Annotated in this window: 91 protein-coding genes (1 of these 91 running past the window's edge); 43 read left to right on the top strand and 48 right to left on the bottom strand. The window is 35.8% G+C overall.

Annotation, left to right across the window (positions count from 1 at the left end; translation table 11 throughout):
• The 3 genes from J2Y60_RS16940 to J2Y60_RS16930 all read left to right on the top strand — a co-directional run.
• On the top strand, positions 1 to 716 hold the 3' portion of the coding sequence (locus J2Y60_RS16940; RefSeq protein WP_309920851.1) for a glycerophosphodiester phosphodiesterase family protein. It extends 130 nt beyond the left edge of the window; the window shows 716 of its 846 coding nt (coding positions 131-846); the start codon falls outside the window, past its left edge; the stop codon is at positions 714 to 716.
• A 49-nt stretch (positions 717 to 765) separates the two neighbouring features.
• Positions 766 to 1,572 carry a 4-(cytidine 5'-diphospho)-2-C-methyl-D-erythritol kinase gene (ispE, locus tag J2Y60_RS16935; RefSeq protein WP_309920854.1) on the top strand — a complete coding sequence of 269 codons (807 nt, stop codon included), beginning with the start codon at positions 766 to 768 and terminating at the stop codon, positions 1,570 to 1,572.
• 82 nt (positions 1,573 to 1,654) lie between these two features.
• Positions 1,655 to 2,227, top strand: a complete 573-nt coding sequence (locus J2Y60_RS16930; RefSeq protein ID WP_309920857.1) for a cytochrome c oxidase subunit 3 — start codon at positions 1,655 to 1,657, stop codon at positions 2,225 to 2,227.
• 54 nt (positions 2,228 to 2,281) lie between these two features.
• Here J2Y60_RS16930 and J2Y60_RS16925 read toward each other — a convergent pair whose 3' ends face one another.
• The 5 genes from J2Y60_RS16925 to J2Y60_RS16905 all read right to left on the bottom strand — a co-directional run bounded on the left by J2Y60_RS16925 (position 2,282) and on the right by J2Y60_RS16905 (position 9,859).
• On the bottom strand, positions 2,282 to 4,900 hold the full coding sequence (locus J2Y60_RS16925) for a TonB-dependent receptor domain-containing protein (RefSeq protein WP_309920860.1): 2,619 nt from the start codon (positions 4,898 to 4,900) through the stop codon (positions 2,282 to 2,284).
• A gap of 67 nt (positions 4,901 to 4,967) precedes the next feature.
• Entirely contained in the window at positions 4,968 to 5,705 is a 738-nt protein-coding gene (locus J2Y60_RS16920; RefSeq protein ID WP_309920863.1) for a sulfite exporter TauE/SafE family protein, read from the bottom strand.
• Positions 5,706 to 5,776: 71 nt separating this feature from the next.
• On the bottom strand, positions 5,777 to 6,133 hold the full coding sequence (locus tag J2Y60_RS16915; RefSeq protein ID WP_309920866.1) for a winged helix-turn-helix domain-containing protein: 357 nt from the start codon (positions 6,131 to 6,133) through the stop codon (positions 5,777 to 5,779).
• Between the two features lie 225 nt (positions 6,134 to 6,358).
• Positions 6,359 to 7,888, bottom strand: a complete 1,530-nt coding sequence (locus J2Y60_RS16910; RefSeq protein ID WP_309920869.1) for a GH3 auxin-responsive promoter family protein — start codon at positions 7,886 to 7,888, stop codon at positions 6,359 to 6,361.
• A gap of 147 nt (positions 7,889 to 8,035) precedes the next feature.
• Positions 8,036 to 9,859 carry a glycosyltransferase gene (locus tag J2Y60_RS16905; RefSeq protein WP_309920871.1) on the bottom strand — a complete coding sequence of 608 codons (1,824 nt, stop codon included), beginning with the start codon at positions 9,857 to 9,859 and terminating at the stop codon, positions 8,036 to 8,038.
• Between the two features lie 615 nt (positions 9,860 to 10,474).
• Here J2Y60_RS16905 and hemB point away from each other — a divergent pair.
• A complete protein-coding gene (gene hemB / locus J2Y60_RS16900) occupies positions 10,475 to 11,446 on the top strand; it encodes a porphobilinogen synthase (RefSeq protein WP_309920876.1) in 972 nt (323 codons plus the stop codon).
• A 63-nt stretch (positions 11,447 to 11,509) separates the two neighbouring features.
• Here hemB and J2Y60_RS16895 read toward each other — a convergent pair whose 3' ends face one another.
• Positions 11,510 to 12,616: a DUF2911 domain-containing protein gene (locus J2Y60_RS16895; protein ID WP_309920879.1), complete on the bottom strand. Its 1,107-nt coding sequence runs from the start codon at positions 12,614 to 12,616 to the stop codon at positions 11,510 to 11,512.
• Positions 12,617 to 12,827: 211 nt separating this feature from the next.
• Here J2Y60_RS16895 and J2Y60_RS16890 point away from each other — a divergent pair, with 211 nt between their 5' ends.
• From J2Y60_RS16890 to J2Y60_RS16880, 3 genes are all read left to right on the top strand, one after another.
• Complete coding sequence (locus tag J2Y60_RS16890) at positions 12,828 to 13,385, top strand: hypothetical protein (RefSeq protein ID WP_309920884.1); 558 nt, start codon at positions 12,828 to 12,830, stop codon at positions 13,383 to 13,385.
• A gap of 161 nt (positions 13,386 to 13,546) precedes the next feature.
• On the top strand, positions 13,547 to 14,056 hold the full coding sequence (locus J2Y60_RS16885; protein ID WP_309920887.1) for a gamma carbonic anhydrase family protein: 510 nt from the start codon (positions 13,547 to 13,549) through the stop codon (positions 14,054 to 14,056).
• Between the two features lie 129 nt (positions 14,057 to 14,185).
• Positions 14,186 to 14,578, top strand: coding sequence for an HIT family protein (locus J2Y60_RS16880; RefSeq protein ID WP_309920890.1), 393 nt, complete (start codon positions 14,186 to 14,188; stop codon positions 14,576 to 14,578).
• A 108-nt stretch (positions 14,579 to 14,686) separates the two neighbouring features.
• Here the strand turns inward: J2Y60_RS16880 and J2Y60_RS16875 are convergent, their stop codons facing one another.
• The 3 genes from J2Y60_RS16875 to J2Y60_RS16865 all read right to left on the bottom strand — a co-directional run bounded on the left by J2Y60_RS16875 (position 14,687) and on the right by J2Y60_RS16865 (position 18,195).
• Positions 14,687 to 15,712: an NAD(P)H-dependent glycerol-3-phosphate dehydrogenase gene (locus J2Y60_RS16875; protein WP_309920893.1), complete on the bottom strand. Its 1,026-nt coding sequence runs from the start codon at positions 15,710 to 15,712 to the stop codon at positions 14,687 to 14,689.
• Between the two features lie 405 nt (positions 15,713 to 16,117).
• A complete protein-coding gene (locus tag J2Y60_RS16870; RefSeq protein ID WP_309920896.1) occupies positions 16,118 to 16,495 on the bottom strand; it encodes a DUF779 domain-containing protein in 378 nt (125 codons plus the stop codon).
• A 149-nt stretch (positions 16,496 to 16,644) separates the two neighbouring features.
• Positions 16,645 to 18,195: an aldehyde dehydrogenase family protein gene (locus J2Y60_RS16865; protein ID WP_309920900.1), complete on the bottom strand. Its 1,551-nt coding sequence runs from the start codon at positions 18,193 to 18,195 to the stop codon at positions 16,645 to 16,647.
• Between the two features lie 283 nt (positions 18,196 to 18,478).
• On the opposite strand from J2Y60_RS16865, the gene J2Y60_RS16860 reads away from it, so the two are divergent.
• Positions 18,479 to 19,459, top strand: coding sequence for an AraC family transcriptional regulator (locus J2Y60_RS16860; RefSeq protein WP_309920904.1), 981 nt, complete (start codon positions 18,479 to 18,481; stop codon positions 19,457 to 19,459).
• Positions 19,460 to 19,541: 82 nt separating this feature from the next.
• Here the strand turns inward: J2Y60_RS16860 and fusA are convergent, their stop codons facing one another.
• The 5 genes from fusA to J2Y60_RS16835 form a co-directional block, all read right to left on the bottom strand.
• The gene (fusA, locus tag J2Y60_RS16855; RefSeq protein ID WP_309920907.1) at positions 19,542 to 21,635 is read right to left on the bottom strand and encodes an elongation factor G; all 2,094 of its coding nucleotides are present in this window, start codon (positions 21,633 to 21,635) and stop codon (positions 19,542 to 19,544) included.
• A gap of 305 nt (positions 21,636 to 21,940) precedes the next feature.
• Complete coding sequence (locus J2Y60_RS16850) at positions 21,941 to 22,987, bottom strand: serine hydrolase (protein ID WP_309920909.1); 1,047 nt, start codon at positions 22,985 to 22,987, stop codon at positions 21,941 to 21,943.
• 57 nt (positions 22,988 to 23,044) lie between these two features.
• Entirely contained in the window at positions 23,045 to 24,187 is a 1,143-nt protein-coding gene (locus J2Y60_RS16845) for a helix-turn-helix transcriptional regulator (RefSeq protein WP_309920912.1), read from the bottom strand.
• Positions 24,188 to 24,347: 160 nt separating this feature from the next.
• Positions 24,348 to 24,893, bottom strand: coding sequence for a hypothetical protein (locus tag J2Y60_RS16840; RefSeq protein ID WP_309920915.1), 546 nt, complete (start codon positions 24,891 to 24,893; stop codon positions 24,348 to 24,350).
• A gap of 295 nt (positions 24,894 to 25,188) precedes the next feature.
• Entirely contained in the window at positions 25,189 to 26,142 is a 954-nt protein-coding gene (locus J2Y60_RS16835; protein ID WP_309920918.1) for a N(4)-(beta-N-acetylglucosaminyl)-L-asparaginase, read from the bottom strand.
• Positions 26,143 to 26,496: 354 nt separating this feature from the next.
• Here J2Y60_RS16835 and J2Y60_RS16830 point away from each other — a divergent pair, with 354 nt between their 5' ends.
• Positions 26,497 to 27,753, top strand: coding sequence for a T9SS type A sorting domain-containing protein (locus J2Y60_RS16830; RefSeq protein WP_309920921.1), 1,257 nt, complete (start codon positions 26,497 to 26,499; stop codon positions 27,751 to 27,753).
• A gap of 197 nt (positions 27,754 to 27,950) precedes the next feature.
• Positions 27,951 to 28,187, top strand: a complete 237-nt coding sequence (locus tag J2Y60_RS16825) for a hypothetical protein (RefSeq protein ID WP_309920924.1) — start codon at positions 27,951 to 27,953, stop codon at positions 28,185 to 28,187.
• A 60-nt stretch (positions 28,188 to 28,247) separates the two neighbouring features.
• Here J2Y60_RS16825 and J2Y60_RS16820 read toward each other — a convergent pair whose 3' ends face one another.
• The 5 genes from J2Y60_RS16820 to J2Y60_RS16800 form a co-directional block, all read right to left on the bottom strand.
• The gene (locus J2Y60_RS16820) at positions 28,248 to 31,601 is read right to left on the bottom strand and encodes an efflux RND transporter permease subunit (RefSeq protein ID WP_309921120.1); all 3,354 of its coding nucleotides are present in this window, start codon (positions 31,599 to 31,601) and stop codon (positions 28,248 to 28,250) included.
• A gap of 115 nt (positions 31,602 to 31,716) precedes the next feature.
• Complete coding sequence (locus J2Y60_RS16815) at positions 31,717 to 32,877, bottom strand: efflux RND transporter periplasmic adaptor subunit (RefSeq protein WP_309920927.1); 1,161 nt, start codon at positions 32,875 to 32,877, stop codon at positions 31,717 to 31,719.
• 59 nt (positions 32,878 to 32,936) lie between these two features.
• Complete coding sequence (locus tag J2Y60_RS16810; protein ID WP_309920930.1) at positions 32,937 to 34,286, bottom strand: TolC family protein; 1,350 nt, start codon at positions 34,284 to 34,286, stop codon at positions 32,937 to 32,939.
• A gap of 7 nt (positions 34,287 to 34,293) precedes the next feature.
• Positions 34,294 to 34,896, bottom strand: a complete 603-nt coding sequence (locus J2Y60_RS16805) for a TetR/AcrR family transcriptional regulator (protein ID WP_309920934.1) — start codon at positions 34,894 to 34,896, stop codon at positions 34,294 to 34,296.
• Between the two features lie 444 nt (positions 34,897 to 35,340).
• Positions 35,341 to 35,862, bottom strand: a complete 522-nt coding sequence (locus J2Y60_RS16800) for a phosphoheptose isomerase (protein ID WP_309920937.1) — start codon at positions 35,860 to 35,862, stop codon at positions 35,341 to 35,343.
• 146 nt (positions 35,863 to 36,008) lie between these two features.
• Here J2Y60_RS16800 and J2Y60_RS16795 point away from each other — a divergent pair, with 146 nt between their 5' ends.
• A complete protein-coding gene (locus J2Y60_RS16795; protein ID WP_309920939.1) occupies positions 36,009 to 36,494 on the top strand; it encodes an ElyC/SanA/YdcF family protein in 486 nt (161 codons plus the stop codon).
• A gap of 217 nt (positions 36,495 to 36,711) precedes the next feature.
• On the opposite strand, the gene J2Y60_RS16790 is transcribed toward J2Y60_RS16795, so the two are convergent.
• Together J2Y60_RS16790 and msrA are read right to left on the bottom strand one after the other, a co-directional pair.
• Positions 36,712 to 38,787, bottom strand: a complete 2,076-nt coding sequence (locus J2Y60_RS16790; protein WP_309920942.1) for a cytochrome c biogenesis protein CcdA — start codon at positions 38,785 to 38,787, stop codon at positions 36,712 to 36,714.
• A 234-nt stretch (positions 38,788 to 39,021) separates the two neighbouring features.
• Positions 39,022 to 39,687 (bottom strand): peptide-methionine (S)-S-oxide reductase MsrA, encoded by a 666-nt coding sequence (msrA, locus tag J2Y60_RS16785; RefSeq protein ID WP_309920945.1) that lies wholly within the window; start codon positions 39,685 to 39,687, stop codon positions 39,022 to 39,024.
• Positions 39,688 to 39,823: 136 nt separating this feature from the next.
• Here msrA and J2Y60_RS16780 point away from each other — a divergent pair, with 136 nt between their 5' ends.
• Both J2Y60_RS16780 and J2Y60_RS16775 read left to right on the top strand, forming a co-directional pair.
• Entirely contained in the window at positions 39,824 to 40,582 is a 759-nt protein-coding gene (locus J2Y60_RS16780) for a phosphatase PAP2-related protein (protein ID WP_309920948.1), read from the top strand.
• A 419-nt stretch (positions 40,583 to 41,001) separates the two neighbouring features.
• Positions 41,002 to 41,817, top strand: coding sequence for a phytanoyl-CoA dioxygenase family protein (locus tag J2Y60_RS16775; RefSeq protein ID WP_309920951.1), 816 nt, complete (start codon positions 41,002 to 41,004; stop codon positions 41,815 to 41,817).
• A gap of 73 nt (positions 41,818 to 41,890) precedes the next feature.
• Here J2Y60_RS16775 and J2Y60_RS16770 read toward each other — a convergent pair whose 3' ends face one another.
• Together J2Y60_RS16770 and J2Y60_RS16765 are read right to left on the bottom strand one after the other, a co-directional pair.
• On the bottom strand, positions 41,891 to 42,532 hold the full coding sequence (locus J2Y60_RS16770) for a VTT domain-containing protein (RefSeq protein ID WP_309920954.1): 642 nt from the start codon (positions 42,530 to 42,532) through the stop codon (positions 41,891 to 41,893).
• Positions 42,533 to 42,649: 117 nt separating this feature from the next.
• Positions 42,650 to 43,411: a phosphosulfolactate synthase gene (locus J2Y60_RS16765; RefSeq protein ID WP_309920956.1), complete on the bottom strand. Its 762-nt coding sequence runs from the start codon at positions 43,409 to 43,411 to the stop codon at positions 42,650 to 42,652.
• A 320-nt stretch (positions 43,412 to 43,731) separates the two neighbouring features.
• Between J2Y60_RS16765 and J2Y60_RS16760 the strand changes: the two genes are divergently transcribed.
• The 8 genes from J2Y60_RS16760 (at position 43,732) to J2Y60_RS16725 (ending at position 51,857) form a co-directional block, all read left to right on the top strand.
• Positions 43,732 to 44,154, top strand: coding sequence for a DUF2147 domain-containing protein (locus tag J2Y60_RS16760; protein WP_309920959.1), 423 nt, complete (start codon positions 43,732 to 43,734; stop codon positions 44,152 to 44,154).
• 46 nt (positions 44,155 to 44,200) lie between these two features.
• Positions 44,201 to 44,815 (top strand): TetR/AcrR family transcriptional regulator, encoded by a 615-nt coding sequence (locus J2Y60_RS16755; protein WP_309920960.1) that lies wholly within the window; start codon positions 44,201 to 44,203, stop codon positions 44,813 to 44,815.
• Positions 44,808 to 45,254 carry a PaaI family thioesterase gene (locus J2Y60_RS16750; RefSeq protein ID WP_309920962.1) on the top strand — a complete coding sequence of 149 codons (447 nt, stop codon included), beginning with the start codon at positions 44,808 to 44,810 and terminating at the stop codon, positions 45,252 to 45,254. The genes J2Y60_RS16755 and J2Y60_RS16750 overlap by 8 nt, the downstream gene beginning before the upstream one ends.
• A gap of 95 nt (positions 45,255 to 45,349) precedes the next feature.
• On the top strand, positions 45,350 to 46,759 hold the full coding sequence (locus J2Y60_RS16745; protein ID WP_309920965.1) for a TolC family protein: 1,410 nt from the start codon (positions 45,350 to 45,352) through the stop codon (positions 46,757 to 46,759).
• Positions 46,760 to 46,774: 15 nt separating this feature from the next.
• Positions 46,775 to 47,338, top strand: coding sequence for a glutathione peroxidase (locus tag J2Y60_RS16740; RefSeq protein ID WP_309920968.1), 564 nt, complete (start codon positions 46,775 to 46,777; stop codon positions 47,336 to 47,338).
• A 31-nt stretch (positions 47,339 to 47,369) separates the two neighbouring features.
• On the top strand, positions 47,370 to 48,419 hold the full coding sequence (locus J2Y60_RS16735; protein ID WP_309920970.1) for an efflux RND transporter periplasmic adaptor subunit: 1,050 nt from the start codon (positions 47,370 to 47,372) through the stop codon (positions 48,417 to 48,419).
• A 31-nt stretch (positions 48,420 to 48,450) separates the two neighbouring features.
• The gene (locus J2Y60_RS16730) at positions 48,451 to 51,513 is read left to right on the top strand and encodes an efflux RND transporter permease subunit (protein WP_309920971.1); all 3,063 of its coding nucleotides are present in this window, start codon (positions 48,451 to 48,453) and stop codon (positions 51,511 to 51,513) included.
• Between the two features lie 95 nt (positions 51,514 to 51,608).
• Positions 51,609 to 51,857 (top strand): acyl carrier protein, encoded by a 249-nt coding sequence (locus J2Y60_RS16725; protein WP_309920974.1) that lies wholly within the window; start codon positions 51,609 to 51,611, stop codon positions 51,855 to 51,857.
• A 133-nt stretch (positions 51,858 to 51,990) separates the two neighbouring features.
• Here the strand turns inward: J2Y60_RS16725 and J2Y60_RS16720 are convergent, their stop codons facing one another.
• The gene (locus J2Y60_RS16720; RefSeq protein WP_309920977.1) at positions 51,991 to 53,256 is read right to left on the bottom strand and encodes an aminotransferase class V-fold PLP-dependent enzyme; all 1,266 of its coding nucleotides are present in this window, start codon (positions 53,254 to 53,256) and stop codon (positions 51,991 to 51,993) included.
• Positions 53,257 to 53,397: 141 nt separating this feature from the next.
• Here J2Y60_RS16720 and J2Y60_RS16715 point away from each other — a divergent pair, with 141 nt between their 5' ends.
• Positions 53,398 to 54,108: a pseudouridine synthase gene (locus J2Y60_RS16715; RefSeq protein WP_309920979.1), complete on the top strand. Its 711-nt coding sequence runs from the start codon at positions 53,398 to 53,400 to the stop codon at positions 54,106 to 54,108.
• 29 nt (positions 54,109 to 54,137) lie between these two features.
• Here J2Y60_RS16715 and J2Y60_RS16710 read toward each other — a convergent pair whose 3' ends face one another.
• A complete protein-coding gene (locus J2Y60_RS16710; protein WP_309920982.1) occupies positions 54,138 to 54,845 on the bottom strand; it encodes a hypothetical protein in 708 nt (235 codons plus the stop codon).
• Positions 54,846 to 55,073: 228 nt separating this feature from the next.
• Between J2Y60_RS16710 and J2Y60_RS16705 the strand changes: the two genes are divergently transcribed.
• The 3 genes from J2Y60_RS16705 to rpsJ all read left to right on the top strand — a co-directional run bounded on the left by J2Y60_RS16705 (position 55,074) and on the right by rpsJ (position 56,925).
• Positions 55,074 to 55,907, top strand: a complete 834-nt coding sequence (locus J2Y60_RS16705; protein ID WP_309920985.1) for a helix-turn-helix domain-containing protein — start codon at positions 55,074 to 55,076, stop codon at positions 55,905 to 55,907.
• Positions 55,908 to 55,994: 87 nt separating this feature from the next.
• On the top strand, positions 55,995 to 56,498 hold the full coding sequence (locus J2Y60_RS16700) for an SgcJ/EcaC family oxidoreductase (protein WP_309920987.1): 504 nt from the start codon (positions 55,995 to 55,997) through the stop codon (positions 56,496 to 56,498).
• A 121-nt stretch (positions 56,499 to 56,619) separates the two neighbouring features.
• The gene (gene rpsJ / locus J2Y60_RS16695; protein ID WP_184135098.1) at positions 56,620 to 56,925 is read left to right on the top strand and encodes a 30S ribosomal protein S10; all 306 of its coding nucleotides are present in this window, start codon (positions 56,620 to 56,622) and stop codon (positions 56,923 to 56,925) included.
• A 74-nt stretch (positions 56,926 to 56,999) separates the two neighbouring features.
• Here rpsJ and J2Y60_RS16690 read toward each other — a convergent pair whose 3' ends face one another.
• Positions 57,000 to 58,724, bottom strand: a complete 1,725-nt coding sequence (locus J2Y60_RS16690) for a M3 family oligoendopeptidase (RefSeq protein WP_309920990.1) — start codon at positions 58,722 to 58,724, stop codon at positions 57,000 to 57,002.
• Between the two features lie 182 nt (positions 58,725 to 58,906).
• On the opposite strand from J2Y60_RS16690, the gene recQ reads away from it, so the two are divergent.
• Both recQ and J2Y60_RS16680 read left to right on the top strand, forming a co-directional pair.
• The gene (recQ, locus tag J2Y60_RS16685) at positions 58,907 to 61,051 is read left to right on the top strand and encodes a DNA helicase RecQ (protein WP_309920992.1); all 2,145 of its coding nucleotides are present in this window, start codon (positions 58,907 to 58,909) and stop codon (positions 61,049 to 61,051) included.
• A gap of 492 nt (positions 61,052 to 61,543) precedes the next feature.
• Complete coding sequence (locus tag J2Y60_RS16680; RefSeq protein ID WP_309920995.1) at positions 61,544 to 64,432, top strand: PAS domain S-box protein; 2,889 nt, start codon at positions 61,544 to 61,546, stop codon at positions 64,430 to 64,432.
• A 71-nt stretch (positions 64,433 to 64,503) separates the two neighbouring features.
• Here the strand turns inward: J2Y60_RS16680 and J2Y60_RS16675 are convergent, their stop codons facing one another.
• The 3 genes from J2Y60_RS16675 to rhaT all read right to left on the bottom strand — a co-directional run bounded on the left by J2Y60_RS16675 (position 64,504) and on the right by rhaT (position 68,699).
• Positions 64,504 to 66,030, bottom strand: coding sequence for a response regulator (locus J2Y60_RS16675; protein WP_309920999.1), 1,527 nt, complete (start codon positions 66,028 to 66,030; stop codon positions 64,504 to 64,506).
• Positions 66,031 to 66,035: 5 nt separating this feature from the next.
• The gene (locus J2Y60_RS16670) at positions 66,036 to 67,175 is read right to left on the bottom strand and encodes an FIST C-terminal domain-containing protein (RefSeq protein WP_309921001.1); all 1,140 of its coding nucleotides are present in this window, start codon (positions 67,173 to 67,175) and stop codon (positions 66,036 to 66,038) included.
• 447 nt (positions 67,176 to 67,622) lie between these two features.
• Positions 67,623 to 68,699 (bottom strand): L-rhamnose/proton symporter RhaT, encoded by a 1,077-nt coding sequence (rhaT, locus tag J2Y60_RS16665; RefSeq protein ID WP_309921006.1) that lies wholly within the window; start codon positions 68,697 to 68,699, stop codon positions 67,623 to 67,625.
• Positions 68,700 to 69,087: 388 nt separating this feature from the next.
• Here rhaT and J2Y60_RS16660 point away from each other — a divergent pair, with 388 nt between their 5' ends.
• Both J2Y60_RS16660 and J2Y60_RS16655 read left to right on the top strand, forming a co-directional pair.
• Entirely contained in the window at positions 69,088 to 70,098 is a 1,011-nt protein-coding gene (locus tag J2Y60_RS16660; RefSeq protein WP_309921010.1) for a GntR family transcriptional regulator, read from the top strand.
• Positions 70,099 to 70,282: 184 nt separating this feature from the next.
• Positions 70,283 to 70,726 carry a transcription elongation factor gene (locus J2Y60_RS16655; protein WP_309921014.1) on the top strand — a complete coding sequence of 148 codons (444 nt, stop codon included), beginning with the start codon at positions 70,283 to 70,285 and terminating at the stop codon, positions 70,724 to 70,726.
• Here the strand turns inward: J2Y60_RS16655 and J2Y60_RS16650 are convergent.
• Positions 70,704 to 71,597 carry an AraC family transcriptional regulator gene (locus tag J2Y60_RS16650; protein ID WP_309921017.1) on the bottom strand — a complete coding sequence of 298 codons (894 nt, stop codon included), beginning with the start codon at positions 71,595 to 71,597 and terminating at the stop codon, positions 70,704 to 70,706. The two genes, J2Y60_RS16655 and J2Y60_RS16650, sit on opposite strands and share 23 nt — an antisense overlap.
• Before the next feature lie 255 nt (positions 71,598 to 71,852).
• On the opposite strand from J2Y60_RS16650, the gene J2Y60_RS16645 reads away from it, so the two are divergent.
• Positions 71,853 to 72,680 carry a sugar phosphate isomerase/epimerase family protein gene (locus J2Y60_RS16645; protein WP_309921020.1) on the top strand — a complete coding sequence of 276 codons (828 nt, stop codon included), beginning with the start codon at positions 71,853 to 71,855 and terminating at the stop codon, positions 72,678 to 72,680.
• Between the two features lie 127 nt (positions 72,681 to 72,807).
• Positions 72,808 to 73,917, top strand: a complete 1,110-nt coding sequence (locus J2Y60_RS16640; RefSeq protein WP_309921023.1) for a Gfo/Idh/MocA family oxidoreductase — start codon at positions 72,808 to 72,810, stop codon at positions 73,915 to 73,917.
• On the opposite strand, the gene J2Y60_RS16635 is transcribed toward J2Y60_RS16640, so the two are convergent.
• On the bottom strand, positions 73,899 to 74,282 hold the full coding sequence (locus J2Y60_RS16635; protein ID WP_309921026.1) for a type II toxin-antitoxin system VapC family toxin: 384 nt from the start codon (positions 74,280 to 74,282) through the stop codon (positions 73,899 to 73,901). The two genes, J2Y60_RS16640 and J2Y60_RS16635, sit on opposite strands and share 19 nt — an antisense overlap.
• 8 nt (positions 74,283 to 74,290) lie before the next feature.
• On the bottom strand, positions 74,291 to 74,539 hold the full coding sequence (locus tag J2Y60_RS16630; protein WP_309921028.1) for a hypothetical protein: 249 nt from the start codon (positions 74,537 to 74,539) through the stop codon (positions 74,291 to 74,293).
• Positions 74,540 to 74,725: 186 nt separating this feature from the next.
• On the opposite strand from J2Y60_RS16630, the gene J2Y60_RS16625 reads away from it, so the two are divergent.
• On the top strand, positions 74,726 to 78,445 hold the full coding sequence (locus J2Y60_RS16625) for a PVC-type heme-binding CxxCH protein (RefSeq protein ID WP_309921031.1): 3,720 nt from the start codon (positions 74,726 to 74,728) through the stop codon (positions 78,443 to 78,445).
• Positions 78,446 to 78,598: 153 nt separating this feature from the next.
• Here the strand turns inward: J2Y60_RS16625 and J2Y60_RS16620 are convergent, their stop codons facing one another.
• A complete protein-coding gene (locus J2Y60_RS16620) occupies positions 78,599 to 81,088 on the bottom strand; it encodes a glycoside hydrolase family 9 protein (protein ID WP_309921035.1) in 2,490 nt (829 codons plus the stop codon).
• Positions 81,089 to 81,507: 419 nt separating this feature from the next.
• The gene (locus J2Y60_RS16615; protein ID WP_309921039.1) at positions 81,508 to 84,762 is read right to left on the bottom strand and encodes a T9SS type A sorting domain-containing protein; all 3,255 of its coding nucleotides are present in this window, start codon (positions 84,760 to 84,762) and stop codon (positions 81,508 to 81,510) included.
• Positions 84,763 to 85,180: 418 nt separating this feature from the next.
• On the opposite strand from J2Y60_RS16615, the gene J2Y60_RS16610 reads away from it, so the two are divergent.
• Entirely contained in the window at positions 85,181 to 86,158 is a 978-nt protein-coding gene (locus tag J2Y60_RS16610; protein ID WP_309921042.1) for an HNH endonuclease, read from the top strand.
• Between the two features lie 285 nt (positions 86,159 to 86,443).
• On the opposite strand, the gene J2Y60_RS16605 is transcribed toward J2Y60_RS16610, so the two are convergent.
• A complete protein-coding gene (locus J2Y60_RS16605) occupies positions 86,444 to 87,412 on the bottom strand; it encodes a KpsF/GutQ family sugar-phosphate isomerase (RefSeq protein WP_309921044.1) in 969 nt (322 codons plus the stop codon).
• Positions 87,413 to 87,519: 107 nt separating this feature from the next.
• On the opposite strand from J2Y60_RS16605, the gene J2Y60_RS16600 reads away from it, so the two are divergent.
• The 6 genes from J2Y60_RS16600 to J2Y60_RS16575 all read left to right on the top strand — a co-directional run bounded on the left by J2Y60_RS16600 (position 87,520) and on the right by J2Y60_RS16575 (position 95,493).
• Complete coding sequence (locus J2Y60_RS16600) at positions 87,520 to 89,874, top strand: ATP-dependent DNA helicase RecQ (RefSeq protein ID WP_309921047.1); 2,355 nt, start codon at positions 87,520 to 87,522, stop codon at positions 89,872 to 89,874.
• 204 nt (positions 89,875 to 90,078) lie between these two features.
• Positions 90,079 to 91,359: a phosphoribosylamine--glycine ligase gene (gene purD / locus J2Y60_RS16595; protein WP_309921051.1), complete on the top strand. Its 1,281-nt coding sequence runs from the start codon at positions 90,079 to 90,081 to the stop codon at positions 91,357 to 91,359.
• 57 nt (positions 91,360 to 91,416) lie between these two features.
• Positions 91,417 to 92,991 carry a regulatory iron-sulfur-containing complex subunit RicT gene (gene ricT / locus J2Y60_RS16590; protein ID WP_309921059.1) on the top strand — a complete coding sequence of 525 codons (1,575 nt, stop codon included), beginning with the start codon at positions 91,417 to 91,419 and terminating at the stop codon, positions 92,989 to 92,991.
• Entirely contained in the window at positions 92,969 to 93,541 is a 573-nt protein-coding gene (locus tag J2Y60_RS16585) for a gliding motility lipoprotein GldH (RefSeq protein ID WP_309921062.1), read from the top strand. The genes ricT and J2Y60_RS16585 overlap by 23 nt, the downstream gene beginning before the upstream one ends.
• Before the next feature lie 40 nt (positions 93,542 to 93,581).
• The gene (locus tag J2Y60_RS16580) at positions 93,582 to 94,214 is read left to right on the top strand and encodes an LON peptidase substrate-binding domain-containing protein (protein ID WP_309921065.1); all 633 of its coding nucleotides are present in this window, start codon (positions 93,582 to 93,584) and stop codon (positions 94,212 to 94,214) included.
• Positions 94,215 to 94,263: 49 nt separating this feature from the next.
• Positions 94,264 to 95,493, top strand: coding sequence for a glycosyltransferase family 4 protein (locus J2Y60_RS16575; RefSeq protein ID WP_309921067.1), 1,230 nt, complete (start codon positions 94,264 to 94,266; stop codon positions 95,491 to 95,493).
• Position 95,494: 1 nt separating this feature from the next.
• On the opposite strand, the gene J2Y60_RS16570 is transcribed toward J2Y60_RS16575, so the two are convergent.
• Positions 95,495 to 96,583, bottom strand: a complete 1,089-nt coding sequence (locus J2Y60_RS16570) for a hypothetical protein (RefSeq protein WP_309921069.1) — start codon at positions 96,581 to 96,583, stop codon at positions 95,495 to 95,497.
• 153 nt (positions 96,584 to 96,736) lie between these two features.
• Between J2Y60_RS16570 and J2Y60_RS16565 the strand changes: the two genes are divergently transcribed.
• Positions 96,737 to 97,138 carry a DUF983 domain-containing protein gene (locus J2Y60_RS16565; protein ID WP_309921072.1) on the top strand — a complete coding sequence of 134 codons (402 nt, stop codon included), beginning with the start codon at positions 96,737 to 96,739 and terminating at the stop codon, positions 97,136 to 97,138.
• Positions 97,139 to 97,150: 12 nt separating this feature from the next.
• Positions 97,151 to 97,639, top strand: a complete 489-nt coding sequence (locus J2Y60_RS16560; RefSeq protein WP_309921075.1) for a GNAT family N-acetyltransferase — start codon at positions 97,151 to 97,153, stop codon at positions 97,637 to 97,639.
• Between the two features lie 72 nt (positions 97,640 to 97,711).
• On the opposite strand, the gene J2Y60_RS16555 is transcribed toward J2Y60_RS16560, so the two are convergent.
• The 8 genes from J2Y60_RS16555 to J2Y60_RS16520 all read right to left on the bottom strand — a co-directional run bounded on the left by J2Y60_RS16555 (position 97,712) and on the right by J2Y60_RS16520 (position 107,328).
• The gene (locus J2Y60_RS16555; protein WP_309921078.1) at positions 97,712 to 99,604 is read right to left on the bottom strand and encodes an auracyanin family protein; all 1,893 of its coding nucleotides are present in this window, start codon (positions 99,602 to 99,604) and stop codon (positions 97,712 to 97,714) included.
• A 42-nt stretch (positions 99,605 to 99,646) separates the two neighbouring features.
• A complete protein-coding gene (locus tag J2Y60_RS16550; protein WP_309921081.1) occupies positions 99,647 to 100,126 on the bottom strand; it encodes a hypothetical protein in 480 nt (159 codons plus the stop codon).
• Positions 100,127 to 100,138: 12 nt separating this feature from the next.
• Positions 100,139 to 100,594: a hypothetical protein gene (locus J2Y60_RS16545; RefSeq protein ID WP_309921084.1), complete on the bottom strand. Its 456-nt coding sequence runs from the start codon at positions 100,592 to 100,594 to the stop codon at positions 100,139 to 100,141.
• A gap of 64 nt (positions 100,595 to 100,658) precedes the next feature.
• Positions 100,659 to 102,494 (bottom strand): DUF1080 domain-containing protein, encoded by a 1,836-nt coding sequence (locus tag J2Y60_RS16540; RefSeq protein WP_309921087.1) that lies wholly within the window; start codon positions 102,492 to 102,494, stop codon positions 100,659 to 100,661.
• 107 nt (positions 102,495 to 102,601) lie between these two features.
• Entirely contained in the window at positions 102,602 to 103,717 is a 1,116-nt protein-coding gene (locus tag J2Y60_RS16535; protein WP_309994696.1) for a hypothetical protein, read from the bottom strand.
• A 60-nt stretch (positions 103,718 to 103,777) separates the two neighbouring features.
• Positions 103,778 to 105,544 (bottom strand): STN and carboxypeptidase regulatory-like domain-containing protein, encoded by a 1,767-nt coding sequence (locus J2Y60_RS16530; RefSeq protein ID WP_309921091.1) that lies wholly within the window; start codon positions 105,542 to 105,544, stop codon positions 103,778 to 103,780.
• A 35-nt stretch (positions 105,545 to 105,579) separates the two neighbouring features.
• Positions 105,580 to 106,638 carry a FecR domain-containing protein gene (locus J2Y60_RS16525; protein ID WP_309921094.1) on the bottom strand — a complete coding sequence of 353 codons (1,059 nt, stop codon included), beginning with the start codon at positions 106,636 to 106,638 and terminating at the stop codon, positions 105,580 to 105,582.
• Between the two features lie 117 nt (positions 106,639 to 106,755).
• Positions 106,756 to 107,328: an RNA polymerase sigma-70 factor gene (locus tag J2Y60_RS16520; RefSeq protein ID WP_309921097.1), complete on the bottom strand. Its 573-nt coding sequence runs from the start codon at positions 107,326 to 107,328 to the stop codon at positions 106,756 to 106,758.
• 220 nt (positions 107,329 to 107,548) lie between these two features.
• On the opposite strand from J2Y60_RS16520, the gene J2Y60_RS16515 reads away from it, so the two are divergent.
• A complete protein-coding gene (locus tag J2Y60_RS16515) occupies positions 107,549 to 107,923 on the top strand; it encodes a DUF423 domain-containing protein (RefSeq protein WP_309921100.1) in 375 nt (124 codons plus the stop codon).
• A 58-nt stretch (positions 107,924 to 107,981) separates the two neighbouring features.
• Here the strand turns inward: J2Y60_RS16515 and J2Y60_RS16510 are convergent, their stop codons facing one another.
• The 4 genes from J2Y60_RS16510 to J2Y60_RS16495 form a co-directional block, all read right to left on the bottom strand.
• Positions 107,982 to 109,004, bottom strand: a complete 1,023-nt coding sequence (locus J2Y60_RS16510) for a hypothetical protein (RefSeq protein ID WP_309921103.1) — start codon at positions 109,002 to 109,004, stop codon at positions 107,982 to 107,984.
• A 42-nt stretch (positions 109,005 to 109,046) separates the two neighbouring features.
• Positions 109,047 to 110,336: a rod shape-determining protein RodA gene (gene rodA / locus J2Y60_RS16505; protein WP_309921105.1), complete on the bottom strand. Its 1,290-nt coding sequence runs from the start codon at positions 110,334 to 110,336 to the stop codon at positions 109,047 to 109,049.
• Positions 110,337 to 110,421: 85 nt separating this feature from the next.
• The gene (locus J2Y60_RS16500) at positions 110,422 to 112,458 is read right to left on the bottom strand and encodes a penicillin-binding transpeptidase domain-containing protein (RefSeq protein WP_309921108.1); all 2,037 of its coding nucleotides are present in this window, start codon (positions 112,456 to 112,458) and stop codon (positions 110,422 to 110,424) included.
• 207 nt (positions 112,459 to 112,665) lie between these two features.
• Positions 112,666 to 112,878, bottom strand: a complete 213-nt coding sequence (locus tag J2Y60_RS16495) for an AtpZ/AtpI family protein (protein ID WP_309921110.1) — start codon at positions 112,876 to 112,878, stop codon at positions 112,666 to 112,668.
• A gap of 176 nt (positions 112,879 to 113,054) precedes the next feature.
• On the opposite strand from J2Y60_RS16495, the gene J2Y60_RS16490 reads away from it, so the two are divergent.
• Positions 113,055 to 115,214, top strand: a complete 2,160-nt coding sequence (locus tag J2Y60_RS16490) for a tetratricopeptide repeat protein (RefSeq protein WP_309921113.1) — start codon at positions 113,055 to 113,057, stop codon at positions 115,212 to 115,214.
• Positions 115,215 to 115,343: the final 129 nt, after the last annotated feature.

Below are 115,343 nucleotides of genomic sequence, written 5' to 3'. Positions count from 1 at the left end.
CGAAAGATCATCAGGTAGTGGTTTCGCATGAACCATATATCAATGCGCTTTTTTCTACCCATCCAAATGGTTTAGCTGTTACTAAAAAGGAAGAAAAATCGCTGAATTTGTATCAGATGACTTATGAAGAAATCAGTCGATATGATACTGGTTTGCGTGGCAATAGGCTTTTTCCTGAACAACAAAAACTGGCTACTAACAAACCTTTATTAAATGAAATGTTGGCTTTTTGTGAAGGTTACATCCAACAAAAAGGACTCAACCTTGTTCATTATAATATTGAAATCAAGTCGGAAGAAAAAGAGTATGGCATTTCTCAGCCTGAAAACATTGAAGAATTTGCTCATTTAGTTTATCAAACGGTCATCCAATATGTTCCTTTTGAAAGAGTAATTATCCAGAGTTTTGATTTTAATGTCCTTCGTTTTTGGCATCAGCAAATCCAAATAAAGCAGTATGATAAATGTACTTTATCGGCTTTGGTAGAGCGTGAAGGTGTTGAGCCTTCTTTGCAAAAACTGGGTTTTATCCCCGATGTTTTCAGTCCTTATTTCAAACAATTGACAAGAGGGAAAGTAGCGATGTGTCATCAAAAAGGAATAAAAGTGATTCCTTGGACGGTAAATGAAACGTCGGATATGTTAGCCATGAAAAATATTGGCACAGATGGGCTCATTACTGATTATCCAGACAGAGCATTAAAATTATGGAAATAGGCGTTTTGTGCAGTATTTTTGTTTTTACATTTTCAATTATTAAAGTCTAATGGTTACTTTCCCAAACGCAAAAATCAATATTGGTTTATACATCACTGAAAAACGTGCTGACGGTTTTCATAACCTCGAATCTTGTTTTTATCCTGTTGGTTGGTGCGATATTTTAGAGATTTTACCTGCCGATGAATTATCTTTTAAAAGCACAGGCTTGCCTATTCCGGGAAGTCCAGATAGTAATCTTTGCCTAAAAGCCTATCATTTATTAAAACAAGATTTTGATATTCCACCCGTCACTATCCATCTCCATAAAGTTGTACCCATTGGAGCAGGTATGGGAGGAGGTTCGGCAGATTGTGCCTTTACCATCAAAACTTTGAACGAGCTTTTTGTGTTACATTTATCAATAGAGCAAATGGAAAACTACGCTCGTCGTTTGGGGAGCGATTGTGCCTTTTTTATTCAAAATCAGCCCCAATATTGTTTCGGGAAAGGAGATGAATTTGCTGATATTACTATTGATTTAACAGGAAAGTTTATCGTATTGGTAAATCCTAACATTCATATTTCTACTGCCGAGGCTTATTCAGGAGTAAAGCCACAAAAGAATGAGATTGACTTAAGAGAAGTTTTGAAAGAACCTGTTCAAACATGGAAAAATGTGGTGAAAAATGATTTTGAAACGCATCTCTTACCCAAATATCCACGTATCGAAAACATCAAGAATAAATTATACGAACTTGGAGCTTCGTATGCAAGCATGACTGGCTCAGGCTCAACGGTATTTGGAATTTTTGAAGAAGCAATAGCAACAAAAAAACACTTTGAAGAATACGCCGTTTGGGAAGGGAAACTATAAATAGATTTGAAGATACGCTAATTTGAAAACTAATTACTGAATTTTCCTCTGTAGTAGTCTAAACTTAAGATTAAACACAAATATGCAACGCAGAGAACCTTTTAAATTTATGCTTCAGATGGCAATCTTCGGAAGTGGATTGATATTTCTAGGCTTATTATTAACCTATTTGGGTATTGAAAGACCCAATGCAGGTTTTGGTAAGCTAATATTACCTCCTATTTTTTGGGTAAGCACTTTGTTAATGTTAATCAGTAGCCTGACAATTCATTTAGCAAATTTGAATTTTAAAGAAGATAATTTTTTCAATTATCGTATCTATACTGGTATTACGCTTGTACTGGGCTTACTCTTTGTTGTCATGCAATTAGTAGGTTGGCAACAACTATTATCGCTCAATGTGAATAATCACTTCCGTACTGCCCGTGGGTTTGTCTATATACTTTCAGGATTACACATCTTACATCTTCTGGTAGGACTATTTTTTCTAATCAAAATATTCTTGGAAGCTATCAAAAGGATTCCGTATATCGATTCTTTTGTGTATTCAGTTAATCCTCCGAATCAATTAAAAATCAACCTGATTGTATTCTATTGGCACTTTGTAGATTTGCTATGGATATTACTTTTCTTGTTTTTACTTTGGCAAAACTAAAAGGTGGATTTGAGATTTTATAGTAAAACGTTAAATCACAAATCCACAACTATGCTAAAGATTAAAAGTTGCACTTAGATAATAAAAGCCCCCTACACTTGGCCCAGCCAAAAAGTTATAATAATACTTATTTAAAAGGTTTGTTCCTCCCAATTTCAGTGTCAAGCTTTGTGCTGGTAAAGCATACGTCAATTGCCCGTCTAGTGTTGAATAGGCTAGTACAGTGCCCGTCGCTAGAGACGATTGCCATAAAAACTGTTCTTGCCATTTCAAGTTGACATTGAATCCTAACCGTTCTGTTATTTTTCGATTACTGATTGATACATTCATAATCCATCTTGGCGTATTAAAGGCTTCTTCTAATCCATCGTTGGTAGTCTTATGGTCTAACTGAGCATACGATGCATTTCCCGAGAGCATAAAAGTTTTATAAACCCTATAACTCAACCCTATGCTTCCACCATAATTGAAAACCGTGGTTTTAGAGTTTGTCCATACACGATAGCGTTGATTTTTAGTACGGTCGTTCAAGGCAAATGCGATTGAATCTGGATTTGCACTAGCAGTGAGCGGTAGATTTGTTTCTACCTGAGCCATAAAGTTCTGGTATTGATTATAATAAAAATCAATGTCAACGTATAGTCGTTTATCAAACCATTGTCCTTTATAGCCAATCTCAAAACTATTCACTGATTCAGGCTGAATATAACCATAATCATTCTTTTTCAAGAGTCCTTTGTTTTTAACCACTGCCTGTGCCGTTGTTAATCCATTTTTATTAACATCATTAGTAATAGCCGTTTGAAAAGCATCGATAGAGGTTTTGAAATAAGAGTTCTCAAAAATCCCCTGTGACATTATTGGTAACCCTCCTACTCTTTTTACCCCTCCGCTATTAACATTCGAGAAAGCCTCAAAAAGACTTGGGAAACGATAAGCATTTTGATAAGAAATCCTAATATTCTGGTCGCCAGTTGGCGAGTAAACAAGGGCTACTCTCGGATTCCATCGCAAATCAAAATATTGATTTTTATCGGCTCTCAACGCTCCATTAAATTTGATTTTATCATTCAAAAACAATTTTGTTACCTGCACAAAACCTCCTACTTTATCATAAGTCAGGTTTTGATCAGGCTTTGTAGGATTAATAAAATAGTTTCCATCGGGTACTACTTCAAATGTTCTATAATCAACACCTGTCAGGATATTTAGTCCCCATTTTTCTCGTAAGCTACTCAATAACTGTTGGGTTAAATCTGCTTGTGCCTCTGCATGATATAACCAAGATTGTACTCGCAAAGCCGCACCAATGTCCCAGTTATTAATATCCCCCAATTTCTTGATTAAAGCATCAAATTCGGCTGTATGAGGTTGAGGTCTTCCTTTATCAGCTTGGCTACGGGCTAATTGCAATGCTTCGGTAACACTTTTACCTGTATTCGTACTAGCATTGAATTGATTGGTGAAATCTGTAAACCAAGCATCATCCCCTTTAAAACTACGGTCGATATTCTCTGCCATTGAACGAATGTTATATGACTGCCCAGTATTTTCGTGAGTCATGTATAGTTTTGCTTGAATAGAGGGCGTCTTTAAGCTAATACTATGCTGGTCGATACGGTAATCATTCAATCGAAAGCGGTTGGTACGCTGGTAAAGATTATCTAATACGCCGAAACGATAAGTATAAGCTATCTCCCAGTTTTTAATAGGACGAACGAACAAGCTAATGTCTCCTTTGATATTTCTGAGAGAAAAATCAGCAATTTCTTTTTCCATATATCCTGTTCGGGCTACTGAATAACGTTTGCCCCCTAAAGTCAAATTTCTTCTATTCGACGATTCATTTCCATATCCATTGATACCGTCATAAGCGGGATTATCGTTTCCAAAAAGGTTTAAGCTAGCATTCCCATTCGGGTTTAAATCGCTGTTATTATCCGAAATCCAATCATAGCCCGTCAGGTATTCAACATTGATTTTTGTCGCAAACATATTATTAAATGCCTTTGCCCAGCGAATAGAGCTTTCACTAAAAATATGCACAGAAGCATTGTTATCATTAAAATGATTGACACCTGTTTTCTGCTGAAAACTAAGCCCTTGATATTCGAATGGATTTTTAGAGAAAATATTCACCAAACCATTGAGGGCATTCATTCCGTATAAGGCGGAAGCTGCACCATGCAGCATTTCAACATGGTCAACATCCAAATCGGTAGGTGCTAAAGCACTAGCAATGGGCGAGCCTATATGAGGTGCTTGGTTATCGACACCATCTACTAATTGTACAAATCGTACATTGGTAGGGTTTGCAAAACCACGGGTATTGTATACCTTAAAACCCAAACTTGACGTCAGTAACTGAACTCCTTTGATGTTTTCGATAGCATCATAAAAGGAAGGTGCGGCTGAATTTTGAATCGTTTTATTATCCAATAAAGCAATGCTAATCGGCGATTTCAACACACTTTCGGGCATTCTTGATGCCGTTACAACTACTTCCGATAACTGTCGAATGGTATCTTTATAAACTATCTGTTGAATTTTTTTCTGAGATTGGGCTGTAAAACTTACTGTAGCCAAAATACTCAGTAAAAGGAAATGCTTTGTTTTAAAAGCATTATATTTTGAAAAATATAACGATAGACATCTGAGTAGCGTTGTTATCATAGAGGTAACGTTGATGTTAAAATAGTAGATAAAGTTTAAATGAGTAGCTGTTTTACGATTATAACTATTAGGTAAATATCAATTTGGCAGAGGCAATTATTAGCCCCAAGGCCAACAAGTAACGAAGTGTAGGTAGGTTAAACTTTTGGCTCCCAAAATACGAGCCAAACAAGCCCCCTAAAATAGTAGCACAGATAGCCCATTGTAGGTTTTCTGGAATGTGCATATTTCCTTTTGTAATTTGTCCGTATAACCCAGAAAGAGAATTAACAAAAATAAAAAGTGCAGAAACTGCGGCAGTTTCTTTGAGTTTTGCCCATTTCATCAACAGCATTAGCGGACTCAAAACGATGCCTCCGCCTATGCCAATCATTCCCGACAGCAAACCTATTATTCCGCCAGAGGTCAAGCCAGCCCAAAGTGGTACTTCTTTATTTTCGGTTTCTTCTTGTTTGAACTGATACAATAAACGAGCAATGGAAATAAGAATACAAACGGCTAGAATTTTCTTATAGATGGCATCTGAAAGGGTCATAGTTCCTCCTAAATAGGCAAAGGGAATACTGGCTATAGCAAAGGGCCAGAATAGTTTAAACTTAAAATGACCTGCCCGATAAAATCCCAAAAATGAAAAGAGGGAAACTGCAAGGTTCATAATCAAGGCCGAAGATTTCATTAAAGACGGAGCTACTCCTACAATCGCCATGACTGCCAAATAGCCACTCGCCCCGCCATGCCCTACAGAAGAATATAAAAATGCTACGATGCTTAAAAGCAACAGCATTAACAAGAAAGTTGCATCCATACCAAACGTTATATTTTAACAAATATAGCGTTTTTCAATAAATACATTACATAGAAAAAATTGACTTTAGACTATTTTTGATTTTCTTGGGCGAGAAATGCCTGAAAACGAGCTTGAAGAGACTTGTAGGCTTCAATGGCTTGGAGCCCTTCTGGCGTAACGATGGTGCCTCCTCCGCTTTTCCCTCCTACTTGTGTGATTACAAAAGGTTTGGTTGACTGAGTATTCATGGAGGTAATCAAATCCCAAGCTCTTTTATAAGACATTTCCATTGCCTTGGCGGCTTTGGAGATTGAACCGTGTTCAATAATCAGTTCTAGTAATTGAATACGTCCTTTGCCCAGAAAACGCTCTGAACCATCATGGTTTTCTATCCAAATTGTTCCTTTTACACATATATCATTATTTGTTGGAAGAAGGGATTTCATTTTTTTTGACTCTTTCTGGACTTTGGGGATTAGGACTTTAGGTATTAAGACTTTAGGATTTTGGACTTTAAGATTTTTAGACAAAAGATACTAGACGTTAGACTAAAGACTTTTTTGATTTTAGGATTAGCTCAAAACTGAAAAGCTCAAAGTCGACACCTAAAAGCTCATTACTCGTTGCTCATTGCTCAAGGCTGACAGCTCATCGCTCACGGCTAAAAGCTCTTAAACACAAACCTCTTTAGCCAATACTAAAATCTGTTCTAAAAATTCTCGTGAGTTACTCAATCTTGGTACTTTATGTTGTCCCCCTAATTTTCCACGATTACGCATCCAAGCATAAAAAGTCTCCTTCGGTACTACATTCACCTTTGGGGGACTCAATACCATATCTTTATATCTTTTGGCATCGTAATCAGAATTAATTTCTCTGAGCGTTTCATCCAGCACCGTATTGAATACCTGCTGGTCGTTTGGTGCTTGCGAAAACTCAATAATCCATTCATGACAGCCCTGTTGCTTATTATCCATATATACTGGGCCGGCAGTATAATCACTCAAAATAGCGCCAGTTGCTTCGCAGGCACGTGTAATGGCTATTTCAGCATTTTCAATAATCAGTTCTTCACCAAATGCATTGATAAAATGCTTGGTTCTACCTGATATTTTAATCCTGAAAGGATAACGAGAAGTAAACCTTACCGTATCACCAATTTTATAACGCCATAAACCCGAATTAGTCGAAATAAGGATAGCATAGTTTTTATTGAGTTCTACCTCCTCTATTGTCAACGCTTTTGGATGAGCTAACTCAATGTCTTCCATCGGAATAAACTCATAGAAAATGCCATAGTCAAGCATCAAAAGCATTTCATCTTTTCGGTTGAAATCGTCTTGAATCCCGAAAAATCCTTCGGAAGCATTATAGATTTCAAGATAATTTACAGAAGAAGACGGAAAAACTTGATGACTGAACATTTCTCGATAAGGCTGAAAAGCCACCGCCCCGTGAATGAAAAACTCAAAATTTGGCCATACTTCCAAGATATTATCTTTGCCCGTAATTTCTAATATTTTGTCAATCAATACTAAAGTCCAAGTAGGTACGCCTAAGATACTCGTAACATTTTCCTGAGAAGTTACCTCCGCCATTTTTTGAATCTTCTCTTCCCAAACATCCATCAAGGCTACTTCCAAAGAGGGCGTACGAATGAGTTGAGCCCAAATCGGAAGGTTTTTCATGACCACAGCCGAAACATCACCCAGATAAGTGCGAGCATTTAACTGATTAGACTGCAAACTACCACCAATAGAAAGACCTTTGCCAGAAAAAACGGCTGTATCAGGTTTGTTTTCTACCAAAAGTGTCATCATGTCTTTTCCTCCCATGAAATGACAATCGTCCAGAGATTCTTTAGAAACAGGAATGTATTTACTACGGGCGTTGGTTGTGCCAGAAGATTTTGAAAAATATTGAATGTCAGAATGCCATAGGATATTTTGTTCTCCGTGCATCATCCTTTCAATATAAGGATAAAGGCTTTCGTAATTTGAAATGGGTACTCTTTCTTGAAAGTGCTTGATAGAAGAAATTGACTGGTAATCGTATTTTTTTCCCCACTCTGTATGCCTTGCCGACTGAATAAGACTCCAAAACATATCTTCCTGCGTTTCCATAGGTCGTTCCATAAAAGACTGGATACGGGGCAAACGTCTCTTCATCAACCAAGCGATTGTTTCATTAAGAATATCCATAAGTTAAGAATGTCGGCTTTAAAATTAGAGATTGTCTATTTACAAACTTAATAGAATTTATTGAATGTATCAAGTAAGCAAATAATAGGGTGACGCTATACTAAAAATACAGAAGTCAGCTTTCAAGGGCCGACTTCCTGCAAATGCTTATTTTCTTCTTTTCAATGCTAAGTCCTGAGCAGTATCATAATATGCTCGTAAGTTACTCCAATCGAACGTATCAGAAATACTTTCTACACGGTTTCGCTGGGTAATTCTTTCACGAAGCGACTGCTTTACAAATTTCAAAAGCATTTCCGAAAGTTGTTCTGCTGCTTTATGGAAATCTTGTGTTTTACGGTTTACTACCATTACGCCCCATTGTTCATAGTCACGCATGATTTGCATCATATAATCACCAAAGCCCGAAAGGTCTGAAGTAATAGTAGGAACACCTCTGGCAATACATTCTAGTGGTGTATATCCCCAAGGCTCGTAATAACTTGGGAAAACCCCAAGATTACACCCTCTTACAAATTGTCCATAATCAAGCCCGAAAAGAGGGTTTGTCGACACAATAAAGTCTGGGTGATAAACAATCTTTACTTTGTCGTCAGGATTGTTCATCAAATTTGCTTTTTTGGTATAATCCGTAATCCCATCTTCATTTTTCAACAAGTGTGTTACCACTTTCGGACGCTTATTAGTCTTCCAAGTCTGAATAGTTCTACGCAAGCGCAAACGCCAGTACTCATCAATGAATCCGTTCAAATCTGGCATCTGTAAATCTGTTGCCGAAGCCGAAGCATTGAAAAGCTTCTCGCCAATTTGTTTTTCAATAGCATTACAAGTTTCATGGATTTCGTCCATTACCGCTCTTGACTGTAGTACCTCTGGGTCAATAGAATGATAAGGCTGTTTGGTAATAAAAAACATCACAACCGTTTTATCTATTTTGGCTTGTTTCATTTTCCAGTTCAAACGTGCCAAGGCTTCTAAAGTAATATCATAGCCTTTGTTTGAAAACTCATATCTACCCGATGTAAAGAAATAAAGCGTTTTACTTAAATCAAAAGGCTGGCTCTGGAAAAAATGCCCCATCACAAATTCATTGATACGGTCTTTGAAAAGCGTATGTAAATTTTGATGTTCGTGCATAGCCGAGAATCGAGTAATATTTAATCCATTCGGTAAAATCAAGTCTGGTACTTTACCCAACAAGAACTCGCATTCTCTGGCAGTTACATCACTTACCGTTGTCATTACATGACACATATTCGCAGCCAAGCGTTCGATGGTAGCTTGGGCTTCGATACCGTAATGACGAGCTTCGTCTAGCCAATTGAATGTATGTAATTTATCATAAAAATCAGGCACATTTCCTGCTAAATAACGCCCCAGCATCGTAGCATGGGTAGTAAAAACAGTAGCGATTTTAACGTTATCTTTTCTCAAATCAGGAATACAAGTAGCCGACATCCATTCGTGGATATGGGCAACTATTTCCGTCTTACTTCCTTGGTCATTCGCCAATTCTGTTAAAAAAATACGAATCATTTCACCAAACAATATTGTTTGGTTTACGATGTCTTCAACATGTAATGTTGATACTTGATGCTTATCCCAAAGACTTGCTTTTATCTGATTAAGTCTGTCAGCAACGGTTGCTAAATCAAACAATACAATTCTGGGTTTTCCTGTAACTAACCAATATCCATAATGTACCCCTAAACCCATCGAACGCATTTTCTGAATGGTTTTACCCAAAATCGAATCATCTAAATCGTGAATAGGTTCAAATTCAGCAGAAGCTGTTTGTGGAAAATATGGCCCTAACAAAAAATAATTATTACCCCACTTTTCAACCATTGATGGCACTTTGGTACGAATTACGGTGTAGATTCCACCAACTTGGTTACAGGTTTCCCAAGCAATTTCAATTAAAACTTTTTGCTTATTAGCGGATGATGTGAGAGGGTTTTGAATTTCCATTCGTCGGTATTAAGTTTTAGAATATTTTCTGTTTACAAATATGAACGTAAATAATATTCATATTTTAAGAAAAATTAAAATAAAATCAATTTTACTTTTGCGTGAATTTTATTACTCTTTCAAGCCAAAGGAATATTTTGTAATCTATATTTATTTATAAAAAATGCTAATAATGAAATGCAAGGCTGTCTTTAAATGTTGTTACTATTATATATACTTATCCTAAAAGTAATACACATTGCTGATAAATCGAATACAAATCTAAAAGAATGAGGACAAATTTGTGCTTAATTCTAATTAATATTTAACGCTTTTGATATTATGGAGTAATTAACATCATATTTACTCTTTTTAAACATAAATGTTATCTTTTTTTTAGCTTTTTTGGCAAATAACTGAACAAAATAATACTTTATCGTGGTTGTAAAAGAGATGAAGAAATATCAACGAGACTATATTGAAAACGTAAAAATCTAGGTTTATAATCAACAAACACCCAAATACTTCTATCATCAGGTAAATATTAAAGTTAAAATATTCCAAAATTTGTTCGAAGGTTTTACGAACTTTGTGGCTGAAAAAAATCAGCAAAACCAGAGAACAACAATTATAATTATGCTAAGAAGACCCAGAAGAAATCGCCAGTCAGCAGCTATTCGTGCAATGGTAGAAGAAACAACTTTATCAGTTAATGATTTTATCTACCCGATGTTTGTGATGGAAGGCAACAACCTCACTAGCGAAGTAAAATCAATGCCTGGTGTTTACAGGTATTCTATTGATAAGATATTAGAAGAAATGTCTGTTGTACAGGACTTAGGGATTCGTTCTATTGCACTTTTTCCACTATTGCCTGAAGACAAAAAAGATAAGGTTGCCTCTGAAAGCTATCGCCAAGGAAATGTTTATTTAGAAGCCATTCATCAAATTAAAAGTAAGTTTCCATCTATTGCCATCATGTCGGATGTAGCCATGGATCCTTATTCTTCTGATGGACACGATGGATATGTAGATGAAAAAGGGAATATTCTGAATGATGAAAGCTTAGAGATTTTAGCAAAAATGACTGTCGCTCAAGCAGAAGCTGGTGCTGATATTGTTGGTCCTTCAGACATGATGGATGGACGTGTCAGAGTACTCCGTGAAGCTCTGGATAGCAAAGGTTTTATCAATGTTTCTATCATGGCATATTCTGCCAAGTATGCTTCCGCATTTTATGGTCCCTTTCGTGATGCTTTAGATTCAGCGCCTAAATTTGGAGACAAAAAAACGTATCAGATGAACCCTGCCAATGTACGTGAAGCATTAATTGAAGCAGAACTTGATTATAGTGAAGGAGCAGACTTTTTAATGGTAAAACCCGCTTTGGCTTATTTGGATGTTATCAAATCGTTGAATGATAATTTTGATATTCCAATTGCTGCCTATAACGTCTCTGGCGAATATGCTATGGTTAAGGCCGCTGCTCAAAACGGTTGGTTAGATGGCACCAAGACAATGGTTGAATGTTTGACATCAATCAAAAGAGCGGGGGCTAAAGTAATATTAACTTACTTTGCTAAGGAATATGCTAGTCTTAGCAAATAGTGTAGTAGTATTTAAAAGAGAAAGGCTTAGCGTCAAATTGACGCTAAGCCTTTCTCTTTTAAATTAATTCACATCCTTCCCTTCACTCAAGGTTTTAATCATTTTAGCTACATTGTCTTTTTCTAAATCGTTCGGTGCAAGTGTTAAAGCCAATTTCGCATATTTTAACGCATTTTTAAAATCTCCTATACCCGAATAGCCTCTTGCTAAACCAACCAACGGAGTATATTCATTTGGGTTCTTTGTAGCATTTAATTTAAAGGCTTCAAAAGCTTCTTGAGGCTTCTTCTCTTTCAACAAACCTCTAGCATATTGGTGTATTTCTGTCACATTACCTTTGGGTAAAGCTAGTTTCATGGTAGCATCGGCTTCGCTATCTTTCCCTAATTTTCTTAATATGGCAGCTTTGGTACTGAGCGTTGTAAAATTTGCTTCGCCTACATAGCGTTCGGTAATAGAGCGTTCTGCCCACGCCAAACCCTCTTCTAAGTTTACATTGTTTTTTAAACAATAGCTAGCGGCTTCATTTAAAGTTTGCCAAGTTCCCCCTTTTTCGCCTCTCAGTTCATCACGCATAGAAGCTAAAACAAGAGGATGTACATCTACTTCTACCTTAAAAGGAATTTTCCATTTTTCCCATAATAAAGCTACCGTAGCCGATTTTTCAGTCTGGTCAACAAACTCGTACTTTAGCCATTCAACTAAAGGCTGTTCTTTCAATTGTTTTACGTTTACGCGTAAAGCGTCTTCTTTTTCGTCATAATAATAGCTTCCCCACGACGTAGCATTTTTTGAAAAAATAATTGTTACCTCATTTTCTTGTACTGCCATAAACAGTCCATATTTACCAGCTGGCAGTGTTTGTCCTTCTATTTTCACTGGTGTTGAAAAACTAATCGTCGTATTCATATTAGCTCCTGCTCGCCAAGGTGCCGATACAGATGTGCCAAAACCCAAATCTGCAAAGCCGTAATGCACTAATTGCCCCCAAATTTTACCTTCACGTCCTTTTACTCCAGGACGGTGATAATTAATTGTCACATCCGTTAATCCTATCCTTTCGCTAACAGAAGCTAGTTTATTTCCACCGTTGGGTGGAACAGTTAATTGAGCCAATACATCCAACATTAGGAATATTGACAGAAACGATGCTAAAATAATTTTTTTCATGGTCTTTAGATTTATTTTTTGACAAAGGAGGAAAATGATTCATGTAAAAATAATTATTTATAATGAATAGTATCCAACAGGATATTTTTTAAGTATATTTTTAACGTAAAGTATATTCTTAAAATAATTTAAAATAAATTTCTTAGATTAGTACACTTTAATTAAAGATTATTTATAAATTCGCAAAACTGGATTTCTTAGGGTAGTTTATATGAGAAAAAATCGGTACTTAATCATCTTTATGCTGTCTTTTTCACTCCTTAGCTGTGAGGTGAACGACTATGTACATCCAGATGCATTGCCCGAAATTACTCAGATTGGGAAGCAAACTTTTGGTGCAAAAATTAATGGAGCTATCTGGACGCCCTTTCAGCGATACCAAGCCAACCCTAATTTTAAGCCTGCACCAGTAGTTTGGGGTAAATATCAAAATTCAACCCTCAGATTAACCGTAACTAATCAAAACACTTTAGAGTCGATTAGCTTTATGATTAATAATGTTCAAGATACTGGTAAATATCAGTTCATGAAATATTTTCCTAAAAATGCTGTTGAGTTTACACCTTTTGCCAGTGTTTATCAAAAGTGTAGCGACGGTAATTGTTCTCAATACGCTATTTGTCAAAACTGTGAAAACGAAGTGAATATTATCCGATTTGACCCTGTTTCAAAAATCTATTCGGGTACTTTTAACGTAACTTTTCAAAACAAAGACAAGCCTTCTGACATAATTGCCTTGAAGGATGGTAGGTTTGACATCAAAGAGTAATTTTAAAATGTATTATTTTCAATCAAAAACAATTATATTTTACATTAATTCGGGGTTGTTTGGTATTTCACTGAACAACCTTTTTTTATTGCCTAAGCTCAGTTAGTTTGTATATTTGTTGCCAAGAACAAGGTTTTTGTCTTTAACTTAATCCTAAAAGAATGCCTTTAATAAAACCTGTAAAAGGAGTATCGCCTACTATGGGCGAAAATTGCTGGCTGGCCGAAAACGCTACCGTTGTTGGTGATGTAACACTTGGGGAAAATTGTACCGTTTGGTTCAATGCTGTTATCAGAGGAGACGTTAATAGCATTTCAATTGGAGATAATTCTAATATACAAGACGGTGCTATTATCCATTGTACTTATCAGAAAACCAAAACGACTATTGGCAATTATGTTTCTATTGCCCATAATGCTATTGTTCATGGCTGTACGATTGAAGACAAGGTATTGATTGGTATGGGTGCTATCGTGATGGATGGGGCTGTGATAGAAACAGGATCAATCATTGCAGCAGGTGCTATCGTCACACAAAATACACGTGTTCCTGCAGGAACTATTTATGCAGGTAATCCCGCTAAATTCTTAAAAAATATCTCTCCAGAAGCTGCGGAGGTATTTATGAGAACCGCCAATAATTATATCATGTATGCTGAATGGTTTAAATAGCTTTTTAGCTAGTAGCTTTGAGCCGTGAGCTTTGAGCTTTCTATTAAATCATCCATTTCACAAGGAAATTATTAATTTTAAAATCTCAAAGCTCGATGCTCATAGCTGGTAGCTTAAACAAATTTTTCCATGCCAACAATATTCACTAAAATTATCAATGGCGAGATTCCTTGCCATAAAATTGCAGAGGACGAAAACTTCATTGCATTCTTGGATGTTATGCCACTTGCCGAAGGACATACTTTGGTGGTTCCGAAAAAAGAGATAGACTATATCTTTGATTTAGACGATGATTTATTGGCAGGTCTAATGATTTTTGCTAAAAAGATTGCTCCAGCACTACAACAGGCTATTCCATGCCGAAGAATTGGGGTATCTGTCATTGGCTTAGAAGTACCGCATACTCACGTTCATTTAATTCCTTTGAATACGATGAATGATATTAATTTTACAAGAGAGAAATTAAAACCATCGCAAGAAGAATTAAAAGCAACGGCTGATAAAATCAGAGGACTTTTATAATTCCAATTTGAAAATTTGATGATTTGAAGATTTGAAAATGAATGTAAGCCATTAGGCATTTAATCATTTTCAAATCTTCAAATCACCACATCTTCAAATCATCAAATCCTACTTCAAATGTGTTTTCAAAATATTGATTTCAGCTACTGGCGCAGCTCTTTCATATAAAATTTTATAGACTGCATCAATGATGGGCATATCTACACCATATTTCTCGTTTATTTGGTGAATACTCTTTACGGCATAATATCCCTCCGCTACCATATTCATTTCTATCTGTGCCGATTTAACCGAATACCCACGCCCAATCATATTTCCAAAAGTACGGTTTCTTGAAAACTGCGAATAAGCCGTTACCAGTAAATCGCCTAAATAACCCGAATTGTTCAAATCCCGTGAAGCTTGTGGATAAGCATAATCTAAAAAGCGTTTGATTTCCTGCATAGCATTAGAAACCATTACCGCCTGAAAGTTATCTCCAAAACCTAAGCCGTGGGTGATACCACAAGCCATTGCTACAATATTTTTGATTACTGCACAGTATTCAACACCGTATAAATCTGCAATAGGGTTTGCTTGAATATATCTGCAACTCAACAAGTTAGAAAACTCTTGGGCTAAATTGATATTAGGCGAACCAATGGTTAGATACGACTGCTTTTCTAACGCTACTTCTTCAGCATGGCATGGACCAGCAATTACACACATCTGTGTAAGCGGCACACCAAATACTTTTTCCATCCAGTCGGTTACCAACATATTTTCATCTGGAATCATCCCCTTAATCGCTGATACAACTTTCTTTCCTGCAAAATGATTACGCGTAAGGTTTTTCAAAGCGTCAGGTACAAAAGCTGCAGGTACGGCCAAAATTACATAATCTACCCCATACAAGGCATCGTACATTTTGTAATATGCCTTTACTTTTCTTGGGTTAAGCAATGCATCTGTTAAATAGCTTGGGTTGTGATTATACTTTTTAATAAAATCAACATCCGATTTACGGCGAAGCCACCATTTTACTTTGACATTGTTTTCAGTTAAAATTTTGATGATAGCCGTTGCCCAACTACCACCGCCCAATACAGCAATTTGTGTGGGTAAACCTTTTTTGAAAGCAGGTATTTCTGTCATGTTAAATATTAAGGGAAGAAATACTTTTACTAAGACAATTAGTTCAAGTATCTATTATTAGCCCTGACTATCCCTTGATGATTAAAAGCATCTGTGCGGATTGCCACAAAGGTTGATTTGCAAAGCTAACAAGGCTCTGAGCAAAAAGAAAACAAAACAAAACAATATTTTGAAGAGATTAGTGTTCGTGGGCGATTAATCCCAGAAAACGATAAAATAAAGGAGTCTCAAACAATGAATAAATCTTCATTATTTGAGACTCCTTTACTAAAATGGTTTGTTGATACCAGTGTAAATAAAATTGCCAATTCCTTTCTCTTAGGATGTGACTAAAGTCACACCCTAAAAGGAAAGACATTATTGATTAATTAACTGTTTTGTTACGTTTAAGAGAGAACAAACAGATTATTCCCCTTTTGAAACAGCACTTAGATTTTGAAGTTCAGCTTCAGTATACACTTGTGAACGAATAATAAACCGCAGACCCAAGGGTATTTCTAAAGAAAAGCTAGCTCCTCTCCCTTCAACAACATCTAATGTTAACTGGGTATATTGCCAATATTCAAACTGAAAGGCACTCATAAAAAATTCGCAACCATGAATTTCGCCCAATAAAACATCGTTAGCACCTGTTTTAAATTCACCAACAGGAAAACACATGGGAGCAGAACCATCACAACACCCTCCGCTTTGATGAAACATAATGGGGCCATGTTCCTTACGCAGGCGGTCGATTAACTCCTCTGCCTTGGCAGTAACCAATACTCTCGGGGTTTTGTCCATGAATTTTATGATTAAATGGCTATCGGTCGTCGGATTTCAGCTTTCAGTCATCGGAAGTTAACTTTCAGCTATCGGTCATCGGATGTCGGCTTTTTACTTACTACAAGCAAACATATTACTGAAAGCCGATGACCGAAAGCCGATAGCCCCTAAAAGAATCCTAATGCCTTTTTATCATAAGAAATCAACATATTTTTGCAAGAACGATAATGGTCGAGCATCATTTTATGATTTTCGCGACCAAATCCAGATTTTTTGTATCCACCAAACGGAGCGTGAGCAGGATATGCATGATAGCAGTTTACCCAAACACGACCAGCCTGAATAGCTCTTGGTACTTGATACAACTCGTGAGCATCACGCGTCCAAACACCAGCACCTAAACCATACAGCGTATCATTAGCAATTTCAATTGCTTCCTCCACAGTTTTAAAAGTCGTTAAGGCAGCTACAGGGCCAAAGATTTCTTCTTGGAAAACACGCATTTTGTTATGTCCTTTCAAAATCGTCGGTTGAATATAATAGCCATTAACAGCGTCGCCCTCTTGTAAATGCGCAGCTCCTCCACAAAGTGTTTCCGCCCCTTCGTCTGCTCCAATTTTCAAGTATGATAATATTTTCTCGTATTGGTCGTTCGAAGCCTGTGCACCAATCATCGTAGTCATATCTAATGGGTGTCCTTTTTTGATAGCATTTACCCTATCAATTAATCTAGCAATAAAGGCATCAGCGATAGACTCGTGTACAAGGATTCTTGAAGGACAAGTACATATTTCACCTTGATTCAAAGCAAACATCGCTGCACCTTCCAAACACTTATCAAAGAAATCATCATCTGCCTCCATGATACTTGGGAAGAAAATATTTGGTGATTTCCCACCCAATTCCATCGTTACTGGAATAATGTTTTCTGAAGCATACTGCATGATTAAACGTCCAGTAGTGGTTTCGCCTGTAAATGAAACCTTCGACACTCTAGTAGAACTTGCCAAAGGCTTACCAGCTTCCAAACCAAACCCATTCACAATGTTCAATACTCCTGCTGGTAAAACATCTTGAATCAATTCTAATAAACACAAAATACTTACAGGCGTTTGTTCTGCTGGCTTCATCACAATCGTACAACCGGCCGCTAAAGCAGGAGCCATTTTCCAAGTAGCCATCAAAAGAGGGAAATTCCACGGAATAATTTGAGCAACCACGCCAATAGGCTCATGGATAATCAAAGAAAGTGTGTTGGGGTCATGTTCGGCAGCAGAACCTTCATCTGTTCTGATACAAGCTGCAAAATAACGGAAGTGGTCAATTACTAAAGGTAAGTCAGCATTGATGGTTTCTCTGATAGGCTTACCGTTATCAATTGTTTCAACAGTAGCTAAATACATCAGGTTTTGCTCAATAATATCTGCAATTTTGAGTAGGATATTACTTCGTGTTGTTGCCGAAGTCTTTGACCACGTAGCAAAAGCCTCATGAGCTGCATCTAATGCTAATTCAACATCTTCTTTTGTTGAGCGAGGTACTTTAGAAATAACCTTGGCATCAATAGGTGATGTATTTTCAAAATATTGCCCTTTTACAGGTGCCACCCATTTTCCGCCGATAAAGTTTTCGTATTGATTTCTAAAAATTGGTCTTGCTATAAGATTGTCGGTATTTGAGCTCGCAGTTACAGGAGCTTCTGCTTCAAGATTTTCCATAATAAAAATTAAATGCGTTTCGTGATTTATTTTTTACAAATTTATCTTGAATTATTACTATTACTATTTACTTTTATATCACAAAACTTGATGATAGTATCATAGTATTTTTTTGTCATAATATTGAATTATTGTCATAAACATGATAATCGTATCATTAAAATTGACTATTGTATCATTTAATATTTAGCAAATTGCATCAATAAGCTCATCTTAGTATTATTGTAAATAAAGTTTTACAGCACTTGTGCTACCATTAACCATTGGGTTCAATCAAATTAAAATGAAACAGATTCATAAGCCCCAGTCGCCAGCACTCAAGCCGGTAAAGGATTTAATTACGCTCGTTGAGAACCGTACTGTATATTCATTGGATAATTTTGAATTGAATATATTCGAGACTCATCAGCAAAGCGAAGACGTCCGTTTGAAATTCAATAGCTTTGTGCTTACTACGATGTTTCGTGGTAAAAAAGTAATGCATTTGTTTGATAAGCAAGGTTTTGAATACCTCCCTGGCGAGTCAGTAATTGTACCAGCCAATGAGGAAATGAAGATAGATTTCCCAGAAGCGGATTTCTCGAACCCTACGCAATGCATGGCTCTTGCGATTAAAAGTGAGCAAATTAAAGAAACAGTCAATCTTTTAAATGAAAAATATGCTAAAGTAGAAGAACATGAGTCGTGGCAGATAGATTTAGATACCTTCCATTTAAAAAACTCGTTGGAAGTCAGCAATACGATTGACCGCCTTGTAAAAGTTTCTACAGAAACCAATTCAGCGAAAGACTTATTTGCTAATTTTATGGTTAATGAATTGTTAATCAGACTCATGCAGACACAAGCAAGGGTATTGATTGTAGATAATTATAAAAAATATGCTAATACCAATCGCTTTGCCTTCGTGATTCAATATATCAAAGAACACATCACTGAGAAACTGAATATAGAAAAGCTTTGTGATTTAGCTTGTATGAGCAAGCCTAACTTCTTTCGTCAATTCAAAAGAGAATTAGGCATTACACCTGTTGATTTTATCAATCAAGAGAGAATCAAGATTGCTAAAGAGTTATTGGCTGAAACCAGAAATGATATTAGCGATGCTTGTTTCAAGGCAGGTTTTGGCAGTACCAATTACTTCTTTATTATCTTCAAAAAGCATGTAGGCATTACCCCCGGAAAGTTTAAGGAATTATGTTTGTTGTCGGGAGGAAGAGGAGGAGCTAATCTTAGTTTGCATCTTTCACAAAAAATGATTGGCTAAAAATATTCTTTATAAACAAAAAGCCTTCACAGAGTTAACTCCGTGAAGGCTTTTATATTTTTTACTAGTACGCTGGGATGAATTACAATCCTTTCGCTTTTTTCACGATTTCTTCTGCCAAGTTTTGTGGCACGAATTCATAGTGAGAGAACGTTAAGTTTGCAGTAGCACGTCCAGAAGACATAGTACGTAAATCAGTTACATAACCGAACAATTCAGATAAAGGAATATCAGCTTTCAAGATTACAGCACCTTGTTTAGAATCCATACCTTTCATCATACCACGACGACGGTTCATGTCACCAGTGATAGGACCTGTGTATTCGTCAGGAGTAACAACTTCTACAGCCATGATTGGTTCCATGATTTTAGCACCAGCTTGTTTAGCTGCTTCTTTGTAACCCAAACGAGCTGCCATTTCGAATGACAATGCATCTGAATCGACATCGTGGAAAGAACCGTGGTATAAACGAACTTTCATTGAATCCATTGGATATCCAGCTAAAGCACCGTTTTTCATTGCTGCTTCAAATCCTTTTTGGATTGAAGGAATAAATTCTCTTGGAATTACCCCACCAACGATAGCATTAACGAATTCCAATCCTTCTTTACCATCTTCTCTTGGTCCGATTTCAAATGCGATATCGGCAAATTTACCTTTACCACCTGATTGTTTTTTGTAAACTTCACGGTGTTCAGTAGATTTCGTCAATGATTCTTTGTAAGCTACTTGCGGAGCACCTTGGTTTACTTCAACTTTGAATTCACGACGCATACGGTCGATGATGATTTCAAGGTGAAGCTCACCCATACCTTTAATGATAGTCTGTCCTGTTTCTTCGTTAGATTCAACTTGTAACGTTGGATCTTCTTCGATTAACTTACCAATAGCTTTCGAGAAGTTATCTTGGTCAGCTGATTTCTTAGGCTCGATAGCATACCCGATAACTGGCTCAGGGAATACCATTGATTCAAGAACGATTGGGTTTTTCTCATCAGATAAAGTATCACCAGTTTTGATGTCTTTAAATCCAACAACCGCAGCGATATCACCAGCTTCTAATCTTTCGATAGAATTTTGCTTGTTAGCGTGCATTTGGAAGATACGAGAGATACGCTCTTTGTTTCCAGAACGGTTGTTCAAGATATAAGAACCAGCCTCTAACACACCTGAATAAGCACGAACAAAACATAAACGACCTACGTAAGGGTCAGTTGCAATTTTAAATGCTAAAGCTGCAAATGGATCTTGAGTAGACGGTTTACGAATGATTTCAGCATCAGTACGTGGGTCAGTACCTACGATATTATCTTTATCTAAAGGTGAAGGTAATAATGCCATCACATAGTCAAGCATTGTTTGAACACCTTTGTTTTTGAATGATGAACCACAAAGCATCGGAACGATTTTCATTGCGATAGTAGCAGCACGAAGTGCAGCTAAGATTTCATCTTCAGAAATTGATTCTGGATCTTCGAAGTATTTCTCCATCAAAGTATCATCAAATTCTGCTACTGCTTCCAATAATTTCTCACGGTATTCAGTTGCTTCGTCGATCATATCTTCAGGAATAGGCACAACTTCAAAAGTCATTCCTTTATCGTGCTCGTTCCATTTGATACCACGGAAGTTAACTAAGTCAACAACGCCTTCAAACTTATCTTCAGCACCGATTGGCAATTGTAAAGGCACAGCATAAGAACCTAACATTTCTTTTACTTGTCTACAAACATTCAAGAAGTCTGCACCCGAACGGTCCATTTTATTAACGAAACCTAAACGAGCTACGTTATAGTTGTTTGCTAAACGCCAGTTAGTTTCAGATTGAGGCTCAACACCATCAACGGCACTAAATAAAAATACAAGACCATCTAATACACGTAACGAACGGTTTACCTCAACGGTAAAATCCACGTGACCTGGAGTATCGATAATGTTAATGTGGTAATCTTGTTCTCTGTATTTCCAGCCTACAGTAGTTGCAGCTGAAGTAATGGTAATACCTCTTTCTTGCTCTTGCTCCATCCAGTCCATTGTTGCTGCACCATCGTGTACCTCACCAATTTTGTGGCTTACACCAGCATAGTAAAGAATACGCTCAGTGGTTGTTGTTTTACCCGCATCAATGTGGGCAGCAATACCAATGTTTCTTGTGTACTTTAAATCACGTGCCATTGTTAATATGTTGATTATTTGTTTTTTATCGTTTTTCTTAGGTTAATTTTCACATACAAAACAGAATAACTAATATAGGTTCTCACGTATGTACTCCTTTATCCTAATAAATTAGGGTGCAAAATTACTGATTCTTAGTTAAATACAAAAGCGAAGTGCAATATCTTTTTATTAACTTGGGTAAATACAAAATATCCGAACAAAATAAAACACTGAATTGTAGTAAGGAATTGATTCCCTTGTTTCGCTATTTCTACAGAATGTTGACAAACGTTTGAATAGATTTACAAGGTACTTCTCCAACGTTACTGAACATCTATCATCAAATGGTAAAGTAATTGATGATGCTTCCTAAGCCCTTGTTTACCTTTCCACATAAATAGGCCTTGTTGTAGTAAAGAACGACCCGTATCATTTCTGGAAACGACTACTAAATGATTTCTGGAGTCAATAATCATAAATTGTCCTCCCCAACCCGATGCCCAAATGGTTTTATCATCTTGGTCAATCAGCCATAAATAACCATAATGATCCATTGGCTCATTATCTTTCACTGCTGAATAAGCTGTGGTACTTTCTTTAATCCATTCCGACGAAACTATTTGTTTGCCTCGCCATTTTCCCTCGTGTAATATCAAAAGTCCTATTCGGGCTAAGTCGGAGGCCGTCAGATAAATGATATATTGTCGATGTTCAGAAAACGAAGGCTGTTTATAAGTAACATGATTTGCCTTGAATTTTTCCATGCCTATTGGCTTTGCAAGCCATTCTTCCATCATTTGACCGATACTCATCTTAGCTTGCTTTTCTAAAATAGTTCCTAATACATTAAACCCCCAATTGTTATAATAATAAAACTCACCAGGCTTGTGTATCCCTCTTTGCGGACGCGATGCCTTCATCTCTTTGGTCTCACCAGAGGCTTCAATATAAATACCCGACCTTGACATCAGCAAATCTCTAATCGTACAGGTTTTTTCGAGGGCAGTCAAAGGAGCCTTGCTATCATCAATTCCTAGCTCGTCAAGTGTTTGGTTTAGCCGAACGATACCTTTGTCTATGGCTATTCCATACAAAACGCTGATAATACTTTTTCGGGCAGAGTGAGTCATAATGGGTAAATCTACTTCGCCCCATTGTGCCAGTATGCTGTCGTCTTTAATGGCAACGAAAGCATCATATTCAGTTTTATTTTTCAGGAAATCGTAAGCCTCTTCGATTTTCTCAGGTTTCCGAATTTGTTTCGTAAAAGGGAGCGGTTGGAAGGTTTTATTTTTACCATTCAAAAACCGTAAAGAGCAAGAACAAAAAAGTAGCGATGCTAAAATACCTAGATAAATAATTTTTCTCATGAGCGAAAGATGTTGATTTGTCCTGCAAACCAAGGCTTTCTACATCAGAAAAAACTCTCAAAACATTTTTTGAGAGTCATTATTTTTATGTTTCTCTAGAAATTCTTTAGGAGATACCCCTTCAATTGCTTTGAAGACACGATAAAAACTAGCTTCTGAATTAAAGCCACATTCATAAGCCAAGCCCGCAATTGATAATTTTTCAACTTCGTCCGTTAAAAGTCTTTGCTTTATTTCATCAATGCGATAGCGGTTGATAAGGCTTCGGAAATTGGTATTCAATTCATTATTAATCACTGAAGAAATCAGACTGGGTGACAGATTTATACTTTTTGCCAGTGAATCAATGGTTAATTCAACGGTTAGGTAAATTTTATCTTGCTCTAAAGCCTGTAAAATTGCAATTTGAGCTAGTTGTCGTTCAGGGTTTAGTAGGGATACATTAGTCTCTTGTTGTTTGTCTGATACTAACTTGACTTCTTTAGGAATGTTGAGAGGATTAATGTTATAGCCTCTAAAGCCCATATAATAAATTAACCCTGCCAGAAAAACATGAAAAAATTTCCATGATACCAGTTGATTTTGCCAAAGACTAAAACCTAATAAAACTATCAAAATACCCGAAAGCGCCATGATATTCCTGAGCCATTGCAACGTTGAGATATCAGAATTTGCGGTTTGCAGATATGTGTTTTTATCATAATGAACAATTTGACGGTAACTTAACAACCAATAAACAATTGCTGAAATGACAGATAAGATATCTTCTAAAGTCTTTATTTCATTGAAATATAATGCCTCCGCCAATTTATCTTTTTCTCCGATTGTGTTTATTGGCAATACTGTTAGATATACTATTATTGAATACATGGCAAAAATAGCATAAGGTAAAAAATGCCAAAGGTGTTTTTTACTAATTTTAAAAGACGAATTGGTTAATGAAATGGCATAAAAATAGATAATAGGAGCAATCAATAATTCTAATGAAATGGGCAAATAGCGTATAGAAGGGTTATCCCAAAGATGGGTAGTATGAAGAAGGATTTTGATGCATAAAATATTAAAAACAACAAGAATATAAGCCAATAGTCTTTTGTTGAGGTATAATGGCTTCTGCAAAAACAGTAAAATAAATATTACAAAGCCTTGTATTATTCCAACAAATAGAATTACCTCAAATACAGAAAATTGTTGGTTCATAATATTTAATTTTTAGTAAAGTTAAATATAGCAAACCATAAATACTTTTCTTTGATTGGTAACAAAACAAAAAACGTCTGTTGCAATTGCACAGACGTTTTAGTATCACCTAACCACTAAATATAATTTCTTTGATAAGTACCTTAATACTTATTTTGTATTAAATTTTTGCTTTAAATCTTGCTGATTCTAGCTGAGCTTGTTTTCCTTCAGAATTATTTCCGATGATAATCAATTCTCCTTCTATTTCAGTATCAGTCAATTTTGTAATATTTACTCTTCCCACTCCGTTCTTCAATCCTTCTTCGTTCACTAAGGTAGTTTGGTAAAAGTTGTTTAATTCTCTAAAATGGTTTACGTTTTTTATCAAATTTCCTATGTTTTGTACTTTACCTTCGCCAGGGATAAAAAATGTTCCTTTTTCTTGAACATCGTATAACTTTACAAATACTGATTCAGATGTTTTTTCGTCTATTATTGCAATTGCTAAAGTTTTGAGACCTCTTTCAATACCTTTTTTTACTTCTACCTTATCTGAATAAATTGTATGTTTATAACTTTCTTCGAAAGTGATTCTACCTGAGAAAAACCCTTTATTTGAGTTACTAATGACTTCTATATTTCTACTATAAGTAATTAATGTTGCTATGGAAAGCAATAGAATTGCTACTACTACTATTGGATTATTTTTTAAAATTCGTTTCATAGGTTTGTTGAAATCAATTATTTTCACTTAGCTATTAATTTCTTGAGATTACTTAAAGTTTTTGTACTTTTCTTATATTTGCCCGACAAAATTACAAATAATTTTCCGAAAATTACAAAAGACTTCTCATTAAGTCATTTTTAATTTATTAAACGGTAAATATTTTGTTTAATGACGTATTGAGTACTTAATTGCTTATAAACTATTGAACTTAAGGCTTTATTAGGTACTATTTATAAGGACTGAAAAAACCCAAAAAAGGTTGGTTCATATAAATTATTTTTTTGTTAATTTCTCATTTCATATAAGACCCAGCATCATACACTTTGGTCACACCTTCTATCGTAACTGTATAATTAAAGCCTGGTTGGATAGCATAAGCACCATATTCTCCTTTCTTATTTACTGCTAAATATCCAATCTGAAATTCTTTATAATTGTATCTTTTTACAATTCTCATGATGGCTTCTTCACATGCTTGCTGAGGTGTTCTTCCGTTTCTCATCAATTCTACAATCAAAAATGAACCTAACGTTTTTAAAACAAATTCACCTAGTCCTGTAGCACATGCTCCACCTACTTCATCATCACAGAAAACAGCCGCACCAATGATGGGCGAATCTCCTACTCTACCATGCATTTTAAAAGCTAAACCACTCGTCGTACAAGCACCAGAAATTTCACCTTTGTTTCCTAAAGCCAACAATCCGATTGTATCATGACGCTCGATATTAATTTTAGGCTCATATTTTGAAGTTTTCTTCCACTCTATCCAAGCTTTTTTAGCATTTTCGGTCAAGAGGTTTTCTTTTTTAAATCCTTGAGAAAGTGCAAATTGTAAAGCACCTTCACCCGACAGCATTACGTGTGGCGTTTTTTCCATCACGGCTCTTGCTACAGAAATAGGATGCATGATATTTTGCAAAAAATTTACAGAGCCAGCATTTCCTTTTTCATCCATAATACAGGCATCTAAGGTAACGAAACCATCTCTGTCGGGGAATCCCCCATAACCTACAGATGTATCGTTAGGGTCCGCTTCAGGTACCCTTGCTCCTGCCTCAACGGCATCCAAGGCTTTGCCTGTTTTTTGTAGCGACTCCCAAGCGGCATAATTAGCCTTTTCATTTTTCCAAGTTGATATTACCAACGGAAACGTAGCAAGGTTTGAATTATCAGACGCTTTCGCACTTACAGAAGCAAGTGCCGTTAATGCTGTTGTTTGTTTAATAAAGGTTCTGCGTTGCATGAAGAATTAAATTGTTGATTAATAGCAATTTCACAATTGCTTAGATTTTAAAATAAAAAGGATAAGTAAGGTTGCTGTTGATAGCTACTCAATTTATTAAAAAATCTAAACATATAAAAACTATCACATTAATCTGTAATAAATCTTATGCTCATAGGGTTTTATCAAAAAAGTGTGCAGGCATTGCTAAAATTGCTGCTAAATCGCTCAATTCTTTGATTTATTGTACATTCAATCAAAAAAATATCATAAATAGCTTGTTATAAGATTTAAAATCTATGAAATATTTTGTACGGAAAAATATTTATTTATTTTCGTATAATAAATTCTACAATATCAACCCGCACTCGCCTAATGAAATTAACGCTTATTGTACTTTTTTGGGGATTTTTCTTCACAGTGGCTCAAACCCAAGTTATTTACTTTAATCAGAACTTCGAAACCGCTACTACAAGCTCGCAGACACCTTTTGAAAGTGAAAATAGCCCGACAGTGGGTCAATTTAATTACCTTACTAATGTATTAATTAATGCTAGCGGAGAGAAGTATTTAAAATTTATAGGGAATAATTCTATTTGTAGGGCAACCAGAAGCACTGCTTTTTCACCTACCCCTTCTACTTTATATGTTCAGTTTTCGGTTAGGGCTAGCAGTATTGGGGCAGAAAACCTCAATGCGGTGGAATTTTATTTTGGCGACGGAGCCAATTTTGATAATAGTACAGCTTCTCCAACCTCGCCAGTAATGAGCATTAAATTTGGTGTAAATACTCCTTCAAATCTTATTATTCAAGGAGTGCCCCAATTAGCTAATTCATTTATCCCTGTCACGCTTTTTATCAACAATAGCAATGGCACGATGAGCTACAATGATGGTGTAAGAAGTGGTATCGTTAATGCCAAAAAGTATGATTTGTATGCTGGTGCTATACTAATCAGCAACGACCAGCCCCTAGATAACCTCGATGGAAATTTGACAAAATTCAAAATTCTGACAAAAAGCATTACGGGTTCTCCGACATTCGACTTTGATAATTTTATCATTAAAAATGACTTCATAAAATTATCCACTGCCCTTACCTCTTTTAAAGCACAGTCGGTAGAGACCCATAAAGTAGCATTGAGTTGGGAAACTGCTACAGAAATCAATAGTGATTATTTTGTATTGGAAAGAAGTAGAGATAGTATTAACTATATTCAAATCAGTAAAATAAAAGCTGCGGGAGAATCTTCAAATAAAACAACGTATCAATTTGTTGATGAAACGCCATCATTCGGAACAAATTATTATCGTTTAAAACTAATCGAGACAGATAAAAAAGAACAGGTTTTCATTCCTCAATCGGTAGTTATTTCTGATGCCAATGTCCCGTTTGGTGTATTTCCTAATCCAATCATTACTCCTGAATTCTATGTTAAAGTAGAAAATACAGAGGAATCTGAACTGAGTCTTTTTGATATTAACGGCAGAAATATTGCCTTTGAAAAGAATACTATCACAGATACTATCTTGAAAGTTATTCCTTCTGAAGGATTGAACTTGGGTATGTATGTACTAAAAGTGAAAAATGCTGGTAGTGTGAAAGAACATAAAGTTATTGTTTTTAAGTAAGGCTGTATTACTAAGTTTAAGCGTAAAAAATAACGTTGTCATCGTATAGAGGTTTAGGGAGGCTAAAAATCATAAGTAAATTTACTTATTCTGTCTAAAAACTTTTAAAAATAGAAAATCATTGTCATCAAAAACGGTAAAATATGTTATATTTGATTACACGACCGCCAATATAATCACTTTAAAACATTACGACGATGGCATTACAATACTTATCCGATACCTATGGAAAACCCACTGCAGTAGTTATACCGATAAATGTTTGGGAAATAATTACAGACAAATACCAAGACTTAAAAAAGCTTGATGGTGTTTTTGCTCAACATACAGAAATTGAACCTCTTGACAACATTGAGAAAAGCTTCAAAGAAATGCAACGAGTAAAAAAAGGGAAATTACTGAAAAAGACGTTTGTTGATTCTTTTCAAAAATAGAAACCTCATCATTACAAAAAAGAAGAAGCCACAACTTAATTGCTGTGGCTTCTTCTTTTTCTAAACTTCTTGTACTACTGGTTTCCCAAAGTATTTCTGTCTGATTCGTTCGTTGATATAATACATACAAGGAACGATAACAAGGGTAAGAATCGTAGAGAACGTAAGTCCGTAGATAATCGTCCATGCTAAGATATTCCAGAAAGCAGCACTATCAGACCCTGTATGAATATGTGGATTTAGTTCTGTAAACATTGCCACAAAGTCGATACTCAAACCAATTGCCAAAGGTACTAAACCTAATACTGCGGCAGCGGCTGTCAAGATTACAGGCGTCAAACGTGTACTTCCTGCTTCAACGATGGCCTTCTTCAATGGATAACCCCTGTGTACTAACTCATCGGTAAATTCTATCAATAGAATACCATTTTTTACCACAATACCAGCCAAGGCGATAATACCTACCCCTGACATAATAATAGAGAACGTTTGACCAAATGCCATAAAGCCCAACAATACCCCAATAAACGAAAGCAAGATGGTAACAAAAATGATAATTGGTTTTGAGATAGAATTAAACTGCATTACCAATACCAAGAAAATCAATAATACTGCTGAAACAAGGGCTCCTGCCAAGAACGTACCCGTTTCTTTTTGGTCTTCTTGTTCACCTCCCATACGAAGTGTATAGCCACTTGGTACATCCATATCATCAATTAACTCTTGAATCTCTGCAACTATTTCATTAGCATTATAGCCTTGTACTACATTCGAGCTCAATGTTACTAGACGCTCTTGATTCTTACGATTAATCTGACTGAAAGAAGTAGAGTAAGAAATCGTAGCAATAGAATTTAAAGGTACTTGGCGTAATACGCCACCCATTACCATATCTCTATAAGTAATATTCAAACTCAATAATTTTTCAATTTGATTTCTATCTTCCGATTTAACTCTTAATTGAATTGGGTATTCATCCTTATCATCTCTGAATTTAGATATTTCAGTTCCGAACAAAGCAGTACGAACAGCCATCGCTACTTGTGCAGATGAAATACCCTCACGTTGAGCTTTCTCTTTATCCACATCAATGATAATTTCAGGCTTGTTAGTAATCAAATCTGATTTTAGTTCTTCAATACCTTTAATGCCCGACTTGTCAATAGCACTTAGCACTCTTTTTTCAAGTTTCGCCAACTCTTTAAAGTCATCCCCTGCTATTTCAATCGCAATAGGCGCACCTGTTGGAGGTCCATTGTTTTCTCTATCCACTGAAATAATTGAACCCGGTAATGGCAATGCCTTAATCTCTTTACGAACCTTATCTAAAATCACTTCCGAAGAAATACCTCCACGATTAACTTTACTCACAAAGGCTACAGTTACTTTAGATTTCTGTGGCGTTGGTGCTCTATCTGGGTTGGTTGGGTCACCAGCATTTTTACCAACGTTTGAAATCACAGAGTTAACCATTCCTTCAGCTTTTTCTCTTTTTAATACCTCAAATACCTTCTTTTCAATCACCTTAGTGACCGAATCCGTTACACGGGCATCAGTACCTACAGGCATATTGTTGTAGATATAGATATAGTCAGGGTCGCCACTTGGGAAGAATATTACTTTTGGTTGAACTATTCCCATCAAAACAAAAGTAACTACCAACAATACAACCATTCCTATTACTGCAAATACTGGACGATAGCCTGTAATTACCCAAGAGATTAATTTTTGATAATTATTCTTGAAAGCAGGTAACGATTTTTCTTGGAAAGGAATGATGATTTTAGGCGTAAGGATAAAATGGTTGAACACATACAATGCAAGAATCAACACAAAGAAGTTTCCTAAGCCAAAGTTCACAATATAACCTAGCAACGCACAGACAGCTAATATAATAGCAGGTTTTTTCAAAGACTGTACACTTGTATCTACATGCTCGTTTTCATCATGACGTTTCATGAATGAAACGGCAAAAACTGGGTTCATTACATAAGCCACAATCAACGAAGCAATCAACGTACAGATTAAAGTAATTGGTAAGAACTTCATGAATTCACCTACGATACCAGGCCAGAAAAGTAAAGGCACGAAAGGCATAATCGTAGTAGTAGTTCCTGATAATACAGGGATAAATACTTCCGAAGCTGCCAATTTTACGGCATCAACAATTGATATATGACGATAGCGATTGAAAATACGGTGTGAGTTCTCAATAACCACGATGGCATCATCCACAACAATCCCTAGCCCGAGCAAGAAAGCAAAAAGTACGATTGTATTCAGGGTAAAGCCCATGAAATACAAAGGAATGAATGCTAACAAGGCCGACAAAGGAACAGATAGACCAACGAAAATAGCATCACGAACGCCCATAAAGAACATCAATACTAATACTACGAAGATAAACCCAAGGATTACGGTATTTACCAAGTCGTTAATATCTCCTTTTGTTCTTTCAGATGAATCGGCAGTGATTTTAATCTCTAAACCTTGTGGTAAACGATTCTCCTTAGCTTTTGCGATAATTTCCTCAATTTTCTCTGAGGCAGCAATCAAGTTAGCACCACCACGTTTGATGACGTTCAGGGTAACTACTTTCTTGTTATTCAAACGAGCAAAATCTTGCTGTTCTTCACTGCTATCAATTACTTCGGCAACATCTCCTAAACGAACCATTGCCCCTAAAGACGAACGAAGACGAATATTCTGGATTTGATCCATCGATTTAAACTCGCCTTTTACTCTTAGCGTTCTACGAACACCTTCAACGCTTAGTTCACCTCCAGAAATGTTTACGTTTTCACCTTGAATGGCCATTTGGACATCACTAAAAGTAAGTCCAGCTACTTGTGCTTTGTATAAATCAAGGTTGATTTGAATTTCGCGTGTTAATGCCCCTACAATATCTACACGGGTAATTTCAGGTAAACCTTCAATCTCATCTTGTAAATCTTCTGCGAAATCTTTCAATTTAGCCAACGGGAAGTTCCCAGCTAAGTTGATGTTCATAATTGGGAATTCCGAAAAGTTAACATCCTGCACAACAGGTTTCTTGGTTAAATCTTTTGGTAATTCTACAATATCAACTTTGTCTTTTACTTTTCTTAAAGCGTCATCTACTTTCACATCAGGATTGAATTCAACTAGAATAATCGAGAAATCTTGTAGTGAGTTCGACTTTACTTTCTTTACCCCGGCAATCGTTTTGATTTGCTTTTCGATTGGCTTGGTAATGGTATTTTCAATATCCCCTGGCGTTGTTCCTGCATAAATAGTTTGTACATAAATTTGCGGTACTTTAATATCAGGGAATTGTTCTTTCGGTAAAATGTTATAAATAACCATACCGACAATGAATAGCACTACGGTGAAAAGATACACCGTTTTCTGATTGGTTGCTAACCAACCAATCATGTTATATATGGCCCCCGAACCATGTTTCTCGTTGGTCAGGGCTTCGTTTTCTTCTTGCTCTTTCATGATAAAATGTTGAGTGATAGTAATGCGTAAATGCGAAGATGGCTATTGATTAAAATGCCACTGGTGTTCCATCTACTAATTCTTGATACCCTTGAGTAATTACTAAGTCACCCGTAGTAAGGCCTTCTAAAATTTCAACATTACCATTATAAGAAATACCTGTTTTAACGACTTTGCTACGAGCTACTTTCTTACCATTTTCGGTAACGGCTACGTAAACAATATCACCTAATTCAGTTTTCTGGATAATATTTTGATTAACCACTAACGAATTAGATTTTGTCAAATCGTTGATATTAACAATAGCTACTTGATTTGGCTTTAAAGCCCCACCCAAATTCGGAATGTTTCCTTCAATACCAAATGTTCTTGAAACTGGGTCAACTACAGCATTCACTACTGAAATTTTTGTATTCAACTCCTTGTTAATATCTGGAAATTTCACTGTCATGGTAGCCCCTTGTTTTACAGAACCCACATAAGTATCAGCAATTTTAGCCGTGATTTTCAAGTCGCCAACGTTTACAATCTGAGCAATCGGTACACCTGGAGAACCCATTTCACCTGTTTTCTGGCGAACGATTTCAACTGTTCCAGAAATTGGTGCGTATACTTTAGTCATTGCCAACTGAGTTTCCATTGTTACGATACGTCTCTCCAAAGATTCTTTGTTCGCTTTCGCTTGAAGATACTGTACTTCTGTACCAATCTGTTGATCCCAAAGTGTTTTTTGCTTATTATATAGCGTAACAGCTAAATCTAACTGGTTTTTGATTTCAGCTAAACTTTCTTTCAACACATTGTTGTCGATAGTAGCTACCAACTGTCCTTTTTTCACAGCTTGACCATCAATGATAAAAATGCCTGTGATAGCACCTGCCATTTGTGGTGTTACTTGAACAATGTTTTTAGAAGTAACTACGCCTTGTGCTTCAACAAAATGTTTGAAATTTTCAGCCTGAATCGGCATTACAACAACTGTAATTACTTTTGCTTCTGCTTTATCTTCGCCAGCTCCTAACTCTTTTTCTAATGCCTTAATTTGGGTTTCAAGCTCTTTTTGCTCTGTTTTCAACTTAGCCAATTCAGCTTTTTTATCTGGTTTACTACAAGATGCCATGAACAATGAACTTGTTAGTATACTCCCCACCAATAATAATTGAAGCCCTGTGAGCTTAGAGGTATTTGGTTTGTTTAATAAATATTTCATGTTGATATGATGGTAAATGTCTTTTTATAATCTAAATTATTTAATGTTCTTATTTGAATCTATTCAGTATAAAGTCTTCCCAATGCTTTGTCTAAATCTACTTTTGCAACTAAAGCATTATAGAATGTTGTAAAATAGTTGGTTTGTGCTTCTTTGTAAGCGATTTCAGCATTTACCACTTCTAAGTTTGACCCAACCCCTTGTTGATATTTTATTTTAGTAACTCTCACTACTTCTTTGGCCAATTCCATATTAGCTTTCTGTTCTTCTAATGTTTCATAAGCATTCTTTAACGTAATATGGCTTTGTGTAACTTGAAGGTCGATTGAGTTTTCTAATAATTCAAAACTGTTTTTTACTTTTTGTAAACTGTTTTGTGATTGAACAATTTTGTATTTCTTCTGGAAGCCATCAAAAATTGGTATCTGTATCGATAAGCCAAGTGTTGCGGCATTGAACCACGGCTTGGTAACTAAGTCTGAAAACTTAGGGCGACCAGCCGAATAATTGTAACCACCTGTCAGCATTACTCTTGGTAAATAACCCACCTTCTGGTTTTTTACGTCCAATTCAGCCAAACGATTTTGTGTCTCAAGGATAGAATATTCAATACGATTGCCATATTTAATATCCTGCGGTGTTTCTGGCAATACCTCTGAAATTTTCACATCGGCCAATTTATCCGTTAAAGTAATGTTTTCAGTAATCTTCTTTCCCATTTGAAATTTCAACAGATGGTAACTTAAATCCTGCAAACGTTGTACATTCTTTGCTTCTATTTTCAAGTTATTCATCTGAACTTCAAGGCGTTGCACATCTATTTTTTCTGTAAAACCTTGTACGTTCAATGCCTTGGTATCACGCAATAAAGAATCTAAACGACCAATGTTTAAATCAAGTAATTTGATTCTCTCTTCGTTTACCAAGATACTGTAATATGCTTTTGTCACATTCTCAGCGGCTTGTTGCTTCGTTTGTACCAGTGTTTTTTTAGATAGCTCTTTGTATACATCTGCTGCCTTAAGCCCCAGTAAGTACGAACCATCAAACAAAATCTGGTTCAGGTTAACACCAGCCTGACCGCTATTGGCAACACCAAATTCAGCCGCTATTACATCCCCTTCTTTAGCACTTGGGTCGAATGTTTTAGCAGGGATAAATACTTTCTGAATAATCAGGTTGTTAGTATACCCAATATTTCCACTCACTTGTGGCAAACCAATACCTTTCAATTCACTTACTCTTGCTTCAGCAGTTAAAATATCAATTTGAGCATTTTTGATAGAGGTATGATTCTTGACAGCATAATCTACCGCTTCGCGGAGAGAGTAGCTTTGCTGTGCTTTTACGAATTGTGAAGTAATTAAAATGCTAAATAAGAGCAAATTACCTCTTAGAAGTTTTCTCATTTGAAGTTTACTTTTGTTGGTATTCATTATAAATTTTGGTTCCTTTCTCGGTTAAAACACCTCGGATAAAATGGTCTAGGAGTTCTAATTGCACTTCTACTATGGTAAATTTGCTAATTGAAAAACTGCTAGGATCAAAACCCATTTCAATTTGTTCAAGACGCATTCTAGCAAGAATATCTATTTTAATTTCTGCTCTGAACAAGCCTTGCTCTATGCCTTCAATTAAATCTTTTTTGATACTTTCTAGGATGAATTTTTCCTTATGTTCTTGAAAGATATTCCATGACCTAGGATGGTACTTTTTAATATCAAATAATGTTGATGGATTTACCTCGGCAAAGGCTTGCTTAATGACCTCCATTGACTTTACCATTCTATCTATAACATTCTTTGACGAATTGTGTAGTTCTTCCCATTCACATTTATCTTCCTTCATTTCTCTTTGAAATAACTGAAACACAATATCGTCTTTGTCTTCAAAATGCAGATAAATCGTTTTTTTAGAGATTCCTAATTCGTTGGCAATATCATCCATAGTCACAGATTTTACTCCGTAACGAAAAAACAATTCTTTCGCCTTAATGATGATTCTTTCTTTGATTTCCAATGTGATGTAATAATTTGGTAAGGAAACTTTAGAAACATTAAAAGTTTCTTATGCAAAGCTATGGAAACTTTCAACTGGCTCAAAGTTTTTTATGATTTTTTTTAGAAAAGGTAAAACACGGTGATAAGCGGTTGAAGCTATTGGCAGGTATTAAATATTTAATATGTGCAGGTTATGTTAAATAATTGTAAAGCAAGCTAGTTTTAGTAAACTTGTTGTATTTGCATTTTTTTTATATCCTTGCTTATCGTGTTTATTTTTTTGGCGATGTAAAATGCTTTCTTATCAAATATTTATATCAAAAAACATACCATTTTTTCATAAAATTCTGTTTTTTTCAGGTGTTATGACTACAAAAAAGGTCGTCAGAAAATAGATGATTCTTGACGACCTTTTTTTTATTATGGTAAATTAATGACACAATAAAGCTAATAATGGTTGGAATTATCTTCCAAAATCATCTTGTAATCTCACAATATCTTCCTCGTCGGATGGATTTTCAGGGTCAGTATGTTGCCAGATTTCGGCTACTATTCCCCAACCATCTAAACCAATTAAACGGTGGCGTTCGCCTGTATCCATCTGAATAAAACTTCCTGATTCTAATACTTTCACTTCGTCAGACTCTTCGTCTGTATCACTAATCTTTACACCTACTGTAGTACCTGCAATTACTTTCCAGATTTCAGCACGACGGAAATGATATTGCCATGACAAACGTTTTTCAGGAGCTACAACTAAAATCTTTGGTGATAATTTATTGGTAATCTGAATTTCAGACATTTCCAAATGTGGAAAATATTTAGCTGCAAAAGCTGGTGCTTGAGTTTCGTCGATAACAAAAAAACCTCCCCAAGGACGAGTTTGGTCTTGTTTAACTACAGTAAAGTTATCTTCCGCCAAAGCAGCTGCAATTTGTTCAAAGATAGATGCCTTATCAGCATCTTGAGAAAGGGTAAGATTCATAAGGTTTGACAGTTTTTGAATTACAAAGTTAAGAGTTTTGCATAATTTCCCTTTGATAGGCAAAAACTATTTAGCAATTATAGTTCTATCTTTGCCATGTCTTCCCATCAAATAAAACTATAAAATTATTAAATGGTATTTTCCTTATGAACGGATTATTGATTATCATGGCTGATGCCAATACTTATGATGGGAACCTTTCACCTATTGCCATTGACAGAGTATTGGGTGCATCAAAATTCTTGAAAAATAATCCTGAATTTTATGTTTTATGTACGGGTGGCTTTGGTAGTCATTTCAACACTTCTGAGTACCCACATGCCCAACATCTACAGAATTTTTTATTAGAAGAGGGAATTGCCCACGACAGGTTTGTTGAATTCTCTTTAGGCGAAACTGCTATTGAAGACATTCAGCTATGTCATAGAATCATTAATCGCTATGAACCTGATATGGTAGCTGTGATTACTTCCGATTATCAAGTAGAAAGAATCCGTTTTACTTTTCAAAAATATTCTGATTATCAGTTCTTTTTTTTCCTTGAAGTAAAATCAAATTTATACGAAGAAGAAATGGAAAGGCTTGTAAGGCTTGAACAACAGGCACTCAATCGACTAAGACTTTTACCATAAAACACTAAGAGGCTTACTTTCGTAAACCTCTTGATATTGATATATTAATAAATATTGAAGCAGTTTAAACTTTCCGTTTCTGAGGTGAAAGTATTGTATTTTTGAATTGATTTTTTCAAAATTTGCGAAGCATAGCATCGCTACGTTGAGTAAATTTTGGAACAAGCTATTCTAAAAGACTTAGTTTAACCCGAAAGGGAAAGTTTAAACAGCTTCTTTATTTCAAAGCATATTTTGCTTTACCTTCATCCAAAAATTTCACAAAGTTTTCAATTTTTGAATCAAATGCTTTTGGTGGAGCCAAAGTACCTTTGTCTTCGTTCGGATTTACCAAGCAATAATAGGGCTGTGCATTGCCGTTGAATCTTACAATCTGGAAATCTAGGTTTTGGTCACCCATTGACGTTTTTTCTTGACCATCGTCTTTAGAGATGTACCATTTTTCTTTAGGTAATTCAGTTTTATCATCTACATACAAAGCTACCACTACATAGTCCTCTTTCAGTCTTTTCAACACCGCTGGGTTTGACCAAACATTTTCTTCCATTTTCCTACAGTTTACACAACCGTGCCCTGTAAAATCTATAAAGATGGGTTTGTTTACTTTTTTGGCATAGGCTACTGCTTCTTCATAATCAAAAAAGCCTTGTAAGCCATGCGGTAAAGTCAGGAACTCACCATATTTTGGTTTAGGGAAATTAGCATCCCCTTCAGTTTTCACGGAAGTACCCGACGATACAAAATCTTGTGTAGTAAGCGGAGGCAACCAACCTGCTAATGCTTTAAGCGGTGCTCCAAACATTCCAGGAACCATATAAACTACAAAAGCAAAAACTAAAATTGCCAACAACATTTTTGGCACGCTTACTTTATCCGTTTGCGAATCATGCGGTAACTGTATTTTACCCAATAAATAGAAACCAATTAATGAGAAGATTACTATCCATAAAGCCAGATATACCTCTCTATCTAAAATACCCCAGTGATATACCTGGTCGGCAGTACTTAAGAATTTAAGGGCTAATGCTAATTCTAAAAAGCCTAAAATTACTTTTACAGAATTCATCCAACCACCCGACTTTGGCAAGTTTTTTAGCCATTGTGGGAAAATAGCAAACAATGTAAATGGAATAGCAAAGGCTAAAGAAAAGCCCAACATTCCAATAATAGGTTTGATGATTTCACCTTGGGCAGAAGCAATTAAAATAGAACCCGCAACAGGACCAGTACAAGAGAATGAAACCAATACTAATGTGAATGCCATAAAGAACACTCCTATCAGGCCACCTCTATCAGACTGAGCATCAATTTTATTAACAAAATTTGAAGGCAAAACGATTTCGAACCAACCTAAGAATGAAATACCAAAAAATACAAAGATGACAAAGAATAACAAATTAGGAGCCCAGTGAGTACTCAACCAGTTAGCAAAACCCGGCCCCGCCAATGCGGCAATCAATGTACCAAATAATACATAAATCGCTACAATCGAAAAGCCGTATAAGAATGCTAATTTTCTTCCCCCTTTTTGTTTAGTGAAAAAACTTACCGTCATCGGAATAAGTGGATACACACATGGCGTTAATAAAGCCAAAAGTCCTGCGCCAAAAGCTACCCAAAAGAAAGCAAATAACGATTCCTGTTCTGCTGGTAATGTTGCTGTTTCAGATGCTACTGAGCTATTGCTTTTTTCAGCTACTAATGTATCTGCTTGGATTACGGAATCAGTCTTAACCTCCGCCGAGTCTTTCACAACAGGCGTTAAAGTTGTACTTTCTGTAGCTGTTTTTATAGCTTTTTCTTCGATGGAACTATCGTTTTTTTTTTCTGCGCCTGTCAAAGAAAAATTGCCTTTTACAGGAACACACAATCCGCTAGCGTCTGAACAAGATTGGCTATCATAAGAGCCTTCAATTAAGAATTTAGGCTTTAATATCTTTATACTTTGACGAAAAGTAGCCTTATGTTTAAAATAAGTATATTCGCCATTCCAGATTTCTTTATCAAATTTCTTGGAAGGATTAATGGCCTTTAAACCTCCTACTGCTTCATAGCTATCATTTGCTTTTAATTTAATCGTAGTAACTGTTGGGCCTAAATCTTCACTAAAATCAGAAGAATATAAATACCAGTCATCTAGAATATCTACCGAAAAAATGATGTCAACAGTTTCGCCTACTGCTGGAGTTGCTTTTGATAAAGTCCAAGACCATTTTGCAGGGTTAACTTTTTGTGCAGTAGTGGCTACTGAATAAGTAAGTAATATTAATAAACTAAAAAATAACTTTTTCATCTGTTGATGGATTGTATAATATGCTTAATTTTCTAAACAGTAAATTGTGGTTGTAGGTTCTGATATTATTAGTAAATACAACTTAATATAACATTTTATTGCTTTTATATACAAATTTAAATCAAATCAGGCTAAATAAATGTCTGATTACCGACTTCATTTATTTTTATGTACAAAAACAAAAAAGGTTAAATTTTCTCAAATTTAACCTTTTAAATAATTGTCTTTATTGAACTAGTTCATTTTCTTCAAATTCTCTTTGAATATCTTCGTAAATTTTTCTAGTTTCGGCTTTATCACTACTTGGCAATAAGGATTATGACCATTCAATTCATAATAATCTTGGTGATAATCTTCAGCAGGATAAAACACAGAAAATGGAGTAATTTCTGTAACAATCGGATTCGGGAAAACATGTTCAGCATTTAGTTTAGCTTTCCAAGCCTCCGCAGTTTTTTTCTGGGCTTCGTTATGATAAAAAACGGCAGAACGATATTGTGGTCCTTCATCAGCACCCTGACGGTTTAAGGTAGTAGGGTCATGGGTTTTCCAGAAAATTTCTAAAATTTTATCAAACGATATTTTCTTAGGGTCAAAAGTTACTTGTACTACTTCAGCATGACCCGTAAGACCCGTACAAACTTCTTTGTAAGAGGGGTTTTTCACCTTTCCTCCAGAATAACCTGATTCTACTTTTACAACACCTTCTACTTGTTGAAAAATAGCTTCCACACACCAAAAGCATCCCGCACCAAACGTAACTACTTCTGTTCCCTCAAGATTGACTTTTTCATTGTTCATTTTATTCTTATTTTTCTGATTATCAGAACTTTTAGCACATGAAATATTTACTAACAATGTAAATATTCCAAGAAGTATGATATTAATTTTTGTTCTCATTGTTGATAACGTTTAAAACTTGATGTAAGTTTGTATTTTTTATGAAAGTATTTCTTACAACGATTATATCCCTGTAAGATTACATACGTAAAAATAATATCCAAAGATAGTAGCAATTAAAAAATTAGATTGTCTGATGAACGACATACTTACAAAATCAGAACCACAAAAAACATCAAAAAGTTACTTTAAAGTTGTTCAACAACGCTGGAAAGATGCTATCCAGACAGATGGCTTCATTATTAAATTACTAACAGCAGTTGGTATTGCTTTTTTGGCTGCCCCAAAATTTCCTTCTTATTTTATTAATATTCAAAAACGTGATGGTGCTTACCTTTCTGATGTCGTATTAAACCATATACCAGCGTTTGATGTTTCAACGCCAATTTTTGCTATTATCTACGGGATGCTCGTATTCCTACTTTGTAGGGTAATTGTTAAGCCAAAATTATTTTTACTTTTCTGCTTAACGTTTGTGATTGAAACAGTATTGAGGATGTCATGTATTTATTTTTTTCCCTTAAATCCTCCTATTGGTTTAGTCCCTTTGCATGATACTTTTGCCGAGTTATTAATCTATGGAGATACAGAACCTATCACAAAAGATTTATTTTTTTCTGGTCATACAGCAACGATGGTAATGATTTGGTTGTTTCTTGAAAAACGTTGGGAAAAAACGTTAGCGGCTATTGCATGTATCACATTGGCAATATTATTGCTAGTTCAACATGTACATTATACCGCTGATGTTATTGGTGCATTTTTCTTTACTGCACTTTCTTATGTGATTGCACGTTATATCAATAAACAAAAATGGCCCGTTACTTGTGGGGTAATATTAGTATTTTTCTTTATATTAGAAACCCTTTTCTGGCTTAGCAATAAAATAATTTAAGTCCAAAAATTGTAAACCGTTGTATTTTAAGGAGATGATAGAAAATATATTAATTAATCCCTTAATTTTGCAAGTCAAAAAATTAGTAGACAATAGAATTTGATTGAGCATTTTTTAGTTTACAACCAATATTTGTTAATTAACAGAGGTAAATTGTAAATTTTCTAATGAAAAATTTACAATTTGATTACATTCAATTAATTTGCATTGTTTTACGGAAAAAGGAGACTAGCTTCCCCTATTCCGAAACTAAGTAAATGTAGTTCTGCCCAACTACGTTTATGAAACGATTGTAAAATCGTTAAACTTTATTTTGTACAATTTTTTACAAAACTGATTTGGTTTCACAAATTAGTCTTGTATCAGGAACTTTCTATCAAATATAGTTCTTGCAAACCACTTTAATTCAGGGTAAAAATATGGTAAAGTTTGAGTACAAAACCTTCCAATTAGGGGAGAAACTAACACAAGAGCAGAAAGATTATTTCCGCAAGTATGGTGTAATTCAATTTAAAAATTTCATTAATGCTGAAACCATACAAAAGTGTATCAGCGAATTAGATAAAATTGAAAAGCAATGGTTGGCTGATGGCATTGAGAAAATCAATGGCATTCCGTTGAAGTTTGGTAAAGACGAACACGGTAATAAAATGATTCAAAGAATGTGCTTTACCAATAAGTACAGTACTTTCCTAGGTGAATTCTTGAAAGATCCTCGCTTACAAGTATTGGTTGAGTTATTGGCTCCTTATGATGGTCGTATTAGCGACAACGAAAAGGATGGTCTTGTCTTTAATCATTATGTGAATGCTCCAAATAGTAAATTCACACAAATGGGGTGGCATACAGACAGCCCTCGTGATTTATTCTTAGGTCAGAAAATTCTTCCTATGTTAAACGTAGGAGTGCACTTAGATACTTGTCCTACTTCTAACGGAGGATTAAGAGTATTACCGGGTACACAAAACCAAAGTGTTTTGAAACTTTTGTTTGGTAAAAAACAATTTATCGACCATACCCCTGATACAAAGGAAGTTGGTTTTGAGATTGAAGCAGGAGATTTAACTGTACACGATGGTCGTTTGTGGCATAGAGTAGAGGTTTCACCATATGTGGGTGAAAAGTCTCGTCGTAGAGTAATGTATGTACCTATCATCACAGGTAAATACATGCCTAAAAACGAAAACAGCAAAACACCATTTTATCACCGTTTTGCAAAAGTTGTTCAGAAATAAGCATTTAAAATATCAACAAAAAAGCCTGCAAAAATATTTTTTGCAGGCTTTTTTGTTGATATAACTCCACAATCTATTTAGCAAACTTAGCTTTTACAAAAGCAAAAACCATTGGAAAAACAGAAAAGGCTACGATACCTAATACTACTTTTTCTAAATTATGTTTTACCCATTCATTAGTTCCTAAAAAATAACCCAATAAAGTAATAGCCGTTACCCACAAAACAGCACCTAGTATACAAAATGTTATATAAGTACTGTATTTCATACTGCCAGCACCTGCTACAAATGGTGCTACTGTACGGACTATTGGTACAAAACGAGCCATGATAACAGTTTGTCCACCATGTTTGGCATAAAACTCTTCTGTTTTGGTAATGTGTTCACGCTTTAAAAATAGAATCTTATCTTTAGATTTTACGTATTCGCTAAAGTACTTTCCAACGAAATAGTTTAAGTTATCTCCTAAAAGGGCTGCCCCAATTAATAATGGAATAACAAAACTAATTTCAATTTTTCCCGTAGACGATGCTAGAAAACCAACTGCAAATAGCAAGGAATCTCCCGGCAATAATGGCATAACAACAAAACCTGTTTCTACGAAAATAATCAAGAAAAGTAATGCATAAGTAAGAGCTCCATATTCGCTGATAAAATCAGAAAGTATAGGAGTTGGATTTTTAAGAAACTCTAAAATAAAGTTGATAATTTCCATTTGTTCGTTGGGTTTGTTTAGTAAGTATTATACATTAAAAATCAGTTATGAGAAAAGGCACTTCTTGCATTCGCCTTCACTAATAACTGATTCTTTCTGTTTGTTGATGTTGAGTGGTTACTTATCCAAAAAATGAGTAAATGTATCACCTCTTAATCCCAGACGAATGGTCTCTAAAGAAATCACTTCGTGCGGAGCAATATTGCCAACGTTTACATTAGCCCCTACCAACTTCACGAACCAAACTTGTTGAGATTTTTGCGGAGCTTCCCAAATGATTTTCTCTTCTGGAATCTCTGTAAGAATTTCTTCTACCAATCCCTGACGAACTTCACCTGATGCACGGAACAAACCAACGTTTCCGCCCTCGCGCGCTTCGCCAATTACTTTCCAAGCACCTGCCTCTAGCTCAGCTTTCATCAATTTAATCCACTTGTATGGAGGAATGATTTTAGCTTCGTCTTTAGAACCTACTTCAGAAAGTACAGTTACTTGCTGGGCTAAAGTTCTGATATATTCGCATTTATCATCTTGTTCCATTTCTAAAGAACCATCAGAAACTTCAGCATACTCCATTCCAAATTGATCTAAAATACGACGGTACTCATCAAATTGTTTACGAATAATAAAAGCTTCAAATAAAGTCCCTCCAAAATATACAGGAATCCCTGCTGATTTGTAAACGGCTAATTTTTCTTTCAAGTTTGGTGTTACAAACGATGTAGCCCATCCTAACTTTACAATGTCAGTATAAGCAGCACTCGTTTCCAAAAAATCCTCTATCTGTCTGATACTTAGACCTTTGTCCATCACCATTGTGTATCCTTTTTGGCGTGGTTTAATAGTTCTCTCAGGAATTTGAGTAAGTGGATAATTCATATTTTGTTATCGGTTATCAGTTGTCACCTGTCGTTTTTCGGGTATTGATTTCCAAATTTTTACTTAAAAAAAAGCACATTATTTAATCAATACAAGAACGTGAACTGCAAAATTAAATATATCCTTGCTATCCAGCAAATTAGAATGTTCATATATTGTGTTAATTCAATACAAGACACACATAACACTCTATAAAACAATCACTTAACTTTTTTTGAAAAATAATTTTTCTTAGATTTATAAAAATTTAACAAAAAGGTGTTCTTTTTATGAACACTGTTCATTATTTTTGTGCCAAATGATTTTAAACTTCTAAAAATATGAAAAATTCAATTAACACGATTATTATGTTTCTGTTAATAATCAATCTTGGCAAGGCACAGTCTGTTAATAAAGATGCTATTTTAGGAGAATGGCTTTCTGAAGAAAAAGACGGGAAGGTGTTAATTTTTAAACAAGGAGAAAAATATTTTGGAAAAGTAATTTGGGGAAAGTCTGCTGGAAAAAAAGATGAGAAGAATCCAGACCCTTCGCTAAGAAACAGAGATATTATCGGTTCTACTATTTTAAAAGACTTTAGTTTCAAAGGAAAATCATGGGAAGGCGGAAACGTTTATGACCCTAACAATGGTAAGAGTTACTCTTGCACGATGAAGCTAAAGAGTAATGACGAATTAGAAATCAGGGGTTATGTTGGTATTTCTTTATTAGGAAGGTCAACAGTATGGACAAGAGTTAAATGATTTTTGTGGAAATTGTATCCACATTTTAAAATCGAACATTCAAAATATGGGTATTATCGAGAGAAAAGAAAGAGAAAGGCAAGAAGTTCGGTCATTGATTTTAGAAGCTGCACAACAGGCCTTTATAGAAGACGGCTACGAGAAGGCTTCTATCCGTGCCATTGCCGACCGTGTGGAGTATAGTCCAGCAACAATATATCTTTATTTTAAAGACAAAAGTGAGATTTTCTTTGCTGTTCATGAATTAGGTTTTGAAAAATTAATACTGGAAATGTCTGATGCGATTGAGGGTATAAAGAATCCCCTTGAAAAACTTCGTCAGCAAGGATATGCTTATATGAAGTTTGCTTTGGAAAACCCAGCCATGTATGATTTGATGTTTATCCAGAATGCACCTATGGAAGCCATTTTTGACAATGAAGAATGGGCCTGTGGTCATAGATGTTTTGAACTTATCTGCACTATTGTACAAGAATGTATTGATAATAAGTTAATCAAGATTTCTGGATTAGAATTAGCAACTATGTCGATTTGGTCGTTTATGCACGGTTTAGTTTCACTTAAAATAAGGAATAGATTTAAAATGTTCCCACAAGAACACATTCAACAATTAATGTCTGCTTCAGTGGAACAGATGATAGAACTTATTCAACATGACTAATCCATCGCTTGATTTTTTCACTAACCTCGTCGGCAAACCCTTAGCCGAAAATAGTCCTTCGCCTGTTTCAAAATGGCTAGATGGCATTTTGGTTAGCCTTGAACATGGCTCTATTACGGTAGAATACACCATTCGCAAAGATATGTGTAACCCTGCGCATATTCTTCACGGTGGCGTAGCAGCTACGATGATGGATGACATTATCGGGATGACAATCTTTAGTATGGGGCATACGGCTTTCTATAGTACAGTCAATCTTTCAATTGATTACTTATTTTCTGCTAAAATTGGAGAAAAGGTTACCGCAAAATCCAAGATAATCAGAGTAGGCAAAAAAATAGCCCATGCCGAAGGCGAAATCAGGAACGAACAAGGGACGATTATTGCAAAATGTACGACCAATCTGGTATCTACCAGCAACGAAATAAAGTCCTTATAATTTATTCATCTAAAAAGCACTATTCCATCATTTCAGATTAAGTGCTTTTTATTTTGCTTAACAACTAAACACTGTTTATATTTTAAATAACGTTTATGAAAACCCTAAAAATTTACGCAAACCCTTTTATAGCAATCAAGCTTGCCAATAATAAAGTGGTTTTACTATTGCTTGTAAGTATTAGCTTCTTGATAGATGCGAAGGCTCAATCTGATATTTTAAACCAATATGTACAAGAAGGTTTAAAAAATAGCCAGATTATTAAACAGCAACAATTCTCTTTACAAAAAGCTGTATATGCCCTTGAGGAAGCGAAGGCACTCTTTAAACCTAATGTTAGTTTCAACACTACTGTTTCGGCTGCACAAGGTGGGCGTAAAATCGAAATTCCAGTAGGTGATTTGGTAAACCCTGTTTACACAACCTTAAATGCACTGACCAATTCAAATAAGTTTCCACAAATCTCTAATACTTCTGAGCAACTCGTCCCTAAAGATTTTTACGATTTGCGTTTCAAAACCACTATGCCCATTTTGAATGCTGAGATTAGGTATAATCAAGCCATCAAAAAAGAGCAAATAACGGTACAACAAACCGAAATTCAGGTATATAAACGTGAATTAGTCCGCGACATCAAAGCTGCCTATTTTAATTATTTAAAAGCTACCGAAGCTGTTAAGGTGTATGAAAATGCGCTAAAAATTCTTCAAGAAAGCGAACGGGTAAATGAAAGCTTGATTAAAAATGGGTCGGCTAATCCAACCGTTCTGGTACGTACCCGTAACGAAATCGCTAAAATAGATGCTGAAATTAGCAATGCCAAAGGCAATCAACTGAATGCGGCTGCGTATTTTAATTTTTTATTGAACAAAGATTTTAGTTCCAACATTGTAATCGAAAACCTTAATACCTCTTTACTAGACTTGAACCTTGAAGATGGACACCGAGAGGAACTAGATAAGATTCAGGCAGGAATCAATATCAACAAACAGCTTGTAGGGCTTAGCCAATCTTATAAAAAACTAAAAGTTGGGGCTTCATTAGATGTAGGTTCGCAAGGACGTTTTGCACAAATAGCTAGTGCGGATAAAAACTTCTTTAGTCCAAATGCCTTTGTGTTGGTTGGTGTTTCGTTCGACTTACCTGTCTATTCATTTGGGAGAAATCAGTTAAAAGTAAAACAGTCGGAAATGGATTTGGCAGCTTTAGATACCCAAGCACAACAGGTAAAAAACCAATTGGCACTCCAGACCGAAATGGCACAAAATTCATTGAGTTCATCTAAAAAAGTATTTGAATCTAAGGCTTCGCAAATATCAACTGCCGAAAGGTATTACCGTGATATGCTTCGCAGATACAAAGAAGGCAACCTAAGCTTTATAGAATTGCTTGATGCACAAACACAAATCACCACAGCACAATTACAACAGTCTATTTCTCTTTATGATGTTTGGCTAAAATGGACTGACCTAGAAAGAGCCAAAGCTAGTTACGAAATCAAATAACCCTACTAAGAAATCATGTTTAACACGATAAAAAGCATTTTCAGAAACGTTACTGAAAAAAATAATATCATCGCCCGCCCCAAAACGGCAAAAGCTGGCAAGAAGTCATTTTATGATTTAACCATCAAAAATCTGACAGGTAAGAAAGACATCTGCTTTGCTGATTTTAAAGGCAAAAAAGTATTGATTATCAACACGGCTTCTAAATGTGGATACACACCACAATATGAAGACTGGCAAAAATTTCATGAAAAATTTGGAGATAAAGTAGTTGTTATCGGTATGCCCGCCAATAATTTTCTAGCACAGGAATCTGGCAGTGCCTCTGAGATTGAAGAATTCTGCCAAGTAAACTATGGCGTTTCATTCACGATTACAGAAAAAGTAAGTGTTTCTGGCAAAGACAAACATCCTATTTATCAGTGGCTTTCAGATGAAAACAAAAATGGCTGGAACAATATAGAACCAAGCTGGAATTTTTGTAAATACTTAATCAACGAAAAAGGAGAATTAACGCATTTTTTTGGTTCAGCCGTTAAGCCCGAAAATCCTTCTTTCAAACAAGCTTTAGCATTCTAAATCAATTTTTAAGAATAAATATTCAAAGGATATGAAAAAAATTATCACTTATTCTATTGGCTTTTCCTTACTGTTTTCGTTACTGGTAAGTTGTGGCAAAAAAGCACCAGAAAAAAAATCTTTGGCAGACGAAGATGTAATCGCCGTAAAATTGGCGGACGTTGTCCAAGGTAATTCAAATGAAGTCATCAAAGCCTCTGGGTTAATAGCTTCATTGCAAGAGGCTCGTTTATCGTTCAAAACAGGAGGAATCATCGCCAAAATTTATGTAAAGGAAGGTCAGAATGTTTCGAAAGGGCAACTATTAGCCTCGTTAAACCTTACTGAAATCAATGCACAAGTACAACAAGCTTCTGAAAGTGTACAAAAAGCCGAACGTGATTTAAGAAGAGTGACAAACCTTTATAAAGATTCTGTAGCTACCCTTGAACAAGTTCAAAACCTAACTACGGCTTTGAGTGTAGCCAAACAAAACTTTGAAATTGCGAATTACAATCAGGGATTTTCTAAAATCTATGCTACTTCAACAGGTGTCATTGTAAAAAAGCTCATGAATGAAGGCGAATTAGCTGGTCCAGGCACTCCTGTATTTTTTATGAATGCAACCAGTGCTAACGACTGGGTCCTGAAAGTGGGTGTTGCTGATAAAGACTGGACACGCCTTCATTTAGGGGATAAAGCTACTATTCAATTAGATGCTTTTGCGGATACTCCATTTACGGCTACTGTCTCTAATCTATCACAAGGAGCAGACCAAAGCTCAGGATTATATCAGGCAGAATTAAAGTTAAATACGCAAGGTAAAAAAATAGCTACGGGGCTATTCGGTAATGCCATCATTACGCCAAATGCTATCCATCAAAATACCTTTGTGCCCATTGATGCCGTCATTGAAGGTAATGGAAATGATGCTTTTGTGTATACAGTTGAAAACGGAAAAGCACACAAAGTGGCCATTAAAATACTTTCTATCAATAGTGATAAAGTATTTATCCAGCCTCCATCTGTACCTATCACACAAGTAATCACTGGCGGGTCTGCGTATTTAGTAGAAGGAAGCAAGGTTAAAATCATTCAATAAAAAGAGAGTTTCACACTCAAATAAAATTATTATGAAAATCTCTGAATTCTCAGTTAAAAATTACCAATTCACGCTGGTCGTGTTTTTGGGTATTCTTTCAATAGGAATTTACTCCTTATTGAATATGCCTCGTGGAGAAGACCCTGAATTTTCTTCTCCTCAGTTTGGTGTCACGGTTATTTATCCAGGAGCTTCCCCCAAAGATGTTGAACAGTTAGTAGCCGATGTAGTAGAAAAACGTATTAACGAATTAGATAATATCGAAAGAGTTAGAACCAGTATTTATGATGGTGTAGCTATTTTTCAGGTTGAATACGCTTTTGAATCGGACCCAGAGGAAAAATACCAAGAGATAGTGCGTGAAATGAACGCCGTCAGGAAAGAATTGCCTGCCGATGTATTAGATGTACGCATAGAACGGTATCAGCCTGACGGTGTAAATATTTATCAATTTGCCTTAGTGTCTGAAAACCTCCCCTACTCTCAATTAGAAAAGTATGCCGACGATTTGGAAAAAACGTTAGAGAAAAATCGTTCTCTAAAAAATATTAAAAGTTGGGGCTTTCCTCAGCGAAAGATATCGGTAGAGTTGAATCAGGCAAAATTGGCACAAGACAAAATCCCTGTAAACAGAGTATTAGGAGCGATTCAGTCTGAAAACGTAAATATTCCGGGTGGTTCACTGAATCTTTCAAACAAAAAATTTAATGTAAAAACCTCTGGAAATTTTAAAGATATTGAGGAAATCAAAAATGTCATTGTTTTTACCAACGGTACTAAAATCGTTTACTTGAAGGACATTGCCGAAGTAAAATATGCCTACGAAGACGAAACGCATAAAACACGTTTAAACGGACACAGAAGTGTATTTGTAACGGCCTGCCAGAAGTTTGGGCAAAACATTATCAAAGTACGTGCACAGACTGACCCGAAAATCGAGGAGTTTAGAAAGACTTTACCTAAATCCGTAGACTTGGTAAAAGTATTCGATCAGGCAGAATCTGTTGATAAACGATTGATGCGTTTCGCCAAAGATTTCGGCATTGCCATCCTATTGGTATTGATTACCCTTTTGCCTTTGGGTTCTAGGGCTAGTTTAGTAGTAATGATTTCTATTCCGCTTTCATTGGCCATTGGGCTTGCACTTTTATATGCCTTAGGTTTTACCATCAACCAACTTTCTATCGTTGGGATGATTGTAGCGTTGGGTATTCTGGTGGATGACTCTATCGTGGTCGTCGAAAATATCGAACGGTTTATGCGGATGGGGATTCCTAAAAAACAAGCAGCGATTGATGCCACCAAACAAATTAGCTTGGCCGTAGTAGGTTGTACAGTGTTGTTAATCTTTGCGTTTTTACCTGTAGCTAACTTACCAGAAGCCGCTGGAAAATTTATCCGTAGCTTGCCTATGGCTGTAAGTGTTACGGTATTGGCTTCTATGGTTGTAGCCCTAACTATCGTACCGTTTTTATCAAGTGTTATCTTAAAAAATCATGAAAATGCTGAAGGTAATTTCATTTTAAGAGGTATGAAACGTTTGATTTCCGCTACTTATGGTAAATTGATGGATTGGTGTTTACAACATCCTAAAATCACTTTAGCAGGTGCTTTAGGCATCTTTGTAGGTGTGATGATGATTGCCAAATTCTTTTTAGGCTTCTCGCTTTTCCCTACTTCCGAAAAGCCCATGTTTTTGGTTAACGTAACAACGCCTGTTGGAACCAACCTAAAAGCAACCAACGAAGTAGTGCGTTTTGTAGAAAATGAACTAAAAAAAGAGCCAGAAATTAAAAACATAGCGGCCAATATTGGTAGAGGAAACCCTAGAATTTACTATAATGTAATCGGCGGAGCAGAATCTGAAAACTTTGGACAGCTTTTTGTTCTTTTACAAGATGTTGAAACAAAGGAGAAAAAGCAGATAATAGATAGATTGAGAACTCAGTTGGCTAATTATCCTAATGCTAAAATTGAAGTAAAAGATTTTGAACAAGGCCCACCTTTGGAAGCACCGATTGCTTACAGAGTTTTTGGGAATAATTTAGATAGCTTAAGAATCATTGCGGGACAAATTGAAAAGATTTTAGCAGCTCAAGAGGGCTCTATTTATACTGACAATCCGCTAAGAGTACAACCAACAGACCTAAGAGTACATATTAACAAAGAAAAAGCTGGTTTGTTAGGCGTAAACATTTCTGAAATAGACCGCACAGTGCGTTTGGGCATTGCGGGCTTGAATGTAGGTACTTATCGTGAAGAAGGACAAATCGATGACTATAACATCAATGTTTCGATTCCAAGAACAGATACCAAACAGAATTTTGAGGTATTTGACAATCTGTATGTAAATAATGCCTTAGGAACGGCTATTCCTATTAAGCAATTGATTGAAGTGAAATTTGAAACTTCGCCCAACCAGATAAAACATTATAATAAAGACCGATATGTAACCATTTCTACCTTCTTGAAGTCTGGTTATAACACTGCTAAAGTGAATCAGGAATTAATTCAGAAATTGAATAAATTCAAATTTCCACAAGGTTTTTATTATACCGTATCGGGTGAAGCAGAAAATGCAGAAAAATCTTTTGGAGGCATAGGGGTAATTATCCTGATAACTGTCTTTGGGATGATTGCTATTCTTATCTTAGAATTTAGGAATTTTAAATCGACGCTCATTGTACTTTCTGTAATTCCTCTAGGAATTGTTGGAGCCATTGCTGGGCTGTTAATTGCAGGAGAAAATTTATCATTTACGGCCGTAATTGGTTTTATAGCCTTAATTGGTATAGAAATTAAAAACTCGCTCTTATTAGTAGATTTCACGAATCAACTCAGAGAAGACGGAATGGAGCTAGACGAAGCCATTCACCAAGCAGGTGAAATTCGTTTTGTACCCATCTTATTAACATCATTCACTGCTATCGGAGGATTAATTCCATTGATCATTGAATATTCTGATTTGTATTCGCCTTTGGCGATTGTACTAATTGGTGGTATTACAAGTTCTACATTGTTGGCTCGTTTAGTTACACCAGTAATGTATAAATTACTTCCGCCAAGTATTAGTAAAAAAGCAATACAGGCTTAATAAGCTTTTGCAAGCCCTGAGGGAAATACTATTTGAATATCATTGAGCGTTTTTAACAGAGAGAATTTTATCTATTAAATTAAAATTTTAAATCAATGAAATTCAACACGAGTAAACTTATTCAATTTTTATCACGGAATTTCTATATTAATCCGCGATTAATTGCACCACAGAAACGTTTTTATGCAGATTTGGGGATGAACTCGTTAGAGTTCCTTGAATTGATTGTCTATTTAGAAAATACTTATGGAATTGTTTTGCCAGATAATGAGGTGGATAAAATTCAGACGATAAAGCAACTCTCTGAAGTAATGGAAGCAAACCTTGTTCGTGTAGAAGCTTAAGCAGTAAAGCATGGCTACATGGCTTTTGGGAAGAGTTTAATATAAATTTAATCTTGACCAAAATCATTCAAATTCCATCAAAAAAGGGTTTAGCAATTACTTAGTAGCTAAACCCTTTTTTGATGAAAAACATTTATCCAGCTATTTCGTTCAACGCTTTTACAAAAGCATCTAACTCTTGGGTAGTAATATATAAATGTGGGGTTACTCTTACACCCATGACATTAGCTTTCTGATTAGCAATTGCCACTGTGAAGATTTTGTATTTATCAAAAAGAAGCTTTGATAATTCAGGAGGGGTTTTCCCTTTTACGCCCACATTGGCAATACCACAACTTCGGGCATTTTCTTGAGGAGTATTAAGGATGATGTTTGGATTATCTCGTACTTTATCTGTCCAATATTTTTGAAGAAATCTTAACCGAGCTTCCTTTCGTTGAATACCAATTTTCTGATGAAATTTAATGGCATCCTGAATGGCTAAGTCTGTAGCAACAGGTACGGTTCCTGTATGGTTCAGTTTACGAATATCGTCATCGGCAAAACCCATATCTCCATACAATTGCCAAATTTGTTTGATTTTATCTTTCCTAACATACAGAATCCCTGCCCCTAGCGGATTTCCTAGCCATTTATGCAAACTACTACCATAATAGTCGCAACCGCCAAGGTCTGCAATCTTAAAATCTAAATGACCAAAAGCATGAGCACCATCTACCATTACTTCTACCCCATGACGGTGTGCCATTTCTACAATTTTCTTAACAGGTAAAATCTGCCCTGTAATATTTATTAAGTGGCAAATCATCAACAAACGAGTTTTGGGCGTAATGGCTTTTTCATACACCTCCACAATTTCTTCGTCTGAGGTTGGATGATTAGGCACCGATACCATTTTATTCACCATGCCATATCTGCGTGCTTGTAGCCTGAACATATCCAACATCGCCCCATAATCTTGTTCAGCCATAATGGCTTCATCACCTTCTTTCCAATTGATGCCTGCAATGATAGTATCTAGCGACTCAGTAGTATTCCGTGTAATAATCAATTCTTCATACGAACAGCCGAGCAAGTCTGCTAATTGTTTTCGGGAAACCAATTTATCATCAAACTGTCGAGTCCGCATATAATAGGATGACACCTTGTTTACATCCCGTATGTGTTGAATATAACTTTCTAATACTTCGTTGGAAGCTAGAGAATAATAGCCATTTTCAAGATGAATAAAATCATGGGTAAAGTTATAGGCTTGTCGGATGTTTTGCCAAAAGGCTTCGTCTTCGGCTAATTGTTGGGCAGGAATATCAATGGTTTTAGCCAGCAGGCTTTCAATATCCAGCATCGAAATGGCGGAAATACCTGTAAATGTTTTTAGGAATTGACGTTTGGAAAGCATGGGTACAGTTTGGAGAAGAAGTATTAAATAGTTTTGCTTTCCTTGAAATTACAGAATAAATAAGACTTAAAAAATGGAATTTACTAAATTCGGTAAAAAGCATCGTAAATTGCGTCAATATTTGATGTAATCTCACGCTGAATGTCTCAAGAATTTCCACCACTTCCTATACTTTTCCAAGACGAACATTTTGTTGCCATTAACAAACCACATAATTTACTGGTACATCGTTCATCTATTGCTGCCGATGAAAGTGTTTTTGCACTGCAACTATTACGAGACCAATTGAATTGTTGGGTAAGTCCTTGTCATCGTTTAGACCGTAAAACCTCAGGTGTACTATTATTCGCCCTTTCGGCAGAGGCAGATAAAGAGGTAAAAAAGCAATTTGAAGCTCATACTATCCAAAAGAAATATTTAGCCTTAGTAAGAGGTTATTTACCAGAAACGGGTATGACTGATAGACCTTTGGAACGTGAGAAAGGGGGATTTCAAGACGCCATTACTCATTTTAGATGTTTGCAACAAGTAGAACTTCAGATTGAAGTAAGTCGCTATCCAACTTCACGATATTCTTTAGCAGAAATTTCACCAGAAACAGGTAGAATGCACCAAATTCGTAGGCATTTTGCTCAATTAAGGCATTATTTGATAGGTGATAAAACCTATGGGGAATGTAAGCACAATAAGATGTTTGAAGAAAAATTTGACTTGCATACCATGCTTTTGCATGCACAAGAATTAGTGTTTACCCATCCATTTACGCAAGAAAGTACTCGAATCATTGCTCCGATGAACGAAGAATTTACTCGAATACTTGCTGCCATTGGTATGAATACCGAAGGACTTTAATGCTGATGCATTAAAAGTCCTTCGCTAAACTAGATACCTCCTTGTACTTCTTGAACTGTTGCTCTTAAACCTGTATAATACAAGGTAGTAGTTGCTTCAAAACCAGAATCAGTACCAATAATCAACCAAATATCTCCTTTTGCATCCGTTTTACCCGTAAATACGCCTGATTTTCTGATTAATTTATACTCATTTTTCTCGGTACCATTGGCAATGTTACCATACACTTTCATGTCGTCTCCGCTAGTAGCTTGTTGCATTTTTTTAATATTCATTTTGTAGTGATTTGATGTACTATCAATCACTTTTCTAGGCTCGATTGAGGTAAGGCCTAAACCAAAATAAACACTTTCTCCTGGTGCACCACCCACACCCATGGCATTTGAAGGAGCATTAGAAGCAAACTCAACTTCAAAATTTATCGAATATTTCTGATTTGCTTTCAAGCCAGAATATTTTCTGGTGATATACATAAACAAATCATCGCTATGATTATTACCCGAAATTCTAAGTGCTTTTTTGGTCGTATCCAATGGCATTGGCAACTTAGCCTGAGCAAATTTTAACTCATAGAAATCTTCAGCACCTACAGGGTAATCTGCAAAATCTCCTTTCCATCCCTCTATTGAAGTATTAAAATTTTCGCCAATAGTGTACGTCGGAATGTAGGGAGTACTATCCATCGAACATGAGAATAGTAGTGAGGCTGCGAATACACTTAAAATGATTTTTTTCATGATTTTTTTAAAGTTTGTTTCCTCAATGACCCCACTATAGTTGGAATAGTTGGAAAATATTTCTTTATTTTTTTTGAAAAAATAGCTATCTTTATGATAATCAACACAATAAGAAACATTAAATTTAAAACTCTTATTGAACTGTTATGCTTTAATATTCATCGTTTGACAAACACCTTTATCGTAGCAACGTAATACTTTATATGTTCATTCTTTCAAAATAAAGGTATGTTTTACAAAATTTTTCAGCCACATCCAGCTTTGCGAGAGTTTGTAAATAACATCATGGTTTTTCAATTAGACATTCCTCTAAGTGAAAAACCACCTACTATTTCGTTCCCTCCCTTGGCTGAACAATGCCTTTATTTTTATCCTTTTGAAGTACCCGAAAGTGAGTACTTGACAACCAATAAAAAAGTAATTCTTCCACAAAGTATTCTGGTTGGTCCGCAAATCAATAGGATAAAACTAAAAATGCCTCATCGGAATTTTACAATTAAAGTAGGTTTTCAGCCAGGCGGATTATATCGTTTGTTGGGCATACCCATGACCGAAATGATTATGGATGAATCGTTAGAAAGTACATATTTTTTAGATAAAAATATCAAGTTCATAATTGAACAATTACAAGAAACGACTTCTTTAGAAAAGTCGCTCGAAATTATCCAAAACTTCCTTTTGAGTAAGCTAAAAGTATTAAAACCAAAACTCCCATTAGACGCTGTCTTACCTTTGATAAACAAAAGTGGAGGCTTAGTAAATATCGACACCATCGCCTCGCAAGCTTGTGTAAGTAATCGCCAATTAGAGCGTTTGTTTTTACAACGTTTGGGACTTCAACCCAAATTTTTTACAAGAATGATACGTTTTGCGAAGGCTTGGACTATTAAAGAAAAATTTCCTGACACAAAATGGACAACGATTGCTTATGAATGTGGTTATTTTGACCAAATGCACTTGATTAGAGACTTCAAAGCTTTTTGTGGAATCTCTCCTTCTGTTATAGAAGCAGAATTCAAAAACTCTCCATATTATCTAGGAAATCACTTTTATGACGACTGATACGCTCTCCAAAGATGTCGTATTTGTACTATTCTTAGGCGAACTAACAGCCTAATTTTGTAATCATAACGCTAAAAAAATATGATTATGAAATCTTTACTCCTCTCTTTTCTTTTACTCTCAAGCCCTTATTTTGGCTTTGCTCAAGACCATTCTCAAGATAAGATAGCTATCGAAAAGCAAGTTGATGCCGTCATAAATAGCTGGAATAATCACAATTATAATGATATGAAAGATTACGCTACAGAAGATGCTGATTGGGTAAATGTGGTAGGAATGTGGTGGAAAAACAGAAAAGAAGTACAATATGCACATCAAGTTTTTCACAAAGTAATGTTTCAAAACACTCCTTTATCAAAAACGAGCGTTCATACCAGATTCATTACGAATGATGTAGCCGTTGTGCATTTATATTGGCATATTGGAGCTTATACTACACCCAATGGTAATCACTATAACGAAGCCGAAAACTTAGCTTTGATGGTTTTCGTGAATAAAGCAGGGAAATGGCTTTTAACCTCCACAGAAAATTTAGTAATTAACGAAGCAGCACAACAAAGTAATCCCGTAAATAAAATGCCCAAAGAATAATTCAAAATATTTTTAGGCTTATCGTTCTGAGTATTAATAAATTCACTAATTTTGCAGTCCCGAAAATGAAGCTAATGGTACTTTCGTTGAGGGAATCAAATCATTTAAACGTACCAATTCGATGAATCAAAAAATCAGAATTAAATTGAAGTCATTTGACCACACTTTAGTGGACAAATCGGCTGAGAAAATCGTGAAAGCGGTTAAAGCTACAGGTGCAGTGGTTTCAGGACCAATTCCTTTGCCTACAAAAATTGAAAAATTCACAGTTTTGCGTTCTCCACACGTTAACAAAAAAGCTCGTGAACAATTCCAATTATGTACTTACAAGCGTCTAATTGACATTTTCTCATCTTCTCCAAAAACAGTTGATGCGTTAATGAAATTAGAATTGCCTTCAGGTGTTGATGTTGAAATCAAGGTGTAGTTTTCCTTGCTTTGATACATACAAAAAATCCCTTCTAACATTGTTAAAAGGGATTTTTTATTTTTGGAGCATGCTTACTTTTTCAAAATAGCTAATTCAGCCTGCACGAAATCCATCAATGAAGCAATATGTTCTTTTGAAAAATCAAATGGAATATTGGCCGCCTCATAAATCTCACGCATTGGTTTGGTATAACCCAATTTCAAGGCATTCAAATATCCTTCCAAGCCTTTTTCTGGATTCTCCTTATAGTTTTTCCATACGCCAATTGCGCCTAACTGTGCAATACCATATTCGATATAATAAAAAGGCAATTCAAAAATATGTAACTGACGGTGCCACATCCACGATTTATAATTTTCTAAGCCAGACCAATCCGTTACCGAATCAGTAAATTTTTCATAGATATTAACCCAAGCTTTGGTACGCTCTTCAACCGTATGCGTTGGATTTTCATAAATCCAGTGCTGAAATTTATCGACCGTTGCTACCCACGGAAGTGTACTGATGATGTCTTCTAAGTGTTGGATTTTAGCACGCTTTAACTCCTCCTCGTTATCAAAATACACATTCCAGAAATCCATCGAAATCAATTCCATCGACATCGAAGCTAATTCTGCTACCTCTGAAGGGAAATTACGGAAAGTATTCAACATCAAGTCTTTCGTCACGATAGAATGCACCGCATGGCCGCCCTCATGAAGCATCGTAATTACGTCACGCATCAATGATGAGGCATTCATAAAAATGAATGGAAAACCTGTTTCTTCTAATGGATAATTATATCCTCCGGGTGCTTTGCCAACTCTTGATTCTAAATCCAAACGCCCCATACCTTTCATAATGGTTAAGCATTCGCCCAAGAATGGGTCTAATTGTGTAAAACACTCAATGGTTTTATTCAATAAATCTTCTCCTCCTTTAAAAGGATGTAACGCTGGGCGACCTTTTGCATCAACGGCTTTGTCCCAAGGACGTAATTCGCTAACAGCTAAGGCACTTTTTCTTTCCTTCGCTAAATTGTTCAACATCGGAACAAGGGTTTCAGCTACGGCATCATGGAAATTAAAGCAATCGGCAGTTGTGTAATCAAAACGTTTTAATGCGGCAAAAGAATAATCACGATAATTTTCAAACCCCGCATTCAAGGCAATCTGATGACGCAAAGCCGTCAATTTATTAAAAAGCTCGTCCAGCTTTTCATGATCTTGAAAACGGCGTTCTTGTATTTTTCTATAAACAGATTCTCTTAAAGAACGGTCGGTATTTTCCAAGAAAACTCCTGCTTGTTGCAAAGTTTTGGTTTGTCCGTCCAACTCAACCGTCATCGCTCCTACTATCGCTTGGTATTGGCTAGAAAGGTTCTGGACTTCAGTAAACAGCGTAATATTTTCATTTCTGAAGATTTCGGTCGATTTCTTCATTCCTCTAATCGTAATGTCAAAACCTGTATCAGTCAATTCATCCAGAAATGGGCTTTCCAACGTCTTTTTATTCAAAACATCGTCGTATTCAGCCAAATGAGGTTGTATTTCGGTCACAAAATGATCAAAATTTGCTTTGATTTCTTTGTCGCCCGTATCGCAAGTCATTTTGATATAACGCCAAGCAAAGTTTTCAGAAAGGTAGCTTTCTAATTCAGAACGATCAGTGAAAAACTTTCGTAAATCTTCTACATTATTAATAGTACGCTCTACTAAATTATCAAATAAAGGTTTTACACTCTCCCAAGTGCTTAATTGAAAATCTGCCGTTAAAAATTTACGGATTGGTGGATTAATGTTTATGGATTTTGTCATTTTATTTTAATCAAAGAAGTAGGTAGCTATTGATCAGATTTCAAGCTACTCGTATGTTAAATTTTGTTTATCAAAAGTAATAGAACTTTGTTTCATTGCCCTAATCTTAAGCAAAAATCACTTGAAAAATGTAAATTGCATAAAAATGCCATTTAAACAACTCCTACGTTCGGTAAAAATTCATGTCACTCACCAAAGAACAAGTCCTTAAGCAATATTACGGCTACAATGCCTTCAGACCATTACAAGCAGATATTATTGACTGGGTCCTTTATGGCCAAGATGCAATGGTGTTGATGCCAACGGGCGGTGGGAAATCATTATGTTTTCAGATTCCAGCCTTGATGATGCAAGGCTTAACCTTAGTGATTTCACCATTGATTGCTTTAATGCACGACCAAGTGCAAGCTTTAAAGGCTAATGGTATTGCGGCGGAGTATGTGAATTCATCATTAACTACCCAAGAACAAAGCAGTATAGAACGCCAATGTAGAAATGGCGAGCTAAAACTATTATATATTTCTCCTGAGAAACTTTTTACACAAGGATATTTAGAATGGGTAGTTTCGTTAAATATAAGCCTGTTTGCCATTGACGAATCGCATTGTGTTTCTACATGGGGGCATGATTTCAGACCAGAATACACCAAACTGAATGTATTAAAAAAAGCATTACCGAATGTACCCATGATTGCTTTAACAGCCACTGCCGACAAAGTGACTCGTAAAGACATCTTAGCTCAATTGGGCATTCCCGATGCCAAAGTTTTCATTTCTTCTTTTGATAGACCCAATCTTTCGCTGGCTGTACAAGCAGGGAGAAATCGTGTTAAAATTATTCAAAACTTTATTGCAGAGCATCCTCGGCAATGTGGTATCATTTACTGTCTGAGTAGAAAAAACACTGAATCCGTAGCCGAAGCCTTACAAAAAGTAGGCATTAATGCTAAGTGTTATCATGCAGGAATGCCTGCCCATGAGCGTTCTAGCGTGCAAAATCAATTTATTCAAGATGACATTCAAGTAATAGTAGCGACTATAGCATTTGGGATGGGCATTGATAAATCGAATGTGCGTTGGGTAATCCATTATTCGATGCCATCCAATGTAGAAAGTTTTTATCAGGAAATTGGTCGTGCTGGGCGTGATGGATTAAAGTCGGATACCTTGCTTTTCTATTCTTACAATGACTTATTGGTCAGGAAAGATATGATTGCTACTTCTGAATTGCCTGCTGAGATGAAAGAAGTACAAGTAGCCAAAGTAGAGCGGATGAAACAATATGCCGAAGCAGAAATTTGTAGGCGACGCATCCTTTTGAGCTATTTTAACGAAGAGGTTACAACTGATTGTGGCAACTGTGATGTTTGTAAAAATCCACCGATTAGGTTTGATGCTACATTAATAGCCCAAAAAGCCCTTTCGGCCATCGCCCGTACAGGTGAAAACATTGCCATGAGTATGTTGATTGATATTCTGAGAGGGTCGAATAACAGAAGAATTATCGAACATAAATACCATGAAATCAAAACTTTTGGTGCGGGAAAAGAATTAAAAGCGGATGAGTGGGCAGATTATTTACAACAAATGCTGAATTCGGGCGTCATGGATATTGCTTATGACGAAGCCCATGCTTACAAGCTCAATAAGGCATCGTGGGCTATCTTAAAAGAAGGTAGAAAAGTACAATTGGTACGTTATAGACCTTTTGAAGAAAAACAAGCCGAACGCGAAGCTAATATACCAAAAGAGAAAAGTAAAAAAGAAGTTATTAAAGATGCGTTGTTTGAGCGTTTGAGAGTTCTAAGAAAACAAATAGCAGATGATAGAAACATTCCGCCATTTGTGGTTTTCTCTGATGCGACGTTATCAGATATGGCGCAGAAAAAGCCTCTTACTCAATTAGAAATTATGAATGTTTCGGGAGTAGGTGAACAGAAATATCGACAATTTGGAGAAGCTTTCTTACTGGAAATTAGAAATTTTCTGAAAACTGTTCCAAAAGGTAGCCATGCTACAGGCATCGATACCCATCATTACACTTTTCAATTGTATAAAGAAGGTTTTTCGGTAGAAGAAATTGCTGAACAACGAAATTTGAATCCTGTTACTATTTTTTCACATCTTGCCAAATTGTATGAAGATGGAGAAAACATTGATATTTCAGCCTTCATCACCCAAGCTGAATATGAACAAATAATGGGAGCAGCCAAAGTAATGAATGTGAAAAAAGGCGACCCTATAAAACCTTTATTTGAAGCAATGGATGCAAAGTATGAATATCATAAGATAAGAATAGCACTTTTAATTTCAGAAAAGGTAAAATAAAAAAGCTATTATCAAGATATTTTTATAAAAAGTAAAACTTTAATGTTATTTTGTATAATTATTGTAACTACACATATTTAAAAAAAAAAAATGCTAAATTTCATAGCCATTTATAAAGCTATGTAAGCCCCTATAACCTCATAAATTCAGTACAAAATAATTAATTTTTAAACTCCGGAATTCCATTTGGCACTTAATTTTAGCATTTAAAAAAACCTCTACGGATTTTAGTTTTAATCTTAAGCTAACCTGTCTTTTCCCAATAAAACACAAGCATATTGAATAAACAGAAACCATATATAAATGTAATTATCTAGTACCATTAACCATTTTTAAATTACTTAAAAGTATGATTTAAAAATTTCAACCTATAGGCTGTATGATAAATAAATATTAAGCTTTTATAAAGTCTAATATTTTGCAATATTTTATGTTTTATATATCCCAACTAGCGGGGTTGAAGGAAAAACCTTTGATTGTGTAAAAATTAATATGGAAGAAATAGAAAAGCTCAAGCGTCAAATAGAGCTAGAAAAACAAGCTCATCAAGAAACTGAGAGTATCTTGGAAAAAAAGGCTTTGGAACTCTACCAGACCACTGAAAAATTACAAATACTTAACCAAAGTCTTGAGCAGCAAGTAAAAACTACTGTTGGTGAATTACAAAAAACAGAGAAAAGGTATCGTCATTTAATAGAGTCTGTTCAGGATATTATTTATAAGGTATCTGTGGATGGCTACTTTACGTATGTTAATCCAGTTGTAAAAGAAAGATTAGGCTTTTCTGAAGATGAAATCATCGGACAACATTTCACGACTTTAGTTTTACCAGCGTATCAAGAATCCCTTATTAATTTCTATACGGAAATGGTTCAGAATAAGGAAGAAACTACTTATAATGAATTTCCTATAAAATCAAAATCTGGCCAAATAGTGTGGATTGGTCAGAACGTAAGACGCATTGAAAACGACGACGAGTCTGTTGAATTAGTAGCCGTTGCACGGGACATTACAGAACGAAAAACAACTGAAGATACCCTGAGAGCTACCCAAGCTCGGTTTGGAAATTTGATTTCAAATCTGCAAAAAGGCGTTTTGGTAGAAGATGAACATCATACAATCATTTTAACCAATCAACTGTTTTGTGACTTGTTTAAAATCAAGAAAGCACCTAAAGACCTTGTGGGAATTAATTGCTTTACACTAGTAGATGATGTAAAAAAACTTTTCAAAAACCCTGAAGAATTTGTTATTAGAGTCGAAGAGATTTTAAATAAAAGAGAAATTGTAATAGACGAACAAATTGAGTTGATAGATGGCCGAATCGTAGAAAGAAACTATATTCCTATCTTTCTTGAAGGTCAATACAAAGGGCACTTATTCAATTATTCCGACGTAACTGATAAATATTTAGCGCATGAGCAACTTCGTAAAAGTGAAGAAAAGTATAGAGGTATTTTAGATAATATGGAATTAGGCTTGTTGGAAGTTGATAATAACCATACAATCCTAAGAGCCTACGACCGTTTCTGCGAAATGTTGGGCTATACCAATGAAGAACTTGTTGGGCAAAATGCCAAAGAATTATTTTTACCAGAAGCTGAAACAAATATTGTTGACGAGCGCCAAGAAGAAAGAGAAAAAGGAGAGGCAAGCTCGTATGAATTATCCTTAATTAAAAAAGACGGAACGCCTATCTGGGTATTAATTAGCGGTGCGCCTATCATGGATGAACATGGCGAGGTAGTGGCCTCTATGGGCATTCATTATGATATTACTGAAAGAAAGCTCCTTGAACAAGAATTAGCAAAAGCTAAAATAATTGCTGAGGAAGCCAGACAAGCAGAAAAGCAATTCTTGGCAAATATGAGCCATGAAATTCGCACGCCTCTGAATGCTATTATTGGTATGACCCACTTGATGTTTGATACACGTCCGACAAATGAGCAATTTGAATACTTGGATATATTAAAAACATCAGCTGATTTTTTACACAGTCTTATTTCAGATTTATTGGACATGGCAAAAATAGAAGCAGGAAGAATAGAGATACACAAGCATCCTTTTGAATTGGTCGGATTACTCCGTACTATCCAGAGGGTTTTCCAAATAAAACTTGATAGTAGTCCAGTTGAAATCAATTTATTAACGGATGTAAAAATAAGTGGCAACTATTTAGGCGATGATTTATTGCTGAATCAAATATTGCTGAATATCATAGGCAATGCTGAAAAGTTTACAGAGCAAGGAAGCATTGATGTGATGGTAAAACTTCAGAGGGAAGAGCTAGAAACTTGTTGGATTGAATTCAAGATTTCGGATACAGGTATTGGTATTCCTGAAAATAAATTAGATTTAATCTTCCAGAAATTCAAACAAGTAGATTCTGAACAAGGACATAAACATAAAGGGACAGGACTGGGCTTAGCCATTACGAAGCAACTAGTAGAGCTACAAGGCGGAACCATCGAGGTGAAGAGTAAAGAAGGAGAAGGAACTACTTTTATTGTTACTTTACCTTTCCAAAAGGCTAAGACAGAAGTCATCAAAAATAATCATGTCATTAAGGAAGCGAGCAGTAACCTAGCATCGTGCAAGGTACTCGTTGCTGAAGATAATGCCATGAATCAGAAATACATCAGTAGCTTATTGAACAAATGGCATTTTACTTACTCCATCGCTTCTGACGGAAGGAAAGCTGTTGAAAAGGCTAAAAAGGAACAGTTTGATATTATCTTGATGGATATCCAAATGCCAAATATGGATGGATACGAAGCCACAATTAAGATTCGAAATACTCAAAACATCAATCAAAATACTCCTATTATTGCCTTAACGGCTTCAGCAATGCTTGACCAAAAAAATAAAGCATTTGAAGTAGGAATGAATAATTTTGTGACTAAGCCTTTTTCTCCGAATCACTTATTGAGTGTCATTCAGAATTATGTAAGTACAAAATCTGAGTATGCTGTTCTTGTACCCGAAGAGCCGTCTCATAGTACTAGTAGCAATGATAACAACGAGGGCATTGTTCTTGATAAGGAACGTTTAGAAGACCTTTACGGAGAGGACAAAGAATATGCAGCGGATATTTTTCAGACATTCCTAGAGGATGTACTACCAGATTTCAATGAATTCACAGATCTGATTCATCACCAAAAGTGGGAGGAGTTAAGAAAACTTACGCATAAATTAAAACCAACCTTAGGAATGGTAGGATTAACTGAGTTAGAAAGGTATTTGATTAAGATGGAAAAGAAAATCAAAGAAAATCCAGAATATGAAGGAATCTTGGCACATTGGAATACTTTTCAGATTAAATTAAGCGAAAGTATCCCCGTATTGAAAGCAGAACTAAATAAGCTTCAAGCTACTTTATAAAAACCATCTTAACCTAAAAAGGGCGTTTAATGAAAATTCATTAAACGCCCTTTTTAGGTTACAACGACTATTTATCTATAACTATATTTTGCAATCTTTTGGAAAAGCTCATTAGGGTTGAATGGCTTGGTAACATAGTCATTCATACCAACCAAAAATGCCCTGTCTTGATTATTCAAGGTAGCAGAAGCCGTTAATGCAATAATTGGTATATCCGTATCTGATTCTCTAATTTTTGCTGTCGCAGAATATCCATCCAACACTGGCATCTGAATATCCATTAATATTAAATCATACTTCCCTTTTTCATATTTATCCAAGGCAAGTTGTCCATTCTCAGCTACATCAATTACAATCTGCCAGCGTTCTAAGAATTTAGTGGCCACTTTGATATTCATCGGATAATCTTCTACTAAAAGCACCCTTACTCCTTTTAAGGTATGCTCGTTCAACAATTCATTATGTCCTTCACTTGACACTTTTGCTCTTAGTTCTGTACCTATTTCTAGGTCTAATGTAAAATAAAATGTTGAACCTTTACCCTCCGCGCTTTCAAGATTAATATCACTTCCATGTAATTGCAACAAGCTTCTTGTAATCACTAAGCCAAGGCCAGTACCACCAAACTGACGAGTAGTTTCTGAGTTGGCTTGCGTAAATTTATCAAAAATCATTGCTTGCTTTTCAAATGGAATACCTATCCCCGTATCAGTGATAGAAATATCCAGCGTTACATGCGTTGCCGTTCTTCTTTGTTGAGCCAGCTCTACCGTTATACTTCCATTTTTAGTAAACTTAACGGCATTGGAAACTAAGTTTGTGATGATTTGACCTAAACGCAAGGCATCTCCGACTACCACATTCGGCACATCATCATCAATCATTAATTTTATTTTATTTCCTTTTTCCTCAGCCTTAATCTGATTAGCTTTTTTGATGTTTGATATCAATTGTTTAATATCAAACGGAACATTCTCAAGCTCAACTTTACCCGCTTCAATCTTACTAAAATCTAAGATGTCGTTGATAAGTACGTGTAAATTATTCGTCGAGAATTGAAGTATTTTTAAATTTTCAGCCAACGATTCTGATACTTCTTCTTGTTGCATCAAATAAGTAAGCCCTACGATAGCATTCAGAGGAGTACGAATTTCATGGCTCATCATTGAAAGAAATTCTGATTTTGCCTGAGTGGCAGCCTCAGCTTCTTCTTTCGAGCGTATGAGATCAAATTCAAGTTGTTTACGATTATCAATTTGAATTTTTAAGAAATCCATCAATTCCAGTAGATTATCAGGATCTAAAGATTTTACCTCTGAGCTTTCATTTACTTCTAACGAATAAATAGCTTCAATCAACTTTTCAACAGAAAGGCGTCTTTGTTTTATTTCTTCCTTCAGTTTAGTATTGATTTCAGCATAGTCTCTATCATTCAACAAAGAAGAATGTTCAAATAATTCTTTGTCTCTATCAAAACTAAGGTATGAGTCATTAACAGCCTTTATAAAAGCCTGGAAGTTTTCGTTTTCCAAACATTCTTCTGATAAATGCTTTTTTATTTGCTTGGCAAGTAAGCGATGAAATGTTGTATTATTCATTATAATCAATTTTCAGAAAGTGTGGTTATCGTCATGGTTTGATTATGCAATCCACAACGCGCATTCGGATTTAGGGGTGAAATCTCTCCGTATGAATAAAAACCAGTAATAATAGTATCATCACCCATTATTTCACGAGCCGCCTCAACCTCCTCTTCAGTTCTTTGTCCAAGTACTAATTTCCTTCCTACACAGCTCACTAAAATGGCTAATTCTGGTGAATCTTCAAAAGGTTGAATAGAATCTTGGGCAGCTTTGGCTGAAGCATCAATTAAACGGTCAAAATTAGCCTTCATAAAACGCACCAAAGAGCCTTTTGGTAATTCGCCAGCAAAAGTCATACTCTTCTTTTCTTCATCAATCGAGAGAATTGTTCTTACTACTGGTTCTGAATCTTCGGTTTCACGCATAGCTAAAGGGAAAAGCAAAGCTGCTCCTGGAAGTCCCTCTGCATATTTTCCAAGGTATTCTTTATATAAATCTAGCGCAGCTATGTCTCCAATTTTGTATAATGTATTGTATTCAGACTCCGTTACTCTGCGTTCAGGGCCAAAGCCATCCCAGCCACCCATGGTTCCATGACCTAATCTGAGATTTTCTCCATAAAGCCCTACAGCAACGATTTTCCCTTCTTCGGGGCCATTGTTGAGACCAACCAATGTTTTTTCAAACCTTGCTCCATCGCCTGCTAAACCACCAGAAACCAAAATATTTTCATTGATTTTATGGTTCAAACTAGCAATTAATTCGCTTCCATTTACTTTAGCACCATCTGAAATAATAAAAATGGCTTTTAGGTCTTCTCCTTCTAAACCAGAAGCTATTTTTTCACCTGCACTTCCACTTTCATAATGGCTTTGAATATCTATAGCAATACTTTTAACAAGTGTTTTTTCGAATTGTATAGCAGTTACGATAATTGAACCATCGTGAACGGAATCTTTATAGATTTCTCCAGAGGTAGAATTAATTACGATATCTGCATTAGGGTATAAATCTTTAAGATATTGATAGGGCTTAACTGTTTCGAGGCAAATTCGTTCGCCAAAGGCTAGCACCAAATTTGCATTTGAGGCAACAAAATCATTGCCTTCAGAGATACTTTTCCACTGATTGTTTTTGAATACGCTTTGTTGGATTTTCATAGTAAATTAAGGTTAGGTTTTAATCGATATTATTCATTATTATTCATTGAAATATTTTCTCTAAACCAATTATCAAATTACGATAGATAAACAACCACTCGCCTATCTCAAATCTCTGATTAATAGATAAAAAGAGAAGAAACTCTTCTCTAAATTACATAAAAATTTGTCCTTAAACCCAAAGATACTACTATTCTTAAAAAAAAGATATTATGCGTATTTCATATTCAAATAAAATTTTGTAGATGATATCCTTCACTAATCAACAAATGTTACCCTAAATAATAAGCATTTTAGATAGATTATTTTTTGACCTTAATAAAAGATACATTTATCAAAAATATTCAACGTTTATTTTAATTGTATCCTTGCATAAACCAATTTTGGGCATAAAAAAAGAGCATCAAGTTTTAAACCAGATGCTCATCTTTTTTATAAAAAAAATTCTTAGCTTTTCAACGAATTGCCATACCCTACTATTAATACAGAAATGATAATTGTTAGGATACCCACCAGAATCGTAGATAATGTTTTTTTAGAAACACCTTTCCATTCCTTTAGTACCAAGCCCCAAGAATTGGCTACTAAAATGATAAATGCCATGTGAAGTATCCAAGAGCTAGGGCCATTACCTAACTTACTTTCGCCCATACCATAGAAAAAGAATTGTAAAAACCACGTAGTACCTGCTACTGCACAGAAGACATAGTTTTTCAATAAAGGAGTCTGAGCATTGGTATAGTCACCAAAAGATTTATTTTTAAAATTTAAGTAAACACACCAGATTAGGTTGGTGGTTAGTCCCCCCCAAAGAATGACTACATATACTACATTGTTACGATACAAAAACTCACCCTGACCAGGGTTGTTTGTTACCCAAATTTCATTAGCAATATTAGACATCGCCGAACCTGCTTCAATACCAAAACTAAAACAAGCACTCAATAAACCTGAGATGATTGAAAAAGTAAGCCCTTTTACAATATCAAATTCTTGGTTGTCAGCATTTACTTGTCCTGCTAAATCTTTATCTTTTCTGCTACCAGCCTTACCACAAATCACAATCCCAAGAACACAAACTGCTAAGCCAAGCAATACCATTTGTCCCCAGTTAGTAGAAATCAAATCGTAGATGGTATCTTTTCCAGCGGTTTTATTGAAGTAGTAATAGATAGAAGGAATAATTGACCCAAACACAGAGCAAAGACCTAGAATAATTGAACTACCTAATGATATACCCAAATATCTTACACCTAGGCCATAGGTTAATCCACCAATTCCCCACAAAACGCCCATCGTGTATGTCCAGAATAAAACACTGCCTTCGCTACTAGCGATAATCGAAGAAAAATCTGGAATGGTAAGGTAGGCTGCTAAAGGAGGTACTACTAACCAAGAGAACACCCCTCCTACTATCCAGTAACTCTCCCATGACCACCCTTTAACTTTTTTATAAGGAATATAAAAACTCCCAGATGCAAAGCCACCAATAAAGTGAAAAATAACGCCCAAAATTGCTCCCATAATCAATTATTTTTGAATTTAACTAGGTAAACACTCCATCAAAAAGGTCATTGTGTTTACAGTTTTATAAGAAAAAAGTATTTTTAATTATTCAGTGGATATCAAGAATTACTACAAATCATATTAGGAGAACATTTTTAAAATCATCGAAGAAATTGAGTATCAATTTTTGAGTAATTTTTATAATTCTAGTTCTTTGAAATAATAGTTTGTAAATTTGGTTCTTGGAATCGTATAAAATTTTACAAGGATAAACCAAAAACAAAAGGGAACTATCATGCACTTCCCTGCTCAGAAGATTAAATTCAAAGAATGTATAGCCCAAATTAATTTTCAGCCCTAAACCTCATTCTAAACGAAATGGTAGGGAACTGATTTTTCTAAGAATATGTACCAGCTCAAACTCAATCCAAGCGATAAAACACCAAAGTACAAGCAGATTATTCAATCGGTTATTTCGGATATTGAACGCAATGTATTGAAGAAAAACGAACAGCTCCCTTCTATTAGTGAACTTAGTGAGGAATATTACTTAGCACGCGACACCGTAGAAAAAGCCTATCGTGAATTAAAGGAAAGAGGATTTATTACTTCTGTACAAGGCAAAGGGTATTATGTAAATAGCGGAGAAAGCAGAAAAATGCGTATTCTTTTGATATTCAACAAATTAAGCTCGTACAAAAAAATAATATACTATGCTTTCTTGAAAGTATTGGGTGATAAAGCATCTGTTGATTTACAAATTCATCATTATAATGCTCGTCTTTTTGATGAAATCATCGATAAGAACCTTGGCAAGTATAATTATTACGTAGTGATGCCTCATTTTTTCCCAGATTCGGAAAAGGCTATTGCCATGAAGGCTTTGGAAAAAATCCCTTCTGATGAATTAGTACTCCTTGATAAAGATTTGCCTGAATACAAACACGAGTGCTTGACAGTCTATCAGGATTTTGAGCGAGATGTAGCAGAAGCACTAGAAAGCGCCAATGATTTGTTTGCTAAATATCACCGAGTAGTATTGGTTTTCCCTAGCGATGGCAACTATCCTGTAGATATTGTACGAGGTGTTCGTTATTTTTGTGTGAATGCACACAAAGAATTTATCATCAGAGAGAATGCCGATGAAACATTTTTGATACCCCAAACTGCCTATGTGGTGGTGGAAGAACATGATTTAGCAGAATTGGTCAAAAAAGTACGACAGTCGAGCTATACCCTTGGCACTGAAATCGGGGTGGTTTCTTTTAACGAAACTACTTTGAAAGAACTTTTAGGAATTACGGTGGTCACCACAGATTTTGAAACAATGGGTAGAACTGCGGCAGCATTGCTGTTGGACAATAAAAAAATAAAAATCAAGAATCCATTTTATATGATTCGGAGAGAAACGCTTTAGGTAGCTATCAGCTTTGAGCAGTGAGCTATGAGCTTTTATCTGTCGCTGTTTAAGAAGCTGATAGCTCATTACTCAAAGCTGATATGTTCTTTACAGATGAGTAATAACCATTCCTCCTTGAGCCCCTCCCCTATAAAAATAATAAGCTAAAGGCTCATAGCTCAAAGCTGATAGCTACAAAAATATGAAACAACAGATTGTCGATTATATAAAAAACTTTTTAGACCAAAGAATACAAACCTCTTACGATGCCATGCAGGCAGCTCAGGCTTCTGCCAATGAAGAATCAAAATCATCTGCGGGTGATAAATACGAAACCTCACGAGCAATGGGGCAACTCGATAGAGATATGCATGGCTTGATGCACGAACAAGCCAAAAGAGAAAAAGCCATTGTAGAAAGAATTGACATGAGCCTTACCTTTAAAAAAGGAGCGGTTGGGGCTTATCTTAAAACGTCTAGCGGAAATTATTTCCTAGCTGTTAGCGTGGGCATCTGTAAGATTGGTAACGACAGTATTATGATAATTTCGCCACAATCCCCCATTGGAGCTTTACTGATGGGTAAAGGCAAAGGAGAAACCTTTAATTTTAGAGGTAAAGAGGCTACGATTGAGGAGATTTTTTAAATGAAGTATCCCCAAAGGCTAGCCTGAATTGCGATGGCGTTTGGGCTTTTAAATCTTTAAACTGTTTATTAAAGTTTGATAAAGTATTGAAACCGCTTTCATAACATACTTGTGTTACGCTCAATTTATCTTCCATCAACAATTTGCAGGCATAGCCTACACGAAGTTCGCTCACAAAATCAGAAAAAGTTTTATTCGTCCTTGCCTTAAAATAACGGCAGAAAGCAGCAGGTGCCATGCCCGCTAAAGACGACACTTCTGTTAAGTTAATAGAAGCTCGATAGTTATTCAGTACATATTCGTGTACTTTATGCATTCGTTCTGTTTCTGAAGTTTTGTAAGGGTTGGTATAACCAACACTACTGATAAATTCATATTCACTAGCGTTCGCTAATAGATTCAGCATTTCTAATAATTTCAACACCCGTTCAAAGCCCTGCAAGGGCAATAGTTCTTTCATGAAAGTAAGCATCTTATCATGCAAGCCTCCAGTGATTTCTAACCCACGACTAGCATTTAAAAAGAAGTGCTTCAGCTTAGTCATTTCATATTTCTCAAAAAAATCTTTCCCAAGAAAATCTTCTGTAAAATATACCACGATACCATGTGTTTTTAATGCATGATTTCCCTGAAAATATATTTCGTCACTCCGCCAAAGATGGGGCAAGTCAGGTCCCACAAACACCATATCTCCTGCTTCAAAGTGTTTGATATTATCCCCAATAAACCGTGTTCCCGTACCCTCCAATACTACAAATAACTGATAATGCGGATGGAAATGCCAGTTTGGGTCAAAGTATGGTTCCTTCAATTCTTTGATAGTAAAAGAATGATTGGGCGATTCTATGCTTTTGTTTAATGGACTTTTCAAAACCTATTTTTTTACTATAATTATGAATGTTAATAACAAAAATATCAAAATACAGTCAAAACTAATCAAAACAGCGGAGTTTTTTATGACTTTTTTTAGATTATTTTGTATTGTTAAAAAATCTTATCTGTTTAATAAACTTTAAACTAGCAAAGCTTTTAAGTTTTTTGCTTAACCTTTGAAAATCAGGGACTTTATTTTAAACATAGGCTCGCAGTAAAGATATGGTTTCTGATAAGTCACCTTAAATTAATTATGAAAAAATACGGAATGAATCTGCTTTTATGGGGTACAACCATTGACGAAAGTCTTTTCCCCGTTCTTGAACAAATAAAAGCAATTGGTTTTACAGGGGTAGAAGTACCAATTTTTGATGTTGACCCTGAGCATTGGCAAGCATGGCGTACAAAATTGGACGAGTTAGGCTTAGATAGAATCGCGGTGACAATATGTGGTCCAGACTTCAATCAAATTAGCCCTGACCCTGCCATGAGAGCCGCTACTTTAGCAAGAAACAAAAAGGCTATCGACTGTGCGGTAGTATTGGGAGCAGAGTTATTAACGGGACCATATCATTCAGCACTAAGTCATTTTACAGGCAAACCTGCTACCGAAGAAGAGTGGAATTGGGCTGTAGAAAACCTAAGAGAGCTAGCAGATTATGCACAAACAAAGGGAGTTGTACTAGGCTTAGAATACCTCAATCGTTTTGAAAGCTACTTGGTTTCTTGTGCTGATGAACTTTTACAATTAGTAGAAGACATCAATCATCCATATTGCAAAATAATGTTTGATACTTTCCATGCCAATATTGAAGAGAAAAGCTTGGGAGATGCTATCAGAAAACTAAGCAAGCATTTAGTACATGTACAGTTATCCGAGAACGACAGAAGCACAGTAGGAAAAGGTAATGTAAACTGGAAAGACGTTTTTACCGCTTTAGAAGAAATACAATACAACGCTTATTTATCAGTAGAAGCCTTTAGTTCAAAACTTGCAGTAGCTAACATTTGGCGAAAGATGTTTGAAAACGAAGAAACTTTGATGAAAGAAAGCCTAGCGTTTATTAAGTCTATGAGTTGATAAGCTTATGAGTTTAAAGATGTATAAATTTTAACATTACATATTACCAAACTCCTATAAGTTCACAAACTCATAGCCTCATAAACCTTAAACTTATAAACTTAAGAAAAAGACTAATTATAAAATCATGAAACTAAACATTGCCATTGTCGGCTTGGGATTTGGAGCTGAATTTATTCCCATCTATCAACGTCACCCACACACTAATATGTATGCTATTTGTCAGCGTACAGAAGAGAAATTAAATGCCATCGGTGATGCTTTCAATATCGAAAAGCGTTATGTAAGCTTTGATGATTTATTGGCAGACCCTGCTGTTGATGTTGTTCATATCAATTCACCCATCCATAACCATGCTGAACAAAGCTTAAAAGCGTTGAATGCAGGCAAGCACGTAGCTTGTACGGTTCCTATGGCTACTTCTGTAGAAGAATGTAAAGCCATCGTGGAAGCAACCAGAAGAACTGGCAAAAAATACATGATGATGGAAACGGTAGTATACAGCCGTGAATTTTTATATGTAAAAGAACTATATGAAAAAGGTGAACTAGGCAAGGTTCAATTCTTGAAGGCTTCTCACCAACAAGATATGGATGGTTGGCCAGGTTATTGGCCAGGCTTACCACCAATGCACTATGCTACACACTGTGTGGGTCCTGTAGCTGGTTTATTAAAACTACAAGCAGAGTACGTTTCATGTTTTGGTTCTGGAACTATTCGTGAGGAATTGCACCAACATTATAATTCTCCTTTTGCTATCGAATCAGCGCATATCAAATTCAAAGATTCAGATTTGAGTGCATTAGTATATCGTTCGTTATTTGATGTAGCTCGCCAATATCGCGAGAGTTTCGAAGTATATGGTTCTAAAAAATCTTTTGAATGGTCATTGATTGAACACGAAGAACACGTAGTGCATACTGCTAAGAAACCCGAGCCAGAAATACCAGAGAAAGTAACGGTGCCAGATTATGCTCATTATTTACCAGAAGAAATTCAAGTATTTACTACGGGTGGCGTATATGATACTGACGAAAACCAACACCTTTCATTCTTACAAGGTTCAGGACATGGTGGTTCGCACCCGCACCTTGTACATGAATTTGTTTCGGCAATTGTTGAAGACCGTGACCCATTCCCAAATGCTGAACAATCTGCTAACTGGACATCAGTAGGTATTTTATCACACGAATCAGCTTTAAAAGGAGGCGAAATTATTTATATTCCTGATTTTTGAGTTTTTTTATCAATTGGATTTGAGACTTTGATTTCTTGGATATGTTTAAAGTCATCGATATTTCGAGTATATAATTCGGCATCAAAGACAAGTGCAGTTGCAGCAATAATTGAATCGCCTAATGACATTTTTCTTTGCTGCCGAAGCTCAATGGCTTTATCTATGATTGATAAATTGACAGGTAATAATTGTAGTGTTTCAAAAGTTGCTTGAAAAAGAACTTTGTCAAATGTTTTTAAATTATGATAACCCAAAACTTCTACTTTAGAAACAATCGAAGTAGCGTTTTCTGGATTTTGTATTAAGTGCCTTAAGGAATGAAAATCTGGTAATGAGGCGTAAATAATAATATTTGTATCAAGCATTATCATAATTAAACCCTGAAAGGTAATGTACGGTCTTGGCGTTGTTCTTTTAACCAATCAAGCATTTCATTTGCCTCGGTTGTAGTCATAGAACTCCCTTTTGCAATAATTGCTTGATTATTTTCTAAGGTCGTTTTTTCAGAATCCGTATTTGAATTGTCGTTGGTGATTTTATAGTCTAAATGCAATCTTTCTAACAATTGAACAACCCAATCGGTATCATTTTGATTTGGAATATCAATGGTTATCTGTACCATAATCTTTATTTATTAGTTCATGTTATTCAAAAGTATGAGTTATTAACTAAAATTCAAAAACAGAAACAGTAAAAATTAACAAGAATGAAAAGTACTATTGTCAGCTTTTTGTATCATAAAAATACTCACAATAGCCAAATATCCAATTTTATTTAAATAATCCATGAATTTATTCAATTATCAAAAATGAAAAAATCACTGTTTTGTCTTTGCTTGTTACTGACTTGCCTAATAGGTTTCTCTCAGAAAAAAGCGAAAAAAAATAAACAATCAGCTGAACAAACTACGGTGAAAGCCCGTCGTTTGGAAGTGTTATTCCTCGGTGATAATGGCCATCATAAACCCATAGACCGCGTACCAACGCTGATGGAGGCTTTAGGAAATAAGGGTATCAACATTACTTATACTGATAAATTAGAAGACATCAATACTACTAATTTGAATAAGTTTGATGCCTTAATGATTTATGCCAACTGGGATAATATCACACCTGATGCTGAGAAAGCACTCTTAGCCTATGTGGCTTCTGGAAAAGGAATTTTGCCTATACACTGTGCGTCTTTCTGTTTTAGAAATTCACCTGAGTATGTTAAGATGGTAGGTGGACAGTTCTGGCGCCACACGATGGATACTATCCGAGCGAATATTGTTCAACCTAATAGTCCAATTTTAAAAGATATTTCAGGTATCAAAGCCTTCGATGAAACGTATTTGCATAGCCAATTACAGCCTGACAATAATGTTTTGATGACGCGTGACATCAAAGCTGACCAAACAAAAGACCGTCCTGATGCTAAAACTGAACCTTACACTTGGACTCGCCAATACGGAAAAGGAAAAGTATTTTATACAGCCTACGGACATGACGAACGTACATGGACAAATCCTGATTTCTTGAAACTATTAGAAAACGGAATTATTTGGGCTGTTGATGAACAAGCACAGGCTGCTCATGCTGCCCTTCACCCTGAAGCTTTTTCATATAGCCCAGCTAAGTTACCTAACTACGAAAAACGCCCTGACCCACAATTGCTACAAGCAGCTCTTTCTCCAGAAGAATCTGTTAAGCATATACAAGTACCCGTTGATTTTAATTTAGAAGTTTTTGCCCACGAGCCTAATGTTATGCACCCAATTGCTATGTCTTGGGATGAGCGTGGTCGTTTGTATGTACTTATCACCAAAGATTATCCCAACGAACGCAAAGACACTGGGGGTAGTGACTATATCTTGATTTGTGAAGACACCGACAAAGATGGTAAAGCTGATAAATTCACTCGTTTTGCAGAAGGTCTAAGTATTCCTACAGGTTTAGTCTTTGCCAATGGTGGCGTTATTGTAGCTCAAGCACCACACATGCTATTTTTGAAAGATACCGATGGTGACGACAAAGCCGATGAAAAGAAAATTTTGTTCTCTGGTTTTGGCACTTCTGATACGCATGCTGGGCCATCAAACTTGCATTATGGTTTTGATAACTGGATTTGGGGTTGCGTAGGATATGCAGGGTTTCAAGGGAAATTTGCCGAAAAAGATTCGGTTAAATTTGCTCAAGGATTCTTTAGATTCAAAGCCGACGGTTCTGATTTTGAACATATCACTAGCACTTCAAATAATACTTGGGGGTTTGCTTTCAATGAAACTGGCGATGTTTTTGGTTCTACTGCCAACAATTCACATGGCTGGTATATGGCTATTCCGCATAGAAATATTTTAGCGCCTTTATCAAACAATGGTAGCCGAAGCACGGATACGCATAAAGATATGAAAACCATTACACCAAGAATTCGTCAGGTAGATGTTTTTGGTGGATATACTGCGGCGGCTGGTCATAACTTTTATACGGCTAGAGCTTTCCCGAAAAACTACTGGAACAAAACGGCTTTTGTTTGTGAACCTACTGGACACGTAGTGCACCAGAATGTAATGACAAAGAATGGTACAGATTACAGTGATGTAGAAGGTTTTAACCTTTTGGCAGGTGCCGATGAATGGGTATCTCCAGTATTTGCAGAAGTTGGACCAGACGGAGCCGTTTGGATTGCTGATTGGTATTCTTTCATCATCCAACATAACCCAAAACCAAATGGTTTTGAAATGGGTAAAGGAAATGCTTATGAAACTGATTTGAGAAACTATACACATGGTAGAATTTACCGTGTAAGTTATAAAGAAGCTCCTAACTATACTCCTTTGAGTTTATCGAAAGACCGTCCACAAGAATTGTTAGCAGCACTCAAGAACACGAATATGTTCTGGAGAATGAATGCTCAGCGTATGTTAGTTGAACGTGGACAAAAAGACATTGTGCCAGCGTTGATTGAAATCACAAAAGACCAATCTTTAGACGAAGCAGGTATCAATCCAAGTGTGATTCATGCTTTGCGTACATTGGAAGGATTAGGGGTAATAAACGACCCAGCAGTACAACAAGCGTTGGTTGCTAGTTTATCACATCCATGTTCAGGTGTTCGTAAAACTGCTGTACAAATTTTACCACGCAATGAGGCTTCTGTGAAAATATTGTTGAACAATAACCTCTTGAATGACAAAGAACCTTTAGTGGTATTAAATACATTGTTGGCTTTATCAGAAATGCCTTTGACAGCAGAATCTGAGAAAGTTTTGTTAGCTAGATTAGAGCAATCAACTGAGGTAAACGACCGTTGGTTACCTGATGCCTTTGCGTCGGTATTAACTAGTCACAATCAAGTTTTGCTTAAAAAATATTTGCAGACTCTTTCAAAAAGTGCATCTACGACAAAAGCAAAAACAGATGCTATGCCTGCTCATCACGACCATGCGTCCATGATACAAAATGAGAAAGCTTCTGCTACTAAGTCTACTAGCAACAAGCCTGACTTAGTAATTGGTAAAATCAACTTTATGCCTGCTAATCCTGCATTAGGTGAAAATACTTTATTCAACATCGAAGTAAAAAACCAAGGAGGTGTAGCTGTAGCTCAAGGAGAAGTTATTAATCTTAATATCAGAATTGAAGGAGTAGGTAGAAAATTCGACTTGGTAAGCCATACATTTAATGCAGGTATTCCAGCAGGCGAAAGCGTAAACATCGATAAATATAATAACGGTGCATGGACTGGCAATTTAGGGCTAACATCTGATATGGCAGGCACTTATACTATCTCTGTAGAAGTAGACAAAACTAATACCATTGCTGAAGATAACGAGAAGAATAATGCTTATAGCCAAAAATTGACTTTCAATGCTCCGAAGAATATGTCGAACTACGCTATCGAAAAAGCCGTGAAAAACTATGCTAACGTTTCCTCTCCTGATTCTGTGGTGGCTTTATTGAAACTAAGCCAAAAATTAGATGAAACAAGTGCTGCTTCATTGATTAAGGGTGTGGCTGATGGCTGGAACTATCGAAAAAAATCACAGGTAAAAGATAGCGATAAGGCTTTCTTGGCAAGTTTAAGCAAAACACTTTCGCCTGACAACAAAGCTAAATTAGCACGCTTATTCCAAGTGTGGGAAGTAAAAGAAGAAGTGGTAGATGCCAACAAGGTGGTGATTGTGATAAAGTCTGTGAAGGAAGAAATGAAGTTTGATAAAAAGGAATTCACGGTAAAGGCAGGCACGAAGGTAGAATTGGTTTTTGAAAACCCTGATGCCATGCAACATAACTTAGTAATTGGTAAACCAAAATCGTTAGAAATCATTGGAAAGGCAGCGAATAAAATGATTACACAAAAGGATGCTTTAGATAAAAACTATGTACCTAACATTCCTCAAATCATTGCTTCAACGCCTTTGGTTAACCCAGAAGAATCATATCGTCTGACATTCACAGTACCAGAACAAATAGGAGATTATCCATTTGTATGTACTTTCCCAGGGCACTGGAGTATCATGAACGGCATAATGAAAGTAGTAAAATAATTTTTTTGATTGAAAATAATTAGTGAAACCTCCACATGTATTTTGTGGAGGTTTTTTGTTGTATCACCGCACCGTAGCACGACTTTCCAAGTCGTGACGCTTCTTGTTAAATATTACAAATGCTACGAGTTGGAAACTCGTGCTACAGATTTATTATTCAAACTTAGCAAATGAATAACCCTTAGCTTTCAACACCTGAATCAGTTCATCTAGCCTATCATAAAACTTATCTTTCCTTTCTGGCGAAACGCCTATGTGGGTCAATAAGATAAATCCATTCAAGCCTTTAGCTTGGCTTGTTTCATATTCTAATATTCGTTGAAATATCTGTTCTGAAGACTTATAATTAGGCATATCAGGCGTAGTATAATCAGCATTAGAAGAAGTCCCACCAGTATAATTGACAAGGGTCAGTCCAGCTTGTTTTGTCCAATCGACAATAGTTTGATTATACCATTCATAAGGAGGCATGAAATATTGGGCTTGTTTAGCTTGTACACCAAACTTCGCTAAGGCATCATAATTTTGTTGAAGGTCGGTCGTAAATTGCTCTTTATTGATTATAAGAGAATCGCGGTTTGTCCAAGGTGCATACAACAAATGTTTGTCGGAATGACAACCTACATAATTTTTTTGTGCAATCAATTTCTCAATAGTAGTCTTGAAAGCAGGATTTCTATAAAAATCTCCTGTAAAGAAAAAATTGGCTTTGATATGATGTTTATCTAATACGTTTGCGATAACTTCTCCTCCATCATTAAACTCATGTCCTGTAAAAGCTAGGTAGATTTTCTTCTCATCAGTATTCATTCTAATAATTCCACCTGATTCTTTCTCTGTTTTACTGTTGGTTTGACTCAACCCTTCTTTCTCATAATGCGATAGTAAAAACGACAAGCTAGCAGTACCATCCATCGTTGGTTCGTCAGTAGAATAATCACCATAATCATCATGATAAACTACTAAGTCAGATTGAAACTGCGCATATTCATCTGGTTGATAAAGTGTTATTCCTATCAGCTTATTCCAAATAGAACCATACACAGGGCCATCTACCAAACCGCCATCTATTTTATAATTATATAGATGCGTAAAAGCTGAATGAGGGTCTTGTGGTGATATTCCAGCACTCGGGTAACCACATATCATACTGGTTCCCCAAGGATTACAGCCCAAAAGCCAATCTCGCATAGCGGCTTCCATTTCCATATATTTTGTACTCTTTGTAAGTTTTCGGTACAATACCAATTGTGTGATAAGTCCACTTACATAATTGTTTGAACACCAAACAAAGGGAACACCATTCAGAAAAGGAGTATTTTTTCCTCTTTGAAAAACCTTCTCTATCCCACTTTCTAAATATTGTTTAAACTCTTTTGAATAAGTTTTTTGAGTGGTATTTTTGGCTAAGAAGTAATGTCCTAAATTCACAAAGGGATACCACTGATAATGCCTAGCTGTATCCGCACCCATCCAAGGCGTAGTAGGTTCTTGTCGACCAAAGGTTGCTGCTTCATCTACAATTTTCCGTTCAGTTAGTACATTAGACAATTGTGTCGCCGCTAATTCCATATCATCCACCCAATTGTCTTCTTCATAAAAATAAGGTGCTCCTCCAGGGGCTGTTTGACTAACTCCAGGGAATTCTTTCCCGAACTGGTAGGCATCTATGGCTTTTTCTTTTAATTGCTTGGCAAATGCTGGATAATATGACTGGAATAACTGATGCCCAAGTGCAAAGGCGGAGGCAAACTTGCCTACAGTCGATGATACGCCTGTCGTTCTGTTTTTATATTTAAAGCCTTGGGGCTTACCTGTAATAAAATACACGGGTCTGCCCAAGCCTTGGTTAGTAGCATATTTAGTTAAGTCTTTATTAGGTAGTCGCAGACCTCTGTGGTCGCGGTCATCAGCTAGTTGATTATAAAACTCATGTTTGGCGGGATTCATTTTCACCAACCAATCTAATCCCCATTTAGCTTCATCCAATATATCAGGAATGCCATTTTTACCAAGATTTCCCCAAGCATCATGCTTGTCGGTATATACCTCGGGGTTTTCTTGGTAAGCAAACATCATTTGAAAAATAGCATTAGCGGAGGTAGTAACGTATTGAAGGTAATCAGAAGCATCATGCCAGCCTCCCGACACATCCAGATGCGTAGAATCTTTTTGTTTATCAGGATGATATACGATAAAGCCATCAGCTTTATGGCAAGAGTCTTTCAAGAAAGGATTATATCCACTTCTTTGCTGACGCATATATTTCAGCACAAAATCCGCCGAACCTTCATATACATCAGCATTGATTCGGAATATTGGAGATTTGGTTTGTCCTACTTGAAGATAATAAGTGCCTTGTTGGGTAAATTTTGAAAAGTTAAGTCTAGCAGCGGATTGAAAAGAAGCGTATTTGCCAAATTGTTGTATTTGGCTCGACTGAAAAACTACCTTCTTCGTCAGTACATCAATTAGTGAAAAGATTGTCACTTTCTCTTCGTTTTTACTTACCCAAACACCCACTTTTTGTGATTGTGGTAAATACCCTACTTGATTAATTCTTATCCAAGCATTTTGAGTAGTTTGACCAATCGTAGTATAACATAAAAAGAAAGTTAAAATGATGAAGTATAGTTTTTTCATGAAGCTTTTTACTTTAAAATTAGCGTATTAATTTCTCAGATTCAAGCTTAAGTAGCGATTAGCAAATTGTCTGATTGGTGATAGCCCTGAATTAAAAAAAATGTTTCATTCTTTTTAATAAATAAATTCTTTTTGACTTTTCAGTAAACATGAGTCATCCCGAATTTTCTCTTGGAAAAGCAAGTTTTAAAAGATTTTAATGTTTTTTGGATTTATTCTCGTCCTTACTTTTTGCCTTGATGCAAAAAGTAACAAAAAAATCAAGAATTCCTAAACTCGCTTCGCTCAAACAGTAGGAATTCGATACCCATCAATCATAAAAAAGCGGTCGAAAAACAAATTTCGACCGCTTTTTTATGATTTTAAAATTCGGGATGACTCATGTTTACACTAATAATACATTTAATTATTAAAAATAATTATCTCAAAACAGTTACTTTATGATTTTCTATTTTACCATCATTTAAGTTAACTGAAAGTAAATAATTGCCCGAAGGGAGGTGTTTAATATTAATACCTTCTGCTGAAATAGCATTAGATTCTAGTACAGTAATACCACTCATATTTTGCAATTTCACATGACTAACTTTATTCAAAGTATTCGATGAAATATATAATATATCAGACGTTGGATTAGGATAAACTACCGATACAGTATTTCTTTCAGCAGTAACTCTATTAAGGTTAGTAGTAGAAGTGCCATCTTTTGGTGAAAAAGATACGTTATTATTCCCTGCACTTAAAGCAGTCGTATTCAAAGAATAGTTAGCTTGGTAATTTTGGTTATTAGCAACTACTGATTGTCCCGGAATAACAAAAATAGGCGTTTCTGTTACCGCTAAGTGGAAGTTATGAGTGCTATCTGTAACACTTAGACTATCCATCTTTTCACTTCCTGCTTTTGGATAATAGATTTTAATATCGTTGATATTATCCAAAGCTAAAGTATAATTACCTGTTCTTCCTATTTCATCTGGAATCATTAAAGCATACGCAGATTTCCCGTTTAGTTCATATCGATCTACCAATGGATCTTGTGAAATCGTTTCTTTGTAAACGTAATTCCCTATTAGATTTTTTGTTTGGTACAAATAATCAGCAATCGGACGACGATGTCTTAGTGAATCTATTAAACCCGAAGATGCAAATTGAGTAGGATTATAAGGGTTTGAATCATACAACATATAAAAGAAACTTCTTTCTAATCCTAAACGATTATACATCAATGCCGAACGAAGCCCCCAATCGGCTTGAGTGATAAGAGCAGATTTGCTACCTATTGGAATAGCCTTTAATGGACTATTTTGATTCAAATCAAAGCCTAATTCAGTAATCCACACTGGCATATCGTAGGCTTCATCATGTGCTAATTGAACAAACTTTTTTGCGGTATTTAAAGCCGAAGAAACTTCTGGAGCAGCCGCTCTTGTTGAAGAACCACTTTGTGATGAATTAGCATTATCTGAATATAAGTGATAATTGATTACATCCCAACATAAATTGACTTTTCCATCAGGCTTATAACCTCTGAACTCCTTACACCAGTCTATCATTCCTCTTACATAGTCAGGGTCGGCAGAAGCCAAACCTGCCATTACTACTTTGATGTTGGGGTCTGCGTTTTTAACACCAATACCTGGCCCCATAGTATTTTTATGTCCATCATAAAATGCTGATAAGTTTGCCGCATATTCACGGGCTGTTTGATAGCCTTTACGTCCTTTCCACCATTTATCTCTTTCATTACCACATTCAATATATTTTATCACATTAAGACCTACTTTTAACACATTAGGGCTATCGCTTGTCCAACGTGGTTGAGCAAAAACGCTAAGCAATGTAGTATCAACATTAGCGTTGCTTCCGTATCTAGCAATATACTGAAACGCTACTTGTGCTTGGTCTCTATAAGCATTAGGGTCTGAGTATGAATAGCCATACCTTGCTGGAACAATTTGTCCATCATGATATGTAGTATCAGGATATGTATTAAAAAACCAGTAAGGAACCCCTTGTAAACATGGCAAAACCTCTATCCCATCTTGCTTACAACGTTCATAGATTGCATCATAATTCCAACCTCCATTAAAGCATGGGTTATACGTATAAACATTTTCAAAGTGTTCTATTTTCTCCCAGTCCATATACTGACGAAAACCCGTAAACGCTTTAAAAGCCTGAACTTTATTTTCATCAAGTAAAGAAGCATCACTGGCTTTTAAGAAATCCCATTCAAATGAATTGATACCAAAAGCATCTTTCATTTTTATATTTTTCAAAGGTGGACTTGTTTGAGTAACAGTACTTGCTGTATAAGTACCATACAATTCCATTTCTCTAGGAAATCCCCCATAACAATTGATAAGTAAATATTTGAAGTTAGCAGTAGAAGGATTTGCAAGCACAAAATTATTAATATCATTTGGGTTAGGCCCAACCCATTGGTTATAAGATTCCCCTTTAAAAGTAGCAATGAGTACTCGTTCCCATTGGTCAGTAATACCATATAACTTAAATGGTTCGTTTGTCAGAGTGCCAGAACCATCATAAAACTTTACACTTTGAATATTAATTACTTCTCCTTCTTTTAAAGGATAGTAGCAGTCGTAATTATCCAAGATTTTACCCCATCCAGTAAATACCTCATTTTCTGTATCTTCATCAAATAAAGCATCTAATCCATACCCTACATGGTTTAGTTGATACCATCTTTTAGGGGCAATCGGGATTTTGGTGCCTACTATTGTAGGACCTGTTGGCGTAGTTGGAGTTGTTGGAGTTGTTGATCCAGATACAATTGCTTTGGCCGCTCCATTAACAGGATTGCCATAAACATTAACTTTCTGAGGAACATTATTGCCGTATTTACGAACAATAATGGCATCGGCTACAATCGGATTTGCCAAATTCAAGTCAACAAATGAATTATACGTTGACCCATCAAATAAGCCTAAATATGTTTTTGTCGTATCATTTAAAGCATAAATAGAGGCTGGTCTATCAGTAAAAACACCTGTATAATCAAAAAATGAAAGTTTTGAAATAATACTTTTAAATTCAAGGGTTAGTTTTATATCAACCCAAACACTGTTGCTACTCGACCACGAACTTTCTACTAATACATCTAAACTATCTGAAAGCCAAGGCGTATAATCTTGCCCTGTGTTGATGTTAGGTGTAATTGCAAAGTATCTTAAACGGTTTAATGACGGACTATTGGGTGTTGTGTCACCAAATACTTTGATTTTCTGAGGGATATCATTGCCAAATTTTCTAACAACGATAGCGTCGGCAATAATAGGAGTTGTTAAGTTCAAATCGACAAAATTATCGTAAGTAGAACCATCAAATAAACCAAGGAATGTCAACGTAGTATCTTTCAAAGCATAAATGGAAGCTGGATGTTCTGTAAAAACACCTGTGTAATCATAAAACGAAAGCTTTGAAATAGTACTCCTATGTTCAAAAGTTAGCCTAACGTCAACCCATTTGGCATTATTAGTCCATGCACTTTCAACAAGTGAGTCTAGGTTATCAGTGAGCCAAGAGGAATAATCCTGTCCAGTGTCTTCGCTAGGGTTGATTGAGATGATTTTTACACGATTTGTACTTTGTGAGAAGGTAGTGTGTAAAGAGCAGAATAAGGTACAACAGAGTAATAGAATTTTTTTCATTGTTTTAAAATATAATAGTGAAATATGCAGAAGTCATTGCACATCAAATATAATATTTTTACCATTCATCTCTTTTATACTACTTGAAAATTAATATTTATTTATTCAACAAATTACTGAGTATCTATCAATAAAATTGATTTATTATCAAATGTTAATAATCAATAAGAAGTATATTGATTGTATGATTGTAGCACAGCTTTCTAAGCTGTTACTAGGTACTACTTAATATTATAGGTACATTTATTATGAAAGCCTAAAGCTCATCTTCATTATAATCGATAGCACTATTATTCATTATGAAATGTATTTGAAACTAACTTGGTATTCAAGTTGGAAAATCATGATACAGAAGTATTTATTCAATGCCTTTAAAGTGCTAATCTTTTACTATATTTTTACTTTAAAATATGTAAATATGTCCAACATTTTAGATTATTTCATCCATGCTTTTACTCATCTACGCCGTGATAACAAAAACGGTGGAGCTCCTCACAAACCTATACTACTAATAGCCTTAATCCATGAGTACGAATTAGGACATATCCCAGACCACAAGGTTTATATCACCCCCGAACTTACACATTCCTTTTCTCTCTTTTGGAATCAGTTAGTAACAACGCCTCACGACCCAAGATTCGCTTTGCCTTTCTTTCATCTTACTGGAGAAAAAGGGAATTGGTGGCAATTAATGCCTAATGCAGGTTGTGAATTATGGATTGAAAACGCTGGCTCAATGCGAAGTTTTGGTAATCTGAGTGCTGCTGTGGCTTATGCAATAATTGATATAAATTTGGCGACTTTACTACTCAATCAGGAAAGTAGAAATATCTTAAAACAAGTACTACTGAAAACCTATTTCCCCAACAAGACACTAAAACAAGATTCTTTTGAGCAAGATACTTACTTTGATAATCTCAAAAACGATATTTATGAGCCATCAATCGCTTATAAGAGTAAATTAGAAGATTTAAAGAAAAGCCTTGACCCCGAAACTTATCAAATAGAAGTATATAATAGAGGGACTATTTTTAGAAGAGAAGTAGTAAAAATCTATGATACTTCTTGTGCTATGTCTGCATTAAGAGTATCAGCTTCTTTTGGTATTTCAATGGTAGATGCTTGTCATATTATTCCTTTTGCTGTTGCATTTGATAATACATTAACCAATGGAATAGCGCTTTGCCCAAATCTTCACCGTGCTTTCGACCGTGGACTTATTGCCGTAAACGACCACTACGAAATAATCTTATCAAAATCCTTTAGAGAAAATAAAGAAAGTGACTATAGTTTTCATAAATTAGAAGGCAAAACAATTTTATTACCTCAACAACTTGACTATCAGCCATCATTAGAGAATTTTGCTTGGCATAGAACAAATATTTTCAAGAAATGACATATCCATTTTTAAATTAATAAACATCGAAAAATTATTGATTGGTTTTCAAATTCCTCTTAATAATTTTAAATATGAAGTAATAGATGGAAATAGACGTTTAATAGCTTCAAAAATAATCAAAGCTTAGTTGGTATAAATGTGTACGGTATTGCAAAACCATTATTGAATCACAAGTTATTCCAAGAGCTATATATCATAAATTTCTATGTCTTTTATTACCCTCAAAGCAATACCGATTACATTGAGGGTATATTATTATTTATCTTCATTAACACTCCCCTACTACACCAACCCCTCCTTCAACAAATCATGCAAGTGAACAAAACCTATGGGTTTATTATTTTCAACTACTACCAATTGCGTAATACTTTTCTCTTGCATCAGTTGCAAAGCTTCTACGGCAAAAGCGTCGGCATTGATTGATTTTGGCTTGGCTGTCATAATATCTTTCGCTGTTAATCCTACCAAATTATCATGTACGTTTAACATTCTTCGTACATCACCATCCGTAATTATACCTAGTAAGTCGTTGTCCTGATTTACTACTGCTGTTGCACCTAATCTTTTAGAACTAATTTCTAAAAATGCCTCTTTAATACTTGCATTTTCGGATACTAGGGGCAATCCATGATTAGGGTAAATATCTGATACTTTCAGGTATAAACGCTTGCCTAAGGCTCCACCAGGGTGATATTTGGCAAAATCATCACTATTAAATCCACGGCATTCTAATAAGCATACTGCAAGGGCATCTCCTAATGCCAAAGCTACTGTTGTACTGGTTGTCGGAGCAAGATTTAAAATGTCAGCTTCTTTCTCCGTATAGGCATGTAAAATAAAATCTGCATTTTTACCTAGATAAGAACTTGTATTTGAAACCATTGCAATTAATTTTACACCAGTTCGCTTAATAAGGGGTATCAAAATTTTTATTTCGGGTGTATCGCCCGATTTTGAAATACACATTACGGTATCTTCTGTTTGAATCATCCCTAAATCACCATGTATGGCATCGGCAGCGTGCATGAACAAAGCGGGCGTTCCTGTTGAATTAAGCGTAGCCACAATTTTCTGGGCGATAATTGCAGATTTGCCAATACCAGTAATCACCAAGCGACCTTTGGCCTTAAGTAGGTGATTTACACATGATTCAAACGATGAATCAATTGATGCAACAATTTTTAGGATTGCATTTGCTTCTTCCTCTAAAACTTTTTTTGCAGTTGATTGGATATTTTTTACTAATTTCAATGTTAGAAACAGTTTTTCAAGACTGATTTTGTGTTAAATTTATTACAAAGATAAAGGATTATTAACCACGATATTAATCAAAAAACCTTTTACAAGTTTCAAAAACAATGAGTGTTACACAAGAAACCACCGACTTTTTAAAAGAAAAACTCAAAGAGACTTTTGGATTTTCCCAGTTCCGTGGTGAACAAGAAGATATTATAAAAAACACCCTTTCTGGCGAAAACACTTTTGTCATCATGCCGACGGGTGCGGGGAAATCATTATGTTATCAAATGCCTGCCATTGCGATGGAAGGTACTGCTATCGTAATTTCTCCGTTGATTGCCCTGATGAAAAATCAGGTTGATCAAATGAACGCATTTGGGATCAATGCTCAATTCTTGAATTCATCATTGAATCGTGCTGAAATGACGAAAGTTAAAAATGCGGTTATCAACGGAGAGGTAAAGTTGTTATACATCGCTCCAGAATCTTTAACCAAAGAGGATAACCTAGCGTTTTTAAAACAAGCCAAAATCTCTTTTGTAGCAATCGACGAAGCACACTGTATTTCGGAGTGGGGGCATGACTTCCGCCCTGAATACCGCCGTATTCGTTCTATTGTAGAAAGCATCAATACAAAGTTGCCAATCATTGCCCTTACAGCCACAGCTACACCAAAAGTTCAGCAGGATATCCAAAAGAACTTGAACATGGACGATGCTAGGCTGTTTAAGTCTTCTTTCAATCGTAAAAATCTTTATTACGAAATCCGTGCGAAGCGTGATGATATTGATAAACAAATTATCAAATACATCAAGGCCAATCATGGAAAGTCGGGAATTATCTATTGTTTAAGCCGTAAGAAAGTAGAAGAAATCGCCAATTTACTTAATGTAAATGGTGTAAGAGCTTTGCCTTATCATGCTGGTTTAGATGGTGATGTTCGCATGGCTAATCAAGAGGCTTTCTTGAACGAAGAAACCGATGTGATGGTAGCAACGATTGCCTTCGGGATGGGAATCGATAAGCCAGATGTTCGCTTTGTGATTCACTACGATGCTCCTAAATCATTAGAAGGCTATTACCAAGAAACTGGTAGAGCTGGTCGTGATGGTCTGGATGGTACTTGTATCATGTTTTATGCGAAAGAAGATATCAACAAGTTAGATAAATTCAACAAGGATAAAACCATTACTGAGCGCGATACTGCTCGTATGCTGTTGCATGAAATGGTACATTATGCCAACTTGGGTACTTGTCGCCGTCGTCAGTTATTAAATTATTTTGGTGAACATGTTGATAAAGACTGTGGTTTCTGTGACAACTGTAACAAACCAACACCAAAATATAAGGTAGAAGAAGCTGTAGTATTGGCCTTAAAAACGGTTGAATTAACAGGTGAGCGTTTTGATGCACAGCATATCGCAGATATTTTGATGGGTTATAAAAGCCAATATGTGGGCAGTTATGAACACAACAAAATTGAAACATTCGGAAAAGCTAAATCATTGTTCAAACTGAATGCTGATGAGGACGAAGACGACGATGATGACGATGACGACGAAGTAGAATTTTCGGACGAAGAAGATGAGGATGGAAATCCAATTCCGAAACAAAAGAAAGCAAAACCAGCAGCAAAATCTAAGAGTAGAAAAAATGCTGAGCCTGAACCGATTGAACAATGCGTTTCGATGGTGCGTCAGATAGCGGTATTAGGTTTCTTAGAAAAAGATGTTGAGAATTATGGTGTATTGAAAGTTTCTGAAAAAGGAAAAGAGTATTTGAAAGACCCTTATCCATTAACGCTTTCAAAAGACCACGATTATGAAAACGAGAAAATAGAAGAAGACGAAGAAAAAGAAGCGGCATCGGGCAGTGGTTCGTATGATGTAGCATTATTTGAATTGTTGAAAAACCTTCGTAAAAAACTAGCCAAAGAAAAAAATCTTCCTCCGTATGTAATCTTCCAAGATCCATCGCTTGAAGAAATGGCAACCACTTACCCTACTACCAAAGATGAGATGGCTCAGATTAATGGTGTGGGTATGGGTAAGGTTGTAAAATTTGGTCGTCAGTTTATTGACTTAATCAAAAAGTACGTTGAAGATAACGAGATTGAAACTGCTACGGAAGTAGTTGTGAAATCGGCTGTAAATAAATCAAAAATCAAGATTCATATCATTCAACAGGTTGATAGAAAAGTGGATTTGGATATCATTGCTGACCAGAAGGAGCTTTCGATGGCTGAATTGATTGAAGAAATCGAACATATCTGTTATTCTGGTACTAAACTAAATCTTGATTATTATATCAACCAAGTGGTTGAGCCTGATAAACAAGAAGAAATTTTTGAATATTTCATGGAGGCTGAATCTGACAATATCGCAGTGGCCTTGGAAGAATGTAATATTGATGATATTACCGAAGAAGAATTGAGATTGATGAGAATTAAGTTTTTGAGTGAAGTAGCGAATTAAGAGTTGTGAGCGGTTTTACGCTGTAGTTTAATGCAATGGCATACAATATTTAACTATTCACACAACAACACGTTGTTTATTTTAGATAAGTTACTTAAAAGGGTACTAGGCAAATCCTTAAGAATCAATCAATAAAATTGCTTAATGGAATGTTTCAATGATTATGCGGTAATTAATCATTGAAACACAAGAAAATAACAATAAATGAATACACTAATTTTAGGCTCTGGCGGACGTGAACACGCTTTTGCTTGGAGAATATCCCAGAGTACTCTTTGTGATAAATTGTTTGTAGCACCGGGTAATGCTGGTACTGCACAAATTGCTACAAATCTGCCTATTTCATATAATGACTTTGAGAAAATAGCTGAAGCCGTTTTAACAAATGGTATTGAGTTAGTAATTGTGGGACCTGAAGAGCCTTTAGTGAAAGGAGTAAGAGACTATTTTCAGTCGAGAGAGGATTTAAAACACGTTCTGATGGTTGGTCCGGATGCTCATGGAGCAATGTTGGAAGGGTCAAAAGATTTCTCGAAAAACTTTATGGTAAAGTATGGCGTTCCGACAGCGAAATCGCAGACTTTTACCAAAGATACCCTTGAAGACGGTTTAAAATATTTAGAAAACCAAAAGCTACCTATCGTATTAAAAGCCGATGGACTAGCCGCTGGTAAAGGAGTAATTATTGCCCTTTCGCTAGACGAAGCCAAAGAAGCCTTAACCGAAATGTTGGTTGACGCAAAATTTGGTGATGCTAGTAGCAAAGTGGTTATTGAAGAGTTTTTAACAGGCATAGAATTATCTGTTTTTGTATTAACAGACGGAGATTCTTACAAAGTTTTACCTGAAGCCAAAGACTATAAACGCATTGGCGAAGGCGATACAGGTTTAAATACTGGTGGTATGGGTGCGGTTTCCCCTGTGCCATTTGCTACAGCTAAATTCATGGAGGCTGTAGATACTCAGGTAATCAAACCTACGCTGGCTGGTCTAAAAGCTGAAGGCATAAAATACAATGGTTTTATCTTTATTGGTTTAATGAATCACGAAGGCGAACCTTATGTAATTGAATATAATGCTCGAATGGGCGACCCTGAAACAGAAGTGGTTTTACCAAGAATTGAGTCTGATTTCTTAGCTTTAATGATTGCCACTGCCAAAAATGAATTGCATGAGGCCGACTTTACAGTAAGTAAACAACATGCCGTTACTACGGTAGTTGTAGCTGGTGGTTACCCGAATGACTATAGAAAAGGTGATGTAATCGTGGGCTATGATTCAATCAAAGAAGCTACAATTTTTCATGCTGGTACTAAACTAGACAATAATTTAGTACTCACGAATGGTGGTAGAGTAATGGCATTGACAGGCATGTCGAATACCTTAGAGAAAGCCATTCAAAAATCTCAAAAAGCTGCCCAAGATGTGCTTTTTGATGGAAAATATTATCGAAAAGATATTGGGTTAGATGTGTTGAGGTATTAATCATACTTATTTATAAACACATAAAGTAGAATGTTTTTTTCATTCTCTCCTTAAATTATGGGATGTAAATCTTGCTCCTCAGGAAGCTGTGGGACTAAAAATAAAGACGGTGGTGCTGTTGGAGGATGTCAGAACAACGGTGCTTGCGGTACGGGCGGTTGTAATAAAATGAACGTGTTCGACTGGCTGTCGAATATGGATATTCCTACTTTTAGTAAGTTCAATGTGGTAGAAGTAAAATTTAAAGGTGGTAGAAAAGAATATTTCAGAAACACTAATCAAATTGAACTCTATGCTGGCGACCCTGTAATCGTTGATGTTCCAAGTGGGCATCATCTTGGCTTTGTATCTTTACAAGGCGAGCTTGTGCGTTTACAAATGCTAAAGAAAGGCCTAAAAGATAACGAGGAAATAAAAGTTATCTACCGAAAAGCCAATGATAAAGACCTTGAAAAGCACGACCAAGCCGTTGCACGTGATTACCCTACGATGTATCGCACCCGTGAAATTATCAAGGAACTAAAATTGAATATGAAGCTCTCGGACGTAGAGTTTCAATCTGATAATACCAAAGCTATCTTTTATTATTCTTCTGACGACCGTGTGGATTTCAGAGAATTAATTAAAATGCTTGCGAGCGAGTTTAAAGTTAGGGTTGAAATGAAACAAATTTCCCTTCGTCAAGAAGCTGCTAGAGTTGGTGGTATTGGCGTATGTGGGCGAGAATTGTGTTGTTCTACTTGGCTGACTGACTTTAAAAACGTAACTACTTCGGCGGCTCGTTATCAAAACCTTTCCTTGAATCCTGTAAAACTTTCTGGTCAATGCGGGCGACTTAAATGTTGCTTGAATTATGAACTAGAAACTTATATGGATGCTTTGAAAGATATTCCGACAATTGAAAAATCTCTTCAAACGATAAAGGGTGAAGCTTTTTTACAGAAAACGGATATTTTCAAAAGAGTAATGTGGTTTGGTTATAGAGGCGAAGAAAGTAACTGGATTCCTGTAACGGTTGATAGAGTAAAGGAAATTATGACCTTGAACGAAAGAGGCGTAAAACCACAGTCTATCGATGGTGCTGAGTCTGCAAAAATTGAACTAGAAATCGAAAAAGGTACTGGTCCATTAAATGCAGATTTAGATAAAATGGACAGAAAGTACGGCGGAAACGGTGGTAAGAAAAGCTTTGATAAGAAAAAAGGCGACCGTCCTGACTTCAAATCAGAGAAAAAAGACAACCCTCGTCCTGAACGTAAAGAATTCAAACAAGAAAAAAGAGAAATAAAGGCTGAACAACGCCCTGTAAAAACTGAGGATAAGGCAATACAACAAGAAAAGCCTGTTCAACAGCCAAAACAACAGGGAGCAAAAGGACAAGAGCAACAAAAGGGTACTCATCCTAAAAATAATCATAAACCTCAGCATCCTAAAGGCCCTAAACCACAACAGCAAGGTAATCAACAGCCTAATGCTAATGCGTCGGAGCCACTGGACAAAGGTGCTCAGCCAGCTAAAACGAATAATAATAATAACAATCAGGGAAATAAAAAGCCCCATCATCAAAAACAGAATCGTCCGCCACAAAATCGGAACAATAACCGTAACAATGACGATAGCAAAGCAGTTTAGCGATATGTCGAGTACAAAATATTTGGTTAACAAAGCTATTCAACAATGGTTCAGCACGCCCACCATGCGTCTGAACCATTATATCATGGCTTTGTTAACCATTTGTTTATTCACACTTTCATCTTGTGATACCAATACCATCTTAAAGGAAAACTACGATATTCCTGATGCAAAATGGTTTATTAAAGATGCCCCAACTTTTACTTTTGAAGTAAAAGACTCAGTATCAGCTTATAATGTTTTTTATACCATTCGTAACAATCGCTCTTATCCTTACTATAATTTGTACTTGACGCATTACTTAACGACAGAAACAGGAAAAATAATTCATCAAAAATTGGATGAAGTAATCTTGTTCGACCAAACTTCTGGACGTTCTTTAGGCGAAGGACTAGGCGATATTTACGACCATAAAGTATTAGTCTTCAAAGATTTTCATTTTCCTAAAAATGGGAAATACAAAATCCAGATTCGTCAGTATATGCGACAAGACCCACTATTGGATATCATAAGTGCAGGCTTTTCGATTGAAAAAGTAGTAGCTCATTAATTTTTAAATCGATAAGTAATCGTAACGAGATAACTTAGTCATGCAAAAATTTCTTCCTTTATTCCCGCTCAATTTGGTGGTTTATCCAATGGAGGCCCTCAATCTTCATATTTTCGAGCCTCGTTATCGCGAATTAATCAATGAATGTCTGGACAATGATAATACCTTTGGTATTCCAACTTTTATTGATGGGAAATTACCGGGCTTTGGTACTGAAGTAAAAATCATTTCAGTATCAAAAAGATACGATGATGGAAGAATGGACATCAAAACCGAGGGAATAAGAACCTTTAGAATTATTGACTTTCAGAATCCCGTCAAGCTAAAAATGTATGCTGGAGGGGTTTTAGAAATGTTGCCCGAAGTGGAAGTCCGCCCAATAGTAATGATTGGTTTAGTAGAAAGAGTAAAGGTATTATACAAATTGCTAGAAGAAGAAAACACTTTCGACATCAATAAAGACCAGCCTTACTCCTATCAAATAGCCCATAAAATTGGGTTATCCTTGGAAGAAGAATACCAATTACTAAAAATGCCAACCGAAGCAGAAAGACAAGGCTTTTTAATACAGCATCTGGAAAGAGTAATCACTGTATTGCAAGAAATAGAAAAAACAAAAGAAAGAATTAGGATGAATGGGCATTTCAAGAATTTAGACCCATTGACATTCTGAAGTAAAATCAGATTCTATCGTCTATATAAACATTATAACTATTAAAAAAATGAAAATTGCTGTTTGGCATAATTTACATAGTGGTGGAGGTAGCAGAGCCTTACAGTATCACATTCAAGGTTTAGTAGAACGTGGACATCATGTAGAAGTTTGGGCGGTAAATCCTGATGCGGGTGGTTTTATGAAATTGCCCTCAGAAGTAATTCTTCATTCAGTACCCGTAACTCATACTAAGCTTAATCCTAGTTTTAAAGAAAAAATATCTTTACTATTTTTTGAAAAAGAAGCCAATATGCTTGCCATGGAAGCGCACTGTCAACAATGTGCTAATGAAATTCATGCTGGTAATTTTGATGTACTTTTTGCCAATAGCTGTTCATATTATGCCGTTCCCTTCATCGGCAAATTCATCAAAATACCAAAGGTATTGTACTTAGGCGAACCAATGCGCTTTTTGTACGAAGCCATGCCAAAACAAGTTTGGGAAGCACCTGATAGGTCACAGAGTAAGTTTAGTTTACAATACTGGACTCATACATTTGCTAGTGCATGGCGTTTAAATAGGTTCCGTATGTTTGTACGGGAAGAACGGATAAATTTTGATGCTTTTAATAAAGTGTTAGTCAATTCTTATTTCTCTGCTGAAAGTTGTCAGCGAGTGTATGGATTACCTTCCGAAGTTTGTTATTTGGGGGTTGATACTGAATTATTTCATCCGTCAACTGATGGTACTAGTCAAAATGATTATGTGGTCGGGCTAGGAAGTTTCATGACACATAAAAACCCTGAATTTGCCATTAGAGCATTGGGCTTAATTAAACAAAACAGACCGAAGTTACTCTGGATAGGCAATATGGCTACTGAGGAATATTGGCAAGAAATGCAAAAGCTAGCTAAAGGGCTAAACGTAGAGATTGAGCTAAAGAAAATGGTTTCTGATAGTGAATTAATACAATTACTTAGCAATGCAGTATGCTTGGTATACACATCTAAACTAGAACCTTTTGGCTTTGCTCCTTTAGAAGCCAATGCTTGTGGCATACCAGTAGTGGCTATTGCCGAAGCAGGTGTGCGTGAAACTGTAATTCATGGCAAAAATGGCTTTTTAACGAATAATAAAGCAAGTGAGCTAGCCTATTATATTGAAAAGTTGATTACAGACAAAGAGCTTAGAAAAGAAATGGCTGATTTTGCTTTGACGAACGTCCGTAAGAATTGGTCTTTACAGGCTGGCTCAGACAGACTTGCACTGGCCTTGAATGAAGTGGTCAATCTATAAACTAATCAGCATAATAGTCTTTTAGGAATCTTCGCATATTTTCCTTGAATCTTAAGACATCAATATTTCTGTCTAATTCATTGATCATTTGTTTCAAGTAATTGGTAGTTTTCTTAAATTTCATCTTCATCGTTTTAGTATCTCCTCCAAAACGTTGAAATAAACTACTGCCATTATTGGTAATTGTAGCTTGATTATGCAGTTCCCACAGACTTGCCTCTAACTCATTTATTTGTTCTTTCAATAGCTTGTTGTAGTACTTCAGTTGCTCATCGGCCATCGTTAGCGATGCAATATTAGTACTTGTCAATGCTATTTTCAGTCTGAGCAATTCAAACAAATCATCTTTTTCATAAGCAGCCGTTATTTCCTTCATAATTTCGGTTTTACGTGCCCGTTCGGCTTCATCCTGTTCACGGTCAGGATGAAACATTTTTACTAAATCTGTATAAATACTTCGTGCTGATTTACTGATATTGTTAGCCTCTTTTTTTAGCTTCTCTTCTTTTGCTAATTGTTTTGCTGTTTTTTGTTTTGCTGTTTTTTTTGCCTCCTCACTCGCTTGTTTCTCTGTCAGCTTTTGTTCAAATAGTTCTTCTAATTTCTCAGCATTATCAATCTTTAACTCTTCTTCACTTAATTCAAGTCCAAATTCATATCGCATGGTATCCTTAATAGATGCTACATTTTTCTTTTCATATTCTTCGCTAAGTTCCTCGTAGGTTCCAGTCTCATTATATTTATTAAAAATTGGAATCAGTTCCTCAACCCCTGCCCTCTCAATTAATTCAACAGATTTCTCTAAAATAAAATGGGCTATTTTTTCTTTCTCCTTACGCTTAAAAAAAGGGTCATCATGATGTTTATCAAAAACAAATACTAAGTCGGCAATTTTGGATAGATGCTTTTTTTCAAGTGGGGCTACCTCTTTTTGAATAGTACTGGTAATTATTTCAATTTGTTGTTTATCTGTTATAAGCCTTAGCTTCAATTCATCAATTTTCTGTACATAAGCATTAAACTGTTTCTGGAGTTTAGAGAGATTTTTATCTGGTTGTTGGGTAAGAATTAGGTTATTTGTATTAGACATATACTTTGCTATTAAAATGAGCTATTCGGGTATTCAAAATTACTTTATTCTGCCATACTATTATTCATCAAAACGATAATCACGAAAGCAAGTAGTATAAAAATTGAGTTTTTATTGAATTAGCTTAACTTTGTCAATATAAATTAAACAGATATGGAAGATAGTACTAAGCTAAAATTGGATGTAAAACATTCTAGGATTCAAGCCATTATTGAAGCAAAATGCCCACAGTGTAGAGAAGGCAAAATGTTTATGTATCCGTTTTGGCAAATTAACAAATTTGATAAAATGCACGACAATTGCCCTGTTTGCAACCTACGTTTTGAAGTAGAACCCGGTTTTTGGTATGGTGCCATGTTTATTAGCTATGGTATCAATGTGGGTTTCTTAGCACTTTTAGGCGTTGCTATTTTCTTTATTTTCAACGACCCTCCAATTCTCTATTATATCATTCCAATCACAGTGCTTTCGTTGGCTGCTGTGCCTTTTAATTTCAGAGCTTCGCGCTCTATATTCATTCATTTATTTGGTTTTGTAAAATATAAACCAAGATAGCTTTTGTAAATTATGGAAATAAGGAAAGCTGATATTACGAAAGATTATGATGGTATTTGGGAAATATTTCATCAAGTAATAGCTTCTGGAGATACCTATGTAATTGACCCTCGCACCCCCAAATCAGCCCTAGCCAAACATTGGTTTGCTGATTATATGTTTACTTATGTGGCAGTAGAAGATGGCGTAATTTGTGGGACTTATATTATTAAGCCTAACCAAATAGATTTAGGCTCGCATGTAGCCAATGGCTCGTACATGGTTCATCCAAGTTTTCAAGGAAAAGGTATTGGCAAATTTTTGGGGGAACATTCTTTACAAGAAGCTAAATTGTTGGGCTTCAAAGCCATGCAATTTAATATTGTAGTCAGCACCAATAAGTATGCGGTAAAGCTGTGGAAAAATATTGGGTTTCAAATTATGTGTACTATTCCCAAGGCATTTAATCATCAACAATTAGGCTTAGTAGATACCTATGTGATGTATCAATCGTTTGAGTAGTGTTGGATAAGGAACAAAATAGCGGAGGTCAGAAATTTAAATTTCTGACCTCCGCTATTTTGTTATAAAACCTTAATCTCTATTCTCAATTTTGTTCAAATCTACTTTTGGTTTCTTTCCTAATGAATTAATCCAAGAAGCAATTTTCAATACATCAGCTTTAGGCACGTGTGTCATCGATGCCATTTCAGTGGCATAATCTGGCCAGTTTTCTGGTTTTGGATGATACACCAATTCTAAAATTTGCTCGTTTGTATAATTTCTTTTGGCTACTTCTGTGAACGGAGGGCCAACTACTCTTGTAGCTTCTGCATGACAACTTGTACAAGCGTGTTTTTTCAATAATGAAGCTACCTGTTTGCTATCAACAGGGATGTTTGCTCCTACTGTTTTCTCCTTCTTTACAGGTAAAGTCGCAGGTTTAGCAGGTGCAACCACTGGAGCTGCCTTCGTTGTTATTTTTGCCAATTCGCCAGTAGGAATATCGTTCAACGTATAGTAGCTAATATCATGTAATAAAGGCTGACCTTCATCATTCACTAAGCCCGAAGCCAATATTTCATGAATATATCCTTTGCGTAGATTATCCATTACTAAACGTACTTTCAGGCGATCTGGCGAGACAATTACGCCTCTCAATGGTGTTGCCTCCTGATTGATAATTGGGCTACCATATTGATGATGATACTTATAAGTAAAGCTTTTCAGTTCATAACTAGCTAAGTTTTCAGCACTTTTCAAATCTACAGGTTGTGTAAATTCTACTTCAAAGCCATCTGGCATCGCATGAACGTTTTTCATTTCAAAAGGAATTCTTCCATTCCAAACTAAACGTTGGATACCGAACAAGGCTTTTCCAGTAGACCCCCAACCTCTTGAAGTCATTCCTACGAAAATAGAGCCATCATTTCCCCATCTAGCACGCACTGTACCCGACTGAAAACCTTCGCGGAAAGGATAACAAGCACCCTGATATTTACCATTTACTTTCTCTAAAGACATCCTCATTGCTTTTGATTGTCCTTGGTCGAAAACAATATATTGTCCTTGAAATGGTCCAAATTTGCCACCAGTCTCGTCTTCAATCATATCGGCAGTCGAAATCCCCATCAAAGCATGTGGAAACCAAACAGCAGGCAATTTCAACGCTTTTACTTTTTTAGCGGCTTCATACATTGGTTCGCCAGTATCTGGAATATCAGCCTTTGTTAATTTCAATGGTGAGTCTGGCTCTTTTGTCCAGAACAATCCACCTGCATTCCCTGCGAAGTCTCCTTTTTCTAAATGTGTAATTCTACCAGACCCCACCCAGTCGCCTTGATTTTCACCATACAATACATCACCGTTAGAATTGATCGTAAAACCTGCTGGCGAGCGTAAACCTGTTGCTATAGGCTCAAGTGTTCCGTCTTGTTTTACTTTTACTAACCATCCACGCCATTTAGCTAATTTACCTTCGCCATAACCTACCCATGCCACATTGAAAGTAAGGTACATATCACCATTTTTATCGAAAACTGGGCCATACGAATACTCATGGTAATTTCCAGATAAATCCCAGTTGGCTACAGATTCATAAATATCGGCTTTACCATCGGCATCGGTATCGGTTAATTTGGTTAATTCACCTCGTTGCGTACAGTAAAATGAGCCTTTATAATAAGCCAAGCCTAAAGATTCGTGTAAACCACTCGCAAAAAGCGTATAGCTTGGTTTGGTTCCGTTCAACTGATAGGGGTTTTCAATAATCCAAACTTCACCTCTTCTCGTACAAACACCTACACGCCCATCGGGCATCGGAGCAATTCCACCTGCTTCTAATTTTATTTCGTCAGGAATGGCAATTGTCTTTATTTCGTAAAAGTCCTCTTCTGTAAAAGGCTTTGGTTTCGCTTGTGCAAATGAGCTTTGAGTAACACAACCCAATAGACCCATCGAAAGCAATATTTTTAATGCTATTTTCATTTTTTTGAAATTAATTTATTTTGATAACAAAATAATCAACGCTTATTTAAGCTTAATTTCTTGTTTCAAACGTTCGTTTTCTTTAGTTAAACTATCCGCTTTGAAATAAAGATATAAGGCTGATATTAAAAAAACCTTTGATAAAATAAAGACTGCTATAAAAGCTGGACGCCAATATTTATGTACTTTGATATGCGTATCGTTTACCTCAACTTCTAAATATCGCGGTTGTTCATCCTGAGTAGCTTGTTGCCCTGATGAATACTTTTGCTGATAATGAGCCGATTTAACTATTTCTGCATGTTGTGCATTCAAAGCAATGGTTTCTCTAATAATCGGTGGTGGTGGAACAGCATTTTTTGTATAAAAATCAGTAATGTCTATTTCCAACACTTTCAGAGCCTCAGCAATATCTTTGTCAATTGATGCTTGTTGTTCTACTTCTCTTCGTTCTTCTTCAGAAACAATGCCTAACAAGTAGCTTTCTAGTATTCCGCTTTGTATGTATTCTTGTTTTTTCACAATGGTATTCAATTAAGAGTGGCGAAAAGTTTTGAAGTATTCACTGATAGCTTTATATACTCTGGCCTTGGGAATGTCCAAATAGTCAGCAATTGTTTCAGCTGTTTTTCCTTGACGAAAGGATAAATCAAAAATTATTTTTGATTGCTCTATTGCTGATTCAGTACTAAATTGCTGAACAGTAGAAGCTCCTACTTCAAGCTTTTCCTTATAGATCAATGCCTTTTCTCTCGCTTTTCTGATAATACATACAGCTATGCTTACTTTGTTTTCTACACAGGGGTTTACCGTTAATGAATCAAATAAATCAATCATTACTTCTTGTGCTATTTGATTTTGAGGCACTATCTGAAGGATAATACCATAGGCTATCGAACCATATTCATCATACAATGAAAGGCCATTAGTCGAGACGGGTGACTTATTTCCTCTTGATAATTGGAGGTTCGATGATTCAAATTCACTCATGACAAATCAAATTAAATGGCAAACTGTTTAAGAAACTCAACGATAGATTTAGTTAAATACAAACTTAGAAAATCAATTGATAAGATATTTCTTTCAATCCAGTTAAAGGCAATAATAATTGTTTTTTCCCTTTACTTTCACGAATGATTGCTTTATTACTTTCTGTTGAATTTACCTGTATATAATATTGCTGATTATCTACTGAAAAACGGTTATTACCAATGTTAGCAATGGCACTTCCTTCAGCCAATAAAGCATACAATTTAGCATCTGTTGTATTGCCTTCAAAACTTAAATGACGATTGATGCCTTCGTTTTGTGTCATTGGCAAAGAAGTATCTTTTACTTTTACGCCTTTGTATTCATACATAAAATCAGGAAAGGATATTTGCTGACCAGCTACATCGTATTTTTTTAAGCTGTATCCCTTATATTTCAACTCGCTTTTGGTTAAAGTATCTGGGAAAGGCGCTGAGTCGCTCGCTAAAAATGCTAAAGGAAACTTGTCGTTTGAAGTAATAGCAGAACCCATCGGTACAGAAGTTTGAGGCTCGCCACGGTCATACCACATCAATGTAGCATCCAAGAATTTCCCCCTCCATAGTTGTAAATATCCACCTTGGTTTAAATCATAAGAATAATTCAATCCATTTGGCAGCCCTACATTGATACCATGTGTTTTTTTCTTATCCCCATATACGATAAATGAACGTTGTAAAACGGGTTCTTGGTTTACTTTTACTTCGATAAGCGGTGTGGCTTCTGGTTCTGGCAACGATGTTCTTTCAGTAATTCCTTGTTTTGGAGCCCCGATTCTCTCTATAAAACAACCAAGGGCTTTAGGTCCCCAACCAAAATCTTTGGCATGAAGCAATGTATAAGTATGTTCACCAGCCGTAAGTTTCGTACTCCCTTTTACATCCTCGCTATACCAATGGTCACCTTTAGTAATGGTATCTTTATCAATTATCAATGCTCCCGTACCCGTCCAGTTAGTCGTGAAGATATACGTATCTGTCTCTGGAATCGTGATTTTACCTTGAAATTTCAACAAGTAATCTGATTTTGCCTCCGCAAGTTTCATCGATGGCTTTGGGGCAGTACTTGTCTTTACAGGCTTATTTGTCCCTGTTTGAAGGCTTGCATATTTGCCTTGGTAATATTCATAACTAGTTGGACTAAACGTAGCAAGGGCTTTATCAAAAACTTCGTATTTGATATTTTTGAATGCCACAGAACCGTGGTCTCCTTGAATTCTGATAGGCCCTGTTGCAGCTTCTTTCGGAGAAATAGCACCACGTGTTACCCCCGTAAGCTCAATGTTCTCATGGATAATAACACCATTTAACACTACTTTGTTGAAACGAGCATTCGAGATTTTGTTACCTGAAGCATCAAAAGTAGGTGCTTTGAAATCAATCTCCAGATGATTCCACAAGCCAGGTGCTTTCACGGCATTTTGGCGAGGTGCGTGTCCTTCATATCCTTCGTTGCCAGCTCCACGAGCTTCGTCCCAACGATGATAGATAGCACCACAATCGCCATCGGTGATTTGTTTTTTCAACCATGAATCCAGAATCTGTACCTCATAGCGTCCTTGTAAGTAAACGCCAGAATTAGAGCCTTTCGGAATCATAAAGTCGAGTGATAGCCTAATGTCGCCGTGTTCAAGTTTAAAAATCAAATCATCATTTGATTGATACTTGGCACCTTTCGCAGAGGCATATAGAATACCCTTCCCTTCGGTACTCGTTAAAGTAGCTGACTGGTAATCTCCTGAAATACCACCCACAATTGTCCAGTTTGCACTTGGATTTTTGAAGGCTCCTAAATCATTGAGCGGAATTTCAGTTTGGGCAAACGTTGAAATTGGGAATAATAGAAATAATAGTTTTTTCATTGTTTTTTTAATATTTCAGGAAATTTATAAAAAAAAACTGCTTTGATTATCACGTTTTAGCATTAATTTTCATAAAAAAAGCATAACACATTAGAACACTTTTTTTCTTATCGCTTCAAACAATTTTGAATAAACAAAGCTTCTGCCTTTTTTTGGCCTTTCGTCGCTAAATAATTCCAATCTGAGCAGGCATTCTTTTCCACTTTTAATGTAAAATAAGCATCTGCTCTTTTGTACAACGCATCAAAGGCGTCGTCTTTCATCAAAATACATTTTGTATATAGTTTGATAGCTTTTATATAATTCTTTTTTTCAATTTGCCTGTCGCCTCTCTCCATCAGATTTGCATATATCGCAGGGTCAAAATAGTTATTATCGTTTTCCACATCTTCTTTATCATCGCCAAAATCAAACTCATAATTAAACACTACGTTTACAAGTTTTCCATCAATATCGGCTGGAATCCATTGTTTGCGCGTTTGTAAAACAGCTTGAATCAACTTTGCATTATAGCTTGAATCAGAACTTTGTTGGATAGTTACATCTTTCAATATTCCGCTTTTTGATACCATAAAAGCCACTTTGAAATTGCCATTCTTCCTCGCTGGAAAATCAAAAGCTGTTTCAATGGCTTCATAGGAATATTGATAAACATCTTCGAAAGTATTAAAGTTAGCCCCCCTAAACATTTCTCTACCCGTTCTAAATTTGGGAAAAATGTATTTGCTAAATGCGTAGGCAGAATCTCCATTTGCCTGAATTTTAAGATTTGCTTTAATATATCGTCTTTCAAAATATTCTCCTGAACTTTCTTTGGTAGTAAGATAATGATAGCGGCGCAACTGGTAGTCGGGAATATCCGAGAGTATCTGCGTAAATACCAATTCGTAATCAGTAAGTTTTTCTATTTTATAAAATACTGCTCTGCCAACTAACAAAGTATCTCCAAATATTTCAAAAGGAGTATTCACCGCTTCTTTTCCTTGTATGACAGTAACGGTATTAGTTTTTCTGAAAATAAGCATTGAAGCCACTATTTCATCAACAGTAGGGTCATCATTACTACTTCCATCTTTCATATCAATATAATCTTTCATCCAATTGCCCATAATTTTTTGAGCATAATTGTTTGAAGTCTCAATCTTTCCCTGACTTATCCCTGAAAAGGTAAATAATAAAAATAGTAGTAGTAGAGAAAATACCTTCATAAATAAAACCTTCATTTAAAGCCAATTAGTTATCAAAATAATCACAAATATTCGAAATATAATAAAATAGTAGCATTATTTAGAGCGAATTCTTAAACCCATTTGAAAACCAAGCCAAAAGGTAGAATGGTCTGTAGAGAACAGAGGAGTATAGCTTGGCATACGGCTGAATGGTTTGCCTTGCCAAGTATTGATGTTATATCTGTCGATAAGAAGTGCTTTGAATGAAGGGCCAAAGGTAATGGCCGCATTGCGGGCAATTTGTTTTTCAAAACTTATATCAAATTTATACAAAGCCCCTACATTCGGATTAAATGCATCGTATTCTACTAACACATTGGCCACTAAATCTGTATTGAGCATCCATCCGTGGCTCATTTCATAGGCACGCCCTATGCCATACCCTGCACTAAAAAGCTCGCGAGTTCTAAGGAAATTATAACCAATCGTTAGAATATTATAAAACTTTCTTACCCCTGTTTTGAAGGTTACGCTTCCTGTTTCGTTTTCATCAATCGTTAATTCCAACCGTTTATAGCCATCTTTTGAACTAACAAAACTTAATAATCCAAAAGGGGTTGATTCTGATGTTTCACTAATATTTAATAGTCCTATTTGCTTTCCTTTTTTCCCCACATCTTTAGCAAAGTTGATAAGACCTACTTGCCAACCCTCAGAGGATTTAGCTATTACATTGATACCATCACTCAATTGTAAGCCTTTATCTAAGCTACCAGCAATATTCAGCAGGGAACTCACCTGTACACCTCTTAGCTGCCCCCCTACAATATTCCCTAACCCCGCTATTTGTAGTCCACTTGCATCATGATGAATACCGTTTAATAACCCTCCTATTTCTAGTTTATTCACGCCACCAGAATACCCCATCAGGATATTCACTGAAAAATCGTTTACGATACTTCCAGAAAGTAGGCGATTGGTTCCTAGGAAAGGAAGTAATGATATTTGAAGTCTTTGGTTAAGGGTATCATTGATGTTAAAGGCATTGATACGTTGGCTTCGTCTGACAAAGAATTTTCCAACGCCATCTTTAAACCTTTCCCAGTCTGTTCTATAAGCCAAGGAATCGAAAGGCACAAAAACAGGATGAAAACTTTCGTCACCAGCAGCATCTACAAAGGGAGGGCGATTATCTTTAAAAACAGGAGTAGACTCAATCAATTGGTTTCGTTTTTGGAACAACTCCATTTGTTCAATCGAGTTGTCATCAAAAGCTGATTCATAAGTCAACTCTTTTTTTTCTGCCACTAGCTCAATATTGAGGTAATCATTCTGAGCATTTCTTATTAAAACTATCTGATGTTCATAGCCTGGTTTTGAAATACTCAACCGAATGGGAAATTTCTTAGTAGAGAGCTTAATTTTATAAAAGCCAAATTGATTAGAAATTGCTGAGGCTAAACTGGTTTTCTCATAAATACTGGCATCTGGCAGTTTTATGCCTTCATCGGGGTCTACGATATAGCCACTTAATACAAAATGTAAGTTTTGATTTTCTGTAATATTTTTCTGAAGAATAACATATTGTCCACGTACTTTGTAGCTAATAGATGTGCCAAAAATTTGTTTTAGCACATCCCGTACTGGACGGTTGGTAACAGCCAAATCTATTCGCCTGTCACTATCAATCAAATTAGAATTATAGGAAAAATTAAAACCTCCTTCACTAGCAATGATATCTAGTACTTGGGTAATTTTATCATTATTGAACCTAACACTAATATTTCGTTCTAAAATAGGGATTTGTCCTAAAGAAGAATGAGTAATTAACAGTAAAAAACAAATATTTAAAGCAACGTATTTAAAATAATAAGCTATCATAGTGGAACGATTTTCAAATCGTTATTCAATCCATTCTACTGACAGCCTTCTCCTTGAAGCACGATTGAATCTCCTTTTTTGGTAATTTTCAGGTTAAAGGTTTCGGAAATTATGGTGAGAATATTATCCAAACTTTCTTGCTGGAAGGTGGCAGTCAGTTTACAGTTTTTAATTTTATCTTGCTCAAAAACAATAGTTTTTCCAAAATTGTCAGAAAGCAATTGTGCTACTTCATCTAAACTAGTCTCTTCAAAATTAAACGATTTTGTTTTGTAATAAAGTATGTTTTCATCGACATTTATCGATTTTACAATAGTCTCTTGTCCTTTTGAAATTTCAGCTTTTTCTCCTTTTACTAGAATAACCTGCTGAGTATTTTTCGAAAATTGTACTTTTCCTGTATTCACTACTACTTGTACCTGAGCATCATACGCTTTTACATTAAATGATGTCCCGAGTACTTTTATATTTGCACCATTAGCATGGATGATAAAAGGATGGGCTTTGTCATGGTGTACCTCAAAAAAAGCTTCTCCTGTTAGTTTTACCTCTCTGGTATCTCCTTCAAAATTCTCAGGAAAACTGATTGTTGAATTTTTATTTAAAAATACTTTTGTTCCATCAGCTAAAACTTTTTCTGTTGGAATATTACTTGTTTGAAAAGTAAGCAATGCAATGTCAGGCTCGGTATTCTTCTTCACCAAAAGTACTCCTCCGACGATGAAAATTAAAACCGCTGCAATTTTGAGGAAATTGTTAAAGACAAGATTGATAGTATTTGACTTTCTTCCTTTCAATGGGTGTTTACTACCTCCACTCCTATGAGGCAAAGGTTTTATATAATCAGATTGATCAGCCGTTCTCTTTATTTTATCTGAGCCAATACCGAGTTTTGCCCAAGCAGTATCCACATCAACTACTTGTTGAGTATTTAACAAGGCACTTTTTTCCCAGATAATACTTGTATGTTCGAAGGTTTTTTGATTATCATCCGACAAAGTAATCCACTCGTTTACAGCATCAGCTTCCTGACTATCAGCTTCTTCTGCAAGGTATTTTGCCAGTAAATCGTCTATGTTTTCTTCGTTAATCATCTTAAACCCAAAGGCTTTTATGTATGTAATTTTAGTATTTGGTTATTAAGCAATAGTTTTGAATAGATAGAGATTTAGATTTTTTTTATCACAATAAGTGTCTGTTTACTTGTTATTCTAGTAGAAAAGCACCCAAAATAGTAATAAAGGCAAATAATCTGCCAATTCTGTCCGCATAATTTTTAGCGCTTTTCCTATCTGATTTTCTACTGTTTTGATAGAAAGCCCCAATTGGTTAGCTATTTCTTGATACTTCAGTTCTTCAAATCTACTCATTTTAAAAATAAGTCTACATTGTTCTGGTAGCTTTTCTAATGCTTCAGCTATGCGGATTTCAAGTTCATTTTTATCAAGTAAATCAGTGGCAGAATCAAACGTATTTTCTATAAACTCGCCAACGTGTTGACGATATACTTCTTGTACTTTAAGGTGTTTTATACGATTTAAACAGGTATTATGAACAGCTCGATAAAGATATGATTTTAAAGAAACTGTTATTTCTATTTCTTGGCGCTGTTCCCAAAACTTCAGGAAAACGCTTTGCACTATTTCTTCAGCATCATCCATGTCTTTTAGGATGTTGCAAGAATAGTTGCATAAAGCCTGATAGTGCTTTCGAAACATTGCTTCAAAAACACGCTCATTTCCTTGTCGGATGGCTAACAAAATATCAGAATCAGTGAGTTGCAAAATTTCAAGAGATTATTTTCCGTAGAGTTACTCTCACAAAATTACAACTCTTACTTGACATTTTTAGTGATGACAACTAAAATTGCTTTAACCCCTATTATAAAAATGATGATTGGTCAAATTATCCTTTAAAGCATCATAAATATTCAAGTAATTATCATTGAAACTCTATTTTTCATTGCGTTCTTTGTGGAATATTTCTCTTTTATCTAGCAAAAATATGAATAGATTTTTTTTACAGGCTGGTACTTTACTTGCTGGTCTTTCGGTAGCATTAGGTGCTTTTGGAGCCCATGCTTTTAAGGCTGCCTTGGAAGCAACTAACCGAACAGATACTTTTGAAACGGCGGCACGTTATCAAATGTATGGAGCTTTAGCGTTAATTTTAGTAGGAATTTTAACCGATAAGATTTCACACAAATTCTTGAATTGGGCAGGATATTCGTTGCTAATCGGAACACTTATTTTTGCAGGTTCTCTTTATTTGATATGTGCTACTGGTGTAACGATGTGGGGGGCAATAGCGCCCATTGGAGGCACAGCATTGATAGTGGGTTTTGTATTCTTATTTTTAGGCGTTTCAAAAAAGGTGTAAACCTGACATTCAACCCTTTACTAGGGAGGGACTAAAGTCCCTCCCTAGTAATAATTTTTTACTGCATCCTGACTTGTTCCAAGCTTACCCACACTATTTCTCCCATTGTTCTGCACTTCAAGAATTGGTCGGAATCATAATATTTTGCTAACTCATTTTTAAGTTGCTCCGTATTTTCTGGGGTTGATATATCATCTTTTGCCATAATAGCCATTAATTCATACACTCTTTGGCTTTCTACTTTCATCCTTTTTGAAATCAGCGACCGTTCCTCTATTTGGTACTGTTTTACAGATTCGGGCGTCATGTGACGCATACCCATTTCAATCAAAGGATTATTCTGTTTAAAATATTGCGGCATATAAACAGTTCGTTTCCCTTCGTAGCTCTGTTGGTCAAAATCAATTGACCTTATTCTAAAATATACTTCTTCAAAATCTGGGGTAATTTCTACTACGAAGTTTGAAGAGTGCATATCTCCTAGTAACAGCACCAAACATCTTTCATTGAACTTGACAAATTCTTTGGCCAAACGGATTTCATTGATGTTGGGGTCGCTTAGGTAATTCTTAAAAAACTGATCACCCGGAATCCCTGCAATGTGTTCTTCAACCAAAGAGTTTTCGAAAGTAAGATAATTGATTCTGTTCGGCGAAAGTAGGTGTTCTAATTCCATTCCATAAACTCTGGAACAGTCGGCTCTTTTGATATAAAAATAATCGAAGTTATCGTTTACCCTGTTTACGATGCGTATCCTAAAAGGCTGTGTATTTCCATAAGTACACAAATCTATTCTATCAACAGTGAGGTGCTTAATTACCTTTTCATCTCCATCTGTTTTTAAATCAGCATAAATTTTCTTCAATCCTTCATAAACATGTTCAATCTCGGAATGCGGAAAAAAAACGGTAATCCAAAAGGTGTCATTCCCAAATTTATCATACAAACTTATCGAACTTTCAAAGCGTAATAAATCAGCATATTGAATTGGCATTTTAATCTCCCGACCATATTTTGTTAAATATTTTCTGAGTTGGAGATTAATCTTGAAGGGTACTTTCTTTTTAGATATTAATGCCATGTTCTAATGAAATTAGCTGTAAATAATAAGGCTACTATCAATTTACCACCTAGAAAGAACTTGTGTACGATGGGCATCTATTTTCAAAAAAATAAATAATAAAATTGAAAACGACCATAGCGACGACCCACCATAACTAAAAAATGGAAGAGGAATACCAATAACGGGCATTAGTCCAATAGTCATGCCTATGTTAACCATAAAGTGGAAAAAAAGTATGGAGACTACCCCATAGCCGTAGACTCGGGCAAACCTAGATTTCTGTTGGTCTGCTAAATAAGCGACTCGAAGCAGCAGTGCCAAGAATAATCCCACGACTAGTAAACTACCAAGAAAACCTTCTTCTTCACCTACTGTACAGAAAATAAAGTCGGTACTTTGTTCGGGTACAAAATCAAATTTTGTTTGTGTTCCTTGTAAATATCCTTTCCCAAAAAGTCCTCCAGACCCAATCGCAATTTTGGCTTGGCGTACGTTGTAACCTGTTTTCTTTCTATCAAAATCAGGGTCAATTAATACTTTTATACGGTTACGTTGGTGTGGTTCAAGTATGTTATTAACAGCCCAGTCTACTCCCGTAACAAACAGCCCCATAACAAAGGCAATGCCTATGATGGTGATAATGTTTTTTGTTTTGCGTTCATACCGAGGCATGATTAAAATGATGATGCTCGCTAATACTGCCAGACCGATGTAGATTTCCCATTCTTCAAAAATCAAGGACAATACAAACAATATAATAATAGAAAGAAAAACAGCAGGATAAATCCCTGGGAGTCCTTCGCGATATAATAAAATCATGAAAGAGGCAAAGACTAGGGCAACGCCTGTTTCGTGAGAAGCCAGAATAAGGAGGGGAGGAATTAAAATAATCAATGCTACTGTAAACTGGTCTTTAAAACGAGTCAGGTTCACCATAGGCGTACTTATGTATTTTGCCAATGCCAAAGCCGTAGCCATTTTGGCAAACTCTGCTGGTTGTAATTGAAACCCTCCTACCCTAAACCATGAATGCGAGCCTTTTACCTCAGTCCCGACTAACAACACCAAGATAAGCATAAAGATAAAAAAGCTGTAAATAAAGAATGCGAAAGTATCGTAAAAGCGATAATCAATCACCAAAATGGCAATAATGAGTAAGACAGTGGTACCAATCCAGATAAGTTGCCTACCAGCGTTAGTATCAAAAAAGCCTGCGTCTCCAATCCAAAGTGGGTTTTCAGGATTATAGATGGCCGCATAGATATTAAACCAGCCTACAGTTACGCAAACGATAAAAAGTAAGACTGTGATCCAGTCTAAATTTTTTGATATTTTTTCTTGCCTTGCCAAGTTAAGTTCGATGAATTAAGTTATACAATTAAGATTGCACAACGGTATTTTTAGGAAATGGGAAAATCGAGTCTGAGCATATTTTTTAATGCCCTACTTTCTTTTTCTCTACTGGTTTGATATTGGTTGTAGTTTTCTTGGGACTCATCGGTATTTTTACTTCATTCGTTTTTGGTGAACCTCCAAGTGGTAAAGTGATGGTTGTAGGGGTTGTTAAAAATAATTCCTCATCTACTTTCTGAGCGGTGTCGGGCTTCATTTTCGTTTTTGCTTTCGAAGCCATTTCATTTCTCACAGTAAGCATATTCGGATAACTTTTATTCATCCATTTCGTTTCAATGGCTTTGCGGTCTACATGCCCTTTGATATATTTTTCAATACACAAAGACGCAATTGGTGCGGCGTGCGCTCCACCAGACCCAGCATTTTCTACAAAAACGGCAATAGCAATTTTCGGATTTTCTTTAGGAGCAAATGCAATGAAAATAGAATGGTTTTCTCCATGTCGGTTTTGTGACGTCCCTGTTTTTCCACACATTTGAATATCATTCATTCTACCGTCTCCTGACACTGTTCCGTTGTTTACGGCCAGTACCATTCCGTCAATTACTGTATTAAAGTGGCGTTTGTCAATTCCAACAGATATTTTCTCTTTATATTTTGGGTCAATTTCTCCAAATTGGTCAATTCCTTTTACCAAATGCGGACGAATATACCAACCTCGGTTAGCAATTATCGCCGCAACGTTTGCCATTTTCAAAGGATTCACAATAATTTCACCCTCGCCAATACTATTACTAGCGATGTTCGAGAACTTCCATGAAAGTGCCCCCTTATACATTTTATCATAATACTTTACATCTGGCAGTTTTCCTTTTTTCTCATTCGGCAAATCAATTTCTAAGGATTGACCAATACCAAATTTTGCTACCATTTCATCCCATTTCTGTAACCCCAAAGCAGACTTCTTGAATATATTTTTCTCAGAGTTATTATAAATCATTCGTTTATAAGTCTGGTAAAAATATGGGTTACAAGAATACTGAATCGCTTTTTGAACATCGCTGGCAACGGGGTGATTGTGGCTACAGCGAATAGGCGAACCCGCATGTCCGAATCCTGTTCCTGGACTAATTACCCCCATTTGTAGCGCCACTAATGCTTGAATAATTTTAAAGGTAGACCCTGGACGATAATAAGCACTCGGTGGACGATTCAATAAAGGGTGAAGCGGGTTCAGGTTTAAGGTTTGGAAATACTTTGAAAAAGTACGTCCTGATAATTGACTTGGGTCATAGGTTGGAGCAGACACCATCGCCAGTACTTCGCCAGAGCTTGGCTCTATCGCTACTACACTACCCACTTTATGCTGCATCAAACTATCAGCGTAGGCTTGTAGGTTAATATCTATAGAGCTCAATAAATTTTTACCTGCAATAGGGTTTTTATCAAAAGCTCCACCTTTGAATGGACCTTTTTCAACTCCCCTACTATTTACCATCATATACTTGATACCCCTTTCTCCCCGAAGGTCTTCTTCATAAAACCTTTCAAGGCCAGTTACACCGATATAATCGCCTTGTCGATAATATTCATCCCCTTCTTCTTCCAATTTTTCCAAGCGTTCAGGGCTAATTTCACCTACATACCCCAAGGCATTAGCCATAGCCTTTGAATCATAAGTACGAACGGCACTCAGTTGAAATTCAAAACCAGGGTAATCTACCATAGCATCTTGTACTTTGGCAAAATCTTCACGAGAAAGCTGTCTTAAAAAAAGAGAAGGACGCACAGGCGAATATATCCTTGCTAAGTGCGTAAGGCTATCGAAGCTCTGACGGGTAATACCAAAAATGCTACAGAATTTTAAGGTATCAGCAACTTTAGCTTTTTTAGGAGTAATGTATAAATCATAGACTACCGTGTTGCTCACGATAAGTTTCTTATTTCTATCATATACCAAGCCTCTGAAAGGAGATTGAATTATCTTTCTGATGGCATTATTTTCGGCATCTAATTTATAGGTTTCATCTACTACTTGTAGGAAGAAAAGCCTACAAATATAAATTAGTCCGATAAGTATAAAAAAGCCTTGAATAAATCGTTTTCTTAGTTCGTCCACGAGTAATAAAATATTTATATAAATAAGCCCAAAGGCGAATAAATGTCTACGTTTTTAAATCATGATAACATTATTGGCACGTATTCTCAGTAGAATTCACACAAGAATTCTATTGGAAAAACAATACCAGAAATCATTATACAAAATTTGTTATTTTTCGGGAATTTATCAATGAAAGGAGCAAATGAGTTGTAATATTTTGATAAATTATTCTTTGGGTAAACCTTTGATAAAAAGGTACATTCCTCCGAATATAAAAAACAAGGAACAGCCAATGGTAAACCAAGGAGTTTTCATCATCATTTTTTCATCAAGCCATCTTCCTAAAAATACACCAGTCGCTATTGTTACGAGCATTTGCATACCCGCTCCCATGTAACGCATGTATTTATTGTTATTATTTTGAGAATCGTCTTTCATGATATTAATTAAATTTGAAATCGAACAATTAAAAAATGGACTACTTGACAAGCTCAATAATGAATTTATATTGCTCTGGGTGTTGAATAATTTAAAAAAATAGCTTTAACATAAAAACTGATACTAATTTTACGTAAAGTTGCGTTTCTTTCACGGTTTCAGCATTAAAAATTTCTATGAATAAATATTTTATTTTATATATCGCTTGCCTTTTCGGGATTTCCATACTGGGTTGTTCTCAATACAGTAGCTCTCCGTTGAGCGTAGGCTTTCATAATGTTAATGCTAAGTATAATGCATTGTTTCAAGCAAAAATAAAATTCAAAGAAGCAGAATCATTAATTTTTGATGCTCGTCAAGATAATTACTCACAACTTCTTCCGATACTTCTGCCTATCGATTCTCTGTCGGCACAAACTGTTAACGAACAATTAGCTGCTGTTATTAAAAAAGCCTCTTTGGTTGCCGAGCGTCATCAAAACTCAAAATGGCTAGATGATGCCTATGTGATGATAGGACAAGCCCGACTTTTGAAAGAAGACTACAAAAATGCTATCGAGACCTTCAAGTTTGTTAATACAAGTGCTACTAGCGATGATGCCCGAGATGCAGCCCTGATTGGTTTGATGCGTGCTTATACAGAACAAGGCGAATATCAAACGGCTCTTAGAGTAGCTGAAATTCTTCGTACAGAACCATTGAATAAAGAAAACACGGTAGGTTTTTACCTAACAAAAGCATATCTCCATCAATTAAAGCAAGAATACAAAACATCTGTCGCTATTCTTGAAGAGGCGTTGCCGCTCATGCCTAAAAACGAAGAAAAAGCCAGATTGTTTTTTGTTGCAGGACAATTGTATGAATTAGTAAATAATCCACAATTAGCCTCTCAGAAATATGCTAGTGTTAGTAAAAACAGACCATCTTATAACTTGGATTTTTATGCCAAGCTCAACAAGTCGTTGGCATTAGGACAAACAGATAGTTTTCAAAAACTATTGAAAGACCCTAAAAATAAAGATTTGCAAGACAAGATTTATGAAGCCATGGCAACTGCTGAAATCAGAAAAGGGAATACACAATCTGGCTTAAGATTCTTGCAATCATCAGCAAGAACGAACCAGAATCCTCAGCAATTAGCGTTTACTTACCTAAGGCTTGCTGATTCTTATTACAACCAAATGGGAGATTATGAAATGGCTTCTGCTTATTACGACAGCACAGCGATTTCACTTCCTCAACAAGACCCTCAATATAAACGAGTAATTGAGAAACAACGTTCTTTAGCTGATTTTGTCATTCAAACGAAAATCATCAGAACAGAAGACTCTCTACAGCGTTTAGCTAAAATGAATCCTGCTCAATTAGACAAGGTTTTAGACAAGGTATATTCAGACCAACAGGCAAAAGAAGAAAGTCAGAAAAGAGCTACAGAGATAGCCAATAAAAATAAACAATTACAAAATAAAAATGTAGCCAATACCTTCAACGACCCTAATAAGCCAATGTGGTACTTCAATAATCCCATTGCTATGAGCCAAGGAAAAACGGCCTTTATAGCACGATGGGGCAATAGGATTTTGGAAGATAATTGGCGAAGAAGCACCAAAGACAATGTACTTTCTTTTAATAGTAGCAATGCTTTGAGCAATCAAAATATAAGTAACACTCTCAGCACAAACGTCGGAGATTTGAATGCAAACAACACAAGCAATGATGTGATGAAAACGGCTATAGCGTCACTAAAGGCTAAAATTCCATTTTCTCCAGAAGCACTGCTTGCTTCTAGAAAAAGACAAGAAGAAGCCACTTTTGCATTAGGAAAAGTGTATAAACTCAATTTGAACGAACCTAAAAATGCTACGATTACTTTTGAGAAATTCTTAAAGGATTTTCCTACTTCTAGCCATGAAGCAGAGGTATTGTACCTATTATGTTTATTAAACGAAGACAATGCGGGAGTATATGCTTTTTATAAAAATCAGTTGATGAGTAAATATGCTGACTCTTATTTCTCAAGATTATTGATACGTAGTCAAAATGAAAGTTTAAGCACAGGCAAAGAGTCGGAAGTACAAAAGTTATATGCAGAAGCCTATAATTATTATGTACAAAATAATTTCACTAATGCCATGAGCATTGTTGAAAAGGGATTAAAGGAATATCCGAACAGTCAAATAGAGGATAAAATGGTATTTTTGAAAGCTGTTCTTTTCGCTAAAACACAAGATACAAAGGCTTATCAAACGGCTTTAGAAAACTTCATTTCAGATTACCCTAAAAGCCAATTAATTTCTTTAGCTAAAGAAAGACTAGCAGCGGTGGGAGCGAAATAATGAGTGATTTAGTGATTTAGTGATTTAGTGATTTAGTGATTTAGTGATTTAGTGATTTAGTGATTTAGTGATTTAGTGATTTAGTGATTTAGTGATTTAGTGATTTAGTGATTTAGTGATTTAGTGATT

The sequence above is a fragment of the Arcicella sp. BE140 genome (genome assembly GCF_031456255.1).
Taxonomy (GTDB): Bacteria; Bacteroidota; Bacteroidia; order Cytophagales; family Spirosomataceae; genus Arcicella; species Arcicella aquatica.
This window is presented reverse-complemented; position numbering and strand designations above follow the sequence as displayed.

Bases quoted from the DNA above. Each gene is read 5' to 3' on its own strand.
- ispE (WP_309920854.1), top strand. From the start codon at position 766: ATGGTTACTTTCCCAAACGCAAAAATCAATATTGGTTTATACATCACT.
- J2Y60_RS16930 (WP_309920857.1), top strand. From the start codon at position 1,655: ATGCAACGCAGAGAACCTTTTAAATTTATGCTTCAGATGGCAATCTTC.
- J2Y60_RS16925 (WP_309920860.1), bottom strand. From the start codon at position 4,900: ATGATAACAACGCTACTCAGATGTCTATCGTTATATTTTTCAAAATAT.
- J2Y60_RS16920 (WP_309920863.1), bottom strand. From the start codon at position 5,705: ATGGATGCAACTTTCTTGTTAATGCTGTTGCTTTTAAGCATCGTAGCA.
- J2Y60_RS16915 (WP_309920866.1), bottom strand. From the start codon at position 6,133: ATGAAATCCCTTCTTCCAACAAATAATGATATATGTGTAAAAGGAACA.
- J2Y60_RS16910 (WP_309920869.1), bottom strand. From the start codon at position 7,888: ATGGATATTCTTAATGAAACAATCGCTTGGTTGATGAAGAGACGTTTG.
- J2Y60_RS16905 (WP_309920871.1), bottom strand. From the start codon at position 9,859: ATGGAAATTCAAAACCCTCTCACATCATCCGCTAATAAGCAAAAAGTT.
- hemB (WP_309920876.1), top strand. From the start codon at position 10,475: ATGCTAAGAAGACCCAGAAGAAATCGCCAGTCAGCAGCTATTCGTGCA.
- J2Y60_RS16895 (WP_309920879.1), bottom strand. From the start codon at position 12,616: ATGAAAAAAATTATTTTAGCATCGTTTCTGTCAATATTCCTAATGTTG.
- J2Y60_RS16890 (WP_309920884.1), top strand. From the start codon at position 12,828: ATGAGAAAAAATCGGTACTTAATCATCTTTATGCTGTCTTTTTCACTC.
- J2Y60_RS16885 (WP_309920887.1), top strand. From the start codon at position 13,547: ATGCCTTTAATAAAACCTGTAAAAGGAGTATCGCCTACTATGGGCGAA.
- J2Y60_RS16880 (WP_309920890.1), top strand. From the start codon at position 14,186: ATGCCAACAATATTCACTAAAATTATCAATGGCGAGATTCCTTGCCAT.
- J2Y60_RS16875 (WP_309920893.1), bottom strand. From the start codon at position 15,712: ATGACAGAAATACCTGCTTTCAAAAAAGGTTTACCCACACAAATTGCT.
- J2Y60_RS16870 (WP_309920896.1), bottom strand. From the start codon at position 16,495: ATGGACAAAACCCCGAGAGTATTGGTTACTGCCAAGGCAGAGGAGTTA.
- J2Y60_RS16865 (WP_309920900.1), bottom strand. From the start codon at position 18,195: ATGGAAAATCTTGAAGCAGAAGCTCCTGTAACTGCGAGCTCAAATACC.
- J2Y60_RS16860 (WP_309920904.1), top strand. From the start codon at position 18,479: ATGAAACAGATTCATAAGCCCCAGTCGCCAGCACTCAAGCCGGTAAAG.
- fusA (WP_309920907.1), bottom strand. From the start codon at position 21,635: ATGGCACGTGATTTAAAGTACACAAGAAACATTGGTATTGCTGCCCAC.
- J2Y60_RS16850 (WP_309920909.1), bottom strand. From the start codon at position 22,987: ATGAGAAAAATTATTTATCTAGGTATTTTAGCATCGCTACTTTTTTGT.
- J2Y60_RS16845 (WP_309920912.1), bottom strand. From the start codon at position 24,187: ATGAACCAACAATTTTCTGTATTTGAGGTAATTCTATTTGTTGGAATA.
- J2Y60_RS16840 (WP_309920915.1), bottom strand. From the start codon at position 24,893: ATGAAACGAATTTTAAAAAATAATCCAATAGTAGTAGTAGCAATTCTA.
- J2Y60_RS16835 (WP_309920918.1), bottom strand. From the start codon at position 26,142: ATGCAACGCAGAACCTTTATTAAACAAACAACAGCATTAACGGCACTT.
- J2Y60_RS16830 (WP_309920921.1), top strand. From the start codon at position 26,497: ATGAAATTAACGCTTATTGTACTTTTTTGGGGATTTTTCTTCACAGTG.
- J2Y60_RS16825 (WP_309920924.1), top strand. From the start codon at position 27,951: ATGGCATTACAATACTTATCCGATACCTATGGAAAACCCACTGCAGTA.
- J2Y60_RS16820 (WP_309921120.1), bottom strand. From the start codon at position 31,601: ATGATTGGTTGGTTAGCAACCAATCAGAAAACGGTGTATCTTTTCACC.
- J2Y60_RS16815 (WP_309920927.1), bottom strand. From the start codon at position 32,877: ATGAAATATTTATTAAACAAACCAAATACCTCTAAGCTCACAGGGCTT.
- J2Y60_RS16810 (WP_309920930.1), bottom strand. From the start codon at position 34,286: ATGAGAAAACTTCTAAGAGGTAATTTGCTCTTATTTAGCATTTTAATT.
- J2Y60_RS16800 (WP_309920937.1), bottom strand. From the start codon at position 35,862: ATGAATCTTACCCTTTCTCAAGATGCTGATAAGGCATCTATCTTTGAA.
- J2Y60_RS16795 (WP_309920939.1), top strand. From the start codon at position 36,009: ATGAACGGATTATTGATTATCATGGCTGATGCCAATACTTATGATGGG.
- J2Y60_RS16790 (WP_309920942.1), bottom strand. From the start codon at position 38,787: ATGAAAAAGTTATTTTTTAGTTTATTAATATTACTTACTTATTCAGTA.
- msrA (WP_309920945.1), bottom strand. From the start codon at position 39,687: ATGAGAACAAAAATTAATATCATACTTCTTGGAATATTTACATTGTTA.
- J2Y60_RS16780 (WP_309920948.1), top strand. From the start codon at position 39,824: ATGAACGACATACTTACAAAATCAGAACCACAAAAAACATCAAAAAGT.
- J2Y60_RS16775 (WP_309920951.1), top strand. From the start codon at position 41,002: ATGGTAAAGTTTGAGTACAAAACCTTCCAATTAGGGGAGAAACTAACA.
- J2Y60_RS16770 (WP_309920954.1), bottom strand. From the start codon at position 42,532: ATGGAAATTATCAACTTTATTTTAGAGTTTCTTAAAAATCCAACTCCT.
- J2Y60_RS16765 (WP_309920956.1), bottom strand. From the start codon at position 43,411: ATGAATTATCCACTTACTCAAATTCCTGAGAGAACTATTAAACCACGC.
- J2Y60_RS16760 (WP_309920959.1), top strand. From the start codon at position 43,732: ATGAAAAATTCAATTAACACGATTATTATGTTTCTGTTAATAATCAAT.
- J2Y60_RS16755 (WP_309920960.1), top strand. From the start codon at position 44,201: ATGGGTATTATCGAGAGAAAAGAAAGAGAAAGGCAAGAAGTTCGGTCA.
- J2Y60_RS16750 (WP_309920962.1), top strand. From the start codon at position 44,808: ATGACTAATCCATCGCTTGATTTTTTCACTAACCTCGTCGGCAAACCC.
- J2Y60_RS16745 (WP_309920965.1), top strand. From the start codon at position 45,350: ATGAAAACCCTAAAAATTTACGCAAACCCTTTTATAGCAATCAAGCTT.
- J2Y60_RS16740 (WP_309920968.1), top strand. From the start codon at position 46,775: ATGTTTAACACGATAAAAAGCATTTTCAGAAACGTTACTGAAAAAAAT.
- J2Y60_RS16735 (WP_309920970.1), top strand. From the start codon at position 47,370: ATGAAAAAAATTATCACTTATTCTATTGGCTTTTCCTTACTGTTTTCG.
- J2Y60_RS16730 (WP_309920971.1), top strand. From the start codon at position 48,451: ATGAAAATCTCTGAATTCTCAGTTAAAAATTACCAATTCACGCTGGTC.
- J2Y60_RS16725 (WP_309920974.1), top strand. From the start codon at position 51,609: ATGAAATTCAACACGAGTAAACTTATTCAATTTTTATCACGGAATTTC.
- J2Y60_RS16720 (WP_309920977.1), bottom strand. From the start codon at position 53,256: ATGCTTTCCAAACGTCAATTCCTAAAAACATTTACAGGTATTTCCGCC.
- J2Y60_RS16715 (WP_309920979.1), top strand. From the start codon at position 53,398: ATGTCTCAAGAATTTCCACCACTTCCTATACTTTTCCAAGACGAACAT.
- J2Y60_RS16710 (WP_309920982.1), bottom strand. From the start codon at position 54,845: ATGAAAAAAATCATTTTAAGTGTATTCGCAGCCTCACTACTATTCTCA.
- J2Y60_RS16705 (WP_309920985.1), top strand. From the start codon at position 55,074: ATGTTTTACAAAATTTTTCAGCCACATCCAGCTTTGCGAGAGTTTGTA.
- J2Y60_RS16700 (WP_309920987.1), top strand. From the start codon at position 55,995: ATGAAATCTTTACTCCTCTCTTTTCTTTTACTCTCAAGCCCTTATTTT.
- rpsJ (WP_184135098.1), top strand. From the start codon at position 56,620: ATGAATCAAAAAATCAGAATTAAATTGAAGTCATTTGACCACACTTTA.
- J2Y60_RS16690 (WP_309920990.1), bottom strand. From the start codon at position 58,724: ATGACAAAATCCATAAACATTAATCCACCAATCCGTAAATTTTTAACG.
- recQ (WP_309920992.1), top strand. From the start codon at position 58,907: ATGTCACTCACCAAAGAACAAGTCCTTAAGCAATATTACGGCTACAAT.
- J2Y60_RS16680 (WP_309920995.1), top strand. From the start codon at position 61,544: ATGGAAGAAATAGAAAAGCTCAAGCGTCAAATAGAGCTAGAAAAACAA.
- J2Y60_RS16675 (WP_309920999.1), bottom strand. From the start codon at position 66,030: ATGAATAATACAACATTTCATCGCTTACTTGCCAAGCAAATAAAAAAG.
- J2Y60_RS16670 (WP_309921001.1), bottom strand. From the start codon at position 67,175: ATGAAAATCCAACAAAGCGTATTCAAAAACAATCAGTGGAAAAGTATC.
- rhaT (WP_309921006.1), bottom strand. From the start codon at position 68,699: ATGGGAGCAATTTTGGGCGTTATTTTTCACTTTATTGGTGGCTTTGCA.
- J2Y60_RS16660 (WP_309921010.1), top strand. From the start codon at position 69,088: ATGTACCAGCTCAAACTCAATCCAAGCGATAAAACACCAAAGTACAAG.
- J2Y60_RS16655 (WP_309921014.1), top strand. From the start codon at position 70,283: ATGAAACAACAGATTGTCGATTATATAAAAAACTTTTTAGACCAAAGA.
- J2Y60_RS16645 (WP_309921020.1), top strand. From the start codon at position 71,853: ATGAAAAAATACGGAATGAATCTGCTTTTATGGGGTACAACCATTGAC.
- J2Y60_RS16640 (WP_309921023.1), top strand. From the start codon at position 72,808: ATGAAACTAAACATTGCCATTGTCGGCTTGGGATTTGGAGCTGAATTT.
- J2Y60_RS16635 (WP_309921026.1), bottom strand. From the start codon at position 74,282: ATGCTTGATACAAATATTATTATTTACGCCTCATTACCAGATTTTCAT.
- J2Y60_RS16630 (WP_309921028.1), bottom strand. From the start codon at position 74,539: ATGGTACAGATAACCATTGATATTCCAAATCAAAATGATACCGATTGG.
- J2Y60_RS16625 (WP_309921031.1), top strand. From the start codon at position 74,726: ATGAAAAAATCACTGTTTTGTCTTTGCTTGTTACTGACTTGCCTAATA.
- J2Y60_RS16620 (WP_309921035.1), bottom strand. From the start codon at position 81,088: ATGAAAAAACTATACTTCATCATTTTAACTTTCTTTTTATGTTATACT.
- J2Y60_RS16615 (WP_309921039.1), bottom strand. From the start codon at position 84,762: ATGAAAAAAATTCTATTACTCTGTTGTACCTTATTCTGCTCTTTACAC.
- J2Y60_RS16610 (WP_309921042.1), top strand. From the start codon at position 85,181: ATGTCCAACATTTTAGATTATTTCATCCATGCTTTTACTCATCTACGC.
- J2Y60_RS16600 (WP_309921047.1), top strand. From the start codon at position 87,520: ATGAGTGTTACACAAGAAACCACCGACTTTTTAAAAGAAAAACTCAAA.
- purD (WP_309921051.1), top strand. From the start codon at position 90,079: ATGAATACACTAATTTTAGGCTCTGGCGGACGTGAACACGCTTTTGCT.
- ricT (WP_309921059.1), top strand. From the start codon at position 91,417: ATGGGATGTAAATCTTGCTCCTCAGGAAGCTGTGGGACTAAAAATAAA.
- J2Y60_RS16585 (WP_309921062.1), top strand. From the start codon at position 92,969: ATGACGATAGCAAAGCAGTTTAGCGATATGTCGAGTACAAAATATTTG.
- J2Y60_RS16580 (WP_309921065.1), top strand. From the start codon at position 93,582: ATGCAAAAATTTCTTCCTTTATTCCCGCTCAATTTGGTGGTTTATCCA.
- J2Y60_RS16575 (WP_309921067.1), top strand. From the start codon at position 94,264: ATGAAAATTGCTGTTTGGCATAATTTACATAGTGGTGGAGGTAGCAGA.
- J2Y60_RS16570 (WP_309921069.1), bottom strand. From the start codon at position 96,583: ATGTCTAATACAAATAACCTAATTCTTACCCAACAACCAGATAAAAAT.
- J2Y60_RS16565 (WP_309921072.1), top strand. From the start codon at position 96,737: ATGGAAGATAGTACTAAGCTAAAATTGGATGTAAAACATTCTAGGATT.
- J2Y60_RS16560 (WP_309921075.1), top strand. From the start codon at position 97,151: ATGGAAATAAGGAAAGCTGATATTACGAAAGATTATGATGGTATTTGG.
- J2Y60_RS16555 (WP_309921078.1), bottom strand. From the start codon at position 99,604: ATGAAAATAGCATTAAAAATATTGCTTTCGATGGGTCTATTGGGTTGT.
- J2Y60_RS16545 (WP_309921084.1), bottom strand. From the start codon at position 100,594: ATGAGTGAATTTGAATCATCGAACCTCCAATTATCAAGAGGAAATAAG.
- J2Y60_RS16540 (WP_309921087.1), bottom strand. From the start codon at position 102,494: ATGAAAAAACTATTATTTCTATTATTCCCAATTTCAACGTTTGCCCAA.
- J2Y60_RS16535 (WP_309994696.1), bottom strand. From the start codon at position 103,717: ATGAAGGTTTTATTTATGAAGGTATTTTCTCTACTACTACTATTTTTA.
- J2Y60_RS16530 (WP_309921091.1), bottom strand. From the start codon at position 105,544: ATGATAGCTTATTATTTTAAATACGTTGCTTTAAATATTTGTTTTTTA.
- J2Y60_RS16525 (WP_309921094.1), bottom strand. From the start codon at position 106,638: ATGATTAACGAAGAAAACATAGACGATTTACTGGCAAAATACCTTGCA.
- J2Y60_RS16515 (WP_309921100.1), top strand. From the start codon at position 107,549: ATGAATAGATTTTTTTTACAGGCTGGTACTTTACTTGCTGGTCTTTCG.
- J2Y60_RS16510 (WP_309921103.1), bottom strand. From the start codon at position 109,004: ATGGCATTAATATCTAAAAAGAAAGTACCCTTCAAGATTAATCTCCAA.
- J2Y60_RS16495 (WP_309921110.1), bottom strand. From the start codon at position 112,878: ATGAAAGACGATTCTCAAAATAATAACAATAAATACATGCGTTACATG.
- J2Y60_RS16490 (WP_309921113.1), top strand. From the start codon at position 113,055: ATGAATAAATATTTTATTTTATATATCGCTTGCCTTTTCGGGATTTCC.